The organism is Neobacillus drentensis, assembly GCF_036962125.1.
GTDB classification, from domain to species: Bacteria; Bacillota; Bacilli; order Bacillales; family Cytobacillaceae; genus Neobacillus; species Neobacillus drentensis_B.
Window position 1 is genome coordinate 1 of sequence record NZ_JBALOA010000015.1, and the last position, 113,765, is coordinate 113,765.

The window sequence follows — 113,765 nt, forward strand, 5'->3', positions numbered from 1 at the left end:
CGATTCAAGAATAAGCTGATGATATTTGGAAGATTAAACCTATAAAATAAGAAAAGCTTCTGCCGTTGGCAGAAGCTTTTCTTTATAATATATGTCCAATGAAAATTCCGATGGCTAATAAAAATCCAAAGATGGTATTTGTTTGTGCAGTTGCCTTCATAGCTGGTGCCATTTTAATTGGAATGTTGTTTTCTATAAACCCTTTCGTTGCTTTAATAGCCTTTGGAGCACTTAGAATGACTAGTGCAGTCCAAACTGGAACTACCCCCGTGATAATAAGTCCCAAAACCCAAAGAAAAGAAAAAGCAAACATCCCCATTAATAAGTAGATAGCACCTTTCTTGCCTAATAAAATAGCTACTGTTTTACGGCCGTTTTCTTTGTCACCATCAAGGTCACGAATGTTATTCGATAACATAATCATTCCAACTAAGATCATACTTGGAACTGAAACAAGAATACTTGTGCCGCTGACTGTTCCAGTTTGGATGTAGAAGGAGATTAGAATAATCAGCATGCCCATAAAGAAGCCTGAAAGTATTTCACCAAATGGTGTATAGGCAATGGGGAAAGGGCCTCCAGTATAGAAATAGCCAACAGCCATACAAACCAGACCAACAACCGCTAACCACCAGCTGCTATTTGCGCAAATATAGATGCCTAATAAAAGAGCAATTCCATAAAATCCAAATGCAAGATTTAGGACGGTACTTGGCTTAATACCATCACGAACAATTGTCCCGCCAATCCCAACTGATTGAGCAGTGTCTAGACCACGTTTGAAATCGAAATATTCATTAAACATATTGGTTGCAGCTTGAATCAATAAACTGGCAATAAGCATCGCAAAAAATAGACCAAAATGAATGTTCCCATGCTTAAGGGATAGTGCAGTACCGAGTAGTACTGGTACAAATGCAGCTGTTAGTGTGTGTGGACGGGTCATTTGCCACCAAACTTGAAAGCCGCGGTTTGATTCAACTACAGGTTCAGAACTTTTCTGTATAGTTGGTTGCATATTGTTCTCTCCCTTTTTTATTTATTTCTCTCTATATAAAAGGTATAGGTTTAAGTTAATATAGGCTTTGCCCACAACTAAGTGTATGAAATTCAAGGAATAGTGTCAATTAATTTTTCCTATCAAATCTAGAAGATTATACCTGTTTGATTATAATTGGGCGTTGGTGGGAAAATGAAAGTAATGAAAAATGAATGAGCAGGCTGTTTTTATCAATTAAGTGAAATCTTACTATATAATAGGGAATGTAACAGGTTTGCTAGTGACAAGTATTACTGACTTCTTTACAATGAGAGTAGTATGTTAAAATTAGCAATAATATGAATGGATAGCAGTCATTTCGGCTGTTTTGGAGGGATTTGTTTGGTTACCATTCAAGAATTAGAAATAATGGAAAGAGGTCTTTTGGCGATAAAACGCGCAAAGGAACTTGGACGGCCCATTTTAATTAGTGAAGTTCATAAAATGGACACGGTTAACCCATTATCATTTTTTAATATAGGAAAAGAGCACTTTAGCGGGGAACGATTTTTCTGGAAGGATCCAAAGGATGAAACCGTGCTTATTGGGTTAGGGATTTCTAAACAAATTCAGTCGGATCAGGCTTCTGACCGCTTTTTTCATGTTGAAAAGGAATGGGAGACATTTTTAAAGGACTGTCTTGTTTTTAATCCATATAAAGAAGTTGGTGTAGGTCCTGTCATGTTTGGGGGTTTTTCGTTTGACCCATATAAGGAAAAAACGGATCTTTGGTCAAAGTATGCTGATTCGTTGTTCCATCTTCCGAAATATCTATTAAGTATCATTGACGGACAAACGTTCTTAACGACAAATACGATTTGTACTCCACATGAAGACCCTTACCTTTTTAAGAAGGTGAGCGAAGAGAGAAATGAGATTTTAAGTTCTCTTCAACACAAGGATCATCATAAATCTGCTTCACTTCTAGAAATGAACGAGATTGAACCAGAGAAGTGGAAGGAAACCGTCGATGGGGTTGTGAAGGAATTAACAGAAGGACCGCTAAAAAAGGTCGTTTTAGCCCGTGAACTAAGGCTTGTATTTGACGACCAGGTTGCGGCTGAGAGAGTACTGAATAATTTATATATGCAACAACATGAAAGTTTTATTTTTGCATTTGAATCGAATGGTGATTGTTTTATTGGTGCTTCTCCGGAAAGACTGATAAAAAAGATTGGAAACGAAGTTTATTCTACCTGCTTGGCTGGCTCTATTTCACGGGGGAATAACGAAGAAGAAGATGTGAAATTAGGTCAAATGTTATTAAACGATCAAAAAAACTTAATCGAGCATAGTTTTGTTGTTGAAATGATTAAGGAAGCATTAGAAGAATCATGCCAAGAAATTATTCTGCCTAAAAAGCCGCAGCTTATGAAGATAAGGGATATTCAGCACCTATATACACCTGTAATCGGAAAATGCCATCAAGATGCTTCATTAATGTTATTAGTGGAAAGACTTCACCCGACACCAGCACTCGGCGGTCTCCCTAAAGAGGAAGCAGTAGTAAAGATTAGACAAGTAGAAGAATTGGACCGTGGATTCTACGCCGCTCCATTAGGCTGGATGGATTACAAAAAAAATGGCGAATTTGCTGTATCGATTCGCTCAGGCTTGATCCAGGGCAAAGAAGTCTCGTTGTTTGCAGGATGTGGAGTGGTTGCGGATTCTGATTCAGAAAGTGAATATTTGGAGACGAGTTTGAAATTTAAACCAATGCTCAGAGCCCTTGGAGGAAATTGATATGAATCATCAAGAATCATTAACAGCATATATAGCTGCATTTGTTTCAGAACTTATTTTTTCAGGAGTCACAGATGTTGTTGTAAGTCCAGGTTCAAGGTCTACCCCGATGGCGATGATTATGGCAGAGCATCCAAATCTGAACGTTCATATTCATGTAGATGAACGTTCAGCTGCTTTTTTCGCTTTAGGAATGGCCAAAGCTTTAAATAAGCCAGTAGCTATCCTTTGCACTTCAGGTACAGCTGCAGCAAACTATTTTCCTGCCATAGTTGAAGCACGTTATGCACGAGTTCCATTGATCGTGCTGACAGCAGATCGGCCGCATGAACTAAGAGAAGTAGGTGCCCCTCAGGCCATTGATCAAATTCACTTATATGGGTCACATGTTAAATGGTTTTCCGAAATGGCACTACCTGAAAAAAGTGATGAAATACTCCGGTATGCGCGAACAATTTGTGCACGTGCGGTAGCCATTGCAACTAGTGCTCCTTCTGGTCCTGTTCATTTGAACTTCCCTTTTAGAGAACCATTAATCCCGAAGATGGATTCTGACCTTTTCCAACTTCATGAACGTCCAAATGGATTTGTAAAAGTTCATAATGGGGACTTAACCATTACAGAAGAGCATTTTCAAGAAATTGCTGCTAAATTGTCCAAAGCTAGTAGAGGTATTATTGTTTGCGGGAACATTGTTGATGATGTTTTTCCAGAGGCAGTTACTCGGTTAGCTGAAATATTACATTTTCCCATCTTAGCCGATCCATTATCACAATTAAGAAGTGGGAATCATAGTCTTGAAAATATCGTTGAAACTTATGATACCTTTTTAAGAAACAATGACGCAAAAACCTTTCTTAAGCCCGATGTAATTTTACGATTTGGAGCTATGCCAATTTCGAAGGCATTAACGATCTTCTTAAAAGAAAATAGCCTTGCAGACCAATATGTAATTGATGGCGGGGGAGGCTGGCGTGACCCGTCCTCGTTATCAACAAATATGATTTTTTGCAAGGAATCTTTATTCTGTGAGAAATTACTGACATACACGATTGCGAACGATTCAGCTGACTTCTTAAGGAATTGGATAAGAATCAACCAACTAACAAAAAATCAGATGGCATCGATTAGAGATATTACAGAATTGAGTGAAGGCAAACTGTTTTATCAGCTAGCTGACATTCTGCCTGAGGATGGGACATTATTTGTTGGCAATAGTATGCCAATTAGGGACCTGGATAGTTTTTTTCTCAACAATACTAAATCGATAAAAGTCATGGCAAACAGAGGAGCGAATGGTATTGATGGTACCATTTCAACCGCTTTAGGTGCTGCTTTAAACTCAAAATCCCTCTACCTTGTCCTAGGTGACTTAACCTTTTTTCATGACCTAAACGGCCTGATCGCAGCAAAATTGTACAACATTAATATTAATATTATTCTGGTTAACAATAATGGAGGAGGGATTTTCTCCTTTTTGCCACAATCTGAACATCCTAAAAACTTCGAACTTTTGTTTGGAACACCGCTTGGGATTGATTTTGCACATGCTGTTAAAATGTTTAATGGTCATTTCACAAAGATTGAGAATTGGGATCATTTTAGGGAAGAAATGCAGCAAGCCAAAAATGCTACGGGGATCAACGTATTTGAGCTTGTAACGAACAGAGATATTAACCGCGACGAGCACCGCAAATTTTGGGGTTTGGTTTCCCAGGAAATATCAAACTTTGTCAAAGGTGAACAATAAATGTATATTGACCTCGACGGAATTCGCTATCATGTCGAAGTATGTGGAAAAGGGCAGACTCCACTTGTTTTGTTACATGGATTTACGGGTGATTCTACGACCTGGACTCCATTTACTGAATGTTGGGGAAAGGATACAAAGCTTATTATTCCTGACATTATTGGACATGGAAAAACTGAATCACCCGATTTATTACATTCATATCATATTGAAACGGCTGCGTCTGATTTAAAACGTATCCTCGATAACTTAGGGATTCAGCAGGTGGACCTACTTGGTTATTCCATGGGTGGAAGATTGGCATTAACCTTTGCAGTTCTTTTTCCTGCCCATGTTCGAAAACTAATCCTCGAGAGTACTTCTCCAGGTCTGGAGACAGAAAGTGACAGAAAACAACGCCGTATGAAAGATGCGGAGCTCGCAAAATTTATTAATGAACAGGGGATCCATGCGTTTGTGGGTTATTGGGAAGAGATTCCCCTTTTTTCTACGATGAAGCGTCTTCCTGTCTATACTCAGCAAAAAATACGGAACCAGCGTTTAAGTAATTCACCAATTGGCCTTTCCAACAGTCTGCTTGGAATGGGTACGGGTTCTCAACCTTCCCTGTGGGAAAGGTTAAGTGAACTCAACTGCGAAGTTTTACTGTTAACGGGTGCAGAAGATCATAAGTTCTGTGATATTGCTGAGAGAATGATGAAGGTCCTTAAAAATAGTATTTTGATTACTATTGAAGGAAGTGGACATGCAATTCATGTGGAAGAACCTGAAAAGTTTGGTACAATAGTAAGTGACTTTTTGTCGAAACAGAAATAAAGGAGGATATCATTTTGACAGTAGAATGGATTGCAGGACGTAAATATGAAGAAATTTTATATGAAACATACAATGGGATTGCTAAAATTACCATAAATCGTCCACATGTACATAATGCATTTACACCGAGAACAGTATCTGAATTGATTGATGCATTTGCTTATGCCCGCGATGATTCTAGCATAGGGGTTATAGTATTAACTGGTGCCGGAGATAAAGCATTTTGTTCTGGTGGAGACCAAAAAGTACGCGGCCATGGAGGATATGTTGGTGAGGATCAGATTCCCCGCTTAAATGTGCTTGATCTTCAGCGGCTTATTCGTGTCATTCCAAAACCTGTAATCGCTATGGTAAAAGGCTATGCGATTGGCGGCGGCCATGTTCTTCACGTTGTGTGTGATTTAACAATTGCGGCTGATAACGCTGTATTTGGACAAACTGGTCCAAAAGTTGGAAGTTTCGATGCTGGATATGGATCGGGTTACCTTGCAAGAATTATCGGCCATAAAAAGGCTCGTGAAATTTGGTACTTATGCCGTCAATATAATGCACAAGAGGCTCTTGACATGGGCTTAGTTAACACGGTTGTCCCGCTTGAAAAAGTAGAAGAGGAAACGATTCAATGGTGCAATGAAATTCTTGAGAAAAGTCCAACTGCCCTGCGTTTCTTGAAAGCGGCAATGAATGCTGATACAGACGGTTTAGCGGGTCTTCAACAATTTGCTGGAGATGCTACTTTGCTTTACTATACAACAGATGAAGCAAAAGAAGGCCGCGATTCCTTTAAAGAAAAACGACAGCCTGATTTTGGGAAATTCCCGCGTTTTCCTTGATCATTTTTTTTAAAACGGCTTGATGGTTCTTACCATCAAGCTGTTTTTCATAGAAAAGCGGTACTGAGCTAGGACAGATTAAGAAAGGTGAATCGTTATGCAGAACGAAATGATGCCTAATTTTTTAAAGAAAAGAGCATTCCTTACACCGGAACGACCTGCTGTTTATTTTCAGGACCAGGTAGTAACCTTTGAACAACTTTACGAGCGTTCATATCAGGTCGCAGGGAAGTTACAAGGATTAGGCGTTCAAAAAGACCACTATGTTGCTGTGTTATTAAAAAACGATATTGATACAGTTGTTATATTATTTGCCCTTCAGTTATTAGGAGTTAGGTCTGTAATTTTGAATAACCGCCTATCTCCGACGGAACTAACCTGGCAGATGACCGATTCAAAGGTAGTTTCATTAATTCTGGATGATGCATTTATTGAAATAAAAGAAATCGTTAGTAGGCAAATTCCATCTTTAAATACCTTAACAAAAACTAAGATATTTTCCTGTGTTGCGAACGTGCCAAATATACTGGAAGAAATATCACTTTCTGATATCTGTACTATTATGTATACGTCAGGAACAACTGGTAATCCAAAGGGGGTCATTCAAACCTATGGGAATCACTGGTGGAGTGCGGTTGGTTCAGCCTTAAATCTAGGCTATATGGATGAGGATTGCTGGCTTTGCTCCGTGCCACTATTTCATATTAGCGGATTTTCCATATTAATGCGTTGTGTTATTTATGGCATGCCAATCGTACTTCATGAACGATTTGATGAGGAAAAAGCTATTGACGATATTCAGGAAAAAAAGGTGACCATCATGTCTATTGTTGGGACAGCACTGACAAGAATTGTTGAAGCACTTCAAGAACGGCGCCTTCCTACTCATTTCCGCTGTATGCTCCTAGGCGGTGGTCCTGCACCCTTACCTTTGCTTAAAGCATGTGTCGAAAAAGACATCCCTGTCTTCCAAACCTATGGTATGACTGAATCCTCCTCGCAAATCGTGACGCTTGCACCAGAATATAGTCTGAAAAAGCTGGGCTCTGCGGGCAAGCCCTTGTTTCCCTCTCAAATTCAAATTGTAAATGAAGACAATTGTGTGGCCCCCGCTGGTGTACCAGGCGAGATAGTTATTAAAGGACCCAATGTTACACCAGGATATTTATTTCGTCCAGAAGTTTTGAAAGAAAAGTTTAATAATGGCTGGTTTCATACCGGTGATATTGGTTACTTGGACGAAGCAGGCTTTTTATATGTCCTTGACCGCCGTTCAGATTTAATTATATCAGGGGGAGAAAACATTTACCCCGCAGAACTCGAAGCTGTATTGTTATCACACCCTGATGTCATCGAGGCGGGGGTGACATCTGCGGAGCATGCAGTTTGGGTACAAGTACCGATAGCATTTATTGTGAAAAGAGAGCAAGCATATCTTTCGGAAGAAGAGCTGGAACAATATTGCCATCAGCATTTGGCTAAATATAAAGTGCCAAAAGCATTTTATTTTGTCCAGGAACTACCTAGAAATGCTTCAAAAAAACTGCTTCGCAGAACATTACGTGAGTGGGTAAAGGGAGTCAGGACAGATGATGAAAATCACCACTATTGAGTTACATGTCATTGAAATGCCTTTAAAGGACCCGTTTTTAACCCATTTAGGAGCTGTTAATATCCGTGAGGGAATTATTATTAAAATCACCAATTCAGACGGAGTTTCAGGATACGGTGAGGGAGTAGCTTTTTCTACTCCTTGGTACACAGAAGAAACCGTAAAAACAAGTTTGCATATGTTAACAGATTTTTTAATTCCATTACTTCAAAAAAATCCAATTGACCATCCATCGCAGGCAAGTAGGCTTTTTAGCTCTTTACGAAGAAACAATATGGCGAAAGCAGCTATAGAAACCGCACTTTGGGATTTATACGCGAAGAGTCATTCGCAGCCATTGTCCAAAACGCTTGAAGGTACACGTACAGCTGTACCTGCAGGTGTGGTAGTAGCAACAGACTCTGCAACAAAAGCCCTCGCACAAATTGACCAGTATCTCCAGGAAGGTTATCAACGAGTTAAAGTAAAAATAAATCCAAAACAGGATTATTCTTTTCTCAGTGAAATTCGCCGCTTTTTTCCCGACCTGCCTCTCATGGCAGATGCAAATTCTGCTTATACATTGACGGATCTTGAGCGGATAAAAGCATTGGATGATTTTAATCTGCTGATGATTGAACAGCCGCTCGCTTCTGATGATATTTTGGAACACTCATTCCTTCAGAAGGAGATCAAAACACCGATTTGTTTGGATGAAAGTATATGCAGTTATGATGATGCGCGCAAAGCAATTGAGTTTGGATGCTGTAAGGTTATTAATATTAAAGTAGGCAGGGTTGGCGGTTTATATGAAGCAAAACGAATTCATGACTACTGTTTTGAACAGGGTGTACCCGTTTGGTGTGGAGGAATGATCGAATTTGGGATATCGCGTGCCCATAATATTGCGCTTGCATCCTTACCAGGCTTTTCAATCCCAGGGGATATCTCTTCTTCCAATCGTTTTTGGGAAGAGGATATCATTACTCCAGAAGTAAATGTTCAAAACGGTTTGGTTGCTGTGCCAACCAGTCCTGGAATAGGTTTTAAGCTAAACAAGAAACGACTGCAGGAAGTCTTGCAATGGAAAGAAACGATTGTATTTTAGGGAAATGTTCAAAAAAAGAACCAGGTTACGAACCTGGTTCATTCTAATTTAAAGCCGTTTTTAAGGATTCAAGATTTTGATTCATTAATGTAAAATAGGTTTCTTTGTTTTTAATATTGTCCTTCGATAAAATAGCAAGGTTATGGATTGGTAATGCTTTTGCGCCAATTTCTTCCTCAACGATTTTGCCCAGTTTAGATTGGACATTTTGTTCAAACAGGATATAGTGAATCCCTTCATTTTCAGCCAGGGTGATAATTTTTTCTAATTCCTTTTGAGTTGGTTCATTGGCAGTTGATAAGCCAGAAATGCTAATTTGCTCAAGGCCATAGCGTTTTTCCCAATAACCAAAGGCAGCATGGGTAACGATCATCTTTTTATGTTTTGCTTTGCTGATGGTTTGTGTATATTTAGTATTTAATTCATCTAACTGAAGAGCTAGTTTTTGAAAATTTGCATCGAATACTTCTTTTTGCTGAGGCATCTGTTTACTTAATGAATCACGAATGACAGCTGCCATTTCCTTTGAATATACTGGGTCAAGCCACACATGTGGATTAACATCTGCCTTGGTGTCTTGATGGTCTTCCGCTTCATCATGTGAATCGGTAGACTTTGGGAGATTAATGTCTTCAGCGGTAGCTACTAGTTTTACATGTTCATTTTTTAAAGTTTCTTTTGCCTTTTCGACGAATCCTTCAAGTCCGAGCCCAATATAGAAAAATAAGTCTGAATCAGCTAAATTCATCATATCCTTTTGGGACGGTTCAAATGTGTGTTCATCGGCTCCAGGCGGATAGATCGTTTTTACATTTACATACTTTCCCCCTATTTGTGAAGTAAAGTATTGAAGTGGAAATACAGTGGTATAAATGGTTAACTGGTCCTTCTTTTTTTGTATTTGATCCTCACCATTTGAACACGCAGACATTAGAAGACTCAATGGTAATAGAAAAGAAAGGAAGAAAATGAATTTTTTCATAAGGACTCCTTCATATGTTTTTAAATCGGATTTATTACGATTTATTATCGAAAATTTTTTTAATTCTGAAATAAAACAACTTCATAATACGGAACGATTACGATTTCCATTAGTATCTTACAAAATATTTTTCTCAAAAGCAAGTATAAAATTTTGTTTCACAAACAAATATTAGGTATGCTTAGTAAGAAACAAAGGAAGGGTGGTTATTTTGAATAACTCAAATTTATTGAATGAGATCCTAGATTACAATGGAAAGTTTGTCGAAAACAAAGAGTATGAGAAGTATGAAACAACCAAATTCCCTAATAAGCGCATGGTCATTTTAACATGTATGGATACAAGGCTGCTCGAACTATTACCCAAAGCATTAAACTTGGGAAATGGTGATGCGAAAATAATTAAAGATGCAGGCGCCTTGATTTCACACCCATTTGGCAGTGTGATGAGAAGTATATTGATTGCCCTGTATCAATTACAGGCTCAGGAAGTTTTGGTGATTGCCCATTATGATTGCGGGATGAGCGGTATGAAGGCAGAACCAGTAATTGAAAATATGAAAGAGCGGGGAATATCAGACGAAACGATCGATACGCTTACATATTCGGGGATTAATATTAAAGAATGGCTGCATGGTTTTGACAATGTAACCGAAAGTGTAGAACACAGCGTAGGAATTATTAAAAATCATCCGTTAATGCCGAAAGATGTTCCAGTGCATGGTTTAGTCATTGACCCTAAGACGGGGAAACTAGATCTTATTGTGGATGGTTATAAGAATTAATGTGAATCCTTTTCGGGAACTGGGTCCAACCCTCCCGGATGAAATGGATGGCATTTCGATATCCTTTTAATCGTAAGCCAACCGCCTTTTAAGGCACCAAACCGTTGAATCGCCTCAACGCCATAATGAGAACAGGTCGGATAAAATCGGCAGGTGGGTGGTTTTAATGGTGAAATCGCCACTTGATAAAAACGAATAATTGCCAGAAAAAACTTCTTTACCATGAGGAACACTCCTTTAGTACGATTATCTACAAGATAACATAATTTATTAATATCGTCTAAATTGTTAAATGTATGTAAGTGGATGAAAAAACTCGGAATTTATTGTATGATATTTAGGTAGATAAAAAAAGGAGTGATTTCTCAATGCCTTCAGTTGAAAGCTTTGATTTAGATCATAACGCTGTTAAAGCCCCTTATGTGAGACATTGTGGTATTCATAAAGTTGGTAGTGACGGTGTGGTTAATAAATATGATATTCGTTTTTGCCAGCCTAATAAACAAGCAATGAAGCCTGATGTCATCCATACATTAGAGCACTTGCTTGCATTTAATCTCCGGAAGCATTCGGAGAAATATGACCATTTCGATATTATTGATATTTCACCAATGGGCTGTCAAACAGGCTATTACCTAGTGGTTAGCGGTGAACCTACTGTGGAGGAAATCATTGATCTTTTAGAAGATACCATGAAAGATGCCATTGAAATTATTGAAATTCCTGCTGCTAATGAAAGACAATGCGGTCAAGCAAAACTGCATGATTTAGAAGGGGCCAAACGTTTGATGCGTTTCTGGCTGGAGCAGAACAAAGAAGACCTGAAACAGGTTTTTGCCTAACTTAATAAGCTTAGTTGTCTAAAATAACAAATAACAAAAATTCCTATTCGATATGAATAGGAATTTTTTATGACTTATTTTGGTTCTGGTCTGACCCTTGTTCTTTTTCATGGTCCAGATACGGATTATCCTCTAATGGGTCAACAGTATGTTTATAAGTGTAAGCTTTTGAAGTGGTGACGACACTCAGTAGAAGAACAACAATAACAATAATAATGCAAATAACAGCAACTACATACATTTGTGAGAGTGGCCTCCTTTTTTCTTTATTATACCATGACTAGGTTTTCTTTGAGCAAAGAAAAAGGAAGCTCGCTGTTTGAGCCTCCTTTAGTTATAAGATAATATAAGTTGTTCAAACTAGATTACTGTCTAGCTGCAGCGCCCAGCGGCTAGTGTACTTCGCCCTTTTCCCTACGATAAGTCAACATCGAATCGCTACGCTCTTCGTGTTTCCTTTATCTCAGTCAAAGCGCTCCAGTCCATACGCCGCTGACCGGGCGCTTTCGCTTTTTTATTATGTATAATCAATGAATATTTCGAGGATGATAAGTATTCGTACGATGCTGACCGTATTCTTCCTGGGCAAATTTACCTTTTAAACTTTCAATTAAGTAAATTCCCATCAAATTATATAATTCCTGTTTATCCATTTCCTGGATTAATGCAAGTAAATCTTCATGTGACATTTCTTCTAAAAAGGCAAAGGCCAGCATATCAATATCCTCTTCATCACCGGTTAATTTATTGCGGTACATTTCATATAATTCATCAACTATTTTCATTTTGTCCACCTCCTTGTTATATTCTTTTCCCCCTATAGAGATAAAATAATTCTAACTTTCCCTTTTGTGAATTGACAGAAAAGTCTGTTTCTTTGATTGTATGTTTATTATAGCGTATTCATTTCTAAAAAATGACTCGAAATTTGGCAAAGAATAAATTTTTTTCTATTTGCAAATTACTAAACAGTAAAAGGGGATGACATAATGGATGCGCAAAAGAAAACCTATTATATTGATGTAGGGAGCGGAGAAATTTCGCAAAGTTCTACAAGTTCAACCTGGAGCTATAAAATTCAGGCAAATGATGAAGAAATTACCCAATTGCGTGAACTATTTGATCAGAATTATTCGACCGAATGGAAAAACTTCTTTAGAGCCCATGTTCCATATGTTGAATATCATTACGACCGTGAAAACGATGCGTATGATAGGACGATTCAACAAGTATACGGAATGCTGCATCAACTTGGAGATGAAGAAGCAAAAAAACATATTGAAAGTATGAATATTTTACCAAGTTAAAAACAAATGTAAAAGAAGTAACCCTGTAAGAAAAATCCTATCTTTAGGATTTTTCTTTTTTTGATTATAATTAGAGCATTAAACGTTGAGGCGGAATAGAGCATGATACATTTTTTAGATGTTAATGGGAATCAGATGGAACTGTCTTTTAATCATAATTCCTTCCAGGAAAATGCAAAACATGTGTTAGTCATCTGCCAACGTGGGGAAGAATGGCTATTGACTAACCATAAAAAAAGGGGTCTTGAATTTCCTGGAGGAAAAATGGAGTCAGGGGAAACACTCGAACAGGCAGCACGACGGGAAGCATATGAGGAAACAGGCGCCGTATTAGGCGAGCTTATATTTTTGGCGGAGTATAAATTTTCCGACCCCATCAAGACAATTGTGAAGGCGGTTTTTTGGGGGAAAGTAAAAAAGATAGAACCCACAACTAGTTATTACGAAACAAACGGCCCTGTCATAATTCAGGGAGATATATTATCGCTTCGATTTGGTGAGCAATATAGTTTTATTATGAAAGATCAGGTTGTTGAGCAATGTGTAAAACTTATTCAAATATTACAAAGTGGAAAAGAATAGCAGAAGCTTCATTAATAATCTGCTATTCCTTGATAATTTTTTTCTCTAATAATTCAACCAGTTGATACATAATTGTAGCAAATACGGCAATAACCAATAGGGATAAGAAGACGAGTGTAAAATTAAATACTTGGAAGCCGTAAATAATCATATATCCAAGCCCTCTAGAGGAAACAAGAAATTCGCCGACAATAACACCGACCCATGATAATCCGACATTTACCTTTAAAGTAGAGATGATGGTTGGAAAACTAGCGGGCAAGATTGCTTCTTTAAAGCATTGCCAGCGCGTAGCTCCAAAGGTTTGCAGCACTTTTAGATAATTGGGATCGACTTCCCTAAATGATGTATAGACAACAATAGTGGTAATAATAATTGAGATAATCGCACCCATGGCGATTATCGAGGGATACCCTGGACCTAACGCCACAATCAAAATGGGTCCTAATGCCACTTTCGGCATGGCATTTAAGATGACAAGATATGGGTCGAGAACCTTAGAAATCATCGGTGACCACCAGAGGACCGCAGCTAGTATCGTTCCAAGTAGGGTCCCAAGAATAAATCCTAGGACAGTCTCGGTTAATGTCACTCCAATATTGCTTACTAGTGACCCATCTTGAATTTTTTCTAGCAGCAAGTTCCAAATCTTTGAAGGAGAACTGAATAGAAGCGGGTCGATCCACTGTTTTTGGCTGAACCACTCCCAGCTGGAGAAAAAGACGATAAAAATGATCGCTTGATAAAATCTGACCCATCTTTTTTCAACTTTTAATGAGTAAATATAGTTTCTATGGAGGAGTTCCAGCTTATTCTTTTTCTCGTTCAAGGGACTCCAACTCCTTCCATATGGTTTGAAAGATATTTGAAAATGCTTCATGATTTCGTACTTCGAAAGGAGAAAGGCTCCTTAGTTCCTCCGGTATCGTGAATATTTTATATATTCTACCTGGACTTGGTGATAGAAGAAGAACGCGATCACTCATGGCGATGGCTTCGCCAATATCATGTGTTACGAGAATTGCTGTTTTACCAAATTCATCTAATGTTTGTGACACAAGATCTTCAAGTTTCAGCTTTGTTTGATAATCTAAAGCGGAAAAGGGTTCATCAAGCATCAGTAGTTTTGGTTCTGTCGCCAGCGTCCGGACGAGAGCTACCCGCTGTCTCATTCCCCCAGATAATTGCCTTGGCAGTTGTTTTTCAACCCCAGTCAATCCAATTTGATTTAAAAGGCTTAATGCTGCAGATTTATTTCTTTGATTCAACTGTTTTGATAATTTCAGCCCTAAGAGGATGTTCTCTTCAATCGTTTTCCAAGGAAACAAATAATCTTGCTGGAGCATATAACCGATCTTGTTTTTTGCTGTATTTATCGGTTGATTTTCCAAAAGAACCGTTCCTTGTGTTGGTTTCAGCAAACTAGCAATAATGGAAAGCAGGGTCGTTTTACCACAGCCACTTGGGCCGAGAAGGGAGACGAACTCGCCCTCCTCTACTGTAAAAGAAATATCTGAGAGGGCCGTGGCAGCTGAGGCTGTAGTGAAATAGGTATGATGGATATTTTGTATAGTTAAAAAGCTCATAGAACGGCCTCCCTATTTTTTATTCTTTAATAACTTTTTCAGCAATCTTTGTATTAACAAGTGTTTGATGGTCCACTTCTTTTGGCAGCTCTCCTGCTTCGTTCATGATGTTCTGTAAGTTGGTCCATTCCTCTTGATCGAGGATAGGGTCTGTGGCAAATGAGTCTTGACTCTTATAGCGCTCAATAACTGTCGTCATAATTTCTAAATCTGTGTCAGGAAAATAAGGCTGCACTGCTTTGGCAATTTCCTCGGCACTATGTGTTTCAACCCATTGTTGTGCTTTGTAAACTGCTCGTGTGAATTTTTCTATCGTGCCTTTATTTTCTTTCATATAGCTCTCCTTGGACATAAACGTCGTATAGGGAACATGACCTGATTCTTTTCCGAATGAAGCAACAATATGGCCCTTGCCTTCTTTTTCGAATATACTTGCAGTTGGTTCAAATAATTGCACAAATTCACCTGTACCAGATGCGAAGGTGTATGGAAACAAGATACACTACTCTAAAAGAGGGGAAAAGGTCTAGAAAGAAATAAAATATGATTATAAGGTTCGAAGAGGGAAAAGCTGATAAAATAAAGCTATCTTATGTATTGGAGGTCGTAAAAATGGAAAAAACCCTCTCAAAATGTGAACTTTGTGAAAGAAGCGAAAATGAGGTTGTTTTACTGAAATATCCCTTTACAACAATTTATAAAAACATTGAAACTGACACGAGTCATGTAGATCCAGATGCAACCATATGTGTGGAGTGTTTAGTGGAAGATTTAAATGAAGTCCGCAAGGAGAGCAAATGAAGATAACACCAGAACAGATAGAAGAAATAAAGAAGTGGAAAGCAATAGCTGATAAGAACAATTTAAATATATTTGAGCTGTATATGATTTGTTATCATTTTGCAGAAATTAAAAAGATTCTCAACAAAACCACATAATACTTTACTCTTATTTAAGAAAAATAAATAAAATGGTGCCGCAACTACGTTTATTCGTTTTTCGAAAGAATCGAACAGATAGAGAATTTTAAAGCTTACAAAATTCTAGCAATATTTTTAAACAATTTTTTCACTATGTTTTCGTTCATTAGGTTTTGAACCTGTTAAATTTATATCATCGGGAATTGATTAAGGGACAACCTTATCCGTTCCTTTTTTAATTAAAGGAAATTATCTCCCAACCATCGTGTATAATTATGACAAAAAGGGAGGCTTATCCATGGAAATAAAATCTATAAAAATTAATGATGAAATGATTCATATTTTTGATTATGCATTATTTATTTTTGATGGGAATGAAAATGATTATAGTTTAAGTTTAGACATCATGGTTTCTGAGGTTGTTGCTCTGAAATTCTATAATGAAGACAAAGTAAAAGTTTGTTGGCAATACAATAATGGTGAAGAACAAACCTTTATGATGAACCTCGATCATGTTACTGAAGTTGGTAATACCGAAATACCAGAATTAAATTTAACCGTAGATATTGATAATCCAAAAGATTTTTGGTGGTTAAAAACAGTTAATTTTGATACTAAGGAAGAATACCCATCACTTAGAAAAGATATTACCATTGATGAAATTAGGAAAGTTGAAATGCCAGATAGGGAATTGGATTTAACTGTAATGATCCCTATCGACTTAGAAGAATGGCTTTATAGAAGTGATAATCAAAGTGAAATTTTGAAAGAAGCATTATATGACTATAGGAAGAAGAAGGCATCCGAATAATCGGGTGCTTTTTATATTGTTTTCTCTTAACTCTGTTACTCCACACCTGGTTACGGCAGGTCATTCATAGCCTGACCGTCGCTCATACCCAAAACCCCTGACTAGGACCTCCTAGGGCAAACAGTGATCTCAGCTGCCCAAGGTGTGGATCGAGACGGTTTGCTACCAGCCGAAGTAAGTGGTAGCTGATATATAAAAGCAGCTGATGGCACAGCCGGAAGTGTTCGTGCAAAGGTGGAGGCCTGATTAAGCCGATATAGCTAGCACCTTCAGCTGTTTTTGTATGTTTATAAATAGACACAATATAGAATAGGAAAATATCTCCTTGTTGTCGAAATCTAAGATGTAAAGGAGGATATTGAAATGAACAAGAAACATTTTATTAATAGCAAACATGAATTTCATTACAAAGAATTCAAAGAATTTGTTGATACATATGGGATTAACAAGGTTAAGAAGAAAGACTTAGATAACATCATAAAGAAGCATGGGTTAGATGTTACAGGGAATAGAGGTTTCTTAGAATTGTATACAATCAAGTGCTCTGAGAGTTCTGGTAGAGCAATGACTTGGTTGACAATAATTATTGGAATACTTACAGTTGCAGTTTCTGTTGTATCCATATTTAACTAGGCATCCTTTGGTTGCTTTTTTAATACGAAAACTTGTTCGTCCCACAATTATAGGACGATGTTCATCGTACTACACCTGTAGGACGTCATCGTACTACACACGTAGGACGTTATCGTACTACACCTGTAGGACGATAAAAATTTTTCCTTCATTAGAGCGAGATTCCTAAAGAAAATATTAAAGAAAATATTAAAGAAATATACTTGCAACATCATTTGCAAGGAAGGAATTACTTTTAAACATCTGTTAAAGCAGGTGTTTTTTATTTTGCATAAGAAGGTGAGGACATGCGAATTGGTGATTACTTATCCAAAGAACAAAAGCAGCAGTTAAATAAGTTGAAGAAGGAGCACCTTAGCCGCAGACAATTGGAAGAACTTATGGGAATAAATAGAGATACCTATAAACGAGTCAATGGCGCATTGAGGAGGAAGTAAGTACTTCTTCAATTTTTTTAAACAAAAATATTACACAGTGTATTTTTAATATTAATTAATTAAATAATAATGTTGAGGGTGACATAATGTGAGTAAATCACCCTCAAAGAACAATTGATTGTCTGGCCTAATTATGAATTAATAATGATAATAATTGGGCCGACTTTTACCAGTGTAATCATTAATTTTACAAATGCTAAAAGCATAATAATCACCTCTTTTCCATTAATATTTTGAACATATATGAAACAATCAATTAAATTCTTAAAAAAATATTAATTCCAGTACAGGGAAATATCTCCTTTTGTCGAAATAAAGGGTAAAGGGAGTGTTAAAAATGATTATATATGATATCGAGGTTGTTATAGTTAATGAGAATTTAGTATCAATTGGAAAAGGGTATTTAAATCACAATGACAGGGACACGATTAAATCCTGGAATATTGAATTGTACGATGTGAGGAATGAAAATATATTTTCCGAAATTCTTCATGGTACAAATGATGCAACATTAAAAATAGGAACACTAGATGGAAAGAGTTTTATAGGAAGATCAATAATTACAAAACTAGAAATTGGGCCTTTAGGAACAACCGTTTTATTAAAAGGAAACGGACCACTTTATGAAGCCTAAGAAGTCACTCATCTGAGTGGCTTTTTTATTTGGAGGCGGTGAGGATGTAGTGATCTGGGATGAAATCCAAAAAGAATATGAAACAACAAACATTACACTGAAGGCACTTGCTGAAAAGTATGGAATCAAATTAGGTACCTTGAAGAGCAGGAAGAGCCGCGAAGGATGGTCAAGAGACCCTACGATAAAGAATGCAACCCCGAAAAAGAAAAAGGTTGCAAAACCAAAGAAGGATGCAACTGTGCAACCTGTTATCTTATCAGAGGATTTAACCGACAAACAAAAGCTTTTCTGTCTTTATTACCTTAAGTATTACAATGCAACCAAGGCATATAAAAAAGCATATGACTGCGCGTATTCAACCGCTGCTGTAAATGGAAATGGTCTACTAAAAAACACTAAGGTTGTATCAGAAATCGAGAGACTTAAAGGTGAACAGATGAGAGGCTTATTTCTTGATGGCATGGCAGTCCTTCAAAAGTATATAGACATTGCCTTTGCGGACATAACCGACTTCGTTACCTTCTACCGTCGTGACGAGCAAACAGGAGAAAATGAAGTCCTATTAAATCCAGATGGAACAGTCAAAGACATTATTCCTAAACTAATATCTAGCAATGAAATGTACTTTAAGGATATGGATGAAGTAGATGGAACCATAATCAGCGAGGTTAAGAAAAGCAAAGACGGTATCACTATTAAGCTGCATGACAAGATGAAGGCTCTTGAAGTGCTTACGAAATATACCGATCTGTTATCAGATCAGCAAAAGCATAGACTTGCTGAGGAACAAATGAAATTAAATCAATTGAAGTATGAATTAGATAAGAGAGTCGTGGAACTTAGAGAAGAAGAAGCAAAGACAAAGGGTTGGTAGGTTATGGCTAAGTATGCGGTACTAAAATCATTCTATGCCTCAGAGAAGTGGATTAACTTTCGTCTGGGATTAATCAATGAGCGAGGCACTAAGTGTTCTAGATGTGGCGAGAGGATTGCCAGGTCAAGAGACCTCATTGGTCACCATAAGGTCGAATTGACTCCAGAGAATGTCCATGACTATACCATCAGTTTAAATCCAGACCAAGTAGATCTAGTCTGTTTCGATTGCCATAACAAAGAGCATAATCGCTTTGGGGCCAGAGTAACCAAACAAGTCTATCTGGTTTATGGACCGCCAATGTCCGGTAAAACCAGTTATGTCAGAGAAAACATTAGTCGTGGAGATATCGTCGTGGATATGGACAGACTCTATGAAGCTGTTACCATGCTGCCTAGCTATGATAAGCCAGACCAATTGTTTAGTAATGTTATAGGAATCCATAACCAGTTGATAGACAACATTAAGACCCGATATGGGAAGTGGACTAATGCTTGGGTAATTGGTGGATATGCGGATAAATACAAACGTGAGAAGCTAGCCAATGACTTAGGTGCTGAGATAATCTTCTGTGACATAAGTAAAGAGGAATGTCTAAGGCGACTGAGAATGGACCAAGACAGACAGTATCGGCAGGACGAGTGGGAAGGTTATATCAATAAATGGTTCGAACAATATACAGTTTAAGGAGTGTTTCAATTGTCTAAGAAAACCGTAGTAGAAGAAGTAGTAGTTGAAGAACAAACAGCAGCTTCAATCCCATCGATTACAAAAGAATCTGTGAAGGAAAGACTGGAACTTATCCAAAAGATTGTGGAGGATGAGCATCCGGTGATTGCTATGGTAAAAGCTCACACCGAACAGGACTTGTTACTTCTGGATGTACTCACTGGTATTGTGAACGGCGCAGAGGATCCCAAAGATTTGGCTAGTGCAGCGTTAGAGGTGTTCAAACTTGAATTCACTCGGTCATACAGCTAAATGTTAACTCCCCCCCGGTCGAAATCTTTTTAGGAGTGTCCGCAGGACCGACGAGGGACCCCAAACGTGGCACATGCCTAAAATTTTGAAAATCATTGGGGGTTTTTGAGATATGTTGAAAAGTGATTTTTATCGGCAAGAGTTATCGAAACTGACCGAAATATTCAAGGATGTCGATGAGTCCCAGCGGAAGTTAGTGGAAGGGCTTATTGAGGATGCTGCCTTTTTAAAAGCTGAAAATGACATATTAAAACAAGTCATTTCAAAAACGGGTATGGTCAAGGTTCATCCAGAATATCCCGAGCTGCAGAAACCAACCGAGGCTGGAAAGCAGTATCTTAAGAATATTAATAGCTATTCCGTGGTTATTAAGACATTAAACGGTGTATTGAGCAAAAATATTATTGAGGATGAAGACGATCTGAGTGATTTTGAATGAGTTTTCCTCACAACGTTTTAACCTATGAATATAAAGGTGTGCATTCATTTTTATTAGAATACATCGGAAAATGCAAATCAGGTGAAATCATTATTGGCCAAGAATTAATGACTGAGTTAGATAGGAGATTAGCTCATTTTGATGATCCAGACATATTAATTGATTTTGAAGATGCGCATAAACGGATTAATTTTATTGAATCTAAATGCAAACATTTTGAAGCACCCTTTGCCGGCAAGCCTTTTATTCTTGAACTTTTCCAAAAGGCTGTTACAGAAGCAATCTATATTTTCAAGATTTTTGATGATGAGATTGGACGATGGGTAAGATTAATCCAGGATGTTTTGTATTTGGTAGGTCGAAAAAATGGAAAAACTCCTTTTATCTCTGCTCTGAGCTTAGCAGAGTTTTTTTGTGGGGAAATGGGAACTAGGATTTTATGTGCCAGCAATGACTATGAACAAGCTGACCTTATGTTTCAGGCGATTAACTCCATGCGAGAAGAGAGTACTTCCCTCGCCAATGTAACAAGGAGCAATATTAAGGGAATATTCTTTGGCAACCCTAAGAAGCCCAAAAAAAAAGGTAAGTTTAGTTTTAAAAATAAGGGGCAAATCAAAAAAATCTCTGCTAAGACGGGCGCCAAAGAAGGAAAGAACATTAAGGTTGGCGCAGTCGATGAGGTACACGAATTAAAGGATAATACTTCCGTCATGCCAATTCGCCAAGCCCTTTCCACACAGGATGAGCCTCTTTACATTGAGCTAACCACAGAGGGTGTAATCAATGATGGATATTTAGACAGCCGGTTAATTGAGGCAAGGCAAGTTTTGAATGGTGAATTGGAAAGGCCGCGTTGGTTGATCTGGATGTACACGCAAGATAATGAGTCAGAAGTTTGGCAGAATGAAGAGTCCTGGGCGAAATCTAATCCCGGGCTTGGTGTTATCAAAAAACGCAGCTTCCTTCGTAAGATGATCGATGAAGCAAAAACAAGTAAGTCCATGCGAGTCTTTGTTTTGTCCAAAGATTTTAATATCAAGCAAAATAATGCAACAGCTTGGTTAACGCCTGAGGATATTAAAAATGAAGAGTCCATAGACATCGAAGATTTACGAAATTCGTTTGCTATTGGCGGCGTCGATTTATCAAAATCTGGAGACCTGGCTAGCGCCAGGGCAATCGTAATGAAAAAAGGCAGCCAGAAAAAATACATGCTCCAAAAGTATTTTATTCCTGAATCAAAACTACTCACTCTAAATAAAGAAGACCGAAAAATGTTTGATGAATGGATTAAACAAGAACTTATTGTGGTGTCACCAGGAAATGAGAACGACTTTAGTTTGGTAACTAAGTGGTTTGTGGACTTGTATAAAGATTATGGGATCCGTATGTATCGGGTTGGTTATGATAAATGGTCCGCTGTTTACTGGTCAAAAGAAATGGCGGATATGGGATTTGATTGTGTTAGGGTTAGTCCGGAATTCGGTAGCATGTCAGAACCTATGAAACTCGTAGAAGCGGACTTGAAGAGTAACCTTATCAACTACGGAAATAACCCGATTGATAAATGGTGCCTAGAGAATACTGCTTTAAGCATGAATTCCAAACAGGAAATTCTGCCAGTTAAGGTACAAGGAAAAGAAGATAAAAAAATAGACGGAGCTGTTACGATGATAATCGGCTATCGAGTTTACATCGATAACCGGACAGAGTTTCTTTCGCTTGTGGGGAGGTGATCACTTGGGATTAATGGACGGATTAAAGAATTTCTTTTCAAGCAATAACAAGAAAAGCATGCAATATGCAAAAATGCTCAATGGATACGCTCCTGTTTTTAGTCAGTTTGGTAATGATGTTTATGCATCTGATGTTGTCCAGACATGTATTGATATTATTGCTACAGAATGCAGTAAACTCATGCCTAAACATATTCGAACCGATAATAACGAGATGCAAACAAATGTCAAAAGTAGCATTAATCGACTCTTTAAGTTTTCTCCGAATGAATTGATGACAACAAAAGACTTTATTGAAAAGATAATTTGGCTACTTTACATGAACTACAACGCTTTTATTTATCCCACTTACGATGTCATTATTGGTGCAGACGGAAAAACGCGAAAAGAGTATACAGGATTTTATCCGATTAACCCGACTCAAGTAACATTTTTGCAAGATGAGTCAGGTTCACTATTTGTGAAGCTTCAGTTTTCTAGTGGGTACGATTATACAATTGCTTATTCTGACCTCATTCATTTGCGCAAGAAATTTTCAGTCAATGAAATTATGGGTGGGGGATTAAGCGGCCAGCCTGACAACTCAGCGATCCTCAAAGTGTTAAGTATTAACGACACGGTATTGCAGGGACTGGAAAAGGGTATCAAAACTAGCTTTGCGATTCGAGGAATCATTAAGATAAACACCATGCTAGATGACGCGAAGCAACAAGAGGAAAGAAAACGCTTTGAAACCTCTATGAGAAATAGTGAATCCGGGATATTGCCAATAGATTTGAAGAACGAATACCAGGATATCAAAGTGGACCCGAAAATAATCGACAAAGATACCTTACAATTTCTGCAGGACAAAATACTAAACTACTATGGTGTTTCCGTCCCAATTTTAAGCGGAGATTTTAACGATGAACAGTATCAAGCCTTTTATGAAAAAACATTAGAGCCCATTATTATCAGTTTAGGACAATCATTCAGCAAAACCCTATTTTCCAATAGAGAACTAGACGTAGGAAACGAGATTGTCTTTTATCAAAAGGACATGATGTACCTCAGCACGAAAGCAAAACTTGATTTACTTAAAACCGCTGGTGAACAAGGGCTCCTAACGGACAATCAAAAGTTAGCAATACTCGGATATCCACCGATTGAGGGTGGGGATAAGAGAACCATATCACTCAACTATATCGACGTGAACCTTGCTGCTAATTATCAATTAAAGCAGGCAGGGGCAACGGGAACAGGAGGTAAAGGAAATGGCGAAAAATAAAAACTTACCTAAAAAAGATGATCAAGTCGTTAGAAATTTCACTATGCCAGATGTAAGAGCTGATGAAGATGGAAGTACCATCGAAGGTCATGCTGCTGTATTTGACCAAAAAACAAATATTGGCGGGTGGTTCTATGAAGTTATCGAGCGAGGGGCTTTTGATGGGACCGATTTTGATGATGTATTATTTAGTGTTAATCATGATTTACGGAAAATCCCCCTAGCCCGCAGCCGCCGTAATAACATCAACTCTACATTGCAATTGAGTATCGATGAAAAAGGCTTATTAATTAAAGCAAATCTGGATACTGAAAATAATAACGAAGCCAAAAGCTTATATTCATCCGTCAAAAGAGGAGACATGGATGGAATGAGCTTTATTTTTTGGGTAAAAGACGAGAAATGGGAAGACCTAGATAGCGATATGCCTACTAGGCGCATTCAAAAAATTAAGAAGGTCATAGAAGTATCCGGTGTCACGTTTCCGGCCTATTCCGGAACTGATATAAATGCTCGAGACAAGCAGGCATTGGAGAATGCCAAACTAGCATTGGAGAATGCTAGGTCCAGTGAATTGGATAATTCCGAAAGCGAGCAATTAGAGTTAGAAAAACTTAAATTTGAAAAATTATATTAAGGGAGATGTATCTACATGAAAGATTGGTTAAAGAAATTATTAAAACAAAAAGAAGATGCAAGATCAGCATTAAAGGAAAAAGGAAAGAACAGCCAAAGTGTAGAGGAAATTCGAAGCATTGGTGACCAAATTGAAGCAATCGATGGAGAAATTGCAGATATTAGGGCTCAACTTACAGCATTGCCTGATGAAACGACTCCTACTGATCCAACAACTGCACCAGCACCAGGTGAGCAAAGAATGACTCCACCGGGTCAAATGAATCCATTAGCTACATTTGGAGTCGGTCAACAACAGCAACAGCGCAGTGAAGATCCTGAAGACCGCTATGCAACATTAGAATATCGTAAAGCATTTATGAAATTTGCGCAGACTGGTGAGATTGTTCCTGAGCTTCGTGCAAATGCAATGACAACCACTGGTGATATTTCTGCAGTCGTTCCAACAACCATTCTAAATGAGGTTATTCAAAAAGTTCAATCTTATGGTCAGATTTTTAGTGGTGTAAGGAAATTAAATATTAAGGCCGGCGTTTCTATCCCAATCCTATCGTTGAAACCAACAGCTACGTGGATTGGTGAATCTGCTTCTTCTGATAAACAAAAAGTTCAAGCCAACACGAACGTTTCGTTTAGCTACTACGGCTTAGAATGTAAGATTTCAACGTCTCTATTAGCCGACACAGTCTCTTTAGCAGGCTTTGAAAATACAATTATCGATTTAATTGTAGAAGCGATGACAAAAGCTATTGATTCAGCCATTATTAAAGGTAACGGGACTGGAAAACCACTTGGTATTACATTGGATACCCGTGTTCCTGCGGCGCAAATCGTCACATTAACTGCTGCTGATTTCGTTAAATGGGACGCTTGGAAAAAGAAAATATTCTCAAAAATGCCACTTAGCTATAAAGCTGGAGCGGCATTTTTTATGGCATCAGGTACATTTGAGGGCTACATTGACGGCATGGTAGACAACAATGGTCAACCTGTAGGGCGTGTAAACTACGGTATCACCGATGGCCCTCAAGAGCGGTTCGGTGGTAAGGCGGTCATTCAGGTTGAAGATGATATCATTACACCGTATGCTGATGCGGTAGTTGGTGATGTAGTAGCTGTTTACTGTAATCTTAAAAACTATGGATTCAACAGCAATATGACATTAACTATGTTCCGTTATTTCGACCATGATACTAACGAATGGGTAGACAAGGCAATCTTAATTGCAGATGGAAAGTTAATTGATCCTAACGGTGTCGTTATCGTTAAAAAAGGTGCATAGTTATTAAATTTTGAGGTGATTGGGTATTCTCCCGTCACCTCTTTTTTGAGGTGATATGGTGGATGCTTACGCTCTATTAGATGAATGCAAAATCGGTTTAGGTATATCTCTAGAGACCTCTGGTTTTGATAGCTTGATCATGCAGAAAATAAAAGTTGTGAAATCATATATGAAAAATGCGGGAGTATCCGACGCCAAAATGGAAGATGATTTGGCAATAGGCGTAATTGTAATGGGAGTTGGGGACCTTTGGGAGACCCAAGGTGGAGGAGTAAAATTTTCACCTGCCTTTCATACAATGCTCAATCAACTAACCTATGACGATGTGACAACATCATGAGGCCGGATACCGTAATAGAATTATTAAAAACAGAAGATGGAACGAATGAAAACGGTTTTGGTGTGCTAAATATTCTTGGGCGAAAAACTGTCTTTGGAGAAAAGTACAGCATAAGAAGTAGTGAGTTTTATCAAGCCTCTCAAAGCGGATACGTCCTAGAGTTAATGTTCCAAATTTATAAATTAGAGTATGACTCTGAGAAATACCTTGCATATCAATCTAAAATTTATAAAATTATTCGAACCTATGAAAAAAACAATAAGGTCGAGCTGGTGTGCCAAGCGTACGATGAATCGCCAGTAAGGACGTGATTGTATGGGTGCAGAAATAACCTTTTCAGGAATGGATGAATTGTTAAGACGCTTGGAACAGCTAGGCGAACAATCAGAAACAGTTAAGAAAAAGGCGCTTGAAGAAGGCGCTGAAGTCATTCGGGCAGAGATCGAAAGCAATGCTAAACGAAGTAACATTAACCACGAGCATATGGCAGATGGAATTATCACGAATATTAAAGATGATGTGGCGGTTATTGGACCAGGTGCCGAATTTTATTATTCTCACTTTTTAGAGTTTGGGACATCAAAGATGGCGGCACAGCCATTCATGGGACCTTCATTTGAGCGTAAAAAAGAAGAGGCTAAGGAAAAAATGGCAGAAGTAATTAGGCGGGAGTTGGGCTTATGAGTTTAAACAATTTAATTATCAATACATTAAGTCCATTAGCCCCAACTTCCTTCTTAACCTATTCCGGTTCAGTCTTTCCACACATTACGTTTTTTGAATTTAATCAACAAGCAGCCTTAAATGCTGATGATTCAGAAGAAATGACATCGTACTCTATTCAGGTTGATATATGGTCATTAGGAGACTATACCAATCTGGTAGATCAAGTGAAAACTAGTTTAAAAGCTATTGGATTTCGTAGAACAAACGAAACTGAATTTTACGAGAATGATACAAAGATATACCACAAGGTTTTACGGTTTAATTTCGTTAATTAGGGAGGCTATATTATGCCGGTAATCGTTGGCTTAAAAGATTTATACTATGCTATCCAAACAAAGGATGACAGCACAGGGGTAGCGTATAGTGCACCAGTTAAAATCGCTGGTCTTATTAATGCAAAAATTTCTCCATCAAGTGAATCGCTTACCATTTATGCGGATGATGGTCCGAGTGAGCAAGTCAATCAATTAGGGACAATCGGGTTGGAGTTAGAAACCAAGGACTTACCACTTGACATCCAAGCCGCCCTTCTTGGTCATTCGATTGTTGGTGGAGTACTTATTAAAAAAGATACCGATATCCCTCCTTATGTAGCTATCGGTTATCGGTCTACTAAAAGTAACGGGAAATATCGATATATGTGGTTATTGAAAGGTAAATTTGATTTACCAGGGCAAGAAGACAAAACGAAGGAAGATAAGCCGTCTGCTCAAACTCCAAAAATCGCAGGAACATTTATGAAGCGAGACTATGACGGGCAGTGGCAGCGTGTAACAGATGAAGATTTACCAAGCTTTGTACCTGCAACTGGAGCTAACTGGTTCACATCCGTAGAACAGGTACTTGATACTACACCGCCTACAGTAACCGTTGTTCCTGCTAATAATGCTACTACCGTTGCAGTCGGAGCTAGTGTTGTCTGGACATTCAATGAACCTATCTTAGCAAGTACAGTAAACAAAGGAAATTTCCTAGTCCAAAAAGCGGACGGTTCGGCTCAAGTAGCAGGTACGCTTGCCTTAGATGCTACACAAAAAATCGTCACCTTTACGCCAAGTGCTAGCTTAACAGCGGCAACGCAATATATGGCCATTGCTACGGTTGGTGTACAAGACGTTTCAGGAAATGCTATGGCATCACCTAGCGTAACTAAATTTACTACAGCTTAGACCCAAACAGAGTAAGGATATTGTCCTTACTCTTTTTTTATTTATGTAGGAGGGAAAACCATGCATTTTAAATTGATGATTGATGATAAAGAAAAAACATTTTCTGTCCCTTTTGTGAAGGGAAGAATTTTTAGGAAAGCCTTAAAAATGAATCGAACCTTAAACCAAGGAGAATTGACCGAAGAGGTTTTAAACGAATTGGAAGAATTCGTCTGTGAGGTGTTTGAGAATCAATTTACCCCAGAACAGATAGAGGACGGACTGCCTATAGATGGGTTAATGGCTACCCTACGAGGGGTATTTTTCGAAGTGATTAACCGAGCGACAAGTAGTATTCAAGGCGGGTCAGATACCTCAAAAAACGACTAACAGATCCTTATGAAGCGATTAAAGAAATGTATAAGGATCTCCTTAAAAGCGGTTATAAACTCCACGAAATCGATGAAATGGATATTGAGTTTTACTTCGAATTAATGGCTAGCGAAGCAGCGGATCAAATCGGATTTATTGATGATGTGTTTTAGGGGGTGAGAAAAAAATGGCAGAAGAAATTGGGTCCTTGCATATTGATATGAGTTTGACCAATGCGGAGTTTAAAAAAGGCATACAAGAATCAAATAATCTTTTAAAAGTCGCGGCTTCAGAATTTAAATTAGCTGGTGCAGGTATTAAAGATTTTGGAAAAAGCATGGACGGTTTAAAAGCAAAATCAAAATACCTGGAAGATACCCTAAAAGCACAACAACAGAAAGTAGATTATTTAAGACAACGATACGATCAGTTAAAATCCACACAAGGCGAAAATGCAGCTGCTACACAGCGGATGCTAGTGGCTTATAATAACGCTCAAGCGGCTATGAGAACTACCCAAGCAAGACTAGAAGAAGTGACCGAACAAATTGAATTGCAGTCAAATCGTTGGCACCAATTAGGCGAACAGTTAAACACATCGGGCGAGAAGCTAACAGCAGTCGGTGGCAAAATGAAAGACGTAGGTTCCACTCTTACAACTGGTGTAACAGCCCCAATCCTAGCGTTTGGTGCTGGAGCTTTGAAAGTAGCCTCTGACTTTGATTCTTCATCAGACCGAATTCAAGCACGCTTAGGAGTAACAGCCGAAAGAGCTCGGGAACTCGGTGATGTTGCGGAAGATGTTTGGAAAGATGCTTTTGGAGAAAACATGCAGGCCGTCGGGGATGCCATAACCATAGTAAATAATAATCTTAATGGTCTTTCCGATGATGGATTAAAAAAAGCAACAGAAGCGGCTTACTTCCTTTCAGATGCTTTTGATGCCGACATTGGAGATTCTACAAAAGCAGCATCAGCATTGATGAAAAACTTTGGAATTGATTCGACCAAAGCCTTTGACATAATTACGACAGGATTTCAAAAAGGTGGAGACTATTCAGGGGAATTGCTGGATACTCTGAATGAATATTCTACTCAATTCGCTTCAATGGGATTAAGTGCGGATCAATTCTTAAGCATCCTCATTAAAGGCTCACAAGAAGGAGCGTTTTCTCTCGATAAAGTCGGGGATGCTGTAAAGGAATTCAACGTTAGAGCCCAGGACGGTAGCAAAACAACGGCTGCAGGGTTTAAGGCAATTAAGTTAGATGCTGATAAGATGGGGAAATCCATTGCTCAGGGCGGAGAAGATGGTCAAAAAGCTTTTGTTGCGACAGTCTCGGCTCTGGCAGCTATGAAAGATCCAATGGAGCAGAATACTGCTGGAGTAGCCCTATTTGGTACACAGTGGGAAGATGTTCGAAAGAATGTTATTTCTTCTATGTCAGATGCAGTAAAAAATATTGAAAAAGTCGATGGAGCCTCAAAAAAAGCTTCCGATGCCCTTTACGATAATTTTGGTTCACGATTGCAATCAGTATGGAGAGACTTCCAAGAGGATTTACAGCCGGTAGGAGAAGATTTACTTGAGATTGCAGATGATGTCCTACCGAAAGCAGCAGACGCAATAAGCAAAGTAACAGGTGCTTTTGCTGATTTGTCACCAGAAGGTAGAAAAACAGCACTTGCCGTTGCAGGAATCGCGGCGGCAGCGGGTCCCGTATTAGTCATAACTGGTACACTTGTTAGCTCGGTAGGAACAATTGTAACAGCTTTTGGTGCAGCATCTACTGCCATTGCTGGGTCAGCAGGTCTTACAGCTGCTATGACGGCTCTTACAGGTCCCGTGGGATTAGTTACTGGAGGAATCGTCCTTGGAACTGCGGCAGTCGTTGGATTGACTAAAGCCTATAAAGATAATAAAGAAATCTCCTTTGAATCTCTCGAAGCCAGGCAAAAAGAAATCGAAAAAAACGATCAGTTAATCAAGAATTTTGATGATTTACAAAGAAAAAACCAATTATCAAATGATGAGATGCTTCGTTTCTTAGATATAAATTCAGAAATATCTTCTACCTCAAGCCCTGAAAAGATTGCAGAATTAAAAAAAGAGCAAGAAAAGTTGCTTGAAAAATCAGGTTTGACCAACAAAGAAATGGACAACTTTTTAAAATATAACGATGACATAATAAAAAAAGCGCCTAACACCGAAAAAGCGATTAGCTCTCAGGGAAATGCTTTTGCAGTAAATACAACAGAGATAAGAAAAGCCAATGCTGAAAAATTAAAGGGCTTAAAAATAGATGAAGAAATGGCCATGTCTCAAAATCTTGAAAAAGAAAATGGGCTTTTAGCCAATAAGAAAAAATTGCAAGAAGAGATCAATAGTAAAGAGATGACCAGAAAAGATACGTACGAAAAAATCAATACCATTACTGGGGAAATTCAGGCAAAAGAAACAGAAGTAACTAGACTCAAAAAAGAACAACAAGCTAATTTAGCATCTGGTGATCTCGACGCCATCAATCGCGGAAAAACCAAATTGGAACAATCTGAGCAAGAGTTATTGAAGTTGAAGGACCAAAAGTCGGCGGAACAGTCGAAGTTAGAAACCATCCTTAAACAAATAAACAGCAGACAAAATAGCTTAGATATAGTTAATAAAGATTTAAAAACACTTGATGCGTCTAAATATAAATACGAAGCACTTGTTCTTGCTCAAGTAGGACTCAATTCCGAAAAAGGAAAAGGATTAGAAAAACTCGAAACTGAAATATCAAAATTGCAAAAGGCCAAACAAGAGTTAAGTAACTTACACGCCAAAGGAAAACTAAATACAGCAGAATACAATGATCAAGTTAGCGCCATTGATGAGCAAATTGGAAAATTACAAGGTGCAGAAACCGAATTAAAGAACGTCAATGAAATAGCTGGGAAAACTGTTTATAAAGATGTGATTATTGACGAAAAAGCCAAGGATGATGCAGAGGAATTGAATCGGCTATTACGCAAAGAAATTTATAAAAATGTTTATGTTACGTATCCAAAGGGATACGGTCGTAACGTACAGCAAAACGCCAAAGGGACAAGGTATGCTCCGGAAGGTCTTTCATGGGTGGGTGAAGAAGGGCCAGAATTGATGTACTTGCCTAGAGGAACTAGAATAATTCCCAATCCAGATTCCGAACAATTGCTACGCAATTGGAATATCCCGATGTTGGCCAATGGCGGTCAGGCGATTGCATCTGGAATTGCGCTCGTCGGTGAACGTGGCAGAGAATTGGTGGATATGCGCGGGGCGAGAACAACTTCGTTGACTAAATCAGCTCAGGATGCCGGGAACTTACACCCATTAGTTCAAGCAATAGAAAAATTAGCAAGCCGAGAAGTTAGCTTTATCATAAATGGACGTGAATTTGTAAGAGCAACCATCGATGATATTAGTGATGCACTCGAAATCATAGATATAAATAAAAATAGAATGGGGGGTGTAACATGAGAAGGGCAGTATCGTTAGGTGGCTTTCAAATTAGCGATTATTTTCGCATTCAAAAAATACACCGCAGCCTTCTCCCTCCGCGCGAAATATCTTTTCTTTCCATCCCTGCACGTCATGGAGCCTATTTTACGGGCGCAAGATACGGAGTTAGGCAGATAAGTATGGATGTCACTGTAATTGGACAATCAGCAACAGAATATATGGAAACCATAAGGTTTTTAGCCTATTGCTTAGATATCGAAGAACCTGCGGAACTAATTATTTCAGACGAGCCCGGCAAACTGTATTACGCTATATTATCCGGGAACACGGATATGGTTAATAATCTAATGCGTGTGGGCTCGGGCATCTTGACTTTTATCTGCCCTGATCCATTTGCGTACAGTATCGAAAGCAAAGTGATTACTCCTGTGGACCAAATGTTTACTTTTAAGAACGAAGGGACAACAACAACATTTCCTAAATTTACTGTTAACTTCGAGAATGAAGCAACCTTTGTTTCGTTTATTAGTCCTGACGGAGTTATTCTGATTGGAAATCCATCGGAACCAGACCAAATTGTGCTACCTAAAACCCAATATATCCTAAATGATGCGATGAAAAGTACAAGTGGATGGGTAAATGCCGGGGCGGTATTAGATACCGGGCGATTGAATACAGGGTCGGTAATAGCGTCTGGTGAAGTGATAAAAGCAAGTTCATACGGTACTGGCACTGCAGGCTCTAACATTTGGCATGGTCCGGCTATTCGCAAAGATTTAGTGGAATTGGTCAAAGATTTTACTGTTAAAGTCCGATTAGACTTTTTTAGTCAGGACGGTACTTCCAAATTAGATGGTGCTCAAAAAGGGCGATTAGAAATCTACTTATTCAATCAATCAGGCGGTAAGATTGGTAAACTCGTGATGAGAGATTCCTATAAAAATTACGAGAATAATATTCCTGAAATTTATATAGGGAATAGTACATTCTTAGAAAAAGAATCGAAGTTGCCGGCTGGGAAAAAGGTTAAACAGAAGGTATATAAAACCTATACCGTAAAAAAAGATGACACCTGGGAGAGTATTGCAAAGAAGTATAAAATGTCTGCAAAGGAATTAGCGACACTCAATAAAATGAGGAAAACAGATACTTTGAAAACAGGCAAAAAGCTACAAGTATATGACAAAACTATCACTAAGACCGTATATCCAGAGCATGTCGGCTCTTACAATGATTTTTACGGTGAATTTACCCTATCTCGTGTGGGAAATAAATGGTATGCGGAAGTGTCTAGGCTAGATGATGGCAAGAAAAAGAACACGATTAAAAAGACCTTTTATGATAAGGAAGGCAAATACACAACGGCTGACCTCTCTTACATCGTCATCCACTTTGCTCAGTGGGAAAACGAACCTGTAGTACAAAAAATGCAGGTGACGGATGTTAAGGTGATTAAGCATAATACTGATACTGTTATTGATGTCCCAGCCATTTTTGATGCAGGTGATGAACTAGAAGTGGATTTATCGGACAGCAGTGTTTACCTAAATGGAGACCCATTCATGCAAGAGGTGGACGTCGCATCAACGTTTTTTCCTATTTCCGAGGGAACGACTCAAGTTAAAGTCAATACGGATGATCCAACAGCTACGTTTAGCGCTGAATTCCAAGAACGGTACTTGTAGGAGGTGCGAACGTGATTTTTTATCTTGATCGCCACGAACGAGTACAGGCTATCTTTACGAACAATGGCAGCCCAGACTCTTGCCCTTATTACGACGACTTAATGAAAGAGGATTTGGACACAGGAACCTCTAGTTATGAGTTTCGAATTCCTTCTAATCACCCAAAGTCGAAGGAAATTGAAGAGGGCGGTTTTATTGTCCGAAAGAACTTAGACAATGAGCTGGTTATGTTTACTGTTATTCGAATTGAGGAAACTCATGCAGATATTGGTGACAAATACATCTTTGCTGAAAACGCAGGATTAGAGCTATTAAACGATATTTTTCGTCCAATCACGCATATGTCCAAGAATGTTAATCAAATACTGGATATCGTCCTGGCGGATACTCGCTGGGTAAGAGGCGAAACGGAATATTTTGGCATTGATAACTTTTATTTTGAGGATTATCAAACGGTATTGGCGGCCTTGCAGTACGTAAAGGAAAGATTCGCGGCAGAATTAAATTTTCGTGTGAAAATGCAAAACGGGGAAATTGTCGCTCGCTATGTGGACTTAGTGGAAAAACGCGGAAACGACACAAAAAAGCGGTTTACTTATAACAAAGATATTTCCTCCATTAGAAGAAAAATCGATATGTCCAATGTAGTAACTGCGTTAATTGGTGTAGGAAAAGATTTTAAAACATTTAAGACGATTAGTTATTCCACAGCAAGTGGAAAAGCGTTTAATAAACCTTTGAACCAAGATTGGGTAGGAGATCCAGACGCAGTGCAAAGATATGGAATCAAAGGAAAACATCTTTTCGGGGTATTTCAATATGATACTTCCAATGCGGAAGATTTACTCAAGCGAACCTGGTCCGAATTGCAAAGAAGGAAAACACCATTAATAACCTATGAGTTAGATGTTTCATTATTAGAACGATTAGCTAACCTTGACCACGAAGCAGTAAGGATAGGCGATACGGTATATGTCATCGATGAAACATTCTCCCCGGCTTTATACTTAGAGGCTCGGGTCCGTCAGTTAGAAACATGCTTTAGCGACCCATCAAAAGATAAATGTGTATTGGGTAACTTTAAAAAGGCGAAAAGCAATATCACTGCAGATATGAGAGCCATCCAATCTAAGCTTTTGAAAAAAGAATCCACCTGGGATGATGTGGGCGAAAAGATATTTAAAAACCCGAATCCTCCCACAGTGATTAAGTTTACCTGGGAAAATGATGACTTAACGGAAACATGGGAAAGTGAGGTGTAATTATGTCTGAAACAACTACACCCAAAAAAGGGCTTTATCAATGGGCTCCAACGGATGAAAAACTTTCTACCTTTCAAGGGCTCAATGATGCTTTTGAAATACTGGATAATACTTTTGTTTCATCAGCAAATGGAATGCTGAACGCGCCGTCACAGTCTAACATTTCGACAACAAGAACTACAACATTAGCCTTAACATCCGGCGTAGACACAAAAATTTTATTTACAACAATCTTTAGGGATATTCAGTCAGAACTAAACATAGCAACAGGCGAGATAACCCTAAAAGAATCGGGAGTATATCTCATTGCAGGGAACGTTACTTTTTCTGCAGTATTGGGAAACAACAGTTATATAAAGATTTACAAAAATGGAGCTTCCTTATTCACAATGGCCGGCGGGACAAATCAATCCCTTTTGTATGGGGCTAAGATAGGTCAGTTCGCAGCAGGAGACAAACTGACTTTTTATGTCGCTCAATTCAGCGGTTCAGCTGCTACATTAAATACCGCTTTAATTGAAATGATTAAACTGTCATAGAAGGAGGAAAAGATGAAAGACTCAATTCTAAAAAGATATCCCACATTGACTGAGGATGATGTTGTCTTGAGAGATGACGGTTACGGCGTCTTTATTGATGTATGGAATAGTGATGAACATAAACCAACAATGGAGCAAGTGACGTCGTGGGTAGCCGAAGACGCTAAACTGCCGAAACCAAAAACAGAAATAGAGCTCATGCGCCAAGCATTGGATGAGCTGATACTAGGAGGAGGCGGCTTATAAATGGCAGCGTACATGGCTCAACGAATTCTAACCGGTGCTTACACCTACGATTATGTTATTTCTAAGCGTCCAGACCTGCAAGCAGGGATTGACGCTTATTTAATTTCGCAAGGCAGAGAAGATTTAATAGGCGGTGAGTAAATGCCTACCTGGGAAAATGAATTGTATTCGAATGGGTTGTGGCTAGATACATCCAACCCAGCTAGAAATGTCATGAAAAAGTATGATCCAATCCTAGATGATTGGGTACCAACTACAGGTACTTATTTAGCTGATGAAATAGATGATAAAGTGGCAGCTCTTGAAGCACGATTGGCGGCTTTAGAAGGTTCATAAACTAAGAATCTACGAAAGAGTAGTTTCTTTTTAATTTATAAGGATAGGCAGGTGTTATAAGTGCTATATAAAAGTTTTAACGTATTGTTAGACACAATAAAACAGGTTGATAATCCAAGGTTTAATGTAAACACAAATGATTTAAAAACGATTAAATTAATCATATCCATTAATCAAGATGATGAGGACCTTGATTTGACAGGGACGACTATTAATTTAGCCATAAGGAAACCCGATAAACAAGTTATAACCCAACCAGTGTCAGTTGTTGATCCAATAATCGGTAGATGTGAGGTTGTCTTAGTTCAACAGGCATATGATATGCAGGGGGATTATAGAGCGGAGGCGATGGTATCCTATGGACCTGATACAATTGCGGTCACAGGTAGTTTTTCTTACAATGCTATTAAGGGTATTCTAAGCGAGGGAATAATTCTACCACCAATAGATACTACTCCACCGAATGATGTTACAAACTTACAAGCTACCAACATAGCAGCGACAACATTAACACTAACATGGACAGCTTCGGGCAGTTCAGATATAGCAAGTTATGATGTTTACCGTGGAAGTACATTAATTGGCACTGTAACAGGGACAACTTACAATGCGATAGGATTAACTGCATCCACAGCTTATACCTTTACCGTAAAGGCTAGAGATTTATCTGGAAATGTGTCGAGTGGAACAAGTATTAATCAAACAACTAGTGCTCAGAGTGCTGATACTACACCACCGAATAATGTGACCAATTTGACCTCTTCGAATTCAACCCAAACCAGCACAACATTATCTTGGACTGCTTCAACTTCATCTGATACCACTGGTTATGATATTTATAATGGCTCCACCTTTTTAACAACTATATCAGGCACATCGTACAACGTAACTGGCCTGGTTGCAGGAACGAACTATAATTTTTATGTTAAAGCACGAGATGCCGCCGGAAACGTGGCCAGCGGAACGATAGTTACATTTACGACAACAGCACTAGTAGATACCACACCACCAAACAACATTACTAATTTAACGTATGCAAACCTTTCGACTACAAGTGTCACCCTAAATTGGAGTGCTTCGACAAGCCCAGATGTAAGTGGATATGAAATTTATAACGGATCAACATTGGTTGCCACAACAACCAACACAAGCTATACCGTAACAGGCCTAACAGCTTCGACTGCTTATACGTTCTGGATAAAAGCAAAAGATGCATCCAACAATGTCGCCAGTGGCGCTAGTGTAGGATTTACGACTTTATCAGCAGGTACTTTTACAGTATCCGCTTCACCGAGTGGTGGAACCTATTCAAGCGCACAAAGTGTAACCTTAACTCCAAGCACAACCGGAACCATTTACTATACAACCGACGGAAGCACGCCGACCACAAGTAGCCCTACTTATACCTCGCCTATTGAATTATTTGGCAATACAACACTAAAGTATTTTGGGAAAGATGGTTCGGGTAATTCAAGTAGTGTTCAAACACAAATATATACAATCAACAATGTGCCAGTCACGGCTTTAGCTAGTAATTTTACAGTGTATGAACCACCTTTGGCTTCAGATCAGTGGGTTGCAGATAGTTCAGGGAAAGTATTGAATGTATCAGCAGACCAATTCCACGCTACTTTTTATGACCCATATGTAGGCACTCACTCAGACGGTTTAGTTGTAACGAAAACAAGTTTAGGAAAAGATCAATCCGGCACATACGACATTTGGGAATATGACTTTAAACCCGCAAGTTTTTCAAGAACGGTTCTTCTATCTAGCGGTCTGCATCCTTATGAATTACCTGGCGCTTTTGGGTTAGCTCATTTTATAAAGCATGTAATGACTATTCCTTATCAACATGCAGGATTTCAGTACATTCGGGAAAACGTCAGACTAAAAGTAATTGCCATTCAAAACCCTTGGGGATTCAATCAAAACCCTAAGAAGTACGGAAACGTCAACGGTGTCAACCCGAATCGAAATTGGGACAGCGCTGCTTACCCCTGGTCAGCTTATCCAGTCTTGACAGACGAATGGAATCAAAAAGGCTCAGCCCCTTTTAGTGAAGCTGAAACAAGAATTTTGCGAGATTGGAACCTAAATAATCCAACTGCCGAATTTTGGATTGACTGCCATACAGGTTTAAATGCTGGGAGCTATGATACATGGGCTTTCTTCGCAAGAGATACCGATGGAAACATCTTATATAGTAAAATGCACGAAAGTTTCTTGAAATTAAACGCACGATTCCAAACAAAATATGGAAGAACACCAAACGCATATGAAGAATTAGGCGTGACGGACGATCCAAAAGGACCTTATTTGATTGAACAATTAAATAGACCATCCATGACTATTGAATTTTGTGCTGAAGTCTATGGGAATAATCTAAACAACCAGGGCATTGATATCACAGAGTATGAAGTAGCGATTGCTTGTCATGTATTTTATTTACTAGCTAACCCTGTAACATTACCGAATAACGTAACAAATTTAGCATCGAGTAACATCACCCAAACAGGGGTCACATTGTCATGGACAGCAAGCACAACGCCAGGTGTTACTTATAACATCTACAATGGTGCTACTCTTGTGACTAACGTTTCAGGAACATCTTACAATATGACAGGCTTAACTGCTGGAACAACTTATAATTTCACCGTTAAAACGAAGGATAGTTCAGGAAATGTATCGGCTGGAGCTAGTATTCAGGTAGTTACAACAGCATCGGCAGATACAACACCACCGAACAATGTCACAAATTTAGCCGTAAGCAACTTAGCAACTACCTCTTTGACATTGACTTGGACGGCCTCAACTTCAAGTGATGTGGCTAGTTACGATGTTTATAATGGCACAACGTTACTAGGCAATACAACTACTCCTATCTACAATGTGACTGGGTTATCGCAATCAACTGCCTATACTTTCTGGGTAAAAGCAAGAGACACCGTAGGAAATGTTGCAAGCGGTACAAGTGTTCAAGCAACAACCATAACACCTGTTCAAACAACTTATGTATCTGATACCTTCACAAGAACGAATGCATCATCATTGGGCACATCTGACACTGGTCAAACATGGTCAACCTTGAATGGTGCTAGTGTGTTTGGAACTAACGGAACGCAAGCATATATTGCAACAACAAGAGGTGCGACAGACGTAGCTCTCGTGAACGCTGGTGTTGCCAACTGTACGATAGAAGTTGATACACCTGCTCTACTAGCAAACACAAGGATATTTTTTAGGGCAACTGATATAGATAATATGTTTTTATTGGACTTGGGCTCAGCCGACGTTTCTCTCTATTTATGGCAGTTAAATCAAGCCGACGTAACCCTTTATGCAGGCAGCGCGTTTAATGCTACTACTATAACTCATGTGAAAGTTGTCTTGAATGGTTCAAATATACAAGTGTTTTTCAATAACAACACAACAGCCACTATAAATGTAAATAATTCTGCTTTCCAAACCGTAACAAAACACGGCATTGGCGGGTGGAATACAAACAACATTAAGTTTGATAATTTCACTATTAAATCTTAAGTTGGAAAATATTTTCAATAGCTTCTGCCTAAACAGCAGAGGCTTTTATTTTGAGGAGGAACCAAAGTGAAAGAATACCTCAATATCTTTAACCTTAGCAATTTATTAAATTTAAAGACTGGATTTTTTTCAATCATTGGGGCTGGAATTGGAACTTTTTTAAGCAAGATATACGGGGGTGAGGTCGGATTGATATTCATTACACTCCTTGGATTAGCCGTTTGTTTAGATTGGCTAGGCGCTATTGCTGCAGCTATGAAAGATAAAAGTTATGCTTCACAATACGGCATCATTGGAGTGCTAAGGACGGCAGTCATTCTTGCCCTGCCTGTGTTTGGTAAATTATTAGATTCAGCGTTAAATACTCAAGGATTCTTTTTCTACATGTTAACCATTGGTCTTTTATATCACACTGTTATCTCAATGACTGCAAACTTTAAACGCGCTGGATGGGAACGATGGATTCCAACTTGGGCATTGGACATTATTGCAAGTGAGTTGGAAGCAAAAGTAAAACGTGCTCAGTCACGAAAAGGAGAGGAAAAATAATGAGTTATTCAATCAGAAAAGAGTTTATTCAAGGTCTACCTCGTGAAGCATATCGAAAGGGAATTAGTGCCTATGAAGGCGTAGTGGCCCACTCCACCGCAACACCTGAAGCTACCGATGAAAGAGAGCTTGCCTATTTCAAAGCAAACTGGAAAAGTCGTAAAGCCTTTGCCCATTATTTTGTGGACTGGGATTCCATTACTCAGATGGCGGACGACAATTACAAAGCGTGGGGGGCTGGCAACGGTAATCCTCGGTATGTCCATGTGGAACTGTGCGAAACTAAGGATGCTGCCAAATTTAAAGAATCTTATAAGCGTTACGTGTGGCTATTAGCAACAATCCTTAAGAAAAAGAACTTAGGGGTAACAGACGGTAAGACATTAGTCTCTCACGCTTGGGTATCTGACAATTTAGGCGGAACAGACCACCGTGATCCAATTGCATACCTAAAATCCCATGGAGTGTCTTGGGACAAGTTAGTAGCAGATGTTAAGGCTGCATACAATCCAAAACCAACTGCAGTTTACAAAACCATCGACAAAGACGACACCTTTTGGAGCCTTGAAAACAACTTGAAATTAAAGCATGGAACGATTCAAAAGCTGAATCCGAAGGTGGACCCAACCAAGCTTCATGAAGGCCAAAAAATCCGAGTGAAATAAATAAAAGCCCCTTACTCGGTTTGAGTAGGGGAGGCTTTGATATTTAGCTGGTAGCTTGTTCTAATAATTCCATCAACCCTTGGTTTTCCTTTTTTAACTCTTCATTTTCATATTGTAGAGTTTCATAGCTTGTCCATGGTCTTTTATAAAACTTTTCTCCTCCGAATTTTTCATCCGGATAAAAGTTATGGTGAGGATCAAACCATACAATATAAAATACATTTTCAATCATAATTCCGTGAACGCGGCCATTTGAAGATGATAATCTAAATTGCCAGCAATCGTCTATTACTTGCTCAAACATACCTTGTGGTAATGGATAAATTTTATCCTGCTTATCCACCCAATCATGTTGGTGTGTATCGTAATGATTTTTGTATTTTTGGTCAAATAAAAATTCATTTTTATTTAGATTTGATATCTGTTTTAAGTTATCAAATAGGTCAATGAACCATTGACTCTCTGTTCGTCCACAATTAAATAATTCATGACTTCTATCAAAATAGTTAAAAGAAAAACGGATATTTGATTGAAGTTTCTCCTTTAATGCAGTTTTACTTGGTTCAGATAAAAACTTACTCGGGGATTGCTCTTTTCTTTTAGAAATATTAGGAGTAGGCAAAGAGATTTTACCTACTCCTTTTTTCTTTTTAGGCGAATCATCAGTCATTTTGAGCCTCTTCAAACTCGCGCTGATAAAAATCAATAATTACACGATCATCTATCCTTTGATTACTTGGAATGAATTCAGGTAAATCCCCTCTCGCCATTAACCATGGGTCCTCTTGATGAGTTAAATACTCTAATTCATCACCTGATAAATCTCCATATGACCGATACACTTCGTTTATTAATTCAATAGCTGCATCATTATTATTGATTTCGTCAGAAACAGAGTTTGTTCTAGGGATTTCTTTCCACCCGTGTTTCTTAAATTCGGAATAAAGTACTGGAGACACTGGTCCATGAATCCACGCTTCGAAATGTTCATTAAATAATTTTTCACCATAAAGGGCTAAATACCACGAATAAGCGTAGTAGCAGAGCTTTTGTAATTTTTTATGTGACATAGTATCAAATGTTAGAAATGCTTCAGCTACGTTGTTAATACTTGTTATAGCTGCTGTTTGTGTTACCATTTTCCCCACCCTATCGGATATATAGTATATTTTCGCCATGCTACTAACCTCCTTCGTGTCTATATTTAATACCCAAATATTGGATTTTAAATACAAGGCTTTCCACTTGGTAGCCATTTTATTCACGATATCAACAGATAGTACATACAAAAAGCGACTTTATTTTACTATATAGGATTCTATTAGAATAGCTTTTTTCCTGTAATAATTTTTCGACACTTTTTGACATTTAAGAAAATGAATTGTGATAAGGGAATTTTTTTACCCTACTCCATTAACGACTAACTCCTGTTCCATTGCTTTTTTTAGCTTAAATAATGCCATTTCCTGCGCCTGTTCTTTAGTTGAACCATAACAATTCCATACCGAGCAACTTCTTGATGTTGCAGCTGCCATGTATCCATCGCCATAATCAAAAAAATCGATAACAATATATCGACCATTTATTTTGAGGACTCGGCTGCCTCTTAATAATAATCGAATCGTATAAATCCAACCTTCAAAACGGTTCATTAAACACGCTCCTAATGTTCTGATATCACTTGTATTAGACTAACTTAAGAAATACCCTTGTGACGTTTGTGTGAAATAAAAAACCCCTCTTAATGAGGAGTTTAAAAAGGTAAATTATCATTCATAGCATTATGCATTTCTTGCTTTTCCAGGTCGATAACCAGCTGCGTGATGTCCTGGTCTCCGTTTGCAATCACTTTTTCCAATATTGCACGATGGGACATATCTTTCTTAATTTGCTTCCAAAATTCTAAAGCTACTTTTTCGGGCTTTCGTCCTCTTAGCTGGAAGGAGCCTTTTTGTAATGCTCTGCTACCAGAACTGTAATGTATTTCAATCACTACGTTCAATTTAATTACCCCTAATATCTTTCATTTTCAAGCTGATCTTTAGCTTTTAATATCAGCGAATTCGCTTGATTTAATTGACTGTCTCTTATATATTCAAGCGCTTTTTTATCATAGGTCTCTAACGCTTTCCGAGTGTCTTGAATAATATCCTCAAAGGAACTAATACCTTCACTATAAATAGCCTTGGTCTCTTTAAATTTTTCATTTTGTCCATCAGTCATATCAAGTTCAGTAATCATGTAGTCATTGGTTGCTTTTGAGATATCCATTAATGTATCTTCTACCTCTGACTGCCAACCCTCATTTTCTACATCCGCATAAACTAAAAGTGTCTTTAATTCATTCGCACTTTCCAGTAACTCGAATGCAGAATCAATACTCACCTTAATGTATTGCTCATCACTCTGTTGCTCATTTTTCGCGGATTCCTGATTTGTGGTATTTGCTTTTTCCGGAACATTTGAAGAACATCCAGCTAAAAGTATCAAGACTATTAAGAACATAACCATCTTTTTCACATTAATTCCCCCCTAACTTTTATCCTCTCAATTTAGATTATTAATCAATTTACGGAACAAGTCTAACTGAAGTTTCAAATATTTTGTTACATACTCCAAAAATCATCATAATCCACTGAAAATCCGAAGTCTCTTAAAGCCTTAATAATTTTCTTCGCACTACTCATTGTCGGTTCAAACTCCTCCGGCTGGCATAGCCTGCTGATCGTACTCTTACTTACTCCACTTTCATTTGCTATTTCTTGCTGAGTGATGGAGTTCTTATCCAGAAAACGGCCAAACTTAGAACGTTTCTTTCCTAATCCAAATCCAAAAAGTGAAAACATTAAATTTCCTCCTTGTAGCTTTATGTATCAGCCAGTATGTCCAACTTTCCTATTTTTAAAACTTTCTCCAAAAGATTGGAAACTTGGACAATCAGTACGGCATAGGCTTATAACACGAAAGCAAAACAGTAGGTTATGAGAGGAGGCACAGTATCATCCGTTTTTGTTTTCTGTTTTAAAACATTATCAAATATGTTGATTGATTGCACTTGTACAAGAAGAAAGGCTGTCAATATGAAAAATATAAGATTTGTTAAGGAACGGAGTGAAGCGGAGAGACGCTGAGGGGGGACCGGGGGGAAACAAAAATTTTTTTAAAAAGACTAACAATTTAATGATCAGAAAAATCAGAGGCGAGGAGATAATTATGAAAAAACTTTTTAAAAGATTACTAGGGAGAACCTGTTATTGGTGTGGAAAAGAAAAGGAAGATTTTTATGGTGATATGTGCACGGATTGTATGAGCCAATAATAAGGGGGAGTTAGTATGTTGTTTGGACCGGGTTTATTGCTAGCTGGCGGTGCAACCATTTTAATGGCCATGGTTGACAAAGCATTTGAAGATATGGGTATGCATTGGCTAGGCACAGCCATAAAAATAGCTTTACCACTTGCAGGAATGGCTCTAGGAGTCTACTTTTTAGAAACTAATGCGATTGTAAGCTGGTTATTCAGATGAATTTTTGGGCTGAATTAATGGCGCGCAAAAACCTATTTAAAGCATTTCGAGCAGGAACCATTTACAAAACATTTGGCAACGATGATAAAAAAATCTTTCCTAAAATCCACTCGATACGAACCACTGACCACTCCACTGAATTCGTTTTTACATTACCCACAGGATTGAATCCCGATTTATTGAAAAAGAATTATTTTGCTTTTCAACAAGTATTTGGTGAACGAATTAAGTTAGAAGGTGAGTTTAAAAGATTTGTGCTTACCCAATATCAAAAAGGAGCTGATAAAGTGTTGAAATTTAACACCAGTGAAATATCAGAATTAGTAACACCTTATAAATTAGGTATTGTTTGCGGAAAGGAACGCACGGGGCAATATGTGGCCTTTGATTTACTGAAACAACCTCATATCTTAATTGCAGGTGAAACGGGTTCTGGAAAGTCCACACAATTAAGATCCATTCTTACAACTATGATTTTGACTAAGAAACCATCGGAGCTACAACTTTACCTGGGAGATTGTAAAAAATCAGAGTTTCATATTTTTCGAAAGGTGGAGCATGTTCAGTGTGTTCTTTCAAACGGTAAAGAAATAGCAAGAATGCTAAAGCATATAAAAAAGGAGCTAGATGAACGAAGTGATTTAACTGAGACTTTTGAAGTAAGTCATATAGATGATCTACCAGCTGAACAAAAGCGGCCATACATTGTTGTCTGCATCGATGAGTTTGTCATGCTTCGCAAAGATGAAACAATCATGGATATTTTAACGGAGATTGTAGCCATTGGTAGGACGCTCGGAGTATTCGCTATCCTCTCTATGCAGCGTCCGAATGCACAAGTATTAGACACGACTATTCGGGCTAATTTAACCGTTTCTATGGGTTTTAAGCTAAGGGATAAAATCGAAGCACGAATAGTAAATACTCCAGATGCAGAAAAGATTGATGTGAGTGGACACTTCATTATGAACAGCGATAAATTATATGACTTACAGGCTCCATACTTGGAGTTGGAAGATGCTAAAAGGTTACTGAATCCCTTTTATATTAATAAACGGCCGTTTAAAGAAGTAAATGAAGAAAAGCCAAAACAACACGAGTTAACAGAAAAGGACGTGTTTGCCGATGCCATTGACCAATCGTGACAAGGCAATAATTAAGCATTTAAATAAATTTCGAGTGATGGATAGGGATAGTATTGCGGAGCTGCATTTCTCTAATTTAAAAAATCCTAACTATGCTGCTAATAATGTTCTGCTTAGACTATTACGTGATGGACACATACAAAGGTCCACTGTATTTGTTCCATACGTCTACTTCGGCCCGGATGTCGAGATAAAGAAAAACTCTCAAAAGATTGGTCATTTCTTAGCAATTGTGAATGTGTATAAGGAATTAAAGAAGCTAGGAAACATGGGTACATTTTTAGTGGAACCAAAGTACGGAAAGAAAGGGGACTGTGCTGAACCAGATATCTTTTGTCAATATAGGAGAACGAACTTCTTTGTGGAGGTCCAGCGAACAGTTTACTCAGATAAGCTTATGAGTGAAAAGTTTGACCGATATATTGATTTATATAACTCTGGAATCATGGCAGCTCCTTTCCCACATGTTTTGATTCTATCCGATCAGCGCTATGCCATCGATGGACAGTATCCATTTAAGATATTTCAGTCAGATAGCTTTACCAACTTTGTGAAAAGTTTGACCAGAACGGAATCGGTTAAAAAGGAAAATAAAGAAGTACAAATTAAAATCGGATAAAAACGCTAAGGAGGTGAGATAGATGTTTAAAGTTATCGCAAACATATGAAAATGTATAGGAAAATGAGGGCAAATTGTATACTAATTTGTCACTCGTTTTTTATTGATATAATGCGATTTAAGCGGAAAATACAATGAAATTTGTATGTGAAAATGCACCCCATTTTGTAACGGTACACTGGCTGTTGTACCCCTGCAATTTAACATACAATTTGATATACAAATTGCCACACAAAAAATATAAATAAACTAGGAACTGGGGCAAATAAGATGGGTATTTATGTAATAAAGATTGTGAACAGTTCCACTTAAGCTAACGGTGCAGTTTTGTTGAAAAAGGGAATAAGAGGTAGATAATAAATTTAATTAACACAGAATTGTTGGATTTTATCCCTAGGATAGTCTGCTTTTTCTGGTAAATTTAGGGTGGTAAGAACCAATAATGCTAATAGGAGACAAAATAAATGGAAAAGGATTTCAAAAAAATTAATACGATTGCTCTAATAGTCATTTGGGCTTTGTATTTTATTTCGTTAATGTCACCTGCTTTAACAACAGCTAGTGGGGCTAAATTTTGGGGACTAAATATATTGTTAATTGGTTGGTTAGGCATATTTGCTGGAATGATGTCTGCTGCCAGTTGGTATGCAAACCTGATTTTTATTTACATTTCGGTTAAAACATTCAAAGGAGAAAAAACTGGTATTAGTCATTTAATTATGTTGTTGTTGGCTATAAGAACATTTTTCCCAATGGAATTAATGGTAGATGAGGGAGGAAATACATCGATTATTACGGAACATAACCTTGGCTTTTATTTTTGGGTCTCGGCAATAATGTTATTATCTACTTTGGTATTTTTTAATTGGAGAGCGTGTAGAAATAGAAATAATTGAATACAATTTTTATTCCGGTAGATTTTTGTCAAATAGGGAGTCTTTAGGATATAAAGCGACATTCCCCTTCACAACAGTGATATACTTTTCTTCAACTATAGGGTGCGTATGTTGAACAAGATTAAAAATATATTCAAGGATAGCTTAGTTCCATATGGAGCTGGGCTATTTTATTTTCCCAAAACAAAATGCACCGCAAATACGGTGCAAATTGAACTACATTTTACTTTACATATTAAGCTTTAAATTCACGTTTTGCGATAGGAAACGGAACCCGTTACAATTTTAGGGTGCTTTTTTAATTGTGTACAATTTGTTACAACACAGAAATTACGACAAAAAACGTCAAAAAATAAATAAACAGTATGATAAATAAATATCAAGGGGGGATTTATGAATAAATTATGAAATAATAAGCATTCGACAAAATTTGCTATTGAAAAAGGGAACAGTTGTTCTATAATGAGAGCATAGGAATAAAAATAAGCACCATCCACTTATTAAGGAATAGTGCTTATCATTTATATTTTATTTTCATTTCTTGGTACAAATTAAGAGCTCTTTCCATAAATTCAATCTCCTCTGGAGAATAACTGTTTTCATGGTAGGGTAAATCAGTTCTTCCAAACATATAGTCCAAGGAAACCTTATAATAATCTGCTAACTTGATAAGGGAAACGTAATCCATTTCACGAGTACCTTGTTCATAATTGGAGTAAGTCGAACGAACAACTCCGATGATGTCAGCCACATCATCTTGCTTTAAGTCATATTTTTTTCTTAACTTATATAAACGGTCCGATAAAATGTTTCTCGCCCCCTTAGTCGTTCTAAGATGATTATATAGGGGCATGGTTTCTCGATAAACAAATGACACGAAATGTGTAATAAATTCATATTTATGTCACAAATTATAAAAGTAGGGATTCTCATGACAAAGAAAATTGTTAACTTGGAGAAATTAGCGAAGCTGATGCAAGTGGATTTGTCTGAACTTAAACAGCAGCTAATTACGATTTCATCTGTCTCAAAGATCGAATGTAAGCAATGATCCCTTTTGTTTCGTCTTCACTTAATGTTTTACCATCAATTTTTAAATGATATTGGTCTATTAATTCTTCATCTGTTAAATCAATACTTTTTAAAAACTCCTCTTCATTGGATGATGGGGTTTCTTTTTGTTCCCCTCTGGTTCCTCTACCAATAGATTGAATGAATTTATCTTGAGGATTGGTTCGTAAATAAACTTCGCTCTTTATTTCATCATGATCAACTAATAGATCTTCTTCATTCCAGTACCCACAAGCAACCATCAAATCCACAAATGTTGTAGTCTCTAAAAAGTTGGCAAGAGTTTGTAAAGTTCTCACTTCAGGTTTTTGGACCTCTTTTTCAATTCTTGAGATTGTAGCAGCTGATATCCCCGTTTTTTCCGCTAAAGTTTTTTGCTTCCTAAAACCACTACTTAGCCTATGCTTTTTTATAAAATCTCCGTAACCTTGTCTCATTTTGAACCATCCTTTTTATTTATTATCAAATTAATTGTTATTAGGTTTAAGCAAATTATATAAAAAAATTACGAGAACAACAATAAATTTCGTGCGTCATTTATTGCGTGCACGTACATATTTTATTCACCAATTGACAAAAAAATTAAAAAAATTAAAAGAAATATATTGCGTTCGCAATTTTTATGATTTATAGTTAGGTCAAGCAGTAAATATTACCAAGTAAGGAGTTGACGAAATGGACGATAAAAAAGCCGCAATCAGACTAAATGAAAAGGAACTAAGAAAGGCGGCAATTGATAAGGATTTAGAGACAAATGCCCAGATAGCAGAGGCTATTGGTGTTTCCGTCTCACAGCTTTGGAGATCATCTTTACCGATTGATGACCCTCGTTACAATGCACCTGGTCAAACTTTTATTGCAGGAGTGCTCAAAGCTTTTGGTGAGCCGTTTGAAAGGTTCTTTTTTTTGGAAGAATGATTACGAGGTCGTAATTTTTAAAAGGAGGTGAGGAATTTGCGTATTAAACCAAAAGTGTGGTTGGCATTGTCATTGCAGGAACGCTTAATGGCCATTTATCAGGCGTCGAAAAATAGTAGGAGGTGAAAGTAGTGGATCGCAAAACATTGGAGTATTTGGAGGAACGAGCAAAGGTAGCTCGGCAGATTGTTAGTCGAATTGAGGCTTTAAAGAAGTATACAAGCCAAGTAGCAAAAATTAATAGGATATATTTTTCAAGCCTTATCGATAACATGGCTATTGAAGAAAGCGAACCAATCATAGTGGAAAAGGTATCTATCGCATTTGAAAAAGCTGTAGTCGAAGAAATCGAACGATTAGAGGTAGAACTAGCGGAATTATAGGGGGATTAAAAGTGGAAATAAAATTTATAACTTTAAACTTACAAAACTATAAATCCCACAGAAATCTTGAAGTTAAGTTTGGCGACCTGACCAAGATTTCTGGGGAAAACGCGAAAGGGAAGTCCAGTATTCCGGAATCCATTTCATGGCTATTATACAACACTGATACTTTTGGTTCAAAGCTTGACCCTACACCACTAACTTATGAAGTTGATGAAACTTTAGTACAACTTCTTTTATCGGCTGATGGAAAACAATTGTTACTGGGCCGCGGGCTTAAAAAAGGCAAAGCCCAATACTACATTAACGAAGTTCCTTCCAAGGCTGGGGAATTTAATGAAATTGTCGCTCAGCTATTTGAAAAAGAATTATTCTTATCCCTGTTTAATCCGTCATTTTTCTTCACTCTACCGTGGGAAAAACAAAGGGCATCGCTTCTCCAATACGTATCTGCCCCAATCAATAAAGAGGTGCTTAAACACCTTCCAGAGGCGCAGTCGGAAGTATTAGAGCGCAGCTTAAAAAAACATAACATAGCAGACTTAGAGAAAATCCATAAGGACAATAAAAACAAGAAAGATAAAACTTATATTGCCGCACAAAGCAAGACCAAAACGTTGCAAGAACAGCTTAACCAATTGTCAGAAGAGAAGATGGATATTGATTCCATCAAAGCAGAATTAGCTCAAATTGATAAAAAGGTCCGTGAACTTGAAGTAGAAATGGATAGTGCCTGGGAGAAAAATCAAGCTTTCAATAAGCTCCAGTCACAGATCCTTTCCATCCAAGACCAAATCGAAATGTCTAAAGAGCGGTGGCCATTAATTAAAAACGAAGTCATTCAAGATACATGCCGCACCTGTAAGCGTCCGCTGGATGAGGAATCGGTCGAAGCTGTTAAAGCGGATAAAGAAAAACGCATGGTGGAATACAAAGCCAATCACAATAGCTTGCTTACTAAACGTGAATTGCTAAAAGAAGAGCTCGGCAAATTGGAATTTATCGATGTGTCGGAATTAAGGGAAGAAATCAGTGAAGTGGATACAAAAGGGCAACCGTTACGTGAGGCTATTCGGATTTACTCACAATATCAAAATCTAGATACACAAGTGAAATCGGCTGCTGCTGATGAAGCTGCTATTCTACAAGACTTGAAAGCTTCTATTTTCATTCTTGATAGTATTAAAGCCTTTAAAGCGAAAGAAGCCGAGTTGCAAGGTGAAAAAGTACAAGCCTTGTTTACTACCCTATCCGTTCGACTCTTTAAACAGAATAAGGGCGATGGTGAGATTAAGCCTGACTTTGAAATTGAAATGGACGGTAAAGCTTATCGAACCTTGTCGCTATCCGAAGGTATTCGCGCAGGTCTGGAACTAAGAGATGTGTTGTCCCGACAAAGTGAATTGATTACTCCTTGTTTTGTAGATAATGCAGAGTCGATTACAAGATTTAAACAGCCGAATGGTCAGTTGATTATTAGCCGAGTTGTTCCTGATCAAGAGTTAACAATCGAGGCGGTGAGTGAATGAAAAACGGCAAACGCCCAACCAAAGCAGAAAAGATATCCATCAAATCATCAGGATTAAACCCTGAAAACTGGCTAATTTTCAAGAAGAATCATGACACCTTACAGTTAGTCCACCGCGAAACTGGAACAACAAAGACTATTCAAATTTAGGAGAAAATATCAAAAATAGGAGGTTTTTAGATTGCCAGATTTAGAACATCCGTCGATTACTCAAGTCAATCGGACAGGCTATGCCAATGTGGTTGCTCAACCTGAGCATTGTGGAACAGATGTCATGGACCATGAAATCTTAACGGGCGACAGCTACATCGAGCTCCCGAACGGGGATTTGTTGCTTGAAAGCAATTTGGAAGATTACTTGATTGAACATCTTGGATGGGTTTATAAAACAGCAGATTAGGAGGGTAGGAAATGAGCGATATTCTTATGGAAGTACAAAAGCTTAGAAAAGAAGTATCAGAACTAAAATCGATGATGCAAGAAATAGCAGGTCCAAGTGTTAAGTTACCTTTTCAGAATGATACAGGGATTGAAGGTATAATAGCAGCGTTTTTGCATGATATCAAACTACCAACTAGGTTACTGGGCTACTCTTACTTGAAGGAAGCTATTCAAGAAGTATATGAGAATCAAGATTTAATTGGTGCCTTTACCACCGTTTTATATCCGAATATTGCTAAGAAGTTTAAAACAGAACCAAATCGAGTGGAAAGAGCTATCAGGCATGCTATCGAAGTATCTTACAAAAAAAATCAACAACACCCATTTTTCACAGTTAACTTTAATTACCGTCCAACCAATGCAGATTTTATCGCGATGATTGCAGATCAGTTATGGATGGATGAAAAATATAAATCGGAGGTTAAGAAAACATGTCAAAAAACCAACTAGCAACATTACCATTAACACCACAGATTACAGAAGCGTTTGCCCCACAGGTACTAGAAGTTATTCGTACTTCAATTGCTCCAACAGCTACAGATACTGAGTTTTTATTGTTTGCTCATAAAGCAGCATCTTATGGATTGGATCCATTCAAAAATGAAATCTTCTTTATCAAGTACGGAAACACTGCACGCATCCAATTTGCAGCTGAAGCTTACCTTGCCAAAGCCAGGGTGATGGAAGGTTTTCAACCGCCTGATACGCAAATGGTCCACGAAAATGATGAATTCAAAATTGCTATGAATAAAGAAACCAAGGAAATGGAAGTTCTTGTCCACGAAATAGGATTTCCTAGAGGGAAGATTATTGGCGCCTACTCCATTGCCTATAGAGATGGTCATCGCCCAGTAACAGTCATTAGTGACATTGATGAGATTGCTCATATGTTTACTGGTCAAAACAAAGATAACTGGAACAAATGGACTGCTGATATGTATGGGAAACATGTTCAGCAACGGGCCCTTAAACGCCAGTATGGACTTGAATTTGAAGATGAAACTATTACACAAGATGGACAAGAGAACACGATTCCAGAGTACAAACCAAAAGAACGAAAAGATATTACTCCTAATCAAGATGTGATTGACCATAAACCAACTAGAGCTGAACAAGAAGCGTTTGAGAAAAAAGACCGAATGGAACAGCTTCGAAAGGATATGAAAGACAATTTTAAGCTCTTAGGTATTACCACAAAAAAAGGGATGCAAGAGTATATTTCAAAGAATGTTCCTAATATTAGTGAACCTCCAACAGAATCAGAATTGGTTGGCTTACTGGAATTAATGGACATGCACATTGATATGCAAGATGCACAAGCCAATGATGGCGACTTGTTGGACTGAGGTGAAAAACATGCAAATCACTAAAAACCATTTAGCTTTTGTCGAACATGCTAAGCGAACATTCGAAGCGAATCCTTTGTATGAAACCTTCCGTCATCCAGCATATGGAGACCTACTTGCATTAAGAATGGGTGAGGATCGTGACTGTGTGAATGTATATGAACTTGGCGATGAAATTGCAAACTTTGTTCAACAAATGGAGCCGTGTCCTATGCCTAGAAAACCTGTAAGAGTATTTTCCTTTGATATGGAAAAACAACTACAAATCAATGACCATAAAGGCGGCTGGAGACAAGAAAGCACTGAATTTTTAGGACACGAAATAGCGAAAAATTTCAGCAGATTGACAATAGAATTAGGGAAAGCAGATAGAGACAAGCATGAAATCACTATCAGATGTGCCAACATTGCCAATTTCGCCATGATGATTGCGGACAATGAAGGCGAACATTTATGAAAGTAGACATTTTAGCGAGTGGTTCCGGGGGCAATTGCATTGCTCTCGGGTCCTCGGAAGCTACCATTCTAGTTGATGTAGGGATAGCCAAAACCAAGATTGAAAAACGCCTCCTTGAGGTTGGTATTCGTCCAGACAGCATTAAAGCAATCTTTATCACTCATGCACATTGTGACCATGTTAAGGGGTTACCACTAGCAAATAAATATAAAATTCCTGTTTATGCAGCTGAAGGCGAATGGAAATCTATTAAGGGTGTAGATTTTGGCTTACAGAGACCGATTAAAGCGGGCTCTGACGTAACGCTTGATGATTGGTATATCGAATCATTTAAAACACATCATGACGCATTCTCTCCACTTGGCTATGCCATTTATGATGATGAAGGTAATAAATGTTCTGTCTGCTTAGATACCGGCCATGTTGATCAAAACATGCTCTCAGCGATGGAGTTTTCAAATATCTATATCATCGAGGCAAATCACGAGCCAAACATGGTTGAAGTATCGGATTATCCACCAGCAACCAAAGCCAGGATACTTTCTCACATCGGTCATTTGAGTAATGAGCAGACAGCCGAAGCCCTTTCTAAGCTTGTAATGGGTGTAGGAGAGCAAATATACCTGACTCACTTATCACATAAAAATAACATGCCTGCACTCGCTGAAATGACGGTCAAAAGAGCACTAACAAAGAAAGCTTTAAGAGCAGATACACACTACAAGATTGAGGTGGTTTAACCACAGAAGGATGATTACTCATGGCAAGCCCTCAAACTAAAAATGGTTATACAAAGGTTGCTAATGAGATATTAGAACATATCATGAAGGCTGATCTAAACGGCACTCAATTTCGCATTGTCACAGCTATATGGCGCTATACATATGGCTTTAACAGGAAAGAGCATGAATTATCGCTTACGTTTCTGTCGGAAGCACTTAGCACCAGGAAGAGTCATGTGGATAAGGAATTGACGGCTTTAATAGACCGCAAGATTATTAGTGTCGTAGGGGTCGGTTCAAGGAGGGGGAGACTTTTGAGCTTTAATAAAAATTATGATGAATGGCAAGACCGTCCTACAGATGTAGGTCATCAACCATCGTCCACCAATAGTAGGACATCATCGTCCTGCAATAGTAGTACGATACCGTCCTACAACCGTAGTACCAAAAAAGAAAAGATTAAAGAAAATAATAAAAAAAATACTCGTCAACCAAAAACGTATGACGAGGACAGCTCTTTTTATAAAATGGCACTTTACTTTTATGACAAGGTTTCAGCTGTAGCAGAGGAAGCTGGGGTGCAGCATCTTTTGAAAAGAGTGAACCTACAAAAATGGGCAGATGAGTTTAGAAAGCTTATTGAAATTGATGGAATGGACAAGCGCCTAGCAAAAGAAGTCATGGATTGGGTAACACAAGACGATTTTTGGAAGACCAATGTTTTATCGGCTAAAAAGCTTCGAGAAAAGTTTGGAGAACTAGCAATTAAAATGAAAAACTCTCAAAAACCTAAGAAGCCTAAACAGCCTTCAGATGCAAGAGACAAAGATATTGAGTTCCAAAAGTGGATGGCAAACGGCGGTGATCCAAGTGAATTTAAATGGACATGACATCGAGGCAGAACAGTCCGTTCTAGGTGCTGTCTTTCTTGAAGCTTCGGTCTTGGATGAAATTAGTTTTTTAGAAGAACGTGATTTCTTTGTTCCGCGGCACCAATCCATTTACAAGGTGATGCGGCACTTGGAAAAGAAAGGTCAACCAGTCGATATAATCACCGTAACTAATGCTATTGCAAAATTTGGCAGCGTTGAGGATTTAGGTGGAGTTTCTTACTTATCAAAACTAGCAGCTTCTTGCCCTACTGCCGCAAATGCAGAACATTATGCTCGAATTGTTCGCTCCAAGGCCATGGAAAGACGGACCAGAAACATGGGTGACATCATATCAGGAATGTCTAGGGATGATTACGACTCGGATGAGGAGTTTTTCTCAAGCATCGAAAACTTAGTCACTGAACTGAGACCAAGCGATAATGCAAAAATGCTTAACTTTTCCGAAACCAAAGATGAATACTATACCCACTTAAAAACACCAGCGGAGTTTATTAAAACGGGATTTGATGGATATGACAATTGGGCCCAAGGATTATGGCGGGGTTGGTTATTTATAAGCGCTGGAAGACCATCCGTAGGAAAAACGGCACTAGCCTTGCAGAGAATTTATGGAGTATCCAAGCAAAAGCAAGGTGTGGTTCTGGTATGGAGTCAGGAAATGGATAGAAACTCTCTTAAGGATCGAATGATTTCTTCCCAAACAGGTATTGCTTATCAAAAAATCAAGATGAAAAATTTGAGTGAAAAAGAACAAAAACTTGTTGATTTTGCTTATGAGGAATATGAACTCTTGCCGATTTATATGCAAGATTCTTCGGGAGTAACTATTGATGAAATTAAAGCGACCGCCAAGCAATTTAAAAAGAAGCATGGAAAGATTGCCATGATTGTGGTGGATAACCTACAAATCATGAGTATTCCACAAACAAAAGGTGATACTCGGGCATTAGCTATCGGAAGAGTTACTGGCCAGGCAAAACAAATTGCAAGAGAAATGGACTGCTGCTTCATGATGTTGTCCCAGATGACAAGGGAATCGGACAAAAGAGGCCGTCCACTACTGTCGGACCTGAAAGAATCCAGTTCCATTGAACAGGATGCAGATGTAGTTGAGTTTTTATGGAGCGAAGGGGAAAAGACCTCTCAAGGAAAAATCATCATACAAACATTCGCTAAAGGTCGAGATGTGGGTGTAAATGAATTTAAGCTCCTTTTCATGAACTGGAAGCAAAAATTCACTGAAATTCCCGATGAAATTAAATAATGAAAGCGAGGAAATGAGAATGGTGGACTGGCTAAGTGGACCATTAGCGGTAGGTACTTGGGTAACATTAGACAGTGGCTTATTAAAAAACTTCACGGGATTTATTACAAAATATAATTATGAAGAGGAACAATACCGAATTCAGCTCACACTGAATGCAGAAGGTAAGCAAACAGAAGGTCACTTGTGGGTATTTTCAGAGAATGTCATTCCAGCTCCAGTTATAGAATTGGACGAAATTGATCTCCAGAGCTTAATTGATATCACCTTGTTTTTAAAAGAAAAAGAATGGTTTTTGGAGATTGCGTCACAATTGCTCGAAGAAACTACGTTGGTGAAATGAGATGATGATTATTATTTTATTAATTGGGGTTTTTATCGGATTTGTAGGATTGTCCATTTTTTCAGGGAATGCATATGAAAAAGGAGTCGAGGATGGCAAAAAAGTAAGGCATTTAATCGAAACGAGGTGTCACACGGATTCTGTAGAGCGCCTACAAAAAGACAATGAACGGCTAAATATCAATCGAAACTATTTCGAGAATAAATCTATGAACTTGGACAAGGCACTCGCTGAAGCAAATGAAAGAATCAGAGATTTAGAGGAAGTTGCCCAAGTATGGATTAAACAAAGTTTAGAAGAATCTAAAAAGCTGATAAAGGCAAATGAACGGATTCGGCTGTTAGAAGGAGGACATGAAGAATGACATTTGATTTTGAAGCATTTAAACAGAAATACATTAATGATACTGGTGTAGAGGTATTTGTAGGGAACGCTGCTGAAATTAGAAGTTTTATCACTACTTTTGAAGAGACACAAGCAGCTCTAGAGGAAATGTCTAAGGAATTGAAAATCGCCAATAACATGATCAAGGAATTGAAAGATCATATTCGTGCCAAGTCACCTAATAGTACTAAAAAAGCTCCATACGATGACCCGAACGATTAAGCAATAAGAATTGCTATTTTTTTAAAACAGTAAATTACGAGGTCGTAATTTCGGAGGTTAAGACGATTTTATGAAATACTCTCAAGCTACGAAAAAACAATTATATGCCCTTGCGATGAACGAAACCATTAGTTTAAAAGTTCGCTACGCAGCTGCCCGCGAACTTTTGAAAAGAAAGGTGAAGCAGGATGCTAGAAAAATGTAAATATCCTCTTTGTCACCAGAAAGCAACTAAAACGTGGGCACTGGTTCCATTGTGCCCCACTCATTTTAATGATGTTTATGACGAGACCATTAGGCACTATGTAGGCAAAAACGATATCCGAATTAAAGAGGAAGACCGGGTGCATTATACGGCAATATCTCATTTAACGCCATGGGGGAGGAAAAGATGACCCGATTTGTTGGAATTGACCCAAGTACAAAATCAGGATTTGTTGCTTTAGATTCTAGTTGGAATGTTCTTAGGGATAAAGAACTCACCGGGATAGGCGATGAGGATCCGAGAAGGATGGTTACCCTTATCAATGAGATTATCGCTCATGTGAGACCGGATGACTTCATTTGTATTGAAGGATTTCCATATGACACCCAACGAGCCATGTTTGCAGGTGGGCTCCATCATGGTATACGAAACGAATTATTTAAGAGGAAAATCCCTTATTACGAAGTGGCCCCGAATGCGGTGAAAAAGTTTGTGAATGTCTCAGGCTGGGAAGGTGAAGTTGGAAGTAAAAAGCGTTTAACTGGTCCTCAGAAAAAAAGAGCTGTAATGAAGGCTGCTTATGAACACTTTGGATTTAAGCATAAAAGCGACAACGTAGTAGATGCCTATATAATCGCTCGAATTGCCTATGAATTGTTCATAGAAAAACAAGATGTCCGGTTTCACATTTTGCCTAGTTATCAGCAAGAAGTCATTCAAAAAATCTTAAATACCGAACCTAAAGAGGTCAAGCCTAAAAAGAAAAAGGCAAAGTCATGAAAAGAAAAGATTTTCCAGTCGTTATTCGCCGACAGAGGAAATACGAGGCAGAACAAGCAATTAAGGACCTGGAAGACAGAGGTTTCGTGCTGATCTATCCATTAACTGAATTTAGGAGTGATGGAAAAACCTTTACTCGTGATTCGTTTAATCGAAAAATCTTTGTAGAAAACACTGAGAGTAGCTGCTGGGTCGCAAAGCTTAGAAAGGTGGAAGAGGAATGAAATTTGTAAGTTGTAGCAGATGTTTCAAGCTGGTACCACCTAAACAAACCGACATGATCGAAAACAAACGAGTTTGTCACGACTGTAAGAAAAAGGCACACAAAGTTAGAAAAATGATTGTATGAAGAGGTGAAAAGCATGGTAAACAAGGTCAAGCAGAAAAGAAGGCTTAGAAAAGCAATTACTAAGCGACAACGGGTTAACGAGAAAAAAGTTTTAGATAATTCCTTTCGAAATATTTTTGTAAAAGCCGGTGTATTAAATGGGCGGTCTTAGGAAAATGAAACGTGCGCAACAGCCGAAAAAATTCACTCAACAACTAAATCTTGAGTTAGCTGAATCCATAATTTTCAATCGAGGATTCGACGCTGGTGCAAAGGAACAAAGAGAATCAGATGTTCGTTGTTTAGTAGAGTTACTGGAAACGCTGGAAGAACTTCATGGTATTGGAGAAAAAACTGCAGATAAAATCAGAGATATGTTTTTAAGTCGGTTCGGAAAATAGTACAAGGAGTAAAGGAGATGGGGATATGAAAAACACTCTGGGAGATTTGAATAATCACTTATTTGCACAACTAGAACGCTTAGGAGACGAAGATGTTGAAGGGGAAAAATTAGTGGAAGAAATCAAGAGAGCAGAAGCAGTATCGAAAATAGCTTCTCAGATCATTTCAAACGGTTCTTTGGTATTAAAAGCTCAACTAGCTATGAAAAACAGCATAAATGCGGATGTCGTTCCTAAAATGTTGGAGGGTAAATAATGGTTCACCGTTATACCTCAGAAGAGATTTCTTTCCTTTCGGAACATGTACTAGGTCGAGGTAACGCGGAATTATTAAAAATGTTTAATGATCATTTTGGCCTGGATTTAACACTTTCACAAGTAAAGGCAGCTAAAAAAAATCACGGTTTAAGTAGTGGGTTAGATGGAAGGTTTAAGCCTGGGGGTGTGCCGTTTAATAAAGGGACAAAAGGCCAGTGCAACCTAGGGGGAAATCGAACGTCATTCAAAAAAGGACAAAAACCATTTAATTTCAAGCCGATTGGAACGGAGAGGATTGATCAAGACGGGTATATATTAATCAAAGTTTCCGATGATGGGCCTTGGCATAAAAGATGGCGGCATAAACACAAAGTGGTGTGGGAAGAGGTAAATGGCCCAATACCAAAAGGTCACTGCATCCTCTTTTTAGACACTAACAAACAGAATACAAAGCTGGAAAATTTACAGCTGATTACTAAAAAACAGTTGTCCCGCTTAAATCAAAAGCGCTTAATATCAGACAATCCAGAGTTAACAAAAACCGGATTAATCATTGCTGATATTTACAGCAAAATAGCTGAAATGAAGAAGACCAAATGATTTTAGGAGCTGTTGCTCATGGACGAGGTAGATTACCAGGCATTGACCGCGAAACTCGGTGAAGTAACTGTACTAAACAAACAGCTCAAACGTGCAAACCTCAATATGAAGCGAGAAGTAAAGCAACTTAGAAGAATAATCAAGAAAATGAAGGATGAAGCCGCTAAAGATCAGAAGCCCAAATATAAAAATGTAAAAATGGGCAGCCGTTCAATGGATAATTGACGGCGTTTGACAGCAACTGGGTACGACGGCATTTCACAATATTTTTATTCAACGGCAATCGAGTTTGACAGCATTTGAGCATGACGGCAAATGACAAAAAATATTAAGTCGGAATTTAGGAGGGGATTAGCATGGAAAACAATTTTCCAATGGCAGATATCGCAAATATTTGGGCAACTTATTATGATTCTTTAGAAAACTAGTCGCACTTGAATCAAATAGCGTCATAAAGGAGATTGTGAAATGAAAGTATCAAAAGCAAATGATGGAAGATTACTTTTTTATTGTGAAGGTTGTAAATGTCATCATGGAGTAACTGATTCTTGGCAATTTAACGGTGATTTTAATAAGCCAACATTTTCACCATCAATTCTTGTAAGAAGTACGAAGATGACAGAAAAAGGTGAAGCTGACTGGGAAGCATGGTGTAATGCAGGTTGCCCAAAAGAAGGTGCTGTGCCATTTGAAAGTGTACCAACAGTTTGCCATTCGTTTGTAACTGACGGAAAAATCCAGTATCTCAACGATTGTACTCATGAATTAGCAGGACAGACTGTTGAATTAGAGGAGATGGATAAATAATGGCTATGGCACAAGCAATTCAATGTCAAGGGTGCAAAATGGGATGGGAACAGGGTTGTTATCAATGGATTTCCTTAACAAAACAATTCAATAAAAATAAATGCGTTTTAATTACTGCTCGGAACGTTTTTGCTGATAATAATAATTCACAAACTCAAAAGTAGTTACGACACGTTACGAAACATATAGCGAAGTAAACAATAGGAGGTGCAACAATGGAAAGACCAAAAATAAGCCAAATGGTAATTAATGAGTTTACCAAGTTAATAGATAGTCAAGATGGAAAAGGCTTTGAAAAATATGGCGTGTCCATCGATGATGCTAAGGATGAATCCTATAACTGGGAGCATATGGCACTTGAAGAAGCTGCGGATCTGCAGAAATACTTGGTGAAACGAATTTTAGAACTTGAAAAACAATTGGTTTTGCATGATAAATGCGTTCAGGATTTATGCGCTGCTGAAATGAGTAACCAATGGTTATTGTCCCAGCTACTAGATGCTAAGGAAAAAATGAAACACCTCAAGGAAATGTCCAGGACATCTAAGTGCATGAAATTAGAACAGGAAAACCTCGCACTGGCTCATGAGAATCAAAAATTAAAGGAACAACTACAACAACGAATTGCTCGATAATCCATATTAACATTAGGAGATGATTTTGGATGAACAGAGCTGAAAAATGTGTTGAATGTGGTGGGCATGTGCCGGTGTATCTTAACTTTTTTTGTGAAGAGTGTTGGAAGGATATATTAAACCAAATTATTTTAGAAACTACAATCCCAAATAACTTAAAGGAGGTAGGCAAGTGAACCTTGAAAAATTGTTTCAAGCGCAAAAAGTTTTACGCGATCGCATTGGCTATAACGAACCAGATAGACTAAATAAGCTAATTTTGGCATTATTAGTCGAATTAGGCGAATGTGCGAATGAGTGGAGAGGGTTTAAGTTCTGGAGCAAAGACCAGGCACCACGGACACGAAAAGCACGCGGGCCCTATGTAGACCTAGAGGATGCAGAATTTTATAATCCTTTGCTTGAGGAATATGTCGATGGGTTACATTTTGTTTTGGAGTTAGGACTTGAAATAAATCCGAAAGATTTTCCTATTGTTGATGTGGAACCACTAACGGGTGAATTTAAAAGCGTGATAGAAGCAATTAGACACACGTTTAACTGGACTGTGAACCTTGATTATATTTTGTTTGATGAGCCTTTTAAGAGTGATTACAGAATCCAACGGACGTACTTTAATTTGTTGCAAGTTTTTATAACACTTGGTGAAATGCTCGGCTTTACCTGGGAAGAAGTAGAACAAGCCTATTATGCTAAAAATTCTATTAATCATCAAAGGCAGGAGGATGGTTATTGATGGGTTGGGAAATTAAGTTCCGTGCTTGGGATAATGTTGATAACAAAATGATTTATCTTGGTGAAGATAATGATTACGTTTTTGAAATTGCCTCTTACGGAATTAGAAGTGTAAAAGTTGGTGAAAATCCATTTGATTATGAAGTGTTGGAACATCTTAATTATATGCAGTATACCGGCATAACCGACGATACAGGAAAGGACATTTTCGAAGGCGATATCGTGAAGTGGGTTAGGCGGCAATATACAGATTGCGGCAAAACTGAGATTGAAGAAGAACAAACTTTTATTGGTTCTGTTTACTGGTATGAGACAATGTGGGCAATTAAATCAAAAGGCAATGGATATCTGTTAATGCCCTATTATTTAGATAATGATGATTTTGTGATTGTCGGAAACATTTACGAAAATCCCGAACTATCGGCAGGTGAATGATATGGGTTTTTCCCGAGAAGAACAAGAAACTTCAATGGTTTTTGACAACAGTACCGGCAAGTGGAACGTTTACTCCACGGTTCCAAAACACATTCGAAAACTCTCAAAACTCACAGCAATTCGCACCTTAGAATTAGAATCAGGGAAACCGATTGCGATAAAATGTGAATTGGAAGAAAAAATGGTCAGCATGAAGAAAATTAGAATCATGTCCGAAGAACAAAAACAAAAGAATGCTGAAAGGCTTTCTAAGGCTAGAAATCGTGAGTAGATAGGCAAAAAAAATCATACATTTGTGGTTAGTAACGGTATAAGTCAACTAACCTTCTATAAGTCTGTAAACTCGATTACGAGCTCGTAATCCTACATTAAAATATAGGAGTGAATAAACAACATGCAAGTAACTGTAAAAGCAAATTTTAATAAGCAAACCAAAGACAGCAAAAAGGAACTCATCCAATTTTATGTAAAGGGTGAAGATGAGAAAAAGCCTGAAATTAATCAAATGACCCGTGAAGTCGTGGAGCTACAGATTGAAGGGGTAGAGCAAAGCCTTACCTGTGAATTCAGTAAAACCAGCAAGGACAGTAAAAAAACAGTTTTAGAGTTTATTGTCAAAGGTGATACCTCTGCAGACCAATCCTACAATTTTTACAGAAAAGCCGGTTCGGATGTGACCTTAAGTATTATCGAGTCACAAATGAGCCTAGAAGAGTTTTACGATGATGAACACGAAGGTATTTCTTACACTGTTGAAAAGGATGGGACGGCCTCCGTATCTCCTAACCAGATGACATTGGAAGATGTGGCAGAAGAGGAAGTCGTTGAGGTCACCACAGCTGCTGATGATGATGATTTATTAGATTGATTATCTTTGAACCAAAATGCGAAGTTATGAATGGGGAGAAAACTTATGAGTTGTTCTTATCAGCATATACGCAGAGAAGCACCTTCTTGTCCGAATTGCGGTAAACCTGATAGCGCAAGAATGGGAAGTACGGAATGGGGACATGGTTATTCCTGTTGTTCGGACAGATGTGGTAAACGATTGGCTAAACGGATTGAAAATGGAATGTTTAAATCAAAAAGTCCTTACTCTGTCTTCGAATCTTTTCAATATGATACTACAGAAAATTTAAGGAATAGAATAAGACAATTAAAACACCAACTCAAAAGTAACGGAATAAAACCAGTTAAGAGTTAATGCACATTTCGAAAAAAAGTAGTAAAAAACAAAGTACCATTCCCGGGCTAGTCCCGGGACCTCTTAAGGGGTGTGAATGATGGATTTCGAATTACCTGAATTAGATCGAGAAGCAACTAAGCAAAAAGTAGAAGAGCATCTTAGGAAATATCGCATGTATAAATACTTAACATTCGAGGAAAGAGAATCTTCAACAACTTCCAGCAGCACCCCTCGTTATCATGGTCCTACCAATCAAACTAGTGACCAAACTGGAACCATAGCAATCTATAACGTTGATGAACAAGCTAGAATGAAGCATTTTTGTGAACGTACCGAGAGGGCTGTTAAGTATCTGCCTCCAAGAGAACGGTATTTAATTGAGCAACGATATATGGCTGAAGATAGTGAATATATTACGGATTTAACTGTTTATTACCATCGATTTCAGCCGCCAGTCAGCCACGTAACTTACGGGAAAATCCGCTGGAAAGCTTTTTATCGATTAGCACTAAATTTAAATATTGCAGTAACCAAAATATCTGAATAGGACAGGCTCATATTTTCATATGAATTGACTAGAGGTGAGAGGATGAGACAACTAGTGATTAAAGACAGGACATATTCCGTCACCGAAGATAGAGAAAAGGTGACATTTAAAGACAATTCGAATCAACCTTTAAAGATTAACTTTAGTTTTAGTAAGAATCCCGATAAAAACAAATTAGCAAAGGAGGGGTTAACTGTTTTTTTTACAGAGGTATTTTCTTGATACCTCTTTTTTTTGTTGTATAATTACAGGCAAGAGGTAACGTGGAAAAAAGGAGGGGAATCATATGAAACGAGTATGGTGTTTATATCGGGTTTCTACAAAAGGACAAGTTAATGCAGATGAAGATATTCCAATGCAAAGAAACGCTTGTTTTGATTTCGCAAAAAAACAAAAGGATTGGACCATAACGAATGAACTATACGAGCGTGGAGTATCAGGTTGGAGTAAAAAGGCTGATGAACGTGATGAATTAATGTCCATTCGTGAGGCTGCTGTTAATAGAGAATTTGATGTTCTGCTTGTATTTATGTTTGACCGCCTAGGTAGACGGGATGATGAGACTCCATTTGTTATCAATTTCTTAATCGAAAATGAAGTAGAAGTGTGGTCTGTAAATGAAGGTCAACGGAAAATGGAACAACATGTGGATAAATTGATTAACTATATCAGTTCATGGCAATCCTCTGGTGAAAGTCTTAAGACATCTTTACGAGTCCGAGAATCAAAGCATCAGTTAAGTGAACAAGGTTATTTTCAAGGTGGGGCAGCGCCATATGGGTATAAAATTATTGAAACAGAACAAACTCACTGGAAAGATAAAGATAGAAGAATAAAAGAATTAATCCCTGATGAATATGAAAGTAAAATTGTTAAATTAATCTATAACTTATACATCGAGCGAAATTATGGCTACCGGAAAATCATTGATCACCTTAATGAAAACGGATATAGAAATCGTGAAGGTGGATATTTTATCATAAGTTCTGTTAGTCGAATTTTGGACAATCCTATATTTATAGGTAGAAAACGTTATAAAAGTTTCAAAGGTAAAAAAGGAGATACACAACCTTACAACGCAAAATTAAGAATCATCCCTGATGAAATGTATTACAAGGTACAGGAAATGAAGCAAACCCGAAAAGAATCCTTGCATGACCAGGACAAAGTAGGAATCCCACTCTCAGGAAGATTAATGTTTTCAGGAATGGCATATTGTCAATATTGCGGTAGTAAGTTAGCGGGGAATTATCTTTATCGGAATTATACTAAAGAGGACGGTTCGATTTATACGACCCCAATATATAGATACCGTTGTCCATTAAACAAAGGAAGCATTGAACATGAAAAGAATATTTGGGGAGCAAAAAAGATTGATAAAGCAATCATACAGAATGTGAAAGACATTTTGAGTCCTATTAATATAGAGCAATTTATTGACTTATCCGTAAATAAGAAAAAAGAAACATTTGATACAAAAGTGAAGGCATTAAATAATTTAGAAAAAGAACAATCTCAATACACGAAGCAACTAGATAAATTGAATATGGAAATTGCTAATTCATTAATTGGGAAAAGCGCCTTTACTCCCGAACAATTATCAGGAGCGATAAAAGGAATTGAAACTCAGCTGAAGGAATTGAATAGCAAGATAGACATATTAAAACAGGAAATTTCTCATGAAGAAGATAACTATTTTGATGTGAAATATACAGCAGATGAGTTAAAAAATTGGGAAACTAAGTTTGATCAGGCTGATGATGATTTAAAGAAGGCCATGCTTTCACGAATTATTGATAAGGTGATTTTCGGTAAAGGTGAAATAGATATTCAATTTAACTTCATGATCGATGAAATACTAAAGCTAACGTATGAGACTGTGTAAAAGCAGTCTTTTTTAGATTAAAGTAGTGTATAACGTTACCAGATGCAAAGGCGTTAGCAATATTCGCAAAGTCAATGTTTTGAATTAAGTTCAAATCTTTATGTGGATCAATTCCATGCTGCTTTAAAACAAACTCACCAACCATCTGTGGCATGCCGCCTTTGCGCTGGCCTAAGAAGGTTTTTCCTTTTAAGAGATCCCACGAAAAGTTATCAATCTTTTCTCTAGAAACTAGGAAAGTACCATCTGTCTGAGTTAATTGCGCAAAATTGATGACCGGGTCATTTGCTCCTTGTGCGTATACATAAATGGATGTTTCTGATCCAACAAGAGCAACGTCTGCTCCTCCTGAGATTAACGTTGTCATGGTTTTGTCGCCGCCTGGAGTAGTTGTCAGGGTGACATCTAAGCCTTCAGCTTTGAAAAATCCTTTTGCTAAGGCTACATACTGCGGGGCATAGAAAATCGATCGGGTAACTTCGGCAATCCGAACTTTTTCTAGTTTCTTTGTTTCATTTTTTGAAGTGCTATTGCATGCAGCTAGAGAAAACATCAGTATAGTGATGAGCAGAAAGGAGAAACTGAACTTTAACGATTTTTTCATGAAGCAAGCCTCCTTAAATATCATAAAAAATCTGGGCTAATTGCCTAAGATATCCTATGAGTGGGAGGAAAATGTGTGAATGCCTAGTGAGAATAAATTTTTAATAAAGGGAAGATGTTCAGATGAATTTATATAGTGATGGAAAAATCATCGCGAGGACACGCTTTCCTTCACCTAATCCAAAAGTTGAATTAACGGTAATTACCTACCTTTCACATGGATTAAAAGTGAAAGGAATGCTAGCGGAACCGATTGGGGGAGGAAAATATGATGGATTCCTCTATTTACGCGGTGGAATTAAAAATGTGGGCAAAGTTCGTCCTGCACGGGTTGCCCAGTTTGCTGCTGAGGGATTTATTGTCTTTGCCCCTTACTATCGTGGTAACCAAGGTGGAGAAGGAAATGAAGATTTTGGCGGAGAAGATCGGGAAGATGCGTTTGCTGCCTTTTTGGTGTTAAAATCCATGCCAAGGGTGGGCGAAATACATATATTTGGCTTCTCGCGGGGCGGGGTGATGGCACTGTTGACAGGAATTGAGTTTCCAGAGGCAGCATCTGTTGTCACCTGGGGCGGGGTCAGTGATATGTCGCTAACCTATATGGAACGAAATGATTTACGAAGAATGATGAAAAGGGTCATTGGAGGAACTCCTCAGAAATATCCAGAAAGATATCAAGACAGAACCCCTTTATATCAATTAGAAAAGTTGACAGCTCCGGTCCTCATTATCCATGGTGTGATGGATGAAAATGTATCCGTAGAGCATGCATATCGTCTTGAAAGAAGGCTTAAAGCATTAGAAAAACCTGCCGAATGTTGGTATTTTCACGAATTTACGCATTACTTTCCGCCAGCGGTAAATAGAAGAGTTGTGGAGGATTTATCAAAGTGGATGAAAAGTCAACGTAAAAGATGATAATATATAGATAAAACAAGCAGAGGAGCGGATGTATAGATGGGTATGCCTCTTGAGTTAAATACGATGATTGTCACCAAGGGTAGAGAGAAACGAGTGGAGGAAAATGTCTTTTTACTAGAAAAAGAAGGGTATAGACTGTATCCAATTGATATTCCGGTTGATGTAAGAAAAACAATCGATAGTGATTCCAGTGGTACCGCGCTTATCAAAAAAGTTGAGCTTCAAAATAACAGCACGACGATCACTTATCAATTAATTTCATTAAATTCAACTAATTAATGTTTAAAAGCCCATATCAATATTTGATATGGGCTTTTAAAATATTGGGCTTATCAGCTTAAGCAATCGGTCCGCCTTTTTGTTCAATTTCTTCTGAGACGTTCGTAAATTTCTTGAAGTTTTCTCGGAACTGTGTGGCTAATTCTTCTGCCTTCTTCTCATAATCAAACGGATCAGACCATGTTTTACTAGGCTGCAGGACTTCATCTGGTACTCCAGCAATATGAAGAGGGATATTTAATCCGAAAATTTTATCTTTGGTAGTTTCTACATGATTTAGTTCCCCTTCAAGTGCGGCTTGAATCATGGCACGGGTATAGGATAGCTTCATCCGATTACCAACTCCATATTCGCCCCCGGTCCAACCTGTATTGACAAGAAAGACATTGGCATTGTGCTCAAGAATCTTTTCACCCAGCATTTCTGCATACCGAGTGGCAGGCAGCGGTAAGAACGGTGCACCGAAGCAGGTAGAGAAGGTAGCTTGCGGCGAGGTGATTCCCCGCTCTGTTCCGGCTAATTTCGAAGTATAGCCGCTTAGGAAGTGATACATTGCTTGCTCCTTGGTTAGCTTAGAAATAGGCGGCAATACACCAAAAGCATCGGCAGTCAAGAAGATGATCGTGTTTGGATGCCCTGCAATACTAGGTTGAATGATATTATCGATGGCATCAATTGGATATGCGGCACGCGTATTTTCTGTCAATGTTCCATCATCATAATCTGGGATTCTTGATTCCTTATTTAAGGTCACATTTTCTAAGACCGTTCCAAAGCGGATGGCGTCAAAAATTTGCGGCTCTTTTTCACGACTAAGATTAATACACTTAGCATAGCAGCCTCCCTCAATATTAAAGACACCATTAGACGACCATCCATGCTCATCATCACCGATTAATCGACGATTGCTATCAGCGGATAATGTGGTCTTTCCTGTTCCAGATAAGCCAAAGAATAATGCGACATCACCTTCAACACCAACATTAGCAGAACAGTGCATTGAAAAAATATTATTTTCGGGCAGTAAATAGTTCATAACTGAAAAAATAGACTTCTTCATTTCACCTGCATATTCTGTTCCACCAATTAAGACAATTCTTTTTTCGAAGGAGATGATAATAAAGGCCTCTGAGTTGGTACCATCGATAGCTGGGTCCGCCTTGAAATTAGGGGCAGAGATAACGGTGAATCCAGCCTCGTGTTCAAGTAATTCATCATCTGAGGGGCGTATAAATAATTGGTGGACAAATAAATTCTGCCATGCTAACTCATTCACGACTTGGATGGGCAAACGGGACTTTTTATCGGCACCGGCAAAGCCTTTAAAAACAAACACTTCATTTTTTTCTTTTAGGTAATCAATTACCTTGTGATAAAGGCTTAAGAAAGCGGCCTCTGAAATCGGTTGATTGGTAGTGCCCCATTCAATTTTATCTTTGGTTGCTTCTTCTAAAACAATGTATTTATCTTGAGGAGAGCGTCCTGTATACTTTCCGGTAACAACGCTAATAGCTCCAGTAGAAGTAAGTGCTCCTTCATTACGAGTTAAGATTTTTTCTACTAATTGAGGTACAGATAATTGCACATGGACATGACTTTCTTTTAAAAATTGTAATAATTCATTTCGAGTATCAACAGAATTCATCTACTGAAACCATCCTTTATTTTAGTTTTTATGATGTAAATGTAATAAAAAGTATAGCACATTAAAGTAATTAATGCATACTATTCAGGATAATTTTTAAAATTTTTTAAATAGTTTAAGGTAAACAGAAAATTATAAGTGGGAAAAGGTAAATTGTTGGTCAAAGAATGGAAACAAGAATGTTTTTGCAGCTATATCTCTGTAGATCTTTTCATAAAATATTCATTGACATTGTTTGACAATATGTTATGATTCTAACTTGAACGGATACTCTCTTATCCCGAGCTGGTGGAGGGACAGGCCCAATGAAACCCAGCAACCTGCAATATGAAATGTTTGACCCCTAAATGGTCCTTTTCAAATGCGAAGGTGCTAATCTGACGCAAGGCTGCTGCCTTGAACGATAAGAGCGAAAGGCCCGAAAACAACCTTTCCTCTATGGTAAGGTTTTTTGTTTTGTATAAGTCCTTTAAAGAAAGAGTCTCTAATAAAAATCCTTTGTTTATTACATACTAAGGGAATGAGTACCGTATCAATTCTCGAGGTTGAAGAAGTATTCCTGTAACCTTCGATAACCTCGGGTGATCTCATAATATAGGAGGAATTCAGATGTCAAGAAACGCACGTTTGTTCACTTCTGAATCAGTTACTGAAGGTCATCCGGATAAGATCTGTGACCAAATTTCTGATTCCATTTTAGATGCTATTTTAGCAAAGGATGCTAACGCGCGGGTTGCGGCTGAGACTTCAGTAACAACGGGACTAGTGCTAGTAGCTGGAGAAATAACTACTTCTACATACGTAGATATTCCAAAAATTGTCCGTGAAACGATTAAAGGGATTGGTTATGATCGTGCGAAATATGGCTTTGATTCCGAGACATGTGCTGTTTTAACATCTATTGATGAACAGTCTCCAGATATTGCGATGGGTGTTGACCAAGCATTAGAAGCACGCGAAGGTCATATGTCTGATCAAGAAATCGAAGCAATTGGTGCAGGGGACCAAGGATTGATGTTTGGTTTTGCGTGTAATGAAACGAAGGAGCTTATGCCTCTTCCCATTTCACTAGCACATAAGCTCGCTCGTAAATTAACAGAAGTCCGAAAGGATAAAGTGTTAGATTACCTTCGTCCAGACGGAAAAACACAAGTAACTGTCGAATATGATGAGAACGATAAACCGGTACGTATTGATACCATTGTTATTTCCACTCAACACAATCCAGAAGTTACGCTAGAACAAATTCAACGTAACTTGAAAGAATATGTCATCAATCCTGTAGTTCCAAAAGAACTTATTGATGAAAATACCAAATATTTTATTAATCCAACTGGTCGTTTCGTTATTGGCGGTCCACAAGGGGATGCAGGGTTAACGGGCCGTAAAATTATCGTTGATACGTATGGCGGCTATGCTCGTCATGGCGGTGGTGCTTTCTCCGGTAAAGATCCTACAAAAGTGGACCGGTCCGCAGCCTATGCTGCACGTTATGTGGCTAAAAACATCGTTGCTGCTGGTCTTGCTGAAAAGTGTGAAGTTCAACTGGCCTATGCGATTGGTGTAGCACGCCCTGTTTCTATTGCTGTTGATACGTTTGGAACGGGCAAAGTAAGCGAAGATGTTCTTGTTAATTTAGTAAGTGATAACTTTGACCTTCGTCCAGCAGGGATCATTAACATGTTGGATCTTCGCCGCCCAATTTACAAACAAACGGCAGCCTATGGTCATTTTGGTCGTACAGATGTTGACTTACCTTGGGAGCGAACCGACAAAGTAGATTCATTACGAAACCAAGCTAATTTATAAATAGAAAAAGTGGGGAGTTACATACGACATGTAACTCCTGTTTTCATTTATACGTCTATTTACCTGTACAATATATCTTTGTTTACATAAAATGAAATGTTTAACCAGGTACAAAGAAGTGAAAAATGTGGATAGTAAATTTACCTATAGTTCACAGTGCATTTTTTAGAAAAAAAGTGGTAGTATTAGAGAGTATGTTTTCTAACTTGCTCCAACAAAAAATGTTGGTGCTTTCTGAGCAATCCATCCTTTTTATAGGATATTTAGAATGAGGTGAGGTACATAATGTGTGGCTTTATAGGTTGTGTACACGATAAAACACAAAACTATAGTGAAGAACAAAAACAACAATTTAAAAATATGAACGATATTATAACGCATCGTGGCCCGGATGATGATGGTTTTTACTATGATGACCATATCCAATTTGGGTTCCGCCGATTAAGTATCATTGATATTGAGAGTGGGCACCAGCCGCTTACGTATGAAAATGAGCGTTATTGGATTATTTTTAACGGTGAAGTTTATAACTATGTTGAGCTTCGTGAAGAACTGCTAAACGAAGGGTTAACGTTTTCTACCAGCTCCGATACGGAGGTCATTATTGCCCTCTACAGCCATCTGAAGGAAAGAGCAGTTGAAAAATTACGAGGAATGTTTTCCTTTGTGATTTGGGATAAACAAGAACAAACACTTTATGGGGCACGTGATCCATTTGGGATTAAACCATTCTTTTATATGGAAGATGGGGAGCGAACCTTTTTTGCCTCAGAGAAAAAGAGTATTCTGCTAAGTCTTGAAAATGATGTGTTAAATTATGATTCACTCCAGCATTATTTAACCTATCAATTTGTTCCTGAACCAAATACCATGTCTGATGGGATTAAGAAATTAGAGCCGGGCCACTTTTTTACTAAAAAAATTGGTTCGCCAATGGAAATCAAACGATATTGGAAGGCATACTTTAAGCCAGTCCACAAATCAGAACCTGATTTTATCAAAGAAATTAAAGATGTTCTTTTCGACTCTGTCAAAATGCATATGCGCAGTGATGTTCCAGTTGGTTCGTTCCTGTCAGGTGGGATTGATTCGTCGATTATTGCTTCGATTGCCAAGGAATTCCACCCTGCGATTAAAACTTTCTCAGTCGGGTTTGAGCATAATGGATTCAGTGAAATCGATGTGGCAAAAGAGACTGCTGATAAGCTTGGTGTTGAAAATATCAGTTATGTGATCTCACCACAGGAGTATATGAATGAAATTCCAAAAATCATGTGGCATATGGATGATCCATTGGCAGACCCTGCCTGCGTTCCGCTTTATTTTGTGGCTCGTGAGGCAAGAAAGCATGTCACCGTTGTTCTTTCTGGTGAAGGGGCGGATGAATTATTTGGCGGTTATAATATTTATCATGAACCGCAATCATTAGAGGTATTTAATAAAATTCCTCGAGCAGGAAAAGTGCTTTTAAAAGGGATCGCTAACATGATGCCTGAAGGAATGAGAGGGAAAAGCTTTATCGAACGTGGTGTAACTCCAATGGAGGAACGCTATATTGGTAACGCGAAAATGTTTACGGAAGAAGAAAAGCGTGAACTATTAAATGTTTATCGTCAAGGTTTAGATTATACCGATATTACTAAGCCTCTTTATGCCGAATCACGTGGATACGATCCAGTTGACCGGATGCAGTATATTGATATCCATACCTGGATGCGCGGTGATATTTTACTGAAGGCAGATCGAGTGACAATGGCTCATTCCTTAGAATTAAGGGTGCCATTCCTTGATAAGGCAGTCTTCGAGGTCGCTTCAAAAATCCCAACCAATCTGAAAACAGTTCATGGGACAACGAAGTATATCTTGCGTAAAGCGGCAGAGGGTATAGTTCCTGCCCATGTGCTTGATCGCAGGAAATTAGGTTTCCCTGTGCCAATCCGCCACTGGTTAAAGAATGAGATGAACGAATGGGCAAAAACAATCATTCGTGAAAGCAATACCGATCATTTGATTAATAAATCATATGTCCTTCGCTTGCTCGAAGACCATTGCCAGGGGAAAGCGGATAACAGCCGGAAAATTTGGACGGTGTTAATGTTTATGGTATGGCACCAAGTATATGTTGAGGATGTCTATTCCTTTCAACGTGATTATAAATTAGAAAAAGCATTGCAAACTTCAAAAAATTAATGAAAAAGCAAAAGCACCCAAATTTGGGTGCTTTGCTTTTTCATTATGATGATTGTATCGACTTATAATATTGGGCCTTCTCCGCATATTCTGTAGAGATTCTTACCATATCTTTAATGTCTTCTTCTGTTAATTCTCTAATAACTTTTGCAGGTCTGCCAAATGCTAAGGTATTAGGGGGAATCTTTTTTCCTTGGGGAACAAGGCTGCCTGCACCAATAAAAGCCCCTTCGCCAATTTCAGCATTATCAAGGATAATCGATCCCATGCCAATTAATGCTTTTTTTCTAATAATGCAACTGTGTAAAATCACCTGATGTCCAATGGTAACTTCATCTTCTAAAATTAGCGGGTTATTGGGACTTTGGTGTAAGATAGAATTATCTTGGATATTTACTCTTTTTCCGATAACGGTCGGGGCTACATCCCCTCTGATGACTGTGTTAAACCAGACGCTTGACTCATCACCAATTACAACATCTCCAGAAATGGTTACATAATCGGCTATATAAGCAGTATCTGCAATGTGGGGGTACTTATCTTTATAAGGATAAATCATTCTACTCGCTCCTTTTCCATATTGATACTATTTTATCGGAAGTAGGGAGCTATTAAAAATAATTCGTCTTTTTTGTTTAAGCAGTACGATTTAAATTTTTCCTAATTGGTATGGATGATTTTAGGGGGGAAAACTACTATGTGGAAGTGGGAAGCAGAAGGGGAAGCGAAAGCGGTGATTGTAATGGTCCATGGTGCAATGGAACATCATCGCCGTTATGGCTGGCTGATTGAGATGTGGCGTTCATCCGGTTTCCATGTTATTATGGCAGACCTTCCGGGCCAGGGGATGACGACAAGAGCCAACCGCGGTCATATTAACTCCTTTGACGATTATATTTATGAAGTGAAGGATTGGATACAGGCTGCCTATCGTTACGAATTACCAGTCTTTTTACTTGGTCATAGCATGGGCGGATTAATCTCTATTCGAATTTTACAAGAAGAAAGACTGAATGTTGCAGGTGTAATTCTTTCTTCTCCGTGTTTAGGGTTAGTTCATACCCCGTCCAAATTTCTTGATATATTATCGCATGGTTTGAATGTTGTTTTCCCTTCACTTCGGATCAATTCCGGATTGACGGTCCAAATGGCAACTAGAAATGATGAGGTCCGTGAAGCGGATGCAAATGATACACTTTATGTGACTAAGGTTTCCATCAGGTGGTATCGAGAACTGGTAGGAGCGATGAAACAAGCATTTGAAGATCTTGGGAAAATTCAGGATATCCCGATGCTCGTTATGCAAGGCGGAGATGACAAAATCGTTAATAAAGCCACCGTAAAGGAATGGTTTAATCATGTTCCGCTTTCTGAAAAAAGATTTAAGGAATGGCCGAAGTGCTATCATGAAATCTTTAATGAACCAGAGCGGGAAGAGGTATTTGAATACGCAAAGGATTTTGTATATAGTCAATTAAAAGCAATCGGTTATATTGTTTAGAAAGGTTGTCGGTTTCAATGATGCCAATCACCCTTATGTCCAGGGTATATCGCAAAATACTTCCAGCTGTACACAAAGAATTGGCTTATTGGAAAAGCCGTGCTGAAAAAATTCCAAACGAGGAATTAAGAACGCAAGCTCTTGCTAGTATTAATACGAAAACGTTTCATTGCGAGGGTGGAGCCATCCTTGCACTAACCGCTAAAGACGACTATAAAAAGGCAATAAAATTCATTGTTGCCTACCAAACCATTAGCGATTATTTAGATAATCTATGTGACAGATCGACATCACTTGATCCTATGGATTTTACTGCACTCCATGAATCAATGGCCGATGCACTCGTCCTAAGTGCTGAAAGGAAAAACTATTACCGGCTCCGCGAAGATCAGGATGATGATAATTATTTGAATGATTTATCAGAGACCTGCCGTTCTGTCCTTAGCGAACTAAAAGATTATGATGGGATTAAGCCATACTTGTTGGAGCTTTGCCAATATTATTGTGATTTACAAATTCACAAGCATGTCATTATGGAGGAACGAGTGCCGCGGCTGGAAAAATGGTTTCAAACAAATCAGCACCACTTACCTGAAATGGAATGGTTTGAATTTTCGGCTTGCTCCGGTTCTACCTTAGGCATTTTCTGCCTTGTGTCCTATGCATTTCGTGATGATTTTCAGCAGAGTGATGCGGAAAATATTCGTAAGGGCTACTTTCCATACATTCAGGGCCTACATATTCTTTTGGATTATTTTATAGATCAAGAAGAAGATATTATCGGTGGGGATTTGAATTTTTGTTCCTATTATCATAGTGAGGAAACACTTTTTAAGCGGTTAAAACATTTTATTGTCGAAGCAGATCGGCACACGGAATTTCTTCCGCATAAAAGTTTCCATCGCTTGATAAACCGTGGTCTGTTAGGAATTTATTTATCTGATGCTAAGGTACGCAAGCAGAAGAACGTTCGTAAATTAGCAAGAGGAATTATCAAATCGGGCGGGTGGATTAGTTATTTCTTTTATTTCAACGGCCTTGCCTACCGATCTGTACAAAAGTCAGTTCCGGCATTTTTAACCAGATTAATAACAAAATAAACCAGGCGGGAGCCTGGTTTATATTTTTTCTATCGCAATAATAAACGCTGGACTATTTTGTTGATTGATAAATTGGTATTGGAGCACATGTGCTCTCTTTTGATTAATTTGCCTGCAATAGGTAAGCAAAGAATCTCGCTCTTCGGCTCCGCCTTTGTGACCATGGTAAATAACTAACACAATGATTCCTTCGGGTTTGGAAATTTCCAATAGTTGTTCAATGGCAGCAATTGTTGTTTCAGGCCTCGTAACAATCGCTTTATCACTGCCGGGAAGATAGCCTAAATTAAAAATGGTGCCTGACACCGTGCCATGGTAGTTGCCGGGAATCAATTGGCTAAGCTGCTCATGACCTGAATGGAAAAGTGTAACTCGCTCTGACAGGGATTGCAGTGTCAACCGTTCCTTGCTAGCCACGATTGCTTCTTCTTGAATATCAAACCCAAATACGTGGCCTGATTCACCAACAAGCTCTGCCAGGAAAACCGTATCATAGCCATTACCTAGGGTCGCATCAACAACAACATCTCCAGGTTTAATCGCTTTTTTGAGTAGGTTCTTCGCGAACGGTAGAATCTTATCTATGTTCATGGTTACTTCACCAAGTTCCCTTGATAAAATTTACCCTGCCAACTGTTCCTTTCCTTCAGTTTAGCATCAATTGCATTTAAGACTTCCCACTTGTTAACACTCCACATCGGTCCAACCATTAAGTCGATCGGTCCATCACCTGTAATCCGGTGAACAATCATTTCCGGTGGTAAAATTTCTAATTGGTCGCATACTAAGTCGACATAATCTTCTTGGGACATAAACTCAAGCATTCCTTTTTCATATTGCTTGACCATTGGCGTCCCTTTTAACAAATGAAGTAAATGAATCTTGATTCCTTGGACATCTAACTTGGCGACTTCCTGCGCTGTTTCCATCATCATGTCATAGGATTCAAGCGGCAGACCATTGATGATGTGGGAGCAAATGCGAATGCCATGCGCTCGTAGCTTATTCACTCCGTCTTTATAACATTGAAAATCATGGGCACGATTGATCAATAAGGCTGTACGCTCGTGCACGGTTTGCAGTCCAAGTTCCACCCATAAATAGGTGCGTTTGTTTAGTTCTGCTAAATACTCGACAACATCATCGGGTAGACAATCAGGACGGGTTGCAATCGATAAACCCACTACGCCTTCCTGCTGTAAAACTGATTCGTATTTTTCACGAAGAACATCTACAGGTGCATGGGTATTTGTAAATGCCTGAAAGTAGGCCATGTATTTGCCATCTTTCCATTTTGTGTGCATTTTTTCTTTTATGTCGTTAAATTGTGTTTCCAGGGTCTCGACACGATTACCGGCAAAATCGCCTGATCCAGACGCACTACAAAAGGTGCATCCCCCGTGTGCGACAGTGCCGTCACGGTTAGGGCAGTCAAAGCCGCCATCGAGTGCCACCTTAAACACCTTATGACCAAATTGCTCGCGTAGGTGGTAATTCCAAGTATGGTAACGTTTATCATCAGATGCATATAGAAAAGGTCTAATCTGACTCAATCAGAAAACCTCCTTTATTAAAAGTAAAAGAGCATAACATCAATTTTAACATGATATGACTAGCTATCCAAATGTAATTATTTACGAACCTGCTTGGTAAAAAATTATCCAGCTAATTGTGTTATAGGAAATAGAATGGAGAACACAATAAGAAGTGAAGCAATATGCTTCTAGAGATTCAAGGGATTGAGTTATTAAAGAAGGGGGTTCTAACGATGGCTACTCGCGACTCAATGGACAACTTAATGCAACAGGTTGAGGATGCAATTCGCTATGCCGAGGAACAGTACAAACAAAGCAGCCTTCAAGAGCAGTATAATGATGATGATTACACAAAGGCACTGCAACAGCTTGAAGATACTTACCAAGACATTACCAAAATGGCCCACAGTGCAAATTCGCAGCAAAGGGACCAACTCCATAGAATGAGACTCCAGCTTCAACAGCTACAGAACACAATGATTCTAGAGGGGGAAAACCTTTGAAAAAGCGTTCCAAACAACAAAATCCCGAACAGAAAACACGGAATGGAACTAATAATCAAGATCTAGAGCTCGGACAAGATTTTGATCTTGTAAAGCAAGCAAAGAAGAACTATGAAAAAACAGGAGGACAACCAGTAAAATCCAAATTTCACCAAGAAAAAAACCAATCTTCCTAAAATAAGGAAGGATCCCTCATTTTTTTTCGATGAGAGGGTCCTTTTTTTTTGAAAAAAATATTTGCAAGAAACCACAAAAAAGTGCTGAAAAACACTTGAAATGACAATTTTTCAACAAAAACACCTTAAAAATAGAAGGAAAATGCCGTTCATAATTTGGTAACATGTGTTGTATTATTTGTGATGTGCATCACAGTTTGCATTTTCATAAAATGGTTTAAATAAGGTATGGGTTAGCAAAATTCATATCAAAACCTCCCTTTTTGTTAGTTGAACAGGACGAGAGATCGGTTCACCTAACAATATTTTTCGGTGTTTTTGTGAACAAGTTCACATTTTATCCATATGTAAACCTTGATGAAAGGAATTAACTACATGAAAAAGTACATATTGATGGTTAGCGTACTCCTTGTCTTATTGTGTCCTTCAAAAGGCTTGGCTGAAAGTGAAAGCCTGTTAAGTTTGGAGGAATTAGCTATTCAAGTAATGCCGGAATACACCTATCATCCCAACGATAAAGAGAAGGATCATGTCCCATTATTAATTGGGTATCAAGGAACGATGGTCAACAACTCGGACCAGCCGCAAACAGGAAAAATTGAAATACCACTGCCGATGAAAGAGAATGATTTTCGAATTGGCTATGTTGCCGATTACTCTAGTGATTTAAGTAAGGCATATGAAATTGAATATACGATTGACCCAGAAAAAGGGACTATTTCATGGGCAACTAGCGAAGAAATTGGGCCGAGAGAACGATATAAATTTGTTATCGAGTTTTATTCAGAGAGCATCAATGTAAAAAAAGATCAAAAAACACTCCAGTACAAATTTAATAGTTTTGCTGATATTGACTTGGTAGATGTAATTTTTACAACGCCAAATAATGCTGAAAAAGTGAAAATCACGCCAACCCCTTCAGAAAAAGAAAATCATGGCGATGAGAAAAATACATATTCCTATCTTTTTCAACATGTAAAAGCAGGGGAAGAAAAAGTCTTTACCCTTACCTATGTTCGTAGTGAATTGAAACCTACTTCTGAACTTATGAAGACGCATACAATGGATGAAAAGGACAATAAATCTAATGGCCTAGCTGTTGGAGCTTTTAGTGGGGTTAGTGTCCTCTCGGTAAGTGCGCTTACATTTTTGCTAAGGAAGAGAAAACGTGCTGGAACAAAAGCATGATGCATTTGGGATTAAGGTACAGAAATGTACTTTAACTATATAAAAAGAGAGAGAAAAATTTTTTATGGGAGGTGAAGTAAATGTTTAAAAAACTGCTGAAAATGGACAAAAAGTTTTTAATTGTGTTGGCACTTCTGATTGGTGTGTTTTTATCTTTTTCAACCGTAAAAACAATGGCCTACTTGGATTCACCTGGTTTTTGTCAAAACTGTCATACGATGAAATCCGTTCATAAGTCATTCACGAATTCTACGCATTCCGATTTACAGTGTAATGACTGCCATCTACCACATAAAAGTGAGGTGGGTAAATTATTCTTTAAAGGCCGCGCAGGGATGACACATATTTATTTCAACACACTTGGAACGAAGAAGATACCAAATGTGATTGAGGCGACGGATAGAACCGAAAGTATCATGAATGATAACTGTATTTCCTGCCATAAAAGTACGCTGGACAATGTATCGCATGATGCAAAAGAAAAATGTATTTCCTGTCACAAAACAGTACCACACGGGAAAGGCTTTAAAGATGACAGTTATAATAAGCCACCTGTATCAGGAAAGTTATTAGAGAATAAGGGAGGATTTTAGAAATGGGAAGGTTTCGAAATGGGGCATATCTTCTCCTGCTAGCGTTAATTCTGATTATTACTGGGTGTAGCAGCAACGAATCCAGTGAGAAAACCGCTTCCGCAGCAGGTAAGAAGACAACAGGGCTCTCAGCCGATGAAATTAGTAATGAAGCATTTAAGGACATATTTCCGCTTCAATATAATAGCTATAAGAAAAATGAAAAAATGGAAGATACAACATACGGCGGTTCTGTAAAACGCAGCAAGTATGATGCTGACAAAGAGCCGTTGTTGCCAATCCTCTTCAATGGATATGGATTTGCGACTGAATATAACGAAGAGCGGGGACATACATACGCTTTAGAAGATATTCGTAATGTGAAACGAATCACCGATAAATCTGTGGGTTCTTGTTATACATGTAAATCTACAGCCGTTCCAAAAATGATTAAAGAAATGGGTGACAGCTATTGGGGCGCTAATTTTAACAAAGATATCTGGCCTAAAGGGGAAGCAATGGGTCACTCACCAATTGGCTGTTCTGACTGTCATGATCCAAAAACAATGGATTTACGTGTGACTCGTCCCAGCTTTTATAAAGCTTTAAAAGCGAAGGGGGTAGATGTTTCAAACCCAACGAAAAATGATATGCGGAGCTATGTTTGCGGTCAGTGTCACGTGGAATATTATTTCGCAGCGGATAATAGTGAAGTAACATTCCCGTGGACAAAGGGCTTTAAACCAGAAGAAATGTACGAGTATTACAGCACAATTGCTAAAGAAAAAGGATTTGAAAAAGACTGGATTAGCAATATTTCTGGAACTCCGATGTTAAAGTCTCAGCATCCTGAATATGAAACACATTCATCAGGAACTCATGGTAAGGCCAATGTTTCATGTGCAGATTGCCATATGCCATATGAGCGTGTCGATGGAAAAAGAAAGATCACGTCACACTGGTGGACTTCTCCACTGAAAACAATGCAAACTTCATGCGGTCAGTGTCACGGTGACCGTGATTTAGATAAATTGAAAGATCGTGTTCTTGAAATTCAAGAAGCGAATGTAAGTGCATTACATGAAGCACAAGATATTTCTACGACATCACACTATTATGTAAACAAAATGATTACAACTGGTGTGAGTCAAGAAAAAATCAAGCAAGCACAAGAATTTGTTCGTAAAGGACAATGGTTCTGGGATATCATTGCCGCTGAGAACTCCGCTGGTTTCCATAATCCACAAGGATCGATGGATTCACTAAGAGAATCAGTAGTCCAATCAAACAAGGCGATTCGTCTTGCCACCGAAGAGCTTGTGAAAAAAGGTGTCAAGATGGAAGAGTTGGATAAGGAAATTGAAAAAGTGAAAAAGGCTGTACTTGCTGAAAAAGTTAATGAGAAGAAAAAAGATGCAGCCGTCAATTCCTATTTTCCTGCACAAGCGCCAATTGTTCCAGCAGTTCCGAAGAAATAATCTTTCAATTAGATCTTTACAATGGTAGAAAAAATTTGATATCGTCAGGAAAACACTGTTGCTTTTATGAGGACAGTGTTTTTTGTGTGAAGTTGGTATTAAGGGGAAATTATAAGGTTTGGCGGAATCATTTCGAAATTTGGCGGAATCCAATCGCAGGTTGGCGGGATAATACAGTTCTATCTGTTTTTTTATCGAAGTACACGTTCTTAATGTCGAAAATAGTAGTTTGAATTCCTAAAAACCATGTCATTTTATGTCTAAACTTGTTATGATGTTTTTCAAGAGTTGGTAGGTAAAGTCTTACCAAAAATACCCCTATATACTGTTTTTTTGAGATGAGGAGAACAATTAAAATGAATTTAAAACTCCGTACATACGTTGCTGTACTATTTGCTTTAGGGATTTTCGCATTAACTACGATCTTAAGTCTTATGATTGGTCAGAAATCTAGCGACAAAATTGAAAATGAAATTGGGAATACACTATCAGCCACAGCTTATCAAATGGCTGATAAACTTGACTTCTTTATGTGGTCTCGTGTAGGTGAAATTGATGTATTAAGCCAGTTAAAGGACCTCCAGGAACCAAATGATAAAGAAAAGGTCCAGCAATTACTTAATCAGCTGCAAGACAGCTTTCCTTCATTTTCTTGGATTGGATTGACCGATGTAAATGGAAAGGTTCTAGTGGCCACAGATAAGATTTTGGAGAATGCCGATGTTTCTAAACGTCCAGTCTTTCAAGAGGGAATAAAAGGCCGGTTTATTGGAGATGTCCATGATGCCGTGCTCTTAGCAAAGATTCTGCCTAACCCTAACGGTGAGCCGCTGCAGTTTGTGGATATAAGCAGACCGGTTGTAGGAAAGAATGGAAAATTGGTAGGCGTACTTGGGGCACACCTAAGCTGGGAATGGTCTCGTCAGGTACAACAAGAAATTCTCAAGCCTTTAAAGGATAGGACCAAAGCAGCAGAAATTTTTGTGATAAGTCAAAAAGATCGTACGGTTATATTAGGTCCAAAATCGGCAGTAGGTCAACCTCTAAACTTAGAGAGTATTAAACTTGCACAAAAGGGGCAGAACAACTGGTTGCTGGAAACATGGACAGATGGAGAAAAGTATTTAACAGGTTATGCATTAGGTGACGGTTATCAGAGCTATCCAGGATTAGGTTGGTCGATTCTTGTTCGGATCCCAGAGAAAACAGCTTTTGCCCCCGTTGAAGAATTGCAGAAATCGATTCTCAACATTGGCCTAATTTTGTCACTAGTGTTTGCTTTTGTGGGATGGTTCATTGCAGGGTATATTACAAAACCGCTCCAAAGTATTACCAACTCCGCCAATCTGTTAAGGGCAGGAGAAAAAGTGGAAATTCCCTATTATCGAGGCATCAAAGATATCGAAATCCTATCGTTATCTTTAAGGGAGTTGGTTGATTCACTTGTACAGTCGGTTTCCGATTTGGGGAAAATGGAGAGCCTTGCGCACCATGATAAATTGACGGGTTTAATGAACCGGATTGCCCTCGATCCGTATCTCGAAAAGGCGGCGAAGCGAGCAAAACCATTAGGACGGACAATTACATTCCTGTATCTTGATTTGGATGGATTCAAGCAAGTTAACGACACATATGGACACCAAATTGGTGACCTCCTATTACAAGAAGCAGCACAGAGATTAAAAGACTGCGTCAGGGGTGATGAGGGCGTGTTCAGGTTGGGTGGGGACGAGTTCCTTATTGTCCTGTATACTTCTGCCGACCCTGTTCAAGGTGCATCCGTCGTAGCTGAAAAGGTCATTAGGAGTTTGAATAAACCATTCGAACTAGTCAATGAAAAGATTCGAGTAGGCTGTAGCGTGGGAGCAGCAGTATGGGAAGAAGAGGAGACCGGACCTACTGAAATTATCCGATTTGCAGACGAAGCACTCTACGTCTCTAAACGTACAGGAAAAAACAAAGTGACATTTCATAAAAATTAATAGATTGAAGGGTGGTGGTTTAAGTCATCATCCTTTTTACATTTAAAAAATAGCGAGGAATTATCAAAGCAAGAATACGATGAACCTTTCCGTATTCCCCCTTTTTAAGCGATATTCCGCAAAAAACTTCCAACTTCCGCTGTCTAGTAACTGCAATCATTTTTTAGAAGATTGTAAGGCTTTTAGGATCATCTCCCACCACTAATGGAAAAGAAAAAGGATTGCGCCCCACTTGAAAAAGGAATAGAATAAGTCCTTGGAAATAGAATTACAGTGAATTATGAAGGGACGTTTTACATGCCGCGTGCTCTATGGCTTTTAATAATTGGAATGGTCGTAAATGTAACTGGTTCTTCTTTTTTATGGCCTTTAAATACAATCTATATTCATGATTATCTAGGGAAGTCCTTATCTATAGCTGGAATCGTATTAATGTTAAACTCTGGAGCTAGCGTAATAGGAAACCTATATGGCGGCAGTTTATTTGATAAAATGGGCGGCTACAAATCGATCATTTTGGGAATTTCTATTACCCTCGCTGCCCTCATCGGCTTAACATTATGGCATGGCTGGCCAGAATATATTGTCTTTCAAATCATCATTGGGTTCGGTACCGGAATTATTTTTCCTTCGATGTACGCAATGGCAGGTTCGGTTTGGAAAGAAGGCGGTCGAAAGGCATTTAACGCCATTTATGTTGCCCAGAATTTTGGCGTAGCCTTAGGAGCGTCCCTCGGAGGAATTGTTGCTGCTTATTCCTTTCAACTCATTTTCCTAGCAAATACTATTATGTATGTCCTCTTTATACTAATAGCCGTGTTTGGCTATAAAGGAATCTTAGTGGAGTCAGGAAAACAAACTATTACCGATATTAATGTTCCAATGGCAAAGAACAGAAAAAACCTTTATGCCTTATTGATTCTCTGTACTGGTTATTTGCTGTGCTGGGTTGCCTATGTTCAGTGGCAAACTACGATTGCCTCGTATACACAAGAAATTCATATTACATTAACGCAGTATAGCTTATTATGGTCGATAAATGGGGCACTAATTGTCGTGGGACAACCGCTCCTAAATATAGTCTTGAAACGACTTTCAGCCTCATTAAAGCTGCAAATGATTATTGGAATTGCTATTTTTATTGTTTCATTTATCGTTGCAGGGAAATCAATCGCGTTCTCAGGTTTCCTAGTCGGGATGATTATCTTAACCATCGGTGAAATGTTCATCTGGCCAGCTGTACCAACAGTTGCTTTTACTTTAGCTCCCAAGGGTCGGGAGGGCTTCTACCAAGGAATCGTCAATAGCACCGCAACAGGTGGCCGAATGCTTGGACCGTTAATGGGAGGAATGATCGTCGACATGTATAACATGTCAGCATTATTCACCATATTAATAGTCCTATTCCTAATCGCAATAGGTACCACAATTCTATACGATCGAAACATAAAAACAAAAGTGGTGACAGGTACCGTTCATGGACAATTCTAGCATTTGTCCACTCCACACGGACAAGGAAGTAAATCTTCTTTGGCCTTTTATTTTTGGTTTACCAGCCTGATATTTTGTCTATCCTGAAAATAGGCGATTGTTTGCCTTGCATACTGATTGAAAATTTAATACAATAACCGTAATACTTTATATTTTAAAGACAGTGATCAGGAGTAGTAGTGGTTCTTACCCGTTCAAAAGAGAGTTGACGGCTGGTGGAAGTCAACCGGGTACATCATGAACTCGCCTTTGAGTTGCAAGCGTGAAGGATTAGTAAGGCTTGCCGTTTTCCGCGTTAAGGATGAATGAAGCGAGTGTTTTTTTACACTAATGTGGGTGGTACCGCGGGAAGATACATACAATCCTCTCGTCCCTTTTTGGGATGAGGGGGTTTTTTTATTTTAAGGAGGCAACAAATATGAGTTTTGACCATAATCAAATCGAACAGAAATGGCAAAAAAAGTGGGAAGAAGAAAAAACATTTAAAACAAGCGAAGAATATGACAAAAGAAAATTCTACGCTCTAGATATGTTTCCATATCCATCAGGTGCAGGACTACATGTGGGACACCCTGAAGGCTATACAGCAACTGATATTCTTTCCCGCTTAAAACGGATGCAAGGGTACAATGTTCTACATCCAATGGGATGGGACGCGTTCGGCTTACCGGCAGAACAGTACGCTCTAGATACTGGTAACGACCCTGCAGAATTCACGGAACAAAATATCAATACTTTCCGCCGCCAAATTAAATCATTAGGCTTCTCCTATGATTGGGATCGAGAAGTCAACACGACGGACCCTGAATATTACAAATGGACCCAATGGATTTTCTTAAAACTATTTGAAAAAGGCCTAGCGTACATTGATGAAGTGGCGGTAAACTGGTGCCCAGCACTTGGAACGGTACTTGCAAACGAAGAGGTCATTGATGGCAAAAGTGAGCGTGGCGGACACCCTGTTGAACGCCGTCCAATGAAGCAATGGATGCTAAGAATCACCGCTTACGGTGACCGTTTACTAGAAGACTTAGAAGAACTTGATTGGCCGGAAAGCTTAAAGGAAATGCAACGCAACTGGATTGGCCGGTCAGAAGGTGCTGAAGTAACATTCTCAATCGAAGGACACGAAGAGACATTCACAGTATTCACTACCCGCCCTGATACCTTATTTGGTGCTACGTACGCGGTGCTTGCTCCTGAACATTCGTTTGTTGATAAAATTACAACAGCCCAACAGCGCGCCGCCGTTGATGCATATTTGGATAAAGTGAAAACGAAGAGTGATTTGGAGCGCACAGATCTTGCCAAAGAAAAGACTGGTGTATTTACTGGCGCTTATGCCATCAATCCTGCTAATGGTGAGAAAATGCCAATCTGGATCGCCGACTACGTTTTAGTCAGCTACGGTACGGGTGCAATTATGGCGGTTCCTGCCCACGACGAGCGTGATTTTGAATTCGCAAAAGAATTCAATCTTCCGATTAAAGCAGTTGTCGCTGGTGGAGATGTTGAAAAAGAAGCCTACACAGGCGACGGTGAACATATTAACTCCGAATTTTTAAATGGCATGGATAAAACAGAGGCCATTCAAAAAATGATTGCATGGTTAGAAGAAAAGGGAATCGGAACCAAGAAAGTAACCTTCCGCTTACGCGATTGGCTATTTAGCCGCCAGCGTTATTGGGGTGAGCCGATTCCGATTATCCATTGGGAAGATGGCACAATGACAGCCGTTCCGGAAGATCAGCTTCCACTGATGTTACCAAAAACAACTGAGATTCGTCCATCTGGAACAGGTGAATCGCCACTAGCTGTTATCGAGGACTTCGTTAATGTCATAGACCCAGTAACAGGTAAAAAGGGACGTCGTGAAACCAATACGATGCCGCAATGGGCAGGCAGCTGCTGGTATTATTTACGCTATATTGATCCGAAAAATGATCAAGCACTTGCTTCACAGGAAAAACTAAATCATTGGCTTCCTGTTGATATTTACATTGGCGGTGCTGAACATGCGGTATTACATTTACTTTATGCCCGCTTCTGGCATAAATTCTTATTCGATATCGGGGTTGTTCCAACCAAAGAACCATTCCAAAAGTTATTTAACCAAGGCATGATTTTGGGCGAAGGTAATGAAAAAATGAGTAAGTCAAAAGGGAATGTCGTAAACCCTGATGATATCGTTGACAGCCATGGTGCTGATACGCTTCGCCTTTATGAAATGTTCATGGGTCCACTTGATGCCTCAATTGCGTGGTCGACAAATGGATTGGATGGTTCCCGCCGCTTCTTAGATCGTATCTGGCGTTTATTGGTCGAAGAAAACGGGGAATTAAATGCAAAAATTAAAGCAAATGAAGTGACATCGACATTGGAAAAAGTGTATCATCAAACCGTGAAAAAAGTGACAGAGGATTATGAAGGCTTAAGATTTAATACAGCCATTTCACAAATGATGGTATTCATTAATGAAGCCTATAAAGCAACCGTACTTCCAAAAGAATATGTGGAAGGTTTCGTTAAATTGCTTTCCCCTGTTTGCCCGCATATTGCTGAAGAGCTTTGGGAAAAGTTAGGGCACAGCGAAACAATTACTTATGAAGCATGGCCTGCCTATGATGAGGCAAAATTAGTTGATGAGGAAGTTGAAATTGTCATTCAAGTGAATGGTAAAGTTAAGACAAAACTAATGGTACCAACAGATGCAAGTAAAGAATCGCTTGAAGGAATTGCGATGGAAGATGCTCACATAAAAGAACAAATTGAAGGAAAAACAGTTCGCAAGGTCATAACGGTTCCAGGTAAACTTGTTAATATCGTAGCTAATTAGAATACAAGGACGGCCCCTTCGCTGGGGCTGTTTTTTCCTAAAGGGGATGGACTTAATGGAAGAAATTCAAACAATCACACCAGAAGAATTACAAAAGAAGCTTGAGGCAGGGGAAAAGCTTGAGCTAGTGGATGTAAGAGAAGATAACGAAGTTGTTTTCGGGATGGTACCAGGGGCAAAGCATATTCGTATGGGGGATATTCCTGATCACCTCGATTATTTTGATAAGGATAAAGAATATATCTTTATTTGCCGCTCCAGTGCCCGCAGTGGAAATGTCTGTCATTATCTGCAGGACCAGGGCTATAAGGTCCGTAATATGGTGGGCGGTATGCTCGCATGGACAGGAGAAACCGAATACACAGAATAACCGATTCCCATTTGGAATCGGTTTTTTTTACCTGAGATTAAACATTAAGTTCCACCAGTAGTTGTATCAAAGCCGCCCCGGTGTCCCATTCCTGGATTACCTCCATCTGAGAATTGGCCCTGTTGATTGCTATCTCCAAAAAATTGGTCGTCATCAGTTGAGAATTGATCACCATTATAATTATTATTGTTGGATTGATCATTTTGATTGAATGACGATGAGTTATCTCCACCAAAAGATTGATCGAAACCCCGGCCATGGCCAGGACGCTGTTGTGTCGTGAACCCATCCTGTGATTGCTGAAAGGAATTATTATTTTCAGGCTGTCCTTGATTAAGTGCGACTTGATTGTTTGGTTGATTCCCATTTGATAGTCCAAGATAGGAGACCATACTAGCGACTAATGCTAAACTTCCAAAACTAACGCCCCAAGAGATTTTTTGCTTTTTATCCAATGTTCATGCTCCTTTCTAATAAAAAACGGACTTTATAAAACGGAGTTTACAAGCAAAACCTTAAAATAACCTTAATTTTTATAGAATAGGATTTTAAAAATTCTGAAAAGTGGAAAGAATAGTAAAAAAAAGAAGGAGAGAGACCCTTGATACAGGTTAAGTTATTTGATCGGGAGCATGAGAAGGATTTAGAAAAGGAAATGAATCGGTTTCTGAAAGGAATAGATGAAGCAAGCCTGCTAGATATAAAATATAATGTGGCCGCCCTGTCGGAGGAAGAAGAAGAGGAACAAATCTATTGTTTTTCAGCTATGATCATCTACAAGGCCTGACAATTCGTCAGGCCTTGATTTTTTTTGCGGTTAAGGCCGCATTCGTCCCAGCAAGCCTTCCTGTCACTAACGCAGACGTAATATTGTACCCGCCTGTATAACCATGAACATCCAGAATCTCACCGCAGAAATATAAACCATTCATTAACTTTGATCCCATTGTTTGCGGTTCAATTTCTTTAACAGATACACCGCCGCCGGTTACAAATGCCTTTTCGAGCGGCAACGTCCCATTTACTTTGATGTGGAATTGTTTGCAGCTTTTTGTAAAAGAACGAATTTTTTCATTTGAAATCATTCCCCCCTGTTCAGATGGATCGATTCCGCTATTCTCTAATAGAAAAAGCAAATATCGTTCAGGAAGTAGTCCTTTTAAGGTATTTTTAATTATCTTCTTAGGCTCATCTTTTACCATCCGGATCACTTCTTGAAACAGCTCTTCTTCTTTTTTATCAGGAAGAGCATCCAGACTCATGGTAACTTCTTGTAACTTCCATTTTTTCAATGCTTTAACCACAAATTGGCTGCAGCGAAGAACAGCAGGACCACTTAGACCAAGATGAGTAAAAATCATATCCATTCTGTGCGAGATTAGCGGTTTTCCTTTAGGATTTAACACGCTTAGGTCAATATCCCTTAGGGACAACCCTTGGAGCACTTTGCTTTTGATAAAGGGTTCACTAGACGTCACTGGTACTTCGGTTGGAAACAGTTCAGTGATAGTATGGCCCGCTTTTTCCGCCCAAGCATAGCCATCTCCTGTTGAACCGGTGTGGGGGACAGACTTGCCGCCAACCGCAATAACAATCGATTTTGCGGAAATGGTTTGTCCATCCTTGAGGACCACAGCAGACACATGTCCATCCTCATATATGAGTTCACGGACAGGACTATTTTTAAAGACCCGCACATGAAGTTTTTCTAATTGATTTAGTAATGCGTCAACAACGGACTGGGCCTTATTGGATACGGGGAACATGCGGCCGTGATCTTCTTCCTTTAAGGCAATTCCCAATTTCTCAAAGAATTTAATAATATCTTCGTTACTAAAAATCGAGAAGGCACTATATAAAAATTTCCCGTTTCCAGGCAAATGCTTGATGATTTCTTCAATCGGCAGGCGATTGGTCACGTTACAGCGTCCGCCTCCGGAAATAGCAAGTTTTCTGCCCAGTTTTTCACCTTTATCTATTAAAAGAACTTTTGCGCCTTTTTCACCAGCAGCAATGGCCGCCATTAACCCTGATGGGCCGCCGCCGATGACAATTACATCATATTCCATATATACACCAACTTTTTATTAATCCATCACTCCATTATAAACATTTATCATCAAAATAAAACGAATGTGTCCATATTTTCATAAATTTCACTTGGTTGTTAGTAGCGTCCGGGAGCAAGAAGTTGTAAACTACTATAGTGTGCAAAAAAAGTCGATTTATATTTGGCTAATTAGAATTTATTATTATAAATTCTGATCGCATAAGGGCAATTGCGCCTTTGTCTTTGCCCTAACGGGCTCGCCAGTCGGCGAGTTTTCTTTATGAAAAAACGCACGTATTTCTTCGGGTAGGAAGGGATTTTATGCAGTCTAAGCTTTTAAGAGGAACGTTTATATTAACGCTAGGAACAATACTTTCTAAGGTGATCGGCTTAATTTATGTTATACCATTTTTTCAAATCGTTGGTCGGGAAGGGACAACTCTTTATCAGTTTTCCTATGTGCCATATACGATTTTTATTAGTGTTGCAACAGCCGGTGTGCCGCTTGCCGTTTCTAAATTTATATCAAAATATAATGCCCTTGAGGAGTATGCAGTAGGCCGAAAGCTGTTTAAATCAGGCTTAGTCATTATGATGTTAACTGGAGTTATGGCTTTTTTAGTGATGTATTTTGCTGCACCTTCATTAGCGGAAATGAGTGTTGGTGATAAAAAGGCAAATTTAGATAGTGTCACTACGGTCATGCGAGCTGTAAGTTTTGCATTAATTGTTGTTCCATTTATGAGCCTCATTAGAGGATTCTTCCAAGGGCACCAATCAATGGGTCCATCTGCACTTTCACAAGTCGTGGAGCAGATTGTCAGGATTGCGTTTACCCTTCTAGGGGCTTTCGCTGTTTTACATGTATTTAATGGGAAAATGGTAACCGCCGTAAGTGTGGCGACGTTTGCTGCCTTTATTGGCGCTATTGGCGGTTTATTCGTTTTATTTTGGTATTGGTATAAACGGAAACCGTATTTAGATGAACTCCTTTTACATGATAAGGGGACAATTAACATTTCTCTAAAGGATATATATAAAGAAATTCTTATTTATGCTTTTCCGTTTGTGTTAGTGGGAATTGCTAACCCTTTATTTCAGGCGATTGATCAATTCACCTTTAGTCAGGCAATGGCAGAAATCGGAAAAGGGAAATTTGCAGAGTCCTTTTTCTCTATTTTGAACTTTGAATCCCATAAAATTGTCATTATTCCAGTTTCGCTAGCAACAGGATTTTCGTTAACCCTTGTGCCAAGTATAACGAGGGCCTTTGTTGAAGGGGAGGGAGCAAGCCTAAACCAACAGTTAAATCAGACTTTTCAGGTACTATTATTTTTAACGTTACCTGCCGCTATCGGTCTTTCCTTATTGGCAGAACCTGTATATACAGCGTTTTATCAACATGATGTCATAGGTACGGAAGTGTTAAGGGCATACGCACCTGTAGCTATCCTTTTTTCCTTATATTCTGTCACCGCAGCCATTTTACAAGGAATCAACGAACAGCGATTTACAGTGTTAAGTTTACTTATCGGATTATTAATTAAACTATCTCTAAATATCCCTTTAATAAAAATGATGGAAACAAGAGGGGCCGTTTTGGCGACCACACTTGGATATGTTGCCGCCATTGTTATCAATTTGATTGTTATTAAGGCATATGCCCGTTATCCATTCCGGCTTGTTTGGAGAAGGAGCTTGTTAATTGTCATCCTTGCTGGATTCATGTGGGTGGGCACAGAATTAATGTACAAACTATTATTGTTATTCCTTTCTCCTGCTTTAAAAATTGAATCTGTGTTAATTATCGTTATTTGTGCAGCAGTGGGAGCAGGAATCTATTTTTATCTTGGCTTAAAAACAGGACTTGCCAGCCGTTTATTTGGAGATAAACTTGATCGAATCATGAACAAATTAAAATTACCTGGGAGGAAGAGAAGCGTTGAGAATTGACAAAATGCTTGCAAACCTAGGATATGGAAGCAGAAAAGAAGTAAAGCAACTGTTAAAAAGCAGTGCGGTTAAGGTGGATGAGGTGGTAGTAAAAGATGCGAAACAACATGTGGATCCATCCACCCAAACCATTACATTAAATGGAGAAATTATCGAGTACAAAGAATTTATCTATCTGATGATGAATAAGCCACAAGGTGTGTTATCAGCCACAGAAGATAATTCAACCGAAACAGTCATCGATTTATTGGAACTCGAGGACCAAGTCTATGAACCGTTTCCTGTTGGTAGGTTGGACAAGGACACCGAAGGGCTACTGCTTATCACCAATGATGGTCAATTGGCCCACCGCCTGCTTTCACCGAAAAAGCATGTCCCGAAGACGTATTTTGCTGTTATTGATGGTGAAGTGACTGAGGACGATATTGAGGCGTTTGCTAAGGGCGTCATCTTGGATGATGGTTATGAAACCAAGCCTGGTGAATTGAAAATTTTAAAATCTGGAATTCATTCCGATATTGAACTAACCATCACCGAGGGAAAATTCCATCAAGTAAAAAGAATGTTTGAAGCCGTTGGGAAAAGAGTGGTTTACCTTCAGCGGATTTCAATGGGTCCTTTGCCACTCGATGAGACACTGGAATTAGGTGAGTATCGGGAACTGACGGATGAAGAAGTGGAGTTACTCCGAAATTATCAAGTGAAATAGCCTTATATATGAAAAAGCAGCCTCATTGTCAAGTGCCCCGTAAATGTTAGACACCAATCTAACATTTACGGGGCACTTCAATTGAAAGCTGCTTTTTCTCTTTTTATAATATCACCAAATGGTGTACGAAGAATAGCCGGCTCTTTGCCGATCCAATAAATCATTTAAAAAAATAGTAATGAAGTACAACAATGGGTATCTTAATAATATTTACTTGTAAAGGAAACCTTAATTTTAAGGGGGAATTATCATGAAACTTACACATGAGCAAGCAATTGAGTTACACGGCTTTAATAACTTGACGAAATCGTTAAGCTTTAATATGTATGACATTTGTTTCACGAGAACAAGAGAAGAACGAGAAGCTTATTTAAAGTATATTGATGAACAATACAGTGCGGACAGGCTGCAAAAAATTTTAAAACATGTATCGGATATCATAGGAGCCCATGTCTTAAATGTGGCCAGTCAGGACTTTGAACCAGCTGGCGCGAGTGTAACTCTTTTAGTGTCTGAAGGGCCGGTTGCTAATGCACCGTCTGAATCCTTTGAGGAATCACCAGGTCCTCTCCCGATAGAATCGGTGGTCATGCAGCTAGATAAAAGTCATATTACAGTTCATACATATCCTGAATTTCACCCTGATGAAGGAATCAGCACATTTAGAGCGGATATTGATGTTTCCACCTGTGGGGAAATTTCGCCGCTTAAGGCCCTTCATTATTTAATCCGATCGTTTGAAACCGATGTAATGACGATTGATTACCGTGTGCGCGGATTCACGAGGGATAAAACCGGGCACAAGCTCTTTATTGACCATGAAATAAATTCCATTCAGAATTACATTCCCGAAGATGTCGGCGAATTATTCGATATGATCGATGTGAATGTTTATCAAGAACATATTTTTCACACTAAGTGCAAGCTGCGCGAATTCGACTTAAATAACTATTTGTTTGGATACACAAAAGATGAATTACCCCCAGAAGAACATATAGAGATCACTGAGCGCTTAAAGATTGAGATGGATGAAATTTTTTATGGGAAAAATATTGTTCAATAACAGAAAAAGGAAAAGATATATTAGGTTACTTTGAATAAAGTTGTAGATTGGGTCTACGTGACCCCAACTTAATTAAAATCAAGACTAGGGTCACGTAGAAGGAGTCTACGTGACTTAAACAATGTCAGAATCAGGATTGAAGTCACGTAGGTGTAAAAGCCTTAATAAATATGCTTGACGTGCAACCATATGGTGTTATATAGTCTTTATATGAAACCAAATGGTTTCGCAATCAAAAAAGTATCGCAGCAAAATTCGAGGAGGCAAATGTAAAATGAGTAACGAGTCACAGGTAACATTAGAGGATATAAAGTATACGCTAGTTTATAATGCTCCAATTGCAAAAGTATGGGATGCAGTAGCTACAGCAGAGGGTCTAGGTGCCTGGTTCATGCCGAATGATCTTCAGGCTGTTGAAGGCCATGAATTTCATTTAAATGCAGCACAATTTGGTATGTCGCCATGTAAGGTAACACATGTCGATCCGCCAAACCGTCTATCGTTTAATTGGGGGAAGGACTGGACACTAACCTTTGAATTAAAACAACTGGATGATAGAACAGAGTTAACTTTAATTCATGGCGGTTGGGACGCTAACAAAGTTACTGAATTTGGTGCGCCGCATACTCCAATCCGTGAAAACATGAGTCAGGGCTGGGCTGGTCTTGTGAAAAAATTGCAAGGATATGTTGAGGCATAAATGGCAGCTTCATCGGCAAAGCATGATGTCTTTCAAGCCATCGCTGATCCTACAAGAAGAAAGCTGTTAAAATTGCTTAGTAAAGATGAAATGCCTGTCACGGCAATAAGTGAGCACTTTCCAATTAGCCGTACCGCTGTGTCTAAGCATCTACGAGTATTAGCAGAAGCGGGCCTGGTGAAAGAGCGGAAAATAGGGAGAGAAACCAGGTACAAGCTTGAGCCGGATCCCTTATTTGAATTAAAAGATTGGCTCCAGTATTTTGAATTATTCTGGGAAAATAAATTGTCTGCTCTTAGACTATTTGTTGAGTCAGATGTAAAAGAAGTCGAACCTCTTCATCTGACAAAGGAAAAGTCTGAAAAATAACAAAAAAATGTGATACCCATAAGGGGGTACCACTTTTTTGTTGTAATTTATGCAGGAATTTCATTCATACCTTTTTTAAGAAGAAAGGACAAAAAGATTAGAAAGCCAATCGTTACCAAACTAACAGTTGTACCAATCAAATTATTCGGATTAAAGATAAATCCAATAAAGATAATACATAAAGATACAATCGCGAAAATGGTCGTATAAGGAAACCATTTTACTTGAAAAGCTGGCTGGCTTTTATAAATCGGTCTTAGTTTTAACTGTGCTGCGCAAATGCTGATCCAGATTACCATTACGGTAAATCCTGGAATGGTCATGAGGTATCCGATTACCTGACTAGGTGTTAAATAGGCTAAATAAACACCTGCTAGTATACATACACTCGTCAGCATAATTCCTGTTAATGGGATCCCCTTTGCTGAGAGTTTTGCTAATCCCTTAGGTGCAACACCACTTTGTGCCATCGAAAATAATGTTCTTGAGGTTGCATAGATTCCTGAATTGGCAGCAGAAAGTACAGCTGTCAACAGAACAAAGTTCATAATATGTGCTGCTCCCGGTAACCCGGTTGTACTAAATACCTGAACGAAGGGACTGTCTGCACCAGTTACTTTGTCCCAAGGCATGAGACCGCAAATGATTAGAATCGGTAAAATGTAAAAAATAATGACACGCCAAACGGCACCTTTTATAATCTTTGGTAATACTCGCTCCGCGTCTTTAGTTTCAGTAACAGCTACCCCAATTAATTCAGCCCCGCCGTACGAAAACATAACCACTAAAAAGGCGCTAAATGTTCCACCCATTCCATGTGGGAAAAATCCACCATGTTCTGTATAATTAGCGAACGGATTGTGAACAGGACTAGGAATGATTCCTAATAGAAGGGAGAAGCCTAAGATAATAAATGCAACAAGGGCAATGATTTTAATTCCTGCAAACCAGAATTCTAGTTCTCCATAATATTTTACTTGAGTTAAATTAATTCCCACAATTACGACTGCGCAAAGGAAACTTAACAGCCATAATGGTATCGTAGGAAACCAAAATTGAAGAAAACTTCCCGCTGCTAATAATTCAACCACAGTAACAAGAATCCAATTGATCCAGTATAGCCATCCCACGATATATGAAACTTGAAATCCAAATGCTTTGTTTACTAAATGCTGTACATTTAAATTTGGAAAAGCAAGCGCCAATTCCCCTAATGCAGCCATAATGATAAACAACAATAAACCGCCAATTAAATAGGCAACTACCACACTAGGTCCGGCAATTGCTAATGTGTCAGAGCTGCCTTTAAAAATACCGGTCCCTATCATACCAGCTAAGGCAATAAACTGAACATGCCTTGGCATTAATCCTTTTTGTAAGTTCTGATGATTATTTTTCATGTATGCTCCTACTTTTCTATTTCGCTTAGACGCTTTTAAGCGCTAAAGTATTTTTATATTAATATACCATACTATTAAAAGCTGTCAATTGAAAGTGTGTTTTAGGCAATTTTTGCTAAAGGTTAAAATATTCCCCTTACGAATTATTGTTGGTTGAAGGAAACTTTGTTTAAAATGGCGAATATACTAATGGAAAGTAGGAGGCTGATATATATGTTCATTACACCTCGATTACAACGGAGGATTTTCATTTATTCATATGTTTTTAGAAAGCTCGGCATTTTAAGTGAACAAGAATACAATACAATCACAAACCAAGTAAAAGGGCAGCAAGATTTATAAATCAACAAAAAGCACGCGAAAAGTCTCGCGTGCTTTTTTTATACAATCTTATTAAGAAGATATTTTTACTCTTTTTTGTGTGGTCGTCCATTTTCCGCGGCTTGGGCTAATTACCAAGTCATTATAGGCTAAGACATTTAAATCTCGTTGTATGGTGCGAGGAGTGATACCAAATTCCTCTACAAGTTCCTGCGTTGTGACAGTTCCGTTATTGCGAATAAACATGTAGATACATTTGATGCGGTTTAACATCCGGTTAGTCGAAGGTTTCAAAGAACCACTCCCTATCCTTTTTTCAAACCTATGGCAATACCCTGCTACCGACGCCTGTTTGAAGATTCCTCTTCAAGAATATGTAGTTTTCTTTTCCGCGCAGACATCTCCTTTTCATGGATGAATTACTGTGGATACTTAGATGTCTTCCATCTATCCTTATTGTAACCACAAAATCTGAAAATTTCCACCAATATACTTTATTTTACAAAATAATTATCAAAATTTTACACGAATTGTTCGGATATTTGCCCTCCCTTGTTATACTCTTACTATAGGTTATGGGTTATAATGTATGGATTATGACAAATTGTTTGAATTTTTAGTCAAAAAAATAAAAGGAGTAATGTTAGAATGAAATTTGCAATTTTGAATGGGGAAATGATAAAACGTTCTGATGCAAAGGTCGATGTGGAAGACCGAGGCTATCAATTTGGAGATGGAGTATACGAGGTTATTCGTGTATACAACGGTAAAATGTTTACGATCAACGAACATCTGGAGAGGTTTGTTAAAAGTGCAGAAAGCATTTGTATTACACTGCCCTACACAAAGAAAAAAATAACGACACTACTTGAAGAACTCATTTTAAAAAATAATCTTCAGGAAGGCATCGTTTATATGCAAGTAACGAGAGGAGTTGCCCCTCGTAATCATTCGTTTCCAACGGACAATGTTTTGCCAAGCCTGGTTGCCTACACAAAAGAGGTAACTAGACCGTTAGCTAGTTTGAAGACTGGTGTAAAAACCATGGTAACAGAAGATATTAGATGGCTCCGCTGTGATATAAAAAGTTTGAACCTGCTAGGCAATTTGTTAGCAAAACAAAAAGCGGCAGAATCCGGCTGCTTTGAGGCAATCCAACATCGCAGTCAGGAGGTTACTGAAGGTAGTTCTTCGAATATCTTTATCATTAAGGATGGCAGCATCACCACCCATCCGTCCAATCATTTAATATTAAAGGGAATTACAAAAGATGTAATCTTACAAGTTTGTGAGAGTAATAAGATTGTCGTGGAAGAACAAACATTTACACTTGAAGACTTGGCGAGTGCAGATGAGGCATTCCTCTCAAGTACGACTGCAGAGGTGATGCCTATTATTGAAGTAGATGGGAAAAGGGTAGGAGATGGCCTGCCAGGACCTGTCACCAAAAGGTTGCAGGAATTGTTTGAGCAAGAAATTGAAAGACAATGCGGGGCACTTAAAGACAAGATCCTTAAATAGTGAAAAGACGTGAACACAAAAGTGTCCACGTCTTTTATTCTAGAATTGAAATAAATCGCTCGATAAATACCTTTCTCCCGTATCGCAGGCAATACAAACGACGATATCATCAGGGGTTAATCGTTTAGCAACTTCTATTGCGGCGAAGCATGCTCCACCAGAGGATGGACCGACAAGAATTCCTTCTTCGGTTGCCAAGCGACGCGCGATATCATAGGCGTCTTCATCGTTTATTTGATGTATCTCATCATAGACCTGTTGATTCAGAATGGTTGGAATAAATCCTGGGCTTGTTCCTACAAGTTTGTGCTTACCTGGTTTTCCGCCTGACAAAACAGGGGAGCCTTTTGGTTCAACCACATGAACAGTTAAATGTTCATAATGCGCTTTCAAAGTTTCACCAGTACCGGTAATGGTCCCTCCTGTTCCAGCAGTTGCAACAAAAGCTGTAAGTGGTTTCCCGAGCTCTTTCATGGCCTCGATAATTTCAATAGCCGTAGTAAAACGGTGTGCATCTGAATTCGCATGATTTTCAAATTGCATCGGGACGAAACTATTTGGAATCGTACTTGCTAATTCAAGTGCTTTTTTAATCGCTCCAGGCATTTTTTCATCACCAGGTGTAAGAATAACCTCTGCACCGTATGCTCTTAATATGCTAATTCGTTCTTGTGTCATCGTATCCGGCATGACAATAATTGATTTATATCCTCTAGCGGCAGCATTCATTGCAAGTCCAATCCCTGTATTCCCACTTGTTGGCTCAATAATCGTTGAACCATCTTTTAATTTACCGGCCTTTTCCGCTTCAATAATCATATTAAAAGCAGCCCGGTCTTTTACGCTTTTACTTGGATTGAAATACTCCAGTTTTAAATAAACCGATGCCCCGCCCTGAGGCGCTACGCGATTTAGTTTGACTAGTGGTGTTTCTCCAATTAATTCAGCTATATTGTTGACTACTTTCATGGGACCGTCCCTTTCATTGACTATAATAAATACTAATTCTACGTTCCCTTTTTATAATAATTAAAAATTTCATCTTTGTAAAAAATCTCGGATAATAATCAGTCTGCTAATAGATACATTTAGGACAAAATAGACTAGAATTATCTAAAGAAAGGAAGATAACAATGGAACAACAATCCCATTTTTTCTTTGCCGTAAGAATACCTGAACAAACGAAATCAGTGATGAGAGATCATATGGAAAAACTAAAGGATAGAATCCCATTTAGCCGCTGGGTTCATTATCAGGATTTACATATTACCTTAGCGTTTCTTGGCAGTGCACCACATGATAAGCTTACAGAAGCAGATAAAAACGTGAAAAAGGTCCTTAACGATGAGAATGCACTATCATTAAAAATCAACAAGCTTGGATATTTCGGAAGTGCTGCTTCTCCCCGTGTTTTTTGGGCTAATACGGAAGAAAGCCATTACTTGCAATCCATTCGAAAAAAAGTGTTTTCCGCTTGTGAGAAATCGGGATTCCAACTAGAAACAAGACCGTTTCGCCCTCATATTACCCTTGCTAGAAAGTGGAAAGGAAACCAACCCTTTCAAGATGAGCTACTTAATCTTTGGGATGAAGTTCAGCCAATACCTCTTTCCTTTGAAACCAGTGAAGTAGTACTTTATCGAACAAACCTAAACCAATCACCGAAATATGAAGTAATAAACATATATCCTTTAGACAAAACAAAAACATAAATATAAGGTAGGTATTATGAAACAAATTTATTTTATTATTAATCCTAAAGCTGGAAACGGGCATTGCCTTAAGGTATGGGAGAGAGTAGAACAGCAACTAAAGGTAAAAGAGATTTCCTATTTAGCATTTTTTACAGAATTCCCAGGACATGCTAAGAAGCTGGCGAACCATATTGCGTTAATCAAGCCTGAGCAAAAAATCATCATTGCCGTGGGTGGAGATGGAACGATGCACGAGGTGATGAATGGAGCAGGAGAGGATCGAAATATTACACTTGGATTTATTCCTGGTGGGTCAGGAAATGATTTTTCTAGAGGATTTCAAATACCCTCCGACCCCGTTAAGGCATTAGATGTGATTCTTCGCTTAGCGAAACAAAAGGGCGTGCCAATCGATATTGGGAAAATTACCATGTCTAATTCAAATGTGCACTATTTTATTAACAATATGGGTGCAGGTTTTGATGCTGTTATTTCCTTTGAAGTTAATCAATCTAAGGTCAAGGCGTTATTTAATAAACTTTCGATGGGCCGCCTCGTTTATGTGTATTTTCTCCTAAAAAAATTATTTACTTATAAAACCTCCACAATTGATTTATCAATTGACGGGAAAAAGCATATATTTGAACAAACATGGTTTGTAACGGTTTCCAATCAACCATATTATGGCGGCGGGATGAAAATTGCCCCTGCAGCCGAACCGGATGATGGATTACTGGATATCACGGTGGTGCATCAACTAGCTAGATGGAAACTATTACTTGTATTTATCAGTGTCTTTTGGGGGAAGCACACCTATTTTAAAGAAGTCAAAACCTTTATAGGGAAAGATGTATCCATTCATTCTCATACAAAACTCTATGTTCACGCGGATGGGGAGTATATTGGTTTAACGCCCCTGAATATAAACCTCCAAGCAGGTGCCCTCGAGGTGTTGACGAGAAAAAAATGTACGAAAGAAGTGAATATGAAAGAGAGGAACTCGAATGATGGCTGCTGACCGAAATTTCTTTGCCTATCTTGATGATATGAAGATCATTACGATTCTTCTTCCTCTTTCCTATCATCACGGTTTATCATCTTCTTTTTCAATGACATGTGATTTTCAAGAACATCCACTGAATATCATTGAAAAGAGACAAATAGATAATAATATGAAATATATTTGCGAATTTTCAAAGGAGTATTCCTTTGAAAAACAATATTTAGTTACGGATGAACATGGCGGGAAAACAGAACTGCAAATTGGCGCCGTGATACGAACAAAAGCATTTGATGAAAAATTCTATTATGACGGTGACGACCTCGGCGTGACATTAGAGGGAGGTCAAACTCGTTTTAAGCTATGGGCACCCACGGCAACACAGGTTAAAATAAAGCTGCGTCCAGCTAACAGCAGTTTTTCAGAATTTGTAAAAATGAAGCGTGAAGAAAGAGGCGTATGGTCAGTTGCTGTATCGCGTGATTTGGAGTTTTTTCAATATAGTTTCCTAATCTTAGTTAATCAAGAATGGCGAGAGGCTATTGACCCTTATGCTACGGCTGTTACTGCTAATGGAGAACTTGGTGTGATTGTTAGACTTGAAAAGACACATAGACAGCGAATACCTTTACCACCATTTGAAAATCCAGTGGACGCCATCATCTACGAAACACATATAAGAGACTTAACCATTCATCCACACAGTGGTGTAACGAATAAAGGCCTATATCTCGGGGCGGGTGAGCACAATACAAAAGGACGGGATGGTGGACCTACAGGATTAGCCTATATTAAGGATTTAGGGGTTACGCATATTGAATTCCTCCCATTTCATGATTTTGCAGGTGTCGATGAACTGAATAGAGATAAGGAATATAATTGGGGTTACAATCCTCTTCATTTCAATGCTCCTGAAGGTAGTTATTCAACCGATCCTTCCTCTCCATACGCAAGAATTATCGAATTAAAGCAATTAATTGACCAGGTTCATAAACTTGGACTTCGTGTGATTATGGACGTCGTTTATAATCATGTCTATATCCGAGAGACTTCATCCTTTGAAAAGGTAGTCCCAGGGTATTATTTCCGGCATAATGAAATGGGACTTCCTTCAAATGGTACAGGTGTTGGAAATGATATTGCTTCAGAGAGGAAGATGGTCAGAAAATATATCATTGATTCAATTCAATTCTGGCTAAAGGAATATCATATAGATGGATTTCGATTTGATTTAATGGGAATATTGGATATCCAAACCATGCAGGAAATAAGGAAAGTCTGCGATTGTCTGTCACCAGGAACAATTATCCTTGGTGAGGGCTGGAATCTCAACACACCGCTCCCTGTTGATCAGAAAGCGATAATCGGGAATCAAGCGAAAATGCCGCAAATAGCTCAATTCAATGATAAATTTCGGGATTGTATTAAAGGAAGTTCCTTTAATTTGTTTGATAAAGGGTTTGCCTTTGGAAATGAGCATTACATCGAAGCGGCTAATGAAGTCATAACAGGCAGCATTGGTTTTACAAAAGAGGGGACGGCACTATTTAATGAACCCATCCAGTCAGTGAACTATGTTGAATGTCATGATAACCATACAATGTGGGATAAACTTCTTGCATGTCTCCCCAGTGCAGATGATTCTTTACGGATGAAATATCATCGTCTCGCCACAGGGATTGTTTTGTTATCACAGGGAATTCCCTTTCTCCACAGTGGTCAGGAGTTTTTTCGAACGAAAAAAGGGGACGGGAATAGTTATCGTTCTTCAGATGAGGTAAACCAATTAGACTGGGATAGAATGATTTCCTATAAGAATCAAGTAGAATACATTAAAGGACTGATACAAGTACGGAAGGAATTTCCTTGTTTCCGAATGAGAACAGCTGCTCAAATTCGAAAAAATATACAGCAATTACAACTGCCTTCCCCATTGTTGGGGTATTGGTTTAATAATGACGATGGAATAATCTTATTAATCAATCCTTCCATAAAGAAGCAAGAGGTTTTATTAACGGTTAGAGACTGGGCTGTGTTAGTTGATCATGAAAATGCAGGGATTACAACCATTCGTATGTTGGATGGTAGAGATTTAATTATTGAACCAGTTTCCATTAATGTTTTGCTAAAAAAATAGTTTCTTCATATTTACTTGACGAAAAAAGGTAATCCGAGATAAAATTTAATAAGATGGCTATTGTGTGCAATGGTTTCAATAGCTTTTTTTTTATTTCTGTAAAAATAAAAGCTGTTGATGAAACTGTGGTAATATAAGACCTTCCGGCAGCGCAGGTTATACCTCTTAATTGATAGGGGAATAAGCCCATTAGAACGGCATAAATTGAAGGTGAGCAATTTTGGATCATATACTAGGACAAGAGTGGGAAATTACCCCTGCTGGAGGCAAGACAGGTGAAGCCTTTTATGCAAAATATAAAGACCAAAGGCTATTTTTGAAGCGGAATTCGTCACCGTTTCTCGCTGTCCTATCAGCAGAAGGGATTGTCCCAAAGCTTGTTTGGACAAAACGGTTAGAAAGTGGAGATGTAATTACTGCACAGCAGTGGCTGCCTGGGAGAGAACTTAAGCCCTCAGAAATGAATCAAGAGCTAGTGGCAAGACTGCTAAAGAAGATTCATTGTTCAGAGCCAATGCTGGGTATGCTGAGCCGGATAGAGACTTCTCCAATCCATCCTGAGCCTATATTGCAATCGGTGGTAAATGAGTTAGATGAACAGGTCCTTTCCTTGCCAGAAACGCAAAGAGCCATGAACTTCTTAAAAAAGGAAGCATTACATGTCTATTGCGATGAAAAAGTGGTTTGTCATGGAGATGTCAACCATAACAACTGGCTGCTTGCAGAAGACAACCAGTTGTATTTGATTGATTGGGACGGGGCAATGATTGCTGACCCCGCCATTGACCTGGGATTGCTCCTTTATTGGTACATCCCAATGGAGAATTGGCAGGATTGGTTAAGCATGTACGGCAAAGAACTAACCGATGACCTAAAGTTGCGAATGAAATGGTATGTCACCATTCAAACGCTTTCTTCAATTCAATGGTATAAAAATAAAAGCCGCTTGGAAGAAATGAACAAATGGATCAAGTTTTTAGATGAAATTCTCTAATCAGGAAAATTGATCAATATCACTTACCCAATTCGATAGGTTTGTTTGGTTAGACAAGATATGTTGGTCTAAATCAGACGTGCCGACTCCATGTTGGCTGTATTGATATACTTCTTGTAAGACATTTTTAACATTTTGGTCAATTTGTGTGTTTACCATTAGGGATTTCACTAAACGTTCCAATTGTTCGCATTCGGCAACAGACCCGCAGCAATCGGCTTGATGATTATTTAATATATCTTTTAATAAAGTAACCTGGTCATCATGACTTAATGGCATGAATGGACACCTCGCAAGTGTTATTTAAAAACAAGAATTCACACTGTTAGGTTGTGAATTCTTTTTTTGTTTATGCATGATGTTATTTCCATAAAAGTTAAACTTGTAGGAAAAATGGTGCATGATATGTAGTAACCAATATTATTTTTAGGAGTGTCATAAATGAGAGTAAGGCATAAACCTTGGGCAAAGGAAAAAATAGAGCAGCATCCTCAATATATTGTTGCGGAGCCGGAACAGTATAAGGGAAAATGGCATGAAGTATTTGGTAATCATCAACCACTCCATATTGAGGTGGGCACAGGCAAAGGGCAATTTGTTACTGAGATGGCTAGAGCTAATCCAACGATTAATTACATTGGGATTGAATTATACGACAGTGTCATCATTACCGCTTTGGAGCGTTTAATTGAAGCTGATTTACCGAACGTTAAACTCTTGAATGTAAATGCAGTTGATTTACCGAAATACTTTGCGAAAAATGATGTCGACCAGGTCTATTTGAACTTTTCTGATCCGTGGCCAAAGTATAAGCATCGGAAAAGACGATTAACCTATAAGGATTTCTTAAAGCTTTATGAGGATATTATGGTTGATGGCGGAGAAATTCATTTTAAAACGGATAACCAAGGGTTATTTGAACATTCATTAATCAGCTTTTCGGAATACGGGTTATTATTAAAGTATATTAGCCTAGATCTCCATAAGAGTGATTATGAAGGGAACATTATGACAGAGTATGAAGAGAAATTTTCAGAAAAAGGAAGTCGTATTTATCGTTGTGAAGTGAAATATCAAAACTAATTGTTCAGGACAGTTCTTTATTGGGCTGTCTTTTTTATTTCTTCAAATAATCTGAAGATGTTAATATATAGAAAAAGGGCAAAAGGGGGAAGAAACTTTGGAAACAGTTGAAATTGGTGGTGTGAAAGTCACATGGTTATCTGGAGGAGTGACGAATTTAGATGGCGGTGCGATGTTTGGGGTTGTTCCGAGAGGGTTATGGTCAAAAAAGTATCCCCACAATGAAAAAAATCAGATAGAGCTTCCTACCGACCCGATGTTAATTCAAATGGGCGGGAAAAATTTCTTAGTAGAAACCGGGATCGGTAAAGGAAAATTAACGGATAAACAATTAAGGAACTATGGTGTAACGAGAGAATCTGAGCTGGATGAATCATTAGGGGAATTAGGCTTAAACTCAGAAGATATTGATTACATCCTTATGACTCATTTGCATTTTGATCATGCAGGCGGTCTGACAAAGTTGGTGGATGGACAATACATTTCGGCCTTTCCTAATGCGAAAATTATTACCTCCCAAGTAGAATGGGATGAAATGCGAAACCCTAATATTCGTTCGAAAAATACATATTGGAAAGAAAACTGGGAAGCAATAGAAACTCAATTAGAACCTTTCGAAGAACAGTGGAATTTAGAGGCATTAACGATGATTCATACTGGTGGTCATAGTGATGGACATTCTATTCTTATTGTGGAGGACGAGGGAGAAATGTTAGTTCATATGGCTGACCTGATGGCCACACACGCACATCAACCAGTATTATGGGTGATGGCCTATGATGACTATCCAATGACGTCGATCGCAGCAAAGGAAAAATGGCTCCCATACGGATTAATTAATAATGCTTGGTTCAGCTTCTATCATGATGCCTTTTACCGTGCAGTGAAGTGGGATGCAGACGGAAAACACATTGTTGAAAGTATTAAAAGAGAAAAATAGCCGTGACCTATTAGGTACGACTATTTTTACTACTATGAATTAAGATCGCTCGATAAAGTCCTCACGTCCAAAAGAGTGCCAGTCTGCGCGTCAGCAATGAATTCAAATTGTTCAAGAGATCCATTGTTGTTTTTAGAAATGCCGCCTTTGTATATACGGTAATGAATTTGTTGTTTTTCGTATGGCTCTGCTTCCATATGAATCCATGAGCCATTGATGGGTCCATTCCTGGTAAATTGTTTTTTTACTTGTTCTAATACTTTTTCAGGTGAAACATTAGTTTTGCTGTTGATTATTTCTTTTGCAGCATATCCGCCGATCATACCGACCACTGCACCAAGAAGAAACGACTTCCATTTCATAACAGACCTCCAAAAGATAAATTTGGAAAAGATAGGATTCTCTTCTCAGTATATCGTATTTACGGATCAGGAACATACTATAAGGTAGATGAAATTCAATTGATGGAAAAAGAAACCAAAAGTCTGTAAAATAAAATTTATATACATAACAAAACCGAGAAATTAAAGGAGCCATAAAACATGAACGATCAAACACTAAAACTTTTTCAAACGTTAACTGAACTTCCCGGAGCTCCCGGAAATGAACATTTGGTAAGAAAATTTATGAAGGAACAATTATCTCAATACACAGACGAGATTGTTCAAGATAATTTGGGCAGCATTTTTGGGGTAAGAAGAGGAGACGAAAAGGGTCCGACAGTAATGGTCGCAGGTCATATGGACGAGGTAGGCTTCATGGTGACGGCAATTACGGAAAATGGCATGCTCCGTTTTCAACCACTTGGCGGCTGGTGGAGTCAAGTTATTTTGGCCCAGCGTGTTCAAGTCATGACGAACAACGGTCCAGTAATTGGTGTTGTTGGTTCCATTCCTCCACACCTGCTTGACGATGCTAAGCGTAATAAGCCAATGGAAATCAAAAATATGTTAATTGATATTGGGGCAGATAATCGTGAAGATGCCAAAAATTTAGGGATAAAGCCTGGTCAGGCCATTTTGCCAATATGTCCATTTACACCAATGGCAAATCCAAAAAAAATCTTAGCGAAAGCATGGGATAACCGGTACGGGTGTGGATTAGCTATTGAACTGCTTCAGGAATTAAAGGACGAAACATTGCCAAATATACTTTATTCAGGGGCGACGGTTCAAGAAGAAGTAGGTTTACGTGGTGCCCAAACGGCAGCTAATATGATTAACCCAGACATCTTTTTTGCTCTGGATGCTAGCCCAGCCAACGATATGACCGGGGATAAAAATGAGTTTGGCCAATTAGGTAAAGGGGCATTGCTTCGAATCCTTGACCGGACAATGGTTACCCATCGAGGGATGAGAGAATTTGTCCTGGATACAGCAGAAACGCATAATATTCCATATCAATATTTTGTTTCACAGGGTGGAACAGATGCCGGTAGGGTGCATCAATCTAAAGAGGGCATCCCGAGTGCAGTAATAGGTATTTGTTCGCGCTATATTCATACCCATGCCTCGATAGTTCATATAGATGATTATGCAGCTGCAAAAGAACTAATTACCAGACTAGTCAAGGCATGTGATAAAAGCACGGTTGATACGATTAAAGCTAACAGTTAAGATTTTGGGAGCATTTATATGCTCCTTTTAACTTTTTCAAAAGGGGAATTTATTATGAAAATTATTATTGGGTCTAAGAACCCTGCTAAAATTAATGCAGTAAAGAATAGTTTTACTTCTGAAGATGAGTTTGTGAACTTAGATATCCCTTCAGGTGTTAACGAGCAACCCTTTTCTGATGAAGAAACGATCAAAGGGGCAATTAATCGGGCGATAGGTGCCCTAAAACAAGGAAAGGGCGACATCGGAATTGGTCTTGAGGGCGGGGTACAGGAAACAAGTTACGGATTATTTATTTGTAACTGGGGAGCACTTGTATCAAATGAGGGGGAAACGTTTATCGCTGGTGGGGCGAGGATTCCCCTACCGGAAGAAGTGGCTATTCGCCTCAGGTCGGGTGAAGAGCTCGGACTCGTCATGGAAGATTTTGCGAATAAGAAAAATGTAAGGAAACAAGAAGGGGCAGTTGGTATTTTTACAAATGGAATGGTTAGTCGTTCTGAAATGTTTACTCATGTAATGGACCTTTTAGTGGGACAATATAAAAGAGCAAATAATTGGACTGAAAAGTAGCTGGACTGATATGATTTGTTTTGATAGTATTGAAAAACGCAAAAGATTCAAATGGAGGCGTTGAATTTGAAAAATTTAGAGTCAATCGAGCAATTTGAACAACTGCGCGACCACGGGAAAACCATCTTCATGTTTTCAGCTGGCTGGTGCCCAGATTGCCGAATTATTGAGCCGATTTTACCAGAAGTAGAATCCAAGTTTAATGAATATACTTTTATTCACATTGATCGTGATCAGTTTATTGATATATGCCAGCAATTGGACGTCTTTGGGATCCCAAGTTTTATTGCTTTTGAAAATGGAAAAGAGCTGGGCAGATTTGTAAGTAAAGATCGAAAAACACAAGAAGAAATAGAAAATTTTATTGCGGATTTGAAATAATCGTCTGACTCTCCATCCTTTGAGATGGAGGGTTTTTCATGTAAACTAGACAGAGCAGCTCCAATATGGAGGGATTTAAAATGAAAATGGATAGTAGAAAAATGAAAGCTGAATTAGAGAAGCGCTTGGCTCGTGTAGATCGGGTGATTTCTTATAATCGGGAGAAGGACCAATTACGCTTTGAAAATAAAGAAACAGGAAAAGGGATCACGGTCGCATTACCTGGGATTATAGCTAAATGGCATGTGGACAAGGAAAAAGCTATTAATGAAGTGGTTTATTATATCGAGGAGGGGCTTCGTGCCATGGAGGACGAAGTTCAGCTAACCGATCATGAAAAGAAAATCTTTCCCGTGATTCGTTCTACGTCATTCCCGACGGAAGCAGAAGAGGGTGTCCCATTCTTAGTTGACGAGCACACGGCGGAAACAAAAATTTATTATGCATATGATCAAGGTAATACATATCGGTTAATTGACTCGCGTATAATGGCAAAGGAGGGCTGGGAAGCAAAGAGGATTAAGGAAATTGCCTTATTTAATGTCCGCTCCCTTTCCACTTCACTAAAAGAGGATCAAGTTGCCGGTAATAGCTTTTATTTTCTTAATACCAATGATGGATACGATGCCAGCAGGATATTAAATAAAGTTTTTTTGAATGAAATTGAGAAGCAGATTACTGGAACGATGGTTCTTGCAGTTCCACATCAGGATGTATTAATTATTGCTGATATACGTAATGATCGAGGCTATGATGTGATGGCGCAAATGGCGATGAGCTTTTTTGCAAATGGTCATGTCCCAATTACAGCTCTGTCATTTTTGTATGAAAATGGTGAACTAGAACCTATTTTTATTTTAGGAAAAAATAAATAATGAACAAGAAAAGGGATCACAGTGGAAAGTGATCTTTTTTCATGCATCTATTCTCAGGTAACATGTATTTTGGCTCATTTATAAGAATTATGTCGAAAAAATATGAAAAACTGATAAAATAGATTGATAGATGAAAGTGAAAGTAGAAAGAGTGGTCGTTTTGAGCTGGATCCAGAACCTTTTTCAAAAGTTAAAAAAAGATGATGACGATGATGATGCATTTAACGGTTATACTATACATAATCAAGAAGGCTTGCCGTTTCTAAACCAGTATGACAGTCTGAAGGATTTAGAGACGAAGATTTCCTACCAATATCCAAAAGGTAGTAATCGTCCTTATCATCCCAAAAAACCGTTGGAAACATCAAAAGCAAAAGAAGAAACATTACATCAAAAAAGAATAGAAAAGCGCGCAGTTAAAGGTAAAGGCAGGGAAAACCCTGAGGCCCAAACTGTTCAACAGGAAATGCCTAAAACCAAATTAGAACCATCAATTAGGAAGAAGAGCGGACCTTTCCAACCGACAGAGATACCTTCTCCTGTTTTTGGGTTTAATCGCCCGAAAAATACGAATATAGTTGTCGAGCATGAATTAAGTCATTTTTTAGAGGATGATCGTGGAAATCTGGTCGAAGGCCTGGCTGGATCAGAGCAACTAAAATCTAATAATGAGATAATTGAGCTATCTGAGATTGACAACGAAGTTTTTGAAATGGAACCAATTTGTGAAGAAATTAGCCAAGAAAATTTAATTGATTTTGTTGAAGAAATTAGCCAAGAAGATTTAATTGATTTTGTTGAAGAAATTAACTCTCCTAGAAGGGAAAATGACATAACAGTGGTTACTTCTAGGAATGCAGAAGATTCGCTAGAATTGGTAGAGCATGAAGAAGTACAGAAAGATGATTTAATAGAAGATGTAAAAGAACTAATCGCTGTTTCTGTGTATTCAGAAGAGTTAGGTGCAGAGGTATTACCTGAACCCACTGAACCAAAACGTTCGCATTTGCCATTTAATGTGATGATGTTAAAACAAGATAAACAAAAGTGGGAAGAAAGAAAGAGAAATAGAACAGTGGAACCTAAGGCTTCGACACCACTAGTTAATAAAGAACTGGAAAAGCCAAATCAGGTAATTAACCTCTTTGCAGAAAATGAAGCCATCCAAATAAAAGCAGATGGTGATTCTTATGTTCTCCCAACCTCTAGTTTACTGAACCCGCCTGTTCCAGGGGGAAATGATACGAAATGGTTATTGGAGCAAGAGGAAATTTTAAACGAAACCTTACAAAACTTTAATGTCGGTGCAAGTGTCGTTAATGTGACACAAGGTCCTGCTGTTACCCGCTTTGAGGTTCAGCCAGAGCCAGGTGTCAAAGTGAACAAGATAACCAACCTGAGTGATGATATAAAGTTAAGCCTAGCCGCTAGAGATATTCGGATTGAAGCTCCTATCCCTGGAAAGCATACGATAGGGATAGAAGTACCAAACCAAACGTCTCGACCTGTCTTTATAAATGAAATTATCCAAAGCAGCACTTTCATGGAATCGACTTCCCCATTAACAGCAGTGCTTGGCCTTGATATCGCAGGAAAGCCGATTGTAACAGATTTAAAGAAGATGCCGCACGGCTTGATTGCAGGAGCGACAGGGTCCGGGAAAAGTGTTTGTATTAACACCATCTTAGTAAGCTTACTTTTTAAAGCCAGACCCGAGGAGTTAAAGCTATTATTAATTGATCCAAAAATGGTTGAGCTCGCGCCATATAATCGTATTCCACATCTGGTAAGTCCAGTCATAACAGATGTTAAGGCAGCAACAGCTGCTTTAAAATGGGCAGTTGACGAAATGGAAAGACGGTACGAATTATTTGCCCATACTGGTGTGCGAGACATTAACCGCTTTAACGAACTGGCGGTAAAGCATCAACAGTATTCGGATAAACTTCCATTTATTGTTATTGTTATTGATGAGTTGGCGGATTTAATGATGATGTCGCCTGCTGATGTGGAAGAAGCTATTTGTAGAATTGCTCAAAAGGCACGTGCGTGTGGGATTCATTTAATTGTTGCGACACAGAGGCCGTCGGTTGATGTCATTACCGGCTTAATTAAAGCGAACATACCTACTCGAATCGCCTTTTCAGTTTCGTCTCAGGTCGATTCGCGAACAATTATTGATATTAGCGGAGCAGAAAAGTTACTTGGGCGCGGTGATATGTTATTTTTAGAAAATGGATCTTCTAAACCGGTCCGTTTGCAAGGAACATTTGTCTCGGATGAAGAAATTGACCTTGTAGTAGGACATGTGCGTGAACAGCGCGAACCAGCCTACTTGTTTGAGCAAGAAGAATTATTAAAAAAAGCACAAGTGACCGAAAATGAAGATGAACTTTTTTATGAAGCATGCGAATTTATTATTGATCAAGGAGGTGCTTCCACTTCCAGTCTGCAAAGGCGCTTTAAGATTGGCTATAATCGGGCAGCAAGATTGATGGATATGCTTGAACACAATGGCTATATTACAAGCGCAAATGGGAGTAAGGCACGTGAAGTTTTAATTACTGAAGCAGATTTAGAGTCTATCCAAGAGGCTGGTTTAAATAATTAATCGATAGTATTCTTTCATTACATGGACAAATAATATATAGTGAATTCATTTTGCAGAATCCACAAAATTAGTTGCCAATAGTTTTTCAAGTGGAACAGTGGTATAATTATTAAATATGTTTTTAAGGTTTTTGAAATTTATTGAGTGCTATCGCACTTCCGTTTTATTGTTAGCAAATACAGACAGATGTCATATACTGTTTTACAGATAGACGTTGTTGGAGGTTCTTCTATGACTATTTACCATTTTGTCGGTATAAAGGGGTCTGGAATGAGTGCGCTCGCACAAGTTCTGCATGATATGAAATTTCAAGTGCAAGGATCCGATGTCGAAAAGCGCTTTTTTACACAACTGGCTCTTGAGCAATCAGGGATTACCATTCTCCCGTTTCAAAAGGAGAATATTCAGCCAGGAATGACAATTATTGCAGGTAATGCCTTTCCAGATACCCATGAGGAAATTCAAGAGGCGATGAAATTAGGCCTTCCGATTGTGCGTTACCATCGGTTTTTAGGTGACTTTATGCAAAACTTTACGAGTGTAGCGGTGACCGGTGCGCATGGAAAGACCTCTACCACAGGTTTACTCGCCCATGTGATGGAAGGTGCAAAACCTACATCATTTTTGATTGGCGATGGGACAGGTAAAGGTAGAGAAGGCTCGGAATATTTTGTGTTTGAAGCCTGTGAATACAGAAGGCACTTCTTGTCTTATTTCCCCGACTATGCGATTATGACGAATATTGATTTTGATCATCCTGATTATTTTGCCAATATTGATGATGTCTTTTCGGCTTTTCAAGAGATGGCCATACAAGTGAAAAAAGGAATATTCGCTTATGGTGATGACGAGCAGCTGCAAAAAATTCAGGCAAAGGTTCCCGTTCTGTTTTATGGTTTTGGCGAGGAAAATGATTATCAGGCAAAAAACCTCGTGAAAAGTACCGATGGAACGACCTTTGATGTATTTATTCGTAATACATTCTATGATACCTTCACGATTCCAACCTTTGGCGATCACAGTGTTTTAAATGCACTTGCCGTTATTGGTTTATGTCACTATGAAGAAATTAATGTTGAAGTCGTTAAGCAGCAATTAACTACCTTCCAAGGTGTAAAGAGAAGATTTTCGGAAAAGAGTATGGGGTCACAAATATTAATTGATGATTATGCCCATCATCCAACCGAAATAAAAGCAACGATTGATGCGGCTAAACAAAAATATCCAGATCGAAAAATTGTGGCGGTCTTCCAGCCGCATACCTTTTCACGTACTCAAGCATTCCTTGAAGACTTTGCCAAAAGTCTAAGAGAAGCAGATAAAGCCTATTTATGTGAGATTTTTGGGTCTGCTCGTGAAAATCACGGAAAACTAACAATCAAGGACCTTCAGGCAAGAATCGAGGGGTCTGAAGTCATTTCGGAAGAAAACACCTCAATTTTAAAAGACTATGACAATAGCGTCATTATTTTTATGGGTGCTGGAGACATTCAAAAGTTCCAGGAATCTTACGAAAAACAATTAACAAAATAAAGCGGGAGCGCCCGTTTAGCGGCATATGGACTGGAGACCTTTGACTTATCGTAGGGAAAAGGGCGAAGTACACTAACCGTTGGGCGCTGGAGCTAGACCGTTATCTAGGTTCAAATTTTAATACTTTTATTATAAGACAAACAAGGATGCCAGCAAAGTTGGCATCCGTTTTTGTTATTTTAACTTATCTGGATTTAAAACTTCTAATTCAGGAAGAACAAACAGGCCGTCTTTACGGATTAGGACATCGTCAAAATAGATCTCCCCACCGCCATACTCTGGGCGTTGAATATTTACCATATCCCAGTGGATATTTGAATGATTGCCATTAAACGCGTCATCATAACATTGCCCTGGGGTAAAATGGAAGCTGCCGGCAATCTTTTCATCAAATAAAATGTCTTGCATTGGATGAAGGATAAATGGATTAACCCCAATCGCAAATTCACCAATAAACCGAGCACCTTCATCTGTATCAAAAATCTTATTGATGCGACTAGAGTCATTGGACTCTGCTTCCACAATCTTCCCATCTCGGAAAGTTAACTTCACATTTTCAAAGGTAAAACCTTGATATGGTGAAGGTGTATTAT

138 protein-coding genes, 2 pseudogenes, 1 riboswitch and 1 other annotated feature (1 of these 142 running past the window's edge) are annotated in these 113,765 nt (G+C 38.5%); of the genes and pseudogenes, 111 read left to right on the top strand and 29 right to left on the bottom strand.

Annotation, left to right across the window (positions count from 1 at the left end):
• Positions 1–82: 82 nt before the first annotated feature.
• Entirely contained in the window at positions 83–1,018 is a 936-nt protein-coding gene (locus V7121_RS14355; protein WP_335498687.1) for a 1,4-dihydroxy-2-naphthoate polyprenyltransferase, read from the bottom strand.
• Between the two features lie 363 nt (positions 1,019–1,381).
• Between V7121_RS14355 and V7121_RS14360 the strand changes: the two genes are divergently transcribed.
• The 6 genes from V7121_RS14360 to menC all read left to right on the top strand — a co-directional run bounded on the left by V7121_RS14360 (position 1,382) and on the right by menC (position 8,880).
• Complete coding sequence (locus tag V7121_RS14360; protein ID WP_335546908.1) at positions 1,382–2,782, top strand: isochorismate synthase; 1,401 nt, start codon at positions 1,382–1,384, stop codon at positions 2,780–2,782.
• A 1-nt stretch (position 2,783) separates the two neighbouring features.
• Positions 2,784–4,532, top strand: a complete 1,749-nt coding sequence (menD, locus tag V7121_RS14365) for a 2-succinyl-5-enolpyruvyl-6-hydroxy-3-cyclohexene-1-carboxylic-acid synthase (protein ID WP_335498691.1) — start codon at positions 2,784–2,786, stop codon at positions 4,530–4,532.
• A complete protein-coding gene (gene menH, locus V7121_RS14370) occupies positions 4,533–5,348 on the top strand; it encodes a 2-succinyl-6-hydroxy-2,4-cyclohexadiene-1-carboxylate synthase (RefSeq protein WP_335498693.1) in 816 nt (271 codons plus the stop codon).
• 14 nt (positions 5,349–5,362) lie between these two features.
• On the top strand, positions 5,363–6,181 hold the full coding sequence (gene menB, locus V7121_RS14375) for a 1,4-dihydroxy-2-naphthoyl-CoA synthase (protein WP_335498695.1): 819 nt from the start codon (positions 5,363–5,365) through the stop codon (positions 6,179–6,181).
• Positions 6,182–6,278: 97 nt separating this feature from the next.
• Positions 6,279–7,793 carry an o-succinylbenzoate--CoA ligase gene (locus V7121_RS14380; protein ID WP_335546910.1) on the top strand — a complete coding sequence of 505 codons (1,515 nt, stop codon included), beginning with the start codon at positions 6,279–6,281 and terminating at the stop codon, positions 7,791–7,793.
• The gene (menC, locus tag V7121_RS14385) at positions 7,774–8,880 is read left to right on the top strand and encodes an o-succinylbenzoate synthase (RefSeq protein WP_335547159.1); all 1,107 of its coding nucleotides are present in this window, start codon (positions 7,774–7,776) and stop codon (positions 8,878–8,880) included. Before V7121_RS14380 ends, menC begins: the two co-directional genes overlap by 20 nt.
• 43 nt (positions 8,881–8,923) lie before the next feature.
• Here the strand turns inward: menC and V7121_RS14390 are convergent, their stop codons facing one another.
• A complete protein-coding gene (locus V7121_RS14390) occupies positions 8,924–9,862 on the bottom strand; it encodes a metal ABC transporter solute-binding protein, Zn/Mn family (RefSeq protein ID WP_335498701.1) in 939 nt (312 codons plus the stop codon).
• 211 nt (positions 9,863–10,073) lie between these two features.
• Here V7121_RS14390 and V7121_RS14395 point away from each other — a divergent pair, with 211 nt between their 5' ends.
• On the top strand, positions 10,074–10,646 hold the full coding sequence (locus V7121_RS14395; RefSeq protein WP_335546912.1) for a beta-class carbonic anhydrase: 573 nt from the start codon (positions 10,074–10,076) through the stop codon (positions 10,644–10,646).
• Here V7121_RS14395 and yidD read toward each other — a convergent pair.
• Positions 10,643–10,870, bottom strand: coding sequence for a membrane protein insertion efficiency factor YidD (yidD, locus tag V7121_RS14400; RefSeq protein WP_335498705.1), 228 nt, complete (start codon positions 10,868–10,870; stop codon positions 10,643–10,645). The genes V7121_RS14395 and yidD overlap by 4 nt on opposite strands.
• Before the next feature lie 144 nt (positions 10,871–11,014).
• Between yidD and V7121_RS14405 the strand changes: the two genes are divergently transcribed.
• Positions 11,015–11,488 carry an S-ribosylhomocysteine lyase gene (locus V7121_RS14405; protein WP_335498707.1) on the top strand — a complete coding sequence of 158 codons (474 nt, stop codon included), beginning with the start codon at positions 11,015–11,017 and terminating at the stop codon, positions 11,486–11,488.
• Between the two features lie 67 nt (positions 11,489–11,555).
• On the opposite strand, the gene ytzI is transcribed toward V7121_RS14405, so the two are convergent.
• Positions 11,556–11,729 (bottom strand): YtzI protein, encoded by a 174-nt coding sequence (ytzI, locus tag V7121_RS14410; RefSeq protein ID WP_335498709.1) that lies wholly within the window; start codon positions 11,727–11,729, stop codon positions 11,556–11,558.
• Positions 11,730–12,015: 286 nt separating this feature from the next.
• Positions 12,016–12,273: a DUF6154 family protein gene (locus tag V7121_RS14415; RefSeq protein ID WP_335498711.1), complete on the bottom strand. Its 258-nt coding sequence runs from the start codon at positions 12,271–12,273 to the stop codon at positions 12,016–12,018.
• Positions 12,274–12,477: 204 nt separating this feature from the next.
• Between V7121_RS14415 and V7121_RS14420 the strand changes: the two genes are divergently transcribed.
• On the top strand, positions 12,478–12,795 hold the full coding sequence (locus V7121_RS14420) for a hydrolase (RefSeq protein ID WP_335498713.1): 318 nt from the start codon (positions 12,478–12,480) through the stop codon (positions 12,793–12,795).
• Between the two features lie 102 nt (positions 12,796–12,897).
• Complete coding sequence (gene ytkD / locus V7121_RS14425) at positions 12,898–13,377, top strand: RNA deprotection pyrophosphohydrolase (protein ID WP_335498715.1); 480 nt, start codon at positions 12,898–12,900, stop codon at positions 13,375–13,377.
• A 22-nt stretch (positions 13,378–13,399) separates the two neighbouring features.
• Here the strand turns inward: ytkD and V7121_RS14430 are convergent, their stop codons facing one another.
• The 3 genes and pseudogenes from V7121_RS14430 to V7121_RS14440 form a co-directional block, all read right to left on the bottom strand.
• On the bottom strand, positions 13,400–14,206 hold the full coding sequence (locus tag V7121_RS14430) for an ABC transporter permease (RefSeq protein WP_335498716.1): 807 nt from the start codon (positions 14,204–14,206) through the stop codon (positions 13,400–13,402).
• Positions 14,187–14,963: an ABC transporter ATP-binding protein gene (locus V7121_RS14435; protein ID WP_335546913.1), complete on the bottom strand. Its 777-nt coding sequence runs from the start codon at positions 14,961–14,963 to the stop codon at positions 14,187–14,189. Before V7121_RS14435 ends, V7121_RS14430 begins: the two co-directional genes overlap by 20 nt.
• A gap of 19 nt (positions 14,964–14,982) precedes the next feature.
• Positions 14,983–15,444 (bottom strand): annotated as a pseudogene (locus V7121_RS14440) (ABC transporter substrate-binding protein); the annotation flags it as partial.
• 131 nt (positions 15,445–15,575) lie between these two features.
• On the opposite strand from V7121_RS14440, the gene V7121_RS14445 reads away from it, so the two are divergent.
• From V7121_RS14445 to V7121_RS14595, 31 genes are all read left to right on the top strand, one after another.
• A complete protein-coding gene (locus tag V7121_RS14445) occupies positions 15,576–15,764 on the top strand; it encodes a hypothetical protein (protein WP_335546915.1) in 189 nt (62 codons plus the stop codon).
• Positions 15,761–15,901, top strand: coding sequence for a hypothetical protein (locus V7121_RS14450; protein WP_335546917.1), 141 nt, complete (start codon positions 15,761–15,763; stop codon positions 15,899–15,901). The genes V7121_RS14445 and V7121_RS14450 overlap by 4 nt, the downstream gene beginning before the upstream one ends.
• 280 nt (positions 15,902–16,181) lie before the next feature.
• Positions 16,182–16,694, top strand: a complete 513-nt coding sequence (locus V7121_RS14455) for a hypothetical protein (RefSeq protein ID WP_335546919.1) — start codon at positions 16,182–16,184, stop codon at positions 16,692–16,694.
• A gap of 363 nt (positions 16,695–17,057) precedes the next feature.
• A complete protein-coding gene (locus V7121_RS14460) occupies positions 17,058–17,327 on the top strand; it encodes a hypothetical protein (protein ID WP_335546921.1) in 270 nt (89 codons plus the stop codon).
• A gap of 287 nt (positions 17,328–17,614) precedes the next feature.
• Positions 17,615–17,764: a hypothetical protein gene (locus V7121_RS14465; protein WP_335546923.1), complete on the top strand. Its 150-nt coding sequence runs from the start codon at positions 17,615–17,617 to the stop codon at positions 17,762–17,764.
• A 337-nt stretch (positions 17,765–18,101) separates the two neighbouring features.
• A complete protein-coding gene (locus V7121_RS14470; protein WP_335546924.1) occupies positions 18,102–18,398 on the top strand; it encodes a hypothetical protein in 297 nt (98 codons plus the stop codon).
• A 16-nt stretch (positions 18,399–18,414) separates the two neighbouring features.
• Positions 18,415–19,275, top strand: coding sequence for a terminase small subunit (locus tag V7121_RS14475; protein ID WP_335546926.1), 861 nt, complete (start codon positions 18,415–18,417; stop codon positions 19,273–19,275).
• A gap of 3 nt (positions 19,276–19,278) precedes the next feature.
• Entirely contained in the window at positions 19,279–19,962 is a 684-nt protein-coding gene (locus V7121_RS14480) for an HNH endonuclease signature motif containing protein (protein ID WP_335546928.1), read from the top strand.
• Positions 19,963–19,974: 12 nt separating this feature from the next.
• Complete coding sequence (locus V7121_RS14485; protein ID WP_335546930.1) at positions 19,975–20,256, top strand: hypothetical protein; 282 nt, start codon at positions 19,975–19,977, stop codon at positions 20,254–20,256.
• Between the two features lie 112 nt (positions 20,257–20,368).
• Positions 20,369–20,695, top strand: coding sequence for a hypothetical protein (locus V7121_RS14490; RefSeq protein ID WP_335546931.1), 327 nt, complete (start codon positions 20,369–20,371; stop codon positions 20,693–20,695).
• A complete protein-coding gene (locus tag V7121_RS14495; RefSeq protein WP_335546934.1) occupies positions 20,692–22,434 on the top strand; it encodes a terminase large subunit in 1,743 nt (580 codons plus the stop codon). Before V7121_RS14490 ends, V7121_RS14495 begins: the two co-directional genes overlap by 4 nt.
• Before the next feature lie 13 nt (positions 22,435–22,447).
• On the top strand, positions 22,448–23,701 hold the full coding sequence (locus tag V7121_RS14500) for a phage portal protein (RefSeq protein ID WP_335547161.1): 1,254 nt from the start codon (positions 22,448–22,450) through the stop codon (positions 23,699–23,701).
• Positions 23,688–24,338 carry an HK97 family phage prohead protease gene (locus tag V7121_RS14505; RefSeq protein WP_335546936.1) on the top strand — a complete coding sequence of 217 codons (651 nt, stop codon included), beginning with the start codon at positions 23,688–23,690 and terminating at the stop codon, positions 24,336–24,338. The genes V7121_RS14500 and V7121_RS14505 overlap by 14 nt, the downstream gene beginning before the upstream one ends.
• A 15-nt stretch (positions 24,339–24,353) precedes the next feature.
• Positions 24,354–25,619 (top strand): phage major capsid protein, encoded by a 1,266-nt coding sequence (locus V7121_RS14510; protein ID WP_335546938.1) that lies wholly within the window; start codon positions 24,354–24,356, stop codon positions 25,617–25,619.
• Positions 25,620–25,674: 55 nt separating this feature from the next.
• On the top strand, positions 25,675–25,959 hold the full coding sequence (locus V7121_RS14515) for a hypothetical protein (RefSeq protein WP_335546940.1): 285 nt from the start codon (positions 25,675–25,677) through the stop codon (positions 25,957–25,959).
• Positions 25,956–26,270: a phage head closure protein gene (locus tag V7121_RS14520; protein WP_335546942.1), complete on the top strand. Its 315-nt coding sequence runs from the start codon at positions 25,956–25,958 to the stop codon at positions 26,268–26,270. Before V7121_RS14515 ends, V7121_RS14520 begins: the two co-directional genes overlap by 4 nt.
• Positions 26,271–26,274: 4 nt before the next feature.
• Positions 26,275–26,643: an HK97-gp10 family putative phage morphogenesis protein gene (locus V7121_RS14525; protein WP_335546944.1), complete on the top strand. Its 369-nt coding sequence runs from the start codon at positions 26,275–26,277 to the stop codon at positions 26,641–26,643.
• A complete protein-coding gene (gene gp17, locus V7121_RS14530; protein ID WP_335546946.1) occupies positions 26,640–26,960 on the top strand; it encodes a tail completion protein gp17 in 321 nt (106 codons plus the stop codon). The genes V7121_RS14525 and gp17 overlap by 4 nt, the downstream gene beginning before the upstream one ends.
• Before the next feature lie 12 nt (positions 26,961–26,972).
• A complete protein-coding gene (locus V7121_RS14535; RefSeq protein ID WP_335546948.1) occupies positions 26,973–27,854 on the top strand; it encodes a major tail protein in 882 nt (293 codons plus the stop codon).
• Between the two features lie 60 nt (positions 27,855–27,914).
• A complete protein-coding gene (gene gpG, locus V7121_RS14540; RefSeq protein WP_335546950.1) occupies positions 27,915–28,223 on the top strand; it encodes a phage tail assembly chaperone G in 309 nt (102 codons plus the stop codon).
• 26 nt (positions 28,224–28,249) lie between these two features.
• Positions 28,250–28,378 carry a hypothetical protein gene (locus V7121_RS14545; RefSeq protein ID WP_335546951.1) on the top strand — a complete coding sequence of 43 codons (129 nt, stop codon included), beginning with the start codon at positions 28,250–28,252 and terminating at the stop codon, positions 28,376–28,378.
• A gap of 14 nt (positions 28,379–28,392) precedes the next feature.
• Positions 28,393–31,704: a phage tail tape measure protein gene (locus tag V7121_RS14550; protein WP_335546954.1), complete on the top strand. Its 3,312-nt coding sequence runs from the start codon at positions 28,393–28,395 to the stop codon at positions 31,702–31,704.
• The gene (locus tag V7121_RS14555) at positions 31,701–33,371 is read left to right on the top strand and encodes a distal tail protein Dit (RefSeq protein WP_335546956.1); all 1,671 of its coding nucleotides are present in this window, start codon (positions 31,701–31,703) and stop codon (positions 33,369–33,371) included. The genes V7121_RS14550 and V7121_RS14555 overlap by 4 nt, the downstream gene beginning before the upstream one ends.
• A gap of 11 nt (positions 33,372–33,382) precedes the next feature.
• Positions 33,383–34,633, top strand: coding sequence for a phage tail protein (locus tag V7121_RS14560; protein WP_335546958.1), 1,251 nt, complete (start codon positions 33,383–33,385; stop codon positions 34,631–34,633).
• Positions 34,634–34,635: 2 nt separating this feature from the next.
• Positions 34,636–35,172 (top strand): hypothetical protein, encoded by a 537-nt coding sequence (locus V7121_RS14565; RefSeq protein WP_335546960.1) that lies wholly within the window; start codon positions 34,636–34,638, stop codon positions 35,170–35,172.
• A gap of 12 nt (positions 35,173–35,184) precedes the next feature.
• Positions 35,185–35,418 (top strand): XkdW family protein, encoded by a 234-nt coding sequence (locus V7121_RS14570; protein ID WP_335546962.1) that lies wholly within the window; start codon positions 35,185–35,187, stop codon positions 35,416–35,418.
• Entirely contained in the window at positions 35,419–35,559 is a 141-nt protein-coding gene (locus tag V7121_RS14575) for a hypothetical protein (protein WP_335546963.1), read from the top strand.
• Entirely contained in the window at positions 35,560–35,754 is a 195-nt protein-coding gene (locus V7121_RS14580) for a hypothetical protein (RefSeq protein WP_335546965.1), read from the top strand.
• 60 nt (positions 35,755–35,814) lie between these two features.
• The gene (locus tag V7121_RS14585; protein ID WP_335546967.1) at positions 35,815–39,297 is read left to right on the top strand and encodes a fibronectin type III domain-containing protein; all 3,483 of its coding nucleotides are present in this window, start codon (positions 35,815–35,817) and stop codon (positions 39,295–39,297) included.
• Positions 39,298–39,363: 66 nt separating this feature from the next.
• Positions 39,364–39,846, top strand: a complete 483-nt coding sequence (locus V7121_RS14590) for a phage holin family protein (RefSeq protein ID WP_335546969.1) — start codon at positions 39,364–39,366, stop codon at positions 39,844–39,846.
• Positions 39,846–40,511, top strand: coding sequence for an N-acetylmuramoyl-L-alanine amidase (locus V7121_RS14595; protein WP_335546971.1), 666 nt, complete (start codon positions 39,846–39,848; stop codon positions 40,509–40,511). Before V7121_RS14590 ends, V7121_RS14595 begins: the two co-directional genes overlap by 1 nt.
• A gap of 43 nt (positions 40,512–40,554) precedes the next feature.
• Here the strand turns inward: V7121_RS14595 and V7121_RS14600 are convergent, their stop codons facing one another.
• From V7121_RS14600 to V7121_RS14625, 6 genes are all read right to left on the bottom strand, one after another.
• Positions 40,555–41,181: a hypothetical protein gene (locus V7121_RS14600; protein ID WP_335546973.1), complete on the bottom strand. Its 627-nt coding sequence runs from the start codon at positions 41,179–41,181 to the stop codon at positions 40,555–40,557.
• On the bottom strand, positions 41,174–41,689 hold the full coding sequence (locus tag V7121_RS14605) for a Panacea domain-containing protein (protein ID WP_335546975.1): 516 nt from the start codon (positions 41,687–41,689) through the stop codon (positions 41,174–41,176). The genes V7121_RS14600 and V7121_RS14605 overlap by 8 nt, the downstream gene beginning before the upstream one ends.
• A 222-nt stretch (positions 41,690–41,911) precedes the next feature.
• Positions 41,912–42,163 carry a hypothetical protein gene (locus V7121_RS14610; protein WP_335546977.1) on the bottom strand — a complete coding sequence of 84 codons (252 nt, stop codon included), beginning with the start codon at positions 42,161–42,163 and terminating at the stop codon, positions 41,912–41,914.
• A 101-nt stretch (positions 42,164–42,264) separates the two neighbouring features.
• Positions 42,265–42,513 (bottom strand): hypothetical protein, encoded by a 249-nt coding sequence (locus tag V7121_RS14615; protein WP_335546978.1) that lies wholly within the window; start codon positions 42,511–42,513, stop codon positions 42,265–42,267.
• A gap of 11 nt (positions 42,514–42,524) precedes the next feature.
• A complete protein-coding gene (locus tag V7121_RS14620; RefSeq protein WP_335546980.1) occupies positions 42,525–43,031 on the bottom strand; it encodes a hypothetical protein in 507 nt (168 codons plus the stop codon).
• Between the two features lie 86 nt (positions 43,032–43,117).
• Positions 43,118–43,357: a helix-turn-helix transcriptional regulator gene (locus V7121_RS14625; protein WP_335546982.1), complete on the bottom strand. Its 240-nt coding sequence runs from the start codon at positions 43,355–43,357 to the stop codon at positions 43,118–43,120.
• A gap of 487 nt (positions 43,358–43,844) precedes the next feature.
• On the opposite strand from V7121_RS14625, the gene V7121_RS14630 reads away from it, so the two are divergent.
• The 4 genes from V7121_RS14630 (at position 43,845) to V7121_RS14645 (ending at position 46,696) form a co-directional block, all read left to right on the top strand.
• The gene (locus tag V7121_RS14630; protein ID WP_335546984.1) at positions 43,845–44,036 is read left to right on the top strand and encodes a hypothetical protein; all 192 of its coding nucleotides are present in this window, start codon (positions 43,845–43,847) and stop codon (positions 44,034–44,036) included.
• Positions 44,033–45,181 (top strand): FtsK/SpoIIIE domain-containing protein, encoded by a 1,149-nt coding sequence (locus tag V7121_RS14635; protein ID WP_335546986.1) that lies wholly within the window; start codon positions 44,033–44,035, stop codon positions 45,179–45,181. Before V7121_RS14630 ends, V7121_RS14635 begins: the two co-directional genes overlap by 4 nt.
• A complete protein-coding gene (locus V7121_RS14640) occupies positions 45,162–45,800 on the top strand; it encodes a hypothetical protein (RefSeq protein WP_335546988.1) in 639 nt (212 codons plus the stop codon). Before V7121_RS14635 ends, V7121_RS14640 begins: the two co-directional genes overlap by 20 nt.
• Positions 45,801–46,264: 464 nt before the next feature.
• Entirely contained in the window at positions 46,265–46,696 is a 432-nt protein-coding gene (locus tag V7121_RS14645; protein WP_335546990.1) for a hypothetical protein, read from the top strand.
• Between the two features lie 517 nt (positions 46,697–47,213).
• Here the strand turns inward: V7121_RS14645 and V7121_RS14650 are convergent.
• Both V7121_RS14650 and V7121_RS14655 read right to left on the bottom strand, forming a co-directional pair.
• Positions 47,214–47,549: a helix-turn-helix domain-containing protein gene (locus V7121_RS14650; RefSeq protein WP_335546992.1), complete on the bottom strand. Its 336-nt coding sequence runs from the start codon at positions 47,547–47,549 to the stop codon at positions 47,214–47,216.
• 157 nt (positions 47,550–47,706) lie between these two features.
• Entirely contained in the window at positions 47,707–48,204 is a 498-nt protein-coding gene (locus tag V7121_RS14655; protein ID WP_335546994.1) for a helix-turn-helix domain-containing protein, read from the bottom strand.
• 238 nt (positions 48,205–48,442) lie between these two features.
• On the opposite strand from V7121_RS14655, the gene V7121_RS14660 reads away from it, so the two are divergent.
• From V7121_RS14660 to V7121_RS14810, 31 genes are all read left to right on the top strand, one after another.
• Positions 48,443–48,685 carry a hypothetical protein gene (locus tag V7121_RS14660; protein WP_335546995.1) on the top strand — a complete coding sequence of 81 codons (243 nt, stop codon included), beginning with the start codon at positions 48,443–48,445 and terminating at the stop codon, positions 48,683–48,685.
• A gap of 131 nt (positions 48,686–48,816) precedes the next feature.
• The gene (locus V7121_RS14665; protein WP_335546996.1) at positions 48,817–49,068 is read left to right on the top strand and encodes a hypothetical protein; all 252 of its coding nucleotides are present in this window, start codon (positions 48,817–48,819) and stop codon (positions 49,066–49,068) included.
• Between the two features lie 11 nt (positions 49,069–49,079).
• Positions 49,080–50,597, top strand: a complete 1,518-nt coding sequence (locus tag V7121_RS14670) for an AAA family ATPase (RefSeq protein ID WP_335546997.1) — start codon at positions 49,080–49,082, stop codon at positions 50,595–50,597.
• Positions 50,594–50,746 (top strand): DUF6906 family protein, encoded by a 153-nt coding sequence (locus V7121_RS14675; protein WP_335546999.1) that lies wholly within the window; start codon positions 50,594–50,596, stop codon positions 50,744–50,746. Before V7121_RS14670 ends, V7121_RS14675 begins: the two co-directional genes overlap by 4 nt.
• A gap of 31 nt (positions 50,747–50,777) precedes the next feature.
• Positions 50,778–50,996 carry a YqaI family protein gene (locus V7121_RS14680; protein WP_335547001.1) on the top strand — a complete coding sequence of 73 codons (219 nt, stop codon included), beginning with the start codon at positions 50,778–50,780 and terminating at the stop codon, positions 50,994–50,996.
• Between the two features lie 11 nt (positions 50,997–51,007).
• Positions 51,008–51,487, top strand: coding sequence for a sporulation initiation factor Spo0A C-terminal domain-containing protein (locus V7121_RS14685; RefSeq protein WP_335547003.1), 480 nt, complete (start codon positions 51,008–51,010; stop codon positions 51,485–51,487).
• Complete coding sequence (locus V7121_RS14690; protein WP_335547005.1) at positions 51,469–52,383, top strand: RecT family recombinase; 915 nt, start codon at positions 51,469–51,471, stop codon at positions 52,381–52,383. The genes V7121_RS14685 and V7121_RS14690 overlap by 19 nt, the downstream gene beginning before the upstream one ends.
• 10 nt (positions 52,384–52,393) lie before the next feature.
• Positions 52,394–52,840: a hypothetical protein gene (locus V7121_RS14695; RefSeq protein WP_335547006.1), complete on the top strand. Its 447-nt coding sequence runs from the start codon at positions 52,394–52,396 to the stop codon at positions 52,838–52,840.
• Positions 52,837–53,580, top strand: a complete 744-nt coding sequence (locus tag V7121_RS14700; protein ID WP_335547007.1) for an MBL fold metallo-hydrolase — start codon at positions 52,837–52,839, stop codon at positions 53,578–53,580. Before V7121_RS14695 ends, V7121_RS14700 begins: the two co-directional genes overlap by 4 nt.
• A 20-nt stretch (positions 53,581–53,600) precedes the next feature.
• Complete coding sequence (locus V7121_RS14705; protein ID WP_335547009.1) at positions 53,601–54,452, top strand: replication protein; 852 nt, start codon at positions 53,601–53,603, stop codon at positions 54,450–54,452.
• Positions 54,394–55,719: a replicative DNA helicase gene (locus V7121_RS14710; protein WP_335547011.1), complete on the top strand. Its 1,326-nt coding sequence runs from the start codon at positions 54,394–54,396 to the stop codon at positions 55,717–55,719. The genes V7121_RS14705 and V7121_RS14710 overlap by 59 nt, the downstream gene beginning before the upstream one ends.
• Positions 55,720–55,738: 19 nt before the next feature.
• On the top strand, positions 55,739–56,062 hold the full coding sequence (locus V7121_RS14715) for a hypothetical protein (RefSeq protein ID WP_335547014.1): 324 nt from the start codon (positions 55,739–55,741) through the stop codon (positions 56,060–56,062).
• 1 nt (position 56,063) lies between these two features.
• On the top strand, positions 56,064–56,426 hold the full coding sequence (locus V7121_RS14720; protein WP_335547016.1) for a hypothetical protein: 363 nt from the start codon (positions 56,064–56,066) through the stop codon (positions 56,424–56,426).
• Positions 56,423–56,668, top strand: coding sequence for a hypothetical protein (locus V7121_RS14725; protein ID WP_335547018.1), 246 nt, complete (start codon positions 56,423–56,425; stop codon positions 56,666–56,668). The genes V7121_RS14720 and V7121_RS14725 overlap by 4 nt, the downstream gene beginning before the upstream one ends.
• A gap of 70 nt (positions 56,669–56,738) precedes the next feature.
• Positions 56,739–56,873, top strand: coding sequence for a hypothetical protein (locus V7121_RS14730; protein WP_335547019.1), 135 nt, complete (start codon positions 56,739–56,741; stop codon positions 56,871–56,873).
• Between the two features lie 186 nt (positions 56,874–57,059).
• Complete coding sequence (locus tag V7121_RS14735) at positions 57,060–57,653, top strand: hypothetical protein (RefSeq protein WP_335547021.1); 594 nt, start codon at positions 57,060–57,062, stop codon at positions 57,651–57,653.
• A complete protein-coding gene (locus V7121_RS14740; RefSeq protein WP_335547023.1) occupies positions 57,650–57,877 on the top strand; it encodes a hypothetical protein in 228 nt (75 codons plus the stop codon). Before V7121_RS14735 ends, V7121_RS14740 begins: the two co-directional genes overlap by 4 nt.
• A 138-nt stretch (positions 57,878–58,015) precedes the next feature.
• A complete protein-coding gene (locus V7121_RS14745) occupies positions 58,016–58,153 on the top strand; it encodes a DUF3983 domain-containing protein (RefSeq protein ID WP_335547025.1) in 138 nt (45 codons plus the stop codon).
• A gap of 4 nt (positions 58,154–58,157) precedes the next feature.
• Complete coding sequence (locus V7121_RS14750; RefSeq protein WP_335547027.1) at positions 58,158–58,382, top strand: hypothetical protein; 225 nt, start codon at positions 58,158–58,160, stop codon at positions 58,380–58,382.
• 25 nt (positions 58,383–58,407) lie between these two features.
• Positions 58,408–58,638 (top strand): hypothetical protein, encoded by a 231-nt coding sequence (locus V7121_RS14755; RefSeq protein ID WP_335547029.1) that lies wholly within the window; start codon positions 58,408–58,410, stop codon positions 58,636–58,638.
• Positions 58,638–59,240 (top strand): HNH endonuclease signature motif containing protein, encoded by a 603-nt coding sequence (locus V7121_RS14760; protein ID WP_335547031.1) that lies wholly within the window; start codon positions 58,638–58,640, stop codon positions 59,238–59,240. Before V7121_RS14755 ends, V7121_RS14760 begins: the two co-directional genes overlap by 1 nt.
• An 18-nt stretch (positions 59,241–59,258) precedes the next feature.
• Positions 59,259–59,465 carry a hypothetical protein gene (locus tag V7121_RS14765; protein ID WP_335547033.1) on the top strand — a complete coding sequence of 69 codons (207 nt, stop codon included), beginning with the start codon at positions 59,259–59,261 and terminating at the stop codon, positions 59,463–59,465.
• A gap of 243 nt (positions 59,466–59,708) precedes the next feature.
• On the top strand, positions 59,709–60,047 hold the full coding sequence (locus V7121_RS14770; RefSeq protein WP_335547035.1) for a hypothetical protein: 339 nt from the start codon (positions 59,709–59,711) through the stop codon (positions 60,045–60,047).
• Positions 60,047–60,211, top strand: a complete 165-nt coding sequence (locus V7121_RS14775; RefSeq protein WP_335547037.1) for a hypothetical protein — start codon at positions 60,047–60,049, stop codon at positions 60,209–60,211. Before V7121_RS14770 ends, V7121_RS14775 begins: the two co-directional genes overlap by 1 nt.
• Positions 60,212–60,262: 51 nt before the next feature.
• A complete protein-coding gene (locus tag V7121_RS14780) occupies positions 60,263–60,682 on the top strand; it encodes a hypothetical protein (RefSeq protein ID WP_335547039.1) in 420 nt (139 codons plus the stop codon).
• 172 nt (positions 60,683–60,854) lie between these two features.
• Positions 60,855–61,418, top strand: a complete 564-nt coding sequence (locus V7121_RS14785; protein ID WP_335547041.1) for a dUTP diphosphatase — start codon at positions 60,855–60,857, stop codon at positions 61,416–61,418.
• Positions 61,418–61,852 (top strand): YopX family protein, encoded by a 435-nt coding sequence (locus tag V7121_RS14790; protein WP_335547043.1) that lies wholly within the window; start codon positions 61,418–61,420, stop codon positions 61,850–61,852. Before V7121_RS14785 ends, V7121_RS14790 begins: the two co-directional genes overlap by 1 nt.
• A gap of 1 nt (position 61,853) precedes the next feature.
• Positions 61,854–62,123 (top strand): hypothetical protein, encoded by a 270-nt coding sequence (locus V7121_RS14795; protein ID WP_335547045.1) that lies wholly within the window; start codon positions 61,854–61,856, stop codon positions 62,121–62,123.
• 123 nt (positions 62,124–62,246) lie between these two features.
• Complete coding sequence (locus V7121_RS14800; protein ID WP_335547046.1) at positions 62,247–62,720, top strand: hypothetical protein; 474 nt, start codon at positions 62,247–62,249, stop codon at positions 62,718–62,720.
• Positions 62,721–63,132: 412 nt separating this feature from the next.
• Complete coding sequence (locus V7121_RS14805) at positions 63,133–63,585, top strand: ArpU family phage packaging/lysis transcriptional regulator (protein WP_335547048.1); 453 nt, start codon at positions 63,133–63,135, stop codon at positions 63,583–63,585.
• Positions 63,586–63,871: 286 nt separating this feature from the next.
• Complete coding sequence (locus tag V7121_RS14810; RefSeq protein WP_335547050.1) at positions 63,872–65,470, top strand: recombinase family protein; 1,599 nt, start codon at positions 63,872–63,874, stop codon at positions 65,468–65,470.
• A gap of 37 nt (positions 65,471–65,507) precedes the next feature.
• Here the strand turns inward: V7121_RS14810 and V7121_RS14815 are convergent.
• Positions 65,508–66,074 (bottom strand): annotated as a pseudogene (locus V7121_RS14815) (ABC transporter substrate-binding protein); the annotation flags it as partial.
• 122 nt (positions 66,075–66,196) lie between these two features.
• Between V7121_RS14815 and V7121_RS14820 the strand changes: the two are divergent.
• Together V7121_RS14820 and V7121_RS14825 are read left to right on the top strand one after the other, a co-directional pair.
• Complete coding sequence (locus V7121_RS14820; protein ID WP_335498722.1) at positions 66,197–66,991, top strand: alpha/beta hydrolase family protein; 795 nt, start codon at positions 66,197–66,199, stop codon at positions 66,989–66,991.
• Positions 66,992–67,030: 39 nt separating this feature from the next.
• Positions 67,031–67,273 (top strand): DUF2584 domain-containing protein, encoded by a 243-nt coding sequence (locus tag V7121_RS14825; RefSeq protein WP_335498724.1) that lies wholly within the window; start codon positions 67,031–67,033, stop codon positions 67,271–67,273.
• A gap of 58 nt (positions 67,274–67,331) precedes the next feature.
• Here the strand turns inward: V7121_RS14825 and pckA are convergent, their stop codons facing one another.
• The gene (gene pckA, locus V7121_RS14830) at positions 67,332–68,918 is read right to left on the bottom strand and encodes a phosphoenolpyruvate carboxykinase (ATP) (protein ID WP_335498726.1); all 1,587 of its coding nucleotides are present in this window, start codon (positions 68,916–68,918) and stop codon (positions 67,332–67,334) included.
• Between the two features lie 272 nt (positions 68,919–69,190).
• A riboswitch (SAM riboswitch) is annotated at positions 69,191–69,328 on the top strand.
• A 199-nt stretch (positions 69,329–69,527) separates the two neighbouring features.
• On the opposite strand from pckA, the gene metK reads away from it, so the two are divergent.
• Both metK and asnB read left to right on the top strand, forming a co-directional pair.
• Positions 69,528–70,727 (top strand): methionine adenosyltransferase, encoded by a 1,200-nt coding sequence (metK, locus tag V7121_RS14835; protein WP_335547052.1) that lies wholly within the window; start codon positions 69,528–69,530, stop codon positions 70,725–70,727.
• A 285-nt stretch (positions 70,728–71,012) separates the two neighbouring features.
• A complete protein-coding gene (asnB, locus tag V7121_RS14840) occupies positions 71,013–72,917 on the top strand; it encodes an asparagine synthase (glutamine-hydrolyzing) (protein ID WP_335547055.1) in 1,905 nt (634 codons plus the stop codon).
• 43 nt (positions 72,918–72,960) lie between these two features.
• Here asnB and V7121_RS14845 read toward each other — a convergent pair whose 3' ends face one another.
• Positions 72,961–73,476 carry a gamma carbonic anhydrase gene (locus V7121_RS14845; RefSeq protein WP_335547057.1) on the bottom strand — a complete coding sequence of 172 codons (516 nt, stop codon included), beginning with the start codon at positions 73,474–73,476 and terminating at the stop codon, positions 72,961–72,963.
• 138 nt (positions 73,477–73,614) lie between these two features.
• On the opposite strand from V7121_RS14845, the gene V7121_RS14850 reads away from it, so the two are divergent.
• Positions 73,615–74,418, top strand: coding sequence for an alpha/beta hydrolase (locus tag V7121_RS14850; protein WP_335498735.1), 804 nt, complete (start codon positions 73,615–73,617; stop codon positions 74,416–74,418).
• A gap of 17 nt (positions 74,419–74,435) precedes the next feature.
• Entirely contained in the window at positions 74,436–75,518 is a 1,083-nt protein-coding gene (locus V7121_RS14855; RefSeq protein WP_335547058.1) for a tetraprenyl-beta-curcumene synthase family protein, read from the top strand.
• Positions 75,519–75,536: 18 nt separating this feature from the next.
• Here the strand turns inward: V7121_RS14855 and V7121_RS14860 are convergent, their stop codons facing one another.
• Complete coding sequence (locus V7121_RS14860) at positions 75,537–76,109, bottom strand: tRNA (mnm(5)s(2)U34)-methyltransferase (RefSeq protein ID WP_335498740.1); 573 nt, start codon at positions 76,107–76,109, stop codon at positions 75,537–75,539.
• A 2-nt stretch (positions 76,110–76,111) separates the two neighbouring features.
• Positions 76,112–77,071 carry a TIGR01212 family radical SAM protein gene (locus V7121_RS14865; protein WP_335498741.1) on the bottom strand — a complete coding sequence of 320 codons (960 nt, stop codon included), beginning with the start codon at positions 77,069–77,071 and terminating at the stop codon, positions 76,112–76,114.
• A 215-nt stretch (positions 77,072–77,286) separates the two neighbouring features.
• Between V7121_RS14865 and V7121_RS14870 the strand changes: the two genes are divergently transcribed.
• The 9 genes from V7121_RS14870 (at position 77,287) to V7121_RS14910 (ending at position 87,649) form a co-directional block, all read left to right on the top strand.
• Positions 77,287–77,556: a YtzC family protein gene (locus V7121_RS14870; RefSeq protein ID WP_098260139.1), complete on the top strand. Its 270-nt coding sequence runs from the start codon at positions 77,287–77,289 to the stop codon at positions 77,554–77,556.
• Positions 77,553–77,732, top strand: a complete 180-nt coding sequence (locus V7121_RS14875) for a glycogen biosynthesis protein GlgD (protein WP_335498745.1) — start codon at positions 77,553–77,555, stop codon at positions 77,730–77,732. Before V7121_RS14870 ends, V7121_RS14875 begins: the two co-directional genes overlap by 4 nt.
• A gap of 375 nt (positions 77,733–78,107) precedes the next feature.
• Complete coding sequence (locus tag V7121_RS14880; protein ID WP_335547060.1) at positions 78,108–78,920, top strand: hypothetical protein; 813 nt, start codon at positions 78,108–78,110, stop codon at positions 78,918–78,920.
• Positions 78,921–79,000: 80 nt separating this feature from the next.
• On the top strand, positions 79,001–79,513 hold the full coding sequence (locus V7121_RS14885; protein WP_335498750.1) for a NapC/NirT family cytochrome c: 513 nt from the start codon (positions 79,001–79,003) through the stop codon (positions 79,511–79,513).
• Between the two features lie 2 nt (positions 79,514–79,515).
• Complete coding sequence (locus V7121_RS14890; protein ID WP_335498753.1) at positions 79,516–80,970, top strand: ammonia-forming cytochrome c nitrite reductase subunit c552; 1,455 nt, start codon at positions 79,516–79,518, stop codon at positions 80,968–80,970.
• Between the two features lie 356 nt (positions 80,971–81,326).
• Positions 81,327–82,952 carry a sensor domain-containing diguanylate cyclase gene (locus V7121_RS14895; protein WP_335547062.1) on the top strand — a complete coding sequence of 542 codons (1,626 nt, stop codon included), beginning with the start codon at positions 81,327–81,329 and terminating at the stop codon, positions 82,950–82,952.
• A gap of 297 nt (positions 82,953–83,249) precedes the next feature.
• Positions 83,250–84,443: an MDR family MFS transporter gene (locus V7121_RS14900; RefSeq protein ID WP_335547064.1), complete on the top strand. Its 1,194-nt coding sequence runs from the start codon at positions 83,250–83,252 to the stop codon at positions 84,441–84,443.
• A gap of 154 nt (positions 84,444–84,597) precedes the next feature.
• Positions 84,598–84,821 (top strand) — a binding site (T-box leader).
• 40 nt (positions 84,822–84,861) lie between these two features.
• The gene (leuS, locus tag V7121_RS14905) at positions 84,862–87,279 is read left to right on the top strand and encodes a leucine--tRNA ligase (protein WP_335547066.1); all 2,418 of its coding nucleotides are present in this window, start codon (positions 84,862–84,864) and stop codon (positions 87,277–87,279) included.
• A gap of 55 nt (positions 87,280–87,334) precedes the next feature.
• Complete coding sequence (locus V7121_RS14910) at positions 87,335–87,649, top strand: rhodanese-like domain-containing protein (RefSeq protein ID WP_335498759.1); 315 nt, start codon at positions 87,335–87,337, stop codon at positions 87,647–87,649.
• A 44-nt stretch (positions 87,650–87,693) separates the two neighbouring features.
• Here the strand turns inward: V7121_RS14910 and V7121_RS14915 are convergent, their stop codons facing one another.
• On the bottom strand, positions 87,694–88,104 hold the full coding sequence (locus V7121_RS14915; RefSeq protein ID WP_335498761.1) for a hypothetical protein: 411 nt from the start codon (positions 88,102–88,104) through the stop codon (positions 87,694–87,696).
• Positions 88,105–88,250: 146 nt separating this feature from the next.
• On the opposite strand from V7121_RS14915, the gene V7121_RS14920 reads away from it, so the two are divergent.
• Positions 88,251–88,436 carry a sporulation protein Cse60 gene (locus tag V7121_RS14920; RefSeq protein ID WP_335498765.1) on the top strand — a complete coding sequence of 62 codons (186 nt, stop codon included), beginning with the start codon at positions 88,251–88,253 and terminating at the stop codon, positions 88,434–88,436.
• Positions 88,437–88,443: 7 nt separating this feature from the next.
• On the opposite strand, the gene V7121_RS14925 is transcribed toward V7121_RS14920, so the two are convergent.
• Positions 88,444–89,718: an NAD(P)/FAD-dependent oxidoreductase gene (locus tag V7121_RS14925; protein ID WP_335547068.1), complete on the bottom strand. Its 1,275-nt coding sequence runs from the start codon at positions 89,716–89,718 to the stop codon at positions 88,444–88,446.
• Between the two features lie 302 nt (positions 89,719–90,020).
• Here V7121_RS14925 and V7121_RS14930 point away from each other — a divergent pair, with 302 nt between their 5' ends.
• The 5 genes from V7121_RS14930 to V7121_RS14950 all read left to right on the top strand — a co-directional run bounded on the left by V7121_RS14930 (position 90,021) and on the right by V7121_RS14950 (position 94,493).
• A complete protein-coding gene (locus tag V7121_RS14930; RefSeq protein WP_335498773.1) occupies positions 90,021–91,652 on the top strand; it encodes a putative polysaccharide biosynthesis protein in 1,632 nt (543 codons plus the stop codon).
• Positions 91,642–92,361, top strand: a complete 720-nt coding sequence (locus tag V7121_RS14935; protein ID WP_335498775.1) for a 16S rRNA pseudouridine(516) synthase — start codon at positions 91,642–91,644, stop codon at positions 92,359–92,361. The genes V7121_RS14930 and V7121_RS14935 overlap by 11 nt, the downstream gene beginning before the upstream one ends.
• A 250-nt stretch (positions 92,362–92,611) precedes the next feature.
• On the top strand, positions 92,612–93,424 hold the full coding sequence (gene speD / locus V7121_RS14940; protein ID WP_335498777.1) for an adenosylmethionine decarboxylase: 813 nt from the start codon (positions 92,612–92,614) through the stop codon (positions 93,422–93,424).
• A 274-nt stretch (positions 93,425–93,698) separates the two neighbouring features.
• A complete protein-coding gene (locus tag V7121_RS14945; protein WP_335498779.1) occupies positions 93,699–94,124 on the top strand; it encodes an SRPBCC family protein in 426 nt (141 codons plus the stop codon).
• The gene (locus V7121_RS14950) at positions 94,125–94,493 is read left to right on the top strand and encodes an ArsR/SmtB family transcription factor (RefSeq protein WP_335547070.1); all 369 of its coding nucleotides are present in this window, start codon (positions 94,125–94,127) and stop codon (positions 94,491–94,493) included.
• A 47-nt stretch (positions 94,494–94,540) separates the two neighbouring features.
• Here V7121_RS14950 and V7121_RS14955 read toward each other — a convergent pair whose 3' ends face one another.
• On the bottom strand, positions 94,541–95,893 hold the full coding sequence (locus tag V7121_RS14955; RefSeq protein WP_335498783.1) for an amino acid permease: 1,353 nt from the start codon (positions 95,891–95,893) through the stop codon (positions 94,541–94,543).
• 213 nt (positions 95,894–96,106) lie between these two features.
• On the opposite strand from V7121_RS14955, the gene V7121_RS14960 reads away from it, so the two are divergent.
• Positions 96,107–96,235: a hypothetical protein gene (locus tag V7121_RS14960; protein WP_335498787.1), complete on the top strand. Its 129-nt coding sequence runs from the start codon at positions 96,107–96,109 to the stop codon at positions 96,233–96,235.
• A 51-nt stretch (positions 96,236–96,286) separates the two neighbouring features.
• Here V7121_RS14960 and V7121_RS14965 read toward each other — a convergent pair whose 3' ends face one another.
• Positions 96,287–96,508, bottom strand: a complete 222-nt coding sequence (locus tag V7121_RS14965) for a DeoR family transcriptional regulator (protein WP_335498789.1) — start codon at positions 96,506–96,508, stop codon at positions 96,287–96,289.
• Between the two features lie 354 nt (positions 96,509–96,862).
• On the opposite strand from V7121_RS14965, the gene dat reads away from it, so the two are divergent.
• Positions 96,863–97,735 (top strand): D-amino-acid transaminase, encoded by an 873-nt coding sequence (gene dat / locus V7121_RS14970; RefSeq protein WP_335498791.1) that lies wholly within the window; start codon positions 96,863–96,865, stop codon positions 97,733–97,735.
• Positions 97,736–97,774: 39 nt separating this feature from the next.
• On the opposite strand, the gene cysK is transcribed toward dat, so the two are convergent.
• Positions 97,775–98,704 carry a cysteine synthase A gene (gene cysK, locus V7121_RS14975; RefSeq protein ID WP_335547072.1) on the bottom strand — a complete coding sequence of 310 codons (930 nt, stop codon included), beginning with the start codon at positions 98,702–98,704 and terminating at the stop codon, positions 97,775–97,777.
• A 164-nt stretch (positions 98,705–98,868) separates the two neighbouring features.
• Between cysK and thpR the strand changes: the two genes are divergently transcribed.
• From thpR to V7121_RS14995, 4 genes are all read left to right on the top strand, one after another.
• Positions 98,869–99,447, top strand: a complete 579-nt coding sequence (gene thpR / locus V7121_RS14980; protein ID WP_335498795.1) for an RNA 2',3'-cyclic phosphodiesterase — start codon at positions 98,869–98,871, stop codon at positions 99,445–99,447.
• 16 nt (positions 99,448–99,463) lie between these two features.
• On the top strand, positions 99,464–100,447 hold the full coding sequence (locus tag V7121_RS14985) for a diacylglycerol/lipid kinase family protein (RefSeq protein WP_335547074.1): 984 nt from the start codon (positions 99,464–99,466) through the stop codon (positions 100,445–100,447).
• On the top strand, positions 100,434–102,566 hold the full coding sequence (gene pulA, locus V7121_RS14990) for a type I pullulanase (RefSeq protein WP_335547076.1): 2,133 nt from the start codon (positions 100,434–100,436) through the stop codon (positions 102,564–102,566). The genes V7121_RS14985 and pulA overlap by 14 nt, the downstream gene beginning before the upstream one ends.
• A gap of 220 nt (positions 102,567–102,786) precedes the next feature.
• Positions 102,787–103,560, top strand: coding sequence for a phosphotransferase family protein (locus V7121_RS14995; RefSeq protein WP_335498800.1), 774 nt, complete (start codon positions 102,787–102,789; stop codon positions 103,558–103,560).
• On the opposite strand, the gene V7121_RS15000 is transcribed toward V7121_RS14995, so the two are convergent.
• Entirely contained in the window at positions 103,561–103,839 is a 279-nt protein-coding gene (locus V7121_RS15000; RefSeq protein WP_335498803.1) for a YtzH-like family protein, read from the bottom strand.
• A 162-nt stretch (positions 103,840–104,001) separates the two neighbouring features.
• Here V7121_RS15000 and trmB point away from each other — a divergent pair, with 162 nt between their 5' ends.
• On the top strand, positions 104,002–104,643 hold the full coding sequence (gene trmB / locus V7121_RS15005) for a tRNA (guanosine(46)-N7)-methyltransferase TrmB (protein WP_335498805.1): 642 nt from the start codon (positions 104,002–104,004) through the stop codon (positions 104,641–104,643).
• 97 nt (positions 104,644–104,740) lie between these two features.
• Positions 104,741–105,583 (top strand): YtnP family quorum-quenching lactonase, encoded by an 843-nt coding sequence (locus V7121_RS15010; protein ID WP_335498808.1) that lies wholly within the window; start codon positions 104,741–104,743, stop codon positions 105,581–105,583.
• 32 nt (positions 105,584–105,615) lie between these two features.
• On the opposite strand, the gene V7121_RS15015 is transcribed toward V7121_RS15010, so the two are convergent.
• Complete coding sequence (locus V7121_RS15015) at positions 105,616–105,945, bottom strand: PepSY domain-containing protein (protein WP_335498809.1); 330 nt, start codon at positions 105,943–105,945, stop codon at positions 105,616–105,618.
• Between the two features lie 180 nt (positions 105,946–106,125).
• On the opposite strand from V7121_RS15015, the gene V7121_RS15020 reads away from it, so the two are divergent.
• The 6 genes from V7121_RS15020 to murC all read left to right on the top strand — a co-directional run bounded on the left by V7121_RS15020 (position 106,126) and on the right by murC (position 113,172).
• A complete protein-coding gene (locus V7121_RS15020) occupies positions 106,126–107,199 on the top strand; it encodes a M42 family metallopeptidase (RefSeq protein ID WP_335547078.1) in 1,074 nt (357 codons plus the stop codon).
• 54 nt (positions 107,200–107,253) lie between these two features.
• Positions 107,254–107,772, top strand: coding sequence for a DUF84 family protein (locus tag V7121_RS15025; RefSeq protein ID WP_335498813.1), 519 nt, complete (start codon positions 107,254–107,256; stop codon positions 107,770–107,772).
• A 66-nt stretch (positions 107,773–107,838) separates the two neighbouring features.
• Positions 107,839–108,153 carry a thioredoxin family protein gene (locus V7121_RS15030; RefSeq protein WP_335498815.1) on the top strand — a complete coding sequence of 105 codons (315 nt, stop codon included), beginning with the start codon at positions 107,839–107,841 and terminating at the stop codon, positions 108,151–108,153.
• A gap of 86 nt (positions 108,154–108,239) precedes the next feature.
• Complete coding sequence (locus V7121_RS15035) at positions 108,240–109,028, top strand: DUF1444 domain-containing protein (protein WP_335499114.1); 789 nt, start codon at positions 108,240–108,242, stop codon at positions 109,026–109,028.
• A 160-nt stretch (positions 109,029–109,188) separates the two neighbouring features.
• Positions 109,189–111,639, top strand: a complete 2,451-nt coding sequence (locus V7121_RS15040; protein WP_335547080.1) for a DNA translocase FtsK — start codon at positions 109,189–109,191, stop codon at positions 111,637–111,639.
• Between the two features lie 231 nt (positions 111,640–111,870).
• Complete coding sequence (gene murC / locus V7121_RS15045) at positions 111,871–113,172, top strand: UDP-N-acetylmuramate--L-alanine ligase (protein ID WP_335498819.1); 1,302 nt, start codon at positions 111,871–111,873, stop codon at positions 113,170–113,172.
• Positions 113,173–113,346: 174 nt separating this feature from the next.
• On the opposite strand, the gene V7121_RS15050 is transcribed toward murC, so the two are convergent.
• On the bottom strand, positions 113,347–113,765 hold the 3' end of the coding sequence (locus V7121_RS15050; RefSeq protein WP_335498821.1) for an aminopeptidase. The gene runs 697 nt beyond the window's last position; 419 of the gene's 1,116 nt are visible here — the last part of the coding sequence; its start codon lies beyond the right edge, outside the window; the stop codon is at positions 113,347–113,349.

Excerpts from the sequence above, each read along its gene's own strand:
- cysK (WP_335547072.1), bottom strand. The coding sequence starts at position 98,704 with ATGAAAGTAGTCAACAATATAGCTGAATTAATTGGAGAAACACCACTA.
- V7121_RS14660 (WP_335546995.1), top strand. The coding sequence starts at position 48,443 with ATGGACGATAAAAAAGCCGCAATCAGACTAAATGAAAAGGAACTAAGA.
- ytkD (WP_335498715.1), top strand. The coding sequence starts at position 12,898 with ATGATACATTTTTTAGATGTTAATGGGAATCAGATGGAACTGTCTTTT.
- V7121_RS14755 (WP_335547029.1), top strand. The coding sequence starts at position 58,408 with ATGAAAAACACTCTGGGAGATTTGAATAATCACTTATTTGCACAACTA.
- V7121_RS14600 (WP_335546973.1), bottom strand. The coding sequence starts at position 41,181 with ATGACTGATGATTCGCCTAAAAAGAAAAAAGGAGTAGGTAAAATCTCT.
- V7121_RS14510 (WP_335546938.1), top strand. The coding sequence starts at position 24,354 with ATGAAAGATTGGTTAAAGAAATTATTAAAACAAAAAGAAGATGCAAGA.
- menC (WP_335547159.1), top strand. The coding sequence starts at position 7,774 with ATGAAAATCACCACTATTGAGTTACATGTCATTGAAATGCCTTTAAAG.
- V7121_RS14655 (WP_335546994.1), bottom strand. The coding sequence starts at position 48,204 with ATGAGACAAGGTTACGGAGATTTTATAAAAAAGCATAGGCTAAGTAGT.
- V7121_RS14715 (WP_335547014.1), top strand. The coding sequence starts at position 55,739 with ATGGTGGACTGGCTAAGTGGACCATTAGCGGTAGGTACTTGGGTAACA.
- asnB (WP_335547055.1), top strand. The coding sequence starts at position 71,013 with ATGTGTGGCTTTATAGGTTGTGTACACGATAAAACACAAAACTATAGT.
- V7121_RS14850 (WP_335498735.1), top strand. The coding sequence starts at position 73,615 with ATGTGGAAGTGGGAAGCAGAAGGGGAAGCGAAAGCGGTGATTGTAATG.
- menD (WP_335498691.1), top strand. The coding sequence starts at position 2,784 with ATGAATCATCAAGAATCATTAACAGCATATATAGCTGCATTTGTTTCA.
- V7121_RS14470 (WP_335546924.1), top strand. The coding sequence starts at position 18,102 with ATGATTATATATGATATCGAGGTTGTTATAGTTAATGAGAATTTAGTA.
- pulA (WP_335547076.1), top strand. The coding sequence starts at position 100,434 with ATGATGGCTGCTGACCGAAATTTCTTTGCCTATCTTGATGATATGAAG.
- V7121_RS14760 (WP_335547031.1), top strand. The coding sequence starts at position 58,638 with ATGGTTCACCGTTATACCTCAGAAGAGATTTCTTTCCTTTCGGAACAT.
- V7121_RS14520 (WP_335546942.1), top strand. The coding sequence starts at position 25,956 with ATGAGGCCGGATACCGTAATAGAATTATTAAAAACAGAAGATGGAACG.
- V7121_RS14750 (WP_335547027.1), top strand. The coding sequence starts at position 58,158 with ATGAAACGTGCGCAACAGCCGAAAAAATTCACTCAACAACTAAATCTT.
- V7121_RS14930 (WP_335498773.1), top strand. The coding sequence starts at position 90,021 with ATGCAGTCTAAGCTTTTAAGAGGAACGTTTATATTAACGCTAGGAACA.
- murC (WP_335498819.1), top strand. The coding sequence starts at position 111,871 with ATGACTATTTACCATTTTGTCGGTATAAAGGGGTCTGGAATGAGTGCG.
- V7121_RS14825 (WP_335498724.1), top strand. The coding sequence starts at position 67,031 with ATGGGTATGCCTCTTGAGTTAAATACGATGATTGTCACCAAGGGTAGA.
- V7121_RS14765 (WP_335547033.1), top strand. The coding sequence starts at position 59,259 with ATGGACGAGGTAGATTACCAGGCATTGACCGCGAAACTCGGTGAAGTA.
- V7121_RS14805 (WP_335547048.1), top strand. The coding sequence starts at position 63,133 with ATGATGGATTTCGAATTACCTGAATTAGATCGAGAAGCAACTAAGCAA.
- V7121_RS14390 (WP_335498701.1), bottom strand. The coding sequence starts at position 9,862 with ATGAAAAAATTCATTTTCTTCCTTTCTTTTCTATTACCATTGAGTCTT.
- V7121_RS15015 (WP_335498809.1), bottom strand. The coding sequence starts at position 105,945 with ATGAAATGGAAGTCGTTTCTTCTTGGTGCAGTGGTCGGTATGATCGGC.
- V7121_RS14860 (WP_335498740.1), bottom strand. The coding sequence starts at position 76,109 with ATGAACATAGATAAGATTCTACCGTTCGCGAAGAACCTACTCAAAAAA.
- V7121_RS14380 (WP_335546910.1), top strand. The coding sequence starts at position 6,279 with ATGCAGAACGAAATGATGCCTAATTTTTTAAAGAAAAGAGCATTCCTT.
- V7121_RS14650 (WP_335546992.1), bottom strand. The coding sequence starts at position 47,549 with ATGCCCCTATATAATCATCTTAGAACGACTAAGGGGGCGAGAAACATT.
- gpG (WP_335546950.1), top strand. The coding sequence starts at position 27,915 with ATGCATTTTAAATTGATGATTGATGATAAAGAAAAAACATTTTCTGTC.
- metK (WP_335547052.1), top strand. The coding sequence starts at position 69,528 with ATGTCAAGAAACGCACGTTTGTTCACTTCTGAATCAGTTACTGAAGGT.
- V7121_RS14495 (WP_335546934.1), top strand. The coding sequence starts at position 20,692 with ATGAGTTTTCCTCACAACGTTTTAACCTATGAATATAAAGGTGTGCAT.
- V7121_RS14730 (WP_335547019.1), top strand. The coding sequence starts at position 56,739 with ATGAAATACTCTCAAGCTACGAAAAAACAATTATATGCCCTTGCGATG.
- V7121_RS14725 (WP_335547018.1), top strand. The coding sequence starts at position 56,423 with ATGACATTTGATTTTGAAGCATTTAAACAGAAATACATTAATGATACT.
- V7121_RS14740 (WP_335547023.1), top strand. The coding sequence starts at position 57,650 with ATGAAAAGAAAAGATTTTCCAGTCGTTATTCGCCGACAGAGGAAATAC.
- V7121_RS15035 (WP_335499114.1), top strand. The coding sequence starts at position 108,240 with ATGGATAGTAGAAAAATGAAAGCTGAATTAGAGAAGCGCTTGGCTCGT.
- V7121_RS14405 (WP_335498707.1), top strand. The coding sequence starts at position 11,015 with ATGCCTTCAGTTGAAAGCTTTGATTTAGATCATAACGCTGTTAAAGCC.
- thpR (WP_335498795.1), top strand. The coding sequence starts at position 98,869 with ATGGAACAACAATCCCATTTTTTCTTTGCCGTAAGAATACCTGAACAA.
- V7121_RS14700 (WP_335547007.1), top strand. The coding sequence starts at position 52,837 with ATGAAAGTAGACATTTTAGCGAGTGGTTCCGGGGGCAATTGCATTGCT.
- V7121_RS14855 (WP_335547058.1), top strand. The coding sequence starts at position 74,436 with ATGATGCCAATCACCCTTATGTCCAGGGTATATCGCAAAATACTTCCA.
- V7121_RS15020 (WP_335547078.1), top strand. The coding sequence starts at position 106,126 with ATGAACGATCAAACACTAAAACTTTTTCAAACGTTAACTGAACTTCCC.
- menH (WP_335498693.1), top strand. The coding sequence starts at position 4,533 with ATGTATATTGACCTCGACGGAATTCGCTATCATGTCGAAGTATGTGGA.
- gp17 (WP_335546946.1), top strand. The coding sequence starts at position 26,640 with ATGAGTTTAAACAATTTAATTATCAATACATTAAGTCCATTAGCCCCA.
- V7121_RS14460 (WP_335546921.1), top strand. The coding sequence starts at position 17,058 with ATGAACAAGAAACATTTTATTAATAGCAAACATGAATTTCATTACAAA.
- ytzI (WP_335498709.1), bottom strand. The coding sequence starts at position 11,729 with ATGTATGTAGTTGCTGTTATTTGCATTATTATTGTTATTGTTGTTCTT.
- V7121_RS14900 (WP_335547064.1), top strand. The coding sequence starts at position 83,250 with ATGCCGCGTGCTCTATGGCTTTTAATAATTGGAATGGTCGTAAATGTA.
- V7121_RS14695 (WP_335547006.1), top strand. The coding sequence starts at position 52,394 with ATGCAAATCACTAAAAACCATTTAGCTTTTGTCGAACATGCTAAGCGA.
- V7121_RS14705 (WP_335547009.1), top strand. The coding sequence starts at position 53,601 with ATGGCAAGCCCTCAAACTAAAAATGGTTATACAAAGGTTGCTAATGAG.
- V7121_RS14625 (WP_335546982.1), bottom strand. The coding sequence starts at position 43,357 with ATGTTTTCACTTTTTGGATTTGGATTAGGAAAGAAACGTTCTAAGTTT.
- V7121_RS14845 (WP_335547057.1), bottom strand. The coding sequence starts at position 73,476 with ATGATTTATCCTTATAAAGATAAGTACCCCCACATTGCAGATACTGCT.
- V7121_RS14985 (WP_335547074.1), top strand. The coding sequence starts at position 99,464 with ATGAAACAAATTTATTTTATTATTAATCCTAAAGCTGGAAACGGGCAT.
- V7121_RS14415 (WP_335498711.1), bottom strand. The coding sequence starts at position 12,273 with ATGAAAATAGTTGATGAATTATATGAAATGTACCGCAATAAATTAACC.
- V7121_RS14455 (WP_335546919.1), top strand. The coding sequence starts at position 16,182 with ATGGAAATAAAATCTATAAAAATTAATGATGAAATGATTCATATTTTT.
- V7121_RS14420 (WP_335498713.1), top strand. The coding sequence starts at position 12,478 with ATGGATGCGCAAAAGAAAACCTATTATATTGATGTAGGGAGCGGAGAA.
- V7121_RS14895 (WP_335547062.1), top strand. The coding sequence starts at position 81,327 with ATGAATTTAAAACTCCGTACATACGTTGCTGTACTATTTGCTTTAGGG.
- V7121_RS14880 (WP_335547060.1), top strand. The coding sequence starts at position 78,108 with ATGAAAAAGTACATATTGATGGTTAGCGTACTCCTTGTCTTATTGTGT.
- V7121_RS14910 (WP_335498759.1), top strand. The coding sequence starts at position 87,335 with ATGGAAGAAATTCAAACAATCACACCAGAAGAATTACAAAAGAAGCTT.
- V7121_RS14780 (WP_335547039.1), top strand. The coding sequence starts at position 60,263 with ATGGAAAGACCAAAAATAAGCCAAATGGTAATTAATGAGTTTACCAAG.
- V7121_RS14480 (WP_335546928.1), top strand. The coding sequence starts at position 19,279 with ATGGCTAAGTATGCGGTACTAAAATCATTCTATGCCTCAGAGAAGTGG.
- V7121_RS14630 (WP_335546984.1), top strand. The coding sequence starts at position 43,845 with ATGTTGTTTGGACCGGGTTTATTGCTAGCTGGCGGTGCAACCATTTTA.
- V7121_RS14515 (WP_335546940.1), top strand. The coding sequence starts at position 25,675 with ATGGTGGATGCTTACGCTCTATTAGATGAATGCAAAATCGGTTTAGGT.
- V7121_RS14770 (WP_335547035.1), top strand. The coding sequence starts at position 59,709 with ATGAAAGTATCAAAAGCAAATGATGGAAGATTACTTTTTTATTGTGAA.
- V7121_RS14810 (WP_335547050.1), top strand. The coding sequence starts at position 63,872 with ATGAAACGAGTATGGTGTTTATATCGGGTTTCTACAAAAGGACAAGTT.
- V7121_RS14595 (WP_335546971.1), top strand. The coding sequence starts at position 39,846 with ATGAGTTATTCAATCAGAAAAGAGTTTATTCAAGGTCTACCTCGTGAA.
- V7121_RS14690 (WP_335547005.1), top strand. The coding sequence starts at position 51,469 with ATGTCAAAAAACCAACTAGCAACATTACCATTAACACCACAGATTACA.
- V7121_RS14960 (WP_335498787.1), top strand. The coding sequence starts at position 96,107 with ATGTTCATTACACCTCGATTACAACGGAGGATTTTCATTTATTCATAT.
- V7121_RS14355 (WP_335498687.1), bottom strand. The coding sequence starts at position 1,018 with ATGCAACCAACTATACAGAAAAGTTCTGAACCTGTAGTTGAATCAAAC.
- leuS (WP_335547066.1), top strand. The coding sequence starts at position 84,862 with ATGAGTTTTGACCATAATCAAATCGAACAGAAATGGCAAAAAAAGTGG.
- V7121_RS14435 (WP_335546913.1), bottom strand. The coding sequence starts at position 14,963 with ATGAGCTTTTTAACTATACAAAATATCCATCATACCTATTTCACTACA.
- V7121_RS15000 (WP_335498803.1), bottom strand. The coding sequence starts at position 103,839 with ATGCCATTAAGTCATGATGACCAGGTTACTTTATTAAAAGATATATTA.
- V7121_RS14610 (WP_335546977.1), bottom strand. The coding sequence starts at position 42,163 with ATGAACCGTTTTGAAGGTTGGATTTATACGATTCGATTATTATTAAGA.
- pckA (WP_335498726.1), bottom strand. The coding sequence starts at position 68,918 with ATGAATTCTGTTGATACTCGAAATGAATTATTACAATTTTTAAAAGAA.
- V7121_RS14500 (WP_335547161.1), top strand. The coding sequence starts at position 22,448 with ATGGACGGATTAAAGAATTTCTTTTCAAGCAATAACAAGAAAAGCATG.
- V7121_RS14535 (WP_335546948.1), top strand. The coding sequence starts at position 26,973 with ATGCCGGTAATCGTTGGCTTAAAAGATTTATACTATGCTATCCAAACA.
- dat (WP_335498791.1), top strand. The coding sequence starts at position 96,863 with ATGAAATTTGCAATTTTGAATGGGGAAATGATAAAACGTTCTGATGCA.
- V7121_RS14640 (WP_335546988.1), top strand. The coding sequence starts at position 45,162 with ATGCCATTGACCAATCGTGACAAGGCAATAATTAAGCATTTAAATAAA.
- V7121_RS14685 (WP_335547003.1), top strand. The coding sequence starts at position 51,008 with ATGAGCGATATTCTTATGGAAGTACAAAAGCTTAGAAAAGAAGTATCA.
- V7121_RS14505 (WP_335546936.1), top strand. The coding sequence starts at position 23,688 with ATGGCGAAAAATAAAAACTTACCTAAAAAAGATGATCAAGTCGTTAGA.
- V7121_RS14570 (WP_335546962.1), top strand. The coding sequence starts at position 35,185 with ATGAAAGACTCAATTCTAAAAAGATATCCCACATTGACTGAGGATGAT.
- V7121_RS14555 (WP_335546956.1), top strand. The coding sequence starts at position 31,701 with ATGAGAAGGGCAGTATCGTTAGGTGGCTTTCAAATTAGCGATTATTTT.
- yidD (WP_335498705.1), bottom strand. The coding sequence starts at position 10,870 with ATGGTAAAGAAGTTTTTTCTGGCAATTATTCGTTTTTATCAAGTGGCG.
- V7121_RS14775 (WP_335547037.1), top strand. The coding sequence starts at position 60,047 with ATGGCTATGGCACAAGCAATTCAATGTCAAGGGTGCAAAATGGGATGG.
- V7121_RS14720 (WP_335547016.1), top strand. The coding sequence starts at position 56,064 with ATGATGATTATTATTTTATTAATTGGGGTTTTTATCGGATTTGTAGGA.
- V7121_RS14925 (WP_335547068.1), bottom strand. The coding sequence starts at position 89,718 with ATGGAATATGATGTAATTGTCATCGGCGGCGGCCCATCAGGGTTAATG.
- V7121_RS14545 (WP_335546951.1), top strand. The coding sequence starts at position 28,250 with ATGTATAAGGATCTCCTTAAAAGCGGTTATAAACTCCACGAAATCGAT.
- V7121_RS14605 (WP_335546975.1), bottom strand. The coding sequence starts at position 41,689 with ATGGCGAAAATATACTATATATCCGATAGGGTGGGGAAAATGGTAACA.
- V7121_RS14575 (WP_335546963.1), top strand. The coding sequence starts at position 35,419 with ATGGCAGCGTACATGGCTCAACGAATTCTAACCGGTGCTTACACCTAC.
- V7121_RS14735 (WP_335547021.1), top strand. The coding sequence starts at position 57,060 with ATGACCCGATTTGTTGGAATTGACCCAAGTACAAAATCAGGATTTGTT.
- V7121_RS14870 (WP_098260139.1), top strand. The coding sequence starts at position 77,287 with ATGGCTACTCGCGACTCAATGGACAACTTAATGCAACAGGTTGAGGAT.
- V7121_RS14800 (WP_335547046.1), top strand. The coding sequence starts at position 62,247 with ATGCAAGTAACTGTAAAAGCAAATTTTAATAAGCAAACCAAAGACAGC.
- V7121_RS14525 (WP_335546944.1), top strand. The coding sequence starts at position 26,275 with ATGGGTGCAGAAATAACCTTTTCAGGAATGGATGAATTGTTAAGACGC.
- V7121_RS14645 (WP_335546990.1), top strand. The coding sequence starts at position 46,265 with ATGGAAAAGGATTTCAAAAAAATTAATACGATTGCTCTAATAGTCATT.
- V7121_RS14450 (WP_335546917.1), top strand. The coding sequence starts at position 15,761 with ATGAAGATAACACCAGAACAGATAGAAGAAATAAAGAAGTGGAAAGCA.
- V7121_RS14465 (WP_335546923.1), top strand. The coding sequence starts at position 17,615 with ATGCGAATTGGTGATTACTTATCCAAAGAACAAAAGCAGCAGTTAAAT.
- V7121_RS14635 (WP_335546986.1), top strand. The coding sequence starts at position 44,033 with ATGAATTTTTGGGCTGAATTAATGGCGCGCAAAAACCTATTTAAAGCA.
- V7121_RS14550 (WP_335546954.1), top strand. The coding sequence starts at position 28,393 with ATGGCAGAAGAAATTGGGTCCTTGCATATTGATATGAGTTTGACCAAT.
- V7121_RS14565 (WP_335546960.1), top strand. The coding sequence starts at position 34,636 with ATGTCTGAAACAACTACACCCAAAAAAGGGCTTTATCAATGGGCTCCA.
- V7121_RS14675 (WP_335546999.1), top strand. The coding sequence starts at position 50,594 with ATGAAAAACGGCAAACGCCCAACCAAAGCAGAAAAGATATCCATCAAA.
- speD (WP_335498777.1), top strand. The coding sequence starts at position 92,612 with ATGAAACTTACACATGAGCAAGCAATTGAGTTACACGGCTTTAATAAC.
- V7121_RS14745 (WP_335547025.1), top strand. The coding sequence starts at position 58,016 with ATGGTAAACAAGGTCAAGCAGAAAAGAAGGCTTAGAAAAGCAATTACT.
- trmB (WP_335498805.1), top strand. The coding sequence starts at position 104,002 with ATGAGAGTAAGGCATAAACCTTGGGCAAAGGAAAAAATAGAGCAGCAT.
- V7121_RS14445 (WP_335546915.1), top strand. The coding sequence starts at position 15,576 with ATGGAAAAAACCCTCTCAAAATGTGAACTTTGTGAAAGAAGCGAAAAT.
- V7121_RS14945 (WP_335498779.1), top strand. The coding sequence starts at position 93,699 with ATGAGTAACGAGTCACAGGTAACATTAGAGGATATAAAGTATACGCTA.
- V7121_RS14955 (WP_335498783.1), bottom strand. The coding sequence starts at position 95,893 with ATGAAAAATAATCATCAGAACTTACAAAAAGGATTAATGCCAAGGCAT.
- V7121_RS15025 (WP_335498813.1), top strand. The coding sequence starts at position 107,254 with ATGAAAATTATTATTGGGTCTAAGAACCCTGCTAAAATTAATGCAGTA.
- V7121_RS14790 (WP_335547043.1), top strand. The coding sequence starts at position 61,418 with ATGGGTTGGGAAATTAAGTTCCGTGCTTGGGATAATGTTGATAACAAA.
- V7121_RS14795 (WP_335547045.1), top strand. The coding sequence starts at position 61,854 with ATGGGTTTTTCCCGAGAAGAACAAGAAACTTCAATGGTTTTTGACAAC.
- V7121_RS14890 (WP_335498753.1), top strand. The coding sequence starts at position 79,516 with ATGGGAAGGTTTCGAAATGGGGCATATCTTCTCCTGCTAGCGTTAATT.
- V7121_RS14490 (WP_335546931.1), top strand. The coding sequence starts at position 20,369 with ATGTTGAAAAGTGATTTTTATCGGCAAGAGTTATCGAAACTGACCGAA.
- V7121_RS14580 (WP_335546965.1), top strand. The coding sequence starts at position 35,560 with ATGCCTACCTGGGAAAATGAATTGTATTCGAATGGGTTGTGGCTAGAT.
- V7121_RS14885 (WP_335498750.1), top strand. The coding sequence starts at position 79,001 with ATGTTTAAAAAACTGCTGAAAATGGACAAAAAGTTTTTAATTGTGTTG.
- V7121_RS14950 (WP_335547070.1), top strand. The coding sequence starts at position 94,125 with ATGGCAGCTTCATCGGCAAAGCATGATGTCTTTCAAGCCATCGCTGAT.
- V7121_RS14820 (WP_335498722.1), top strand. The coding sequence starts at position 66,197 with ATGAATTTATATAGTGATGGAAAAATCATCGCGAGGACACGCTTTCCT.